This window comes from Halalkalibacillus halophilus DSM 18494 (assembly GCF_000423105.1).
In the GTDB taxonomy this organism is placed as follows: Bacteria; Bacillota; Bacilli; order Bacillales; family Alkalibacillaceae; genus Halalkalibacillus; species Halalkalibacillus halophilus.
In genome coordinates this window covers 115,343-230,685 of the sequence record NZ_AUHI01000004.1, presented here as the reverse complement: position 1 = coordinate 230,685, position 115,343 = coordinate 115,343, and the positions used below count along the sequence as shown (strand labels likewise).

The 115,343-nt window shown below is 36.1% G+C and carries 116 protein-coding genes, 1 pseudogene and 1 other annotated feature (2 of these 118 running past the window's edge); of the genes and pseudogenes, 27 read left to right on the top strand and 90 right to left on the bottom strand.

All coding sequences use genetic code 11. The features are described 5' to 3' along the window. The 37 genes from G532_RS0101170 to G532_RS0100990 form a co-directional block, all read right to left on the bottom strand. A protein-coding gene (locus G532_RS0101170; protein ID WP_027963130.1) for a dihydroorotate dehydrogenase crosses the window boundary here: on the bottom strand, positions 1–320 show its start. Its footprint begins 592 nt before the window's first position; 320 of the gene's 912 nt are visible here — the first part of the coding sequence; its start codon is at positions 318–320; the stop codon falls past the left edge of the window. Further along, positions 317–1,075 carry a dihydroorotate dehydrogenase electron transfer subunit gene (locus tag G532_RS0101165; protein ID WP_027963129.1) on the bottom strand — a complete coding sequence of 253 codons (759 nt, stop codon included), beginning with the start codon at positions 1,073–1,075 and terminating at the stop codon, positions 317–319. Before G532_RS0101165 ends, G532_RS0101170 begins: the two co-directional genes overlap by 4 nt. Further along, positions 1,075–4,278, bottom strand: a complete 3,204-nt coding sequence (carB, locus tag G532_RS0101160) for a carbamoyl-phosphate synthase large subunit (protein WP_027963128.1) — start codon at positions 4,276–4,278, stop codon at positions 1,075–1,077. The genes G532_RS0101165 and carB overlap by 1 nt, the downstream gene beginning before the upstream one ends. Then, entirely contained in the window at positions 4,245–5,369 is a 1,125-nt protein-coding gene (locus G532_RS0101155) for a carbamoyl phosphate synthase small subunit (protein ID WP_027963127.1), read from the bottom strand. The genes carB and G532_RS0101155 overlap by 34 nt, the downstream gene beginning before the upstream one ends. Next, a complete protein-coding gene (locus G532_RS0101150; protein ID WP_027963126.1) occupies positions 5,362–6,639 on the bottom strand; it encodes a dihydroorotase in 1,278 nt (425 codons plus the stop codon). The genes G532_RS0101155 and G532_RS0101150 overlap by 8 nt, the downstream gene beginning before the upstream one ends. Next, a complete protein-coding gene (locus G532_RS0101145) occupies positions 6,623–7,513 on the bottom strand; it encodes an aspartate carbamoyltransferase catalytic subunit (RefSeq protein ID WP_425402112.1) in 891 nt (296 codons plus the stop codon). The genes G532_RS0101150 and G532_RS0101145 overlap by 17 nt, the downstream gene beginning before the upstream one ends. 29 nt (positions 7,514–7,542) lie before the next feature. Continuing rightward, on the bottom strand, positions 7,543–8,880 hold the full coding sequence (locus tag G532_RS0101140; protein WP_027963124.1) for a uracil-xanthine permease family protein: 1,338 nt from the start codon (positions 8,878–8,880) through the stop codon (positions 7,543–7,545). A 167-nt stretch (positions 8,881–9,047) separates the two neighbouring features. After that, positions 9,048–9,587, bottom strand: coding sequence for a bifunctional pyr operon transcriptional regulator/uracil phosphoribosyltransferase PyrR (gene pyrR / locus G532_RS0101135; RefSeq protein WP_027963123.1), 540 nt, complete (start codon positions 9,585–9,587; stop codon positions 9,048–9,050). Positions 9,588–9,773: 186 nt separating this feature from the next. Continuing rightward, positions 9,774–10,688: an RluA family pseudouridine synthase gene (locus G532_RS0101130; protein WP_027963122.1), complete on the bottom strand. Its 915-nt coding sequence runs from the start codon at positions 10,686–10,688 to the stop codon at positions 9,774–9,776. Then, complete coding sequence (gene lspA / locus G532_RS0101125; RefSeq protein ID WP_027963121.1) at positions 10,666–11,154, bottom strand: signal peptidase II; 489 nt, start codon at positions 11,152–11,154, stop codon at positions 10,666–10,668. Before lspA ends, G532_RS0101130 begins: the two co-directional genes overlap by 23 nt. A 342-nt stretch (positions 11,155–11,496) precedes the next feature. Then, on the bottom strand, positions 11,497–14,238 hold the full coding sequence (ileS, locus tag G532_RS0101120) for an isoleucine--tRNA ligase (protein ID WP_027963120.1): 2,742 nt from the start codon (positions 14,236–14,238) through the stop codon (positions 11,497–11,499). A gap of 98 nt (positions 14,239–14,336) precedes the next feature. Further along, positions 14,337–14,550: a binding site (T-box leader), on the bottom strand. 54 nt (positions 14,551–14,604) lie between these two features. Next, positions 14,605–15,129: a DivIVA domain-containing protein gene (locus G532_RS0101115; protein ID WP_027963119.1), complete on the bottom strand. Its 525-nt coding sequence runs from the start codon at positions 15,127–15,129 to the stop codon at positions 14,605–14,607. An 85-nt stretch (positions 15,130–15,214) separates the two neighbouring features. After that, positions 15,215–15,988, bottom strand: coding sequence for a YlmH family RNA-binding protein (locus G532_RS0101110; protein ID WP_027963118.1), 774 nt, complete (start codon positions 15,986–15,988; stop codon positions 15,215–15,217). Positions 15,989–16,030: 42 nt separating this feature from the next. Next, positions 16,031–16,297: a YggT family protein gene (locus G532_RS0101105; protein ID WP_035512345.1), complete on the bottom strand. Its 267-nt coding sequence runs from the start codon at positions 16,295–16,297 to the stop codon at positions 16,031–16,033. Between the two features lie 6 nt (positions 16,298–16,303). Continuing rightward, the gene (locus G532_RS0101100; RefSeq protein ID WP_027963116.1) at positions 16,304–16,738 is read right to left on the bottom strand and encodes a cell division protein SepF; all 435 of its coding nucleotides are present in this window, start codon (positions 16,736–16,738) and stop codon (positions 16,304–16,306) included. A gap of 11 nt (positions 16,739–16,749) precedes the next feature. After that, positions 16,750–17,436: a YggS family pyridoxal phosphate-dependent enzyme gene (locus G532_RS0101095; RefSeq protein WP_035512344.1), complete on the bottom strand. Its 687-nt coding sequence runs from the start codon at positions 17,434–17,436 to the stop codon at positions 16,750–16,752. 60 nt (positions 17,437–17,496) lie between these two features. After that, a complete protein-coding gene (pgeF, locus tag G532_RS0101090; RefSeq protein ID WP_051189006.1) occupies positions 17,497–18,294 on the bottom strand; it encodes a peptidoglycan editing factor PgeF in 798 nt (265 codons plus the stop codon). Positions 18,295–18,436: 142 nt separating this feature from the next. Then, a complete protein-coding gene (locus tag G532_RS0101085) occupies positions 18,437–18,667 on the bottom strand; it encodes a YlmC/YmxH family sporulation protein (protein WP_027963113.1) in 231 nt (76 codons plus the stop codon). A gap of 78 nt (positions 18,668–18,745) precedes the next feature. Continuing rightward, positions 18,746–19,528, bottom strand: coding sequence for an RNA polymerase sporulation sigma factor SigG (sigG, locus tag G532_RS0101080; RefSeq protein ID WP_027963112.1), 783 nt, complete (start codon positions 19,526–19,528; stop codon positions 18,746–18,748). Positions 19,529–19,624: 96 nt separating this feature from the next. Continuing rightward, a complete protein-coding gene (sigE, locus tag G532_RS0101075; RefSeq protein WP_027963111.1) occupies positions 19,625–20,344 on the bottom strand; it encodes an RNA polymerase sporulation sigma factor SigE in 720 nt (239 codons plus the stop codon). Further along, the gene (gene spoIIGA, locus G532_RS0101070; protein WP_027963110.1) at positions 20,341–21,258 is read right to left on the bottom strand and encodes a sigma-E processing peptidase SpoIIGA; all 918 of its coding nucleotides are present in this window, start codon (positions 21,256–21,258) and stop codon (positions 20,341–20,343) included. The genes sigE and spoIIGA overlap by 4 nt, the downstream gene beginning before the upstream one ends. A 133-nt stretch (positions 21,259–21,391) precedes the next feature. After that, positions 21,392–22,519 (bottom strand): cell division protein FtsZ, encoded by a 1,128-nt coding sequence (gene ftsZ / locus G532_RS0101065; RefSeq protein ID WP_027963109.1) that lies wholly within the window; start codon positions 22,517–22,519, stop codon positions 21,392–21,394. Positions 22,520–22,579: 60 nt separating this feature from the next. Continuing rightward, positions 22,580–23,899, bottom strand: a complete 1,320-nt coding sequence (ftsA, locus tag G532_RS0101060) for a cell division protein FtsA (protein WP_027963108.1) — start codon at positions 23,897–23,899, stop codon at positions 22,580–22,582. A gap of 141 nt (positions 23,900–24,040) precedes the next feature. Continuing rightward, the gene (locus G532_RS0101055; protein WP_027963107.1) at positions 24,041–24,844 is read right to left on the bottom strand and encodes a cell division protein FtsQ/DivIB; all 804 of its coding nucleotides are present in this window, start codon (positions 24,842–24,844) and stop codon (positions 24,041–24,043) included. Positions 24,845–25,063: 219 nt separating this feature from the next. Beyond that, positions 25,064–26,170 carry a stage V sporulation protein E gene (spoVE, locus tag G532_RS0101050; protein WP_027963106.1) on the bottom strand — a complete coding sequence of 369 codons (1,107 nt, stop codon included), beginning with the start codon at positions 26,168–26,170 and terminating at the stop codon, positions 25,064–25,066. A 56-nt stretch (positions 26,171–26,226) separates the two neighbouring features. Then, positions 26,227–27,573 carry a UDP-N-acetylmuramoyl-L-alanine--D-glutamate ligase gene (gene murD, locus G532_RS0101045; protein ID WP_027963105.1) on the bottom strand — a complete coding sequence of 449 codons (1,347 nt, stop codon included), beginning with the start codon at positions 27,571–27,573 and terminating at the stop codon, positions 26,227–26,229. Then, a complete protein-coding gene (gene mraY / locus G532_RS0101040) occupies positions 27,573–28,556 on the bottom strand; it encodes a phospho-N-acetylmuramoyl-pentapeptide-transferase (RefSeq protein WP_027963104.1) in 984 nt (327 codons plus the stop codon). The genes murD and mraY overlap by 1 nt, the downstream gene beginning before the upstream one ends. Before the next feature lie 21 nt (positions 28,557–28,577). Next, positions 28,578–29,930: a UDP-N-acetylmuramoyl-tripeptide--D-alanyl-D-alanine ligase gene (locus G532_RS0101035; protein WP_027963103.1), complete on the bottom strand. Its 1,353-nt coding sequence runs from the start codon at positions 29,928–29,930 to the stop codon at positions 28,578–28,580. A 4-nt stretch (positions 29,931–29,934) separates the two neighbouring features. Further along, positions 29,935–31,401: a UDP-N-acetylmuramoyl-L-alanyl-D-glutamate--2,6-diaminopimelate ligase gene (locus G532_RS0101030; protein WP_027963102.1), complete on the bottom strand. Its 1,467-nt coding sequence runs from the start codon at positions 31,399–31,401 to the stop codon at positions 29,935–29,937. Positions 31,402–31,600: 199 nt separating this feature from the next. Next, positions 31,601–33,526 (bottom strand): stage V sporulation protein D, encoded by a 1,926-nt coding sequence (locus G532_RS0101025; protein ID WP_027963101.1) that lies wholly within the window; start codon positions 33,524–33,526, stop codon positions 31,601–31,603. Between the two features lie 75 nt (positions 33,527–33,601). After that, positions 33,602–35,842: a penicillin-binding protein gene (locus tag G532_RS0101020; RefSeq protein ID WP_027963100.1), complete on the bottom strand. Its 2,241-nt coding sequence runs from the start codon at positions 35,840–35,842 to the stop codon at positions 33,602–33,604. 12 nt (positions 35,843–35,854) lie between these two features. Beyond that, positions 35,855–36,232 (bottom strand): cell division protein FtsL, encoded by a 378-nt coding sequence (ftsL, locus tag G532_RS0101015; RefSeq protein ID WP_027963099.1) that lies wholly within the window; start codon positions 36,230–36,232, stop codon positions 35,855–35,857. 2 nt (positions 36,233–36,234) lie between these two features. Beyond that, complete coding sequence (rsmH, locus tag G532_RS0101010; protein WP_027963098.1) at positions 36,235–37,209, bottom strand: 16S rRNA (cytosine(1402)-N(4))-methyltransferase RsmH; 975 nt, start codon at positions 37,207–37,209, stop codon at positions 36,235–36,237. Positions 37,210–37,226: 17 nt separating this feature from the next. After that, a complete protein-coding gene (gene mraZ, locus G532_RS0101005; protein ID WP_027963097.1) occupies positions 37,227–37,658 on the bottom strand; it encodes a division/cell wall cluster transcriptional repressor MraZ in 432 nt (143 codons plus the stop codon). 174 nt (positions 37,659–37,832) lie between these two features. Next, entirely contained in the window at positions 37,833–39,464 is a 1,632-nt protein-coding gene (gene bshC, locus G532_RS14545; RefSeq protein ID WP_035512343.1) for a bacillithiol biosynthesis cysteine-adding enzyme BshC, read from the bottom strand. 115 nt (positions 39,465–39,579) lie between these two features. Next, complete coding sequence (locus tag G532_RS0100995) at positions 39,580–39,948, bottom strand: DUF3397 domain-containing protein (RefSeq protein WP_027963096.1); 369 nt, start codon at positions 39,946–39,948, stop codon at positions 39,580–39,582. Further along, on the bottom strand, positions 39,945–40,829 hold the full coding sequence (locus tag G532_RS0100990) for a 2-dehydropantoate 2-reductase (protein WP_027963095.1): 885 nt from the start codon (positions 40,827–40,829) through the stop codon (positions 39,945–39,947). The genes G532_RS0100995 and G532_RS0100990 overlap by 4 nt, the downstream gene beginning before the upstream one ends. A 169-nt stretch (positions 40,830–40,998) precedes the next feature. Between G532_RS0100990 and G532_RS0100985 the strand changes: the two genes are divergently transcribed. Next, positions 40,999–41,475 carry an N-acetyltransferase gene (locus tag G532_RS0100985; protein WP_027963094.1) on the top strand — a complete coding sequence of 159 codons (477 nt, stop codon included), beginning with the start codon at positions 40,999–41,001 and terminating at the stop codon, positions 41,473–41,475. A 45-nt stretch (positions 41,476–41,520) separates the two neighbouring features. Here G532_RS0100985 and G532_RS0100980 read toward each other — a convergent pair whose 3' ends face one another. From G532_RS0100980 to G532_RS0100970, 3 genes are all read right to left on the bottom strand, one after another. Next, on the bottom strand, positions 41,521–42,279 hold the full coding sequence (locus G532_RS0100980; protein WP_169513888.1) for an enoyl-CoA hydratase/isomerase family protein: 759 nt from the start codon (positions 42,277–42,279) through the stop codon (positions 41,521–41,523). A 125-nt stretch (positions 42,280–42,404) separates the two neighbouring features. Next, a complete protein-coding gene (rpmF, locus tag G532_RS0100975; RefSeq protein WP_027963092.1) occupies positions 42,405–42,578 on the bottom strand; it encodes a 50S ribosomal protein L32 in 174 nt (57 codons plus the stop codon). Between the two features lie 56 nt (positions 42,579–42,634). Continuing rightward, positions 42,635–43,183: a YceD family protein gene (locus G532_RS0100970; protein ID WP_027963091.1), complete on the bottom strand. Its 549-nt coding sequence runs from the start codon at positions 43,181–43,183 to the stop codon at positions 42,635–42,637. Positions 43,184–43,383: 200 nt separating this feature from the next. Here G532_RS0100970 and G532_RS14540 point away from each other — a divergent pair, with 200 nt between their 5' ends. Then, complete coding sequence (locus G532_RS14540; RefSeq protein WP_245570099.1) at positions 43,384–44,442, top strand: nucleotidyltransferase; 1,059 nt, start codon at positions 43,384–43,386, stop codon at positions 44,440–44,442. A gap of 319 nt (positions 44,443–44,761) precedes the next feature. Here G532_RS14540 and G532_RS0100960 read toward each other — a convergent pair whose 3' ends face one another. Together G532_RS0100960 and G532_RS0100955 are read right to left on the bottom strand one after the other, a co-directional pair. Next, positions 44,762–45,790 carry a SepM family pheromone-processing serine protease gene (locus tag G532_RS0100960; protein WP_027963090.1) on the bottom strand — a complete coding sequence of 343 codons (1,029 nt, stop codon included), beginning with the start codon at positions 45,788–45,790 and terminating at the stop codon, positions 44,762–44,764. Positions 45,791–45,793: 3 nt separating this feature from the next. Further along, entirely contained in the window at positions 45,794–46,582 is a 789-nt protein-coding gene (locus G532_RS0100955) for a patatin-like phospholipase family protein (protein ID WP_211220347.1), read from the bottom strand. 119 nt (positions 46,583–46,701) lie between these two features. On the opposite strand from G532_RS0100955, the gene ylbJ reads away from it, so the two are divergent. After that, positions 46,702–47,913: a sporulation integral membrane protein YlbJ gene (gene ylbJ, locus G532_RS0100950; protein WP_027963088.1), complete on the top strand. Its 1,212-nt coding sequence runs from the start codon at positions 46,702–46,704 to the stop codon at positions 47,911–47,913. 96 nt (positions 47,914–48,009) lie between these two features. Here ylbJ and coaD read toward each other — a convergent pair whose 3' ends face one another. The 3 genes from coaD to G532_RS0100935 all read right to left on the bottom strand — a co-directional run bounded on the left by coaD (position 48,010) and on the right by G532_RS0100935 (position 50,674). Then, positions 48,010–48,489, bottom strand: coding sequence for a pantetheine-phosphate adenylyltransferase (gene coaD / locus G532_RS0100945; protein WP_027963087.1), 480 nt, complete (start codon positions 48,487–48,489; stop codon positions 48,010–48,012). Positions 48,490–48,493: 4 nt separating this feature from the next. Beyond that, entirely contained in the window at positions 48,494–49,057 is a 564-nt protein-coding gene (gene rsmD / locus G532_RS0100940) for a 16S rRNA (guanine(966)-N(2))-methyltransferase RsmD (RefSeq protein WP_027963086.1), read from the bottom strand. Between the two features lie 207 nt (positions 49,058–49,264). After that, positions 49,265–50,674 (bottom strand): hypothetical protein, encoded by a 1,410-nt coding sequence (locus G532_RS0100935; RefSeq protein WP_027963085.1) that lies wholly within the window; start codon positions 50,672–50,674, stop codon positions 49,265–49,267. Positions 50,675–50,821: 147 nt separating this feature from the next. Between G532_RS0100935 and G532_RS0100930 the strand changes: the two genes are divergently transcribed. Next, the gene (locus tag G532_RS0100930) at positions 50,822–51,211 is read left to right on the top strand and encodes a DUF7147 family protein (RefSeq protein WP_027963084.1); all 390 of its coding nucleotides are present in this window, start codon (positions 50,822–50,824) and stop codon (positions 51,209–51,211) included. A 55-nt stretch (positions 51,212–51,266) separates the two neighbouring features. On the opposite strand, the gene G532_RS0100925 is transcribed toward G532_RS0100930, so the two are convergent. The 3 genes from G532_RS0100925 to ylbD all read right to left on the bottom strand — a co-directional run bounded on the left by G532_RS0100925 (position 51,267) and on the right by ylbD (position 52,448). Continuing rightward, positions 51,267–51,548: a YlbG family protein gene (locus G532_RS0100925; protein ID WP_027963083.1), complete on the bottom strand. Its 282-nt coding sequence runs from the start codon at positions 51,546–51,548 to the stop codon at positions 51,267–51,269. 25 nt (positions 51,549–51,573) lie between these two features. After that, a complete protein-coding gene (locus G532_RS0100920) occupies positions 51,574–52,017 on the bottom strand; it encodes a YlbF/YmcA family competence regulator (protein ID WP_027963082.1) in 444 nt (147 codons plus the stop codon). An 86-nt stretch (positions 52,018–52,103) separates the two neighbouring features. Further along, the gene (ylbD, locus tag G532_RS0100915) at positions 52,104–52,448 is read right to left on the bottom strand and encodes a spore coat protein YlbD (RefSeq protein WP_027963081.1); all 345 of its coding nucleotides are present in this window, start codon (positions 52,446–52,448) and stop codon (positions 52,104–52,106) included. A gap of 186 nt (positions 52,449–52,634) precedes the next feature. On the opposite strand from ylbD, the gene G532_RS0100910 reads away from it, so the two are divergent. Further along, positions 52,635–53,012 (top strand): YugN family protein, encoded by a 378-nt coding sequence (locus tag G532_RS0100910; RefSeq protein WP_027963080.1) that lies wholly within the window; start codon positions 52,635–52,637, stop codon positions 53,010–53,012. Between the two features lie 168 nt (positions 53,013–53,180). Then, complete coding sequence (ytvI, locus tag G532_RS0100905; RefSeq protein ID WP_027963079.1) at positions 53,181–54,239, top strand: sporulation integral membrane protein YtvI; 1,059 nt, start codon at positions 53,181–53,183, stop codon at positions 54,237–54,239. A gap of 45 nt (positions 54,240–54,284) precedes the next feature. Here the strand turns inward: ytvI and G532_RS0100900 are convergent, their stop codons facing one another. The 12 genes from G532_RS0100900 to cyoE form a co-directional block, all read right to left on the bottom strand. After that, positions 54,285–54,740 carry a DUF420 domain-containing protein gene (locus G532_RS0100900; protein WP_027963078.1) on the bottom strand — a complete coding sequence of 152 codons (456 nt, stop codon included), beginning with the start codon at positions 54,738–54,740 and terminating at the stop codon, positions 54,285–54,287. Positions 54,741–54,747: 7 nt separating this feature from the next. After that, a complete protein-coding gene (ctaG, locus tag G532_RS0100895) occupies positions 54,748–55,665 on the bottom strand; it encodes a cytochrome c oxidase assembly factor CtaG (RefSeq protein ID WP_027963077.1) in 918 nt (305 codons plus the stop codon). 167 nt (positions 55,666–55,832) lie between these two features. Further along, entirely contained in the window at positions 55,833–56,681 is an 849-nt protein-coding gene (locus tag G532_RS0100890) for an ABC transporter permease (protein ID WP_051189023.1), read from the bottom strand. 98 nt (positions 56,682–56,779) lie between these two features. Further along, entirely contained in the window at positions 56,780–57,781 is a 1,002-nt protein-coding gene (locus G532_RS0100885) for an ABC transporter permease (protein WP_027963075.1), read from the bottom strand. Positions 57,782–57,869: 88 nt separating this feature from the next. Continuing rightward, a complete protein-coding gene (locus tag G532_RS0100880; protein WP_027963074.1) occupies positions 57,870–59,582 on the bottom strand; it encodes an ABC transporter substrate-binding protein in 1,713 nt (570 codons plus the stop codon). A gap of 50 nt (positions 59,583–59,632) precedes the next feature. Further along, positions 59,633–60,601 carry an ABC transporter ATP-binding protein gene (locus G532_RS0100875; RefSeq protein WP_027963073.1) on the bottom strand — a complete coding sequence of 323 codons (969 nt, stop codon included), beginning with the start codon at positions 60,599–60,601 and terminating at the stop codon, positions 59,633–59,635. Further along, on the bottom strand, positions 60,576–61,601 hold the full coding sequence (locus G532_RS0100870; RefSeq protein ID WP_027963072.1) for an ABC transporter ATP-binding protein: 1,026 nt from the start codon (positions 61,599–61,601) through the stop codon (positions 60,576–60,578). The genes G532_RS0100875 and G532_RS0100870 overlap by 26 nt, the downstream gene beginning before the upstream one ends. A 348-nt stretch (positions 61,602–61,949) precedes the next feature. Next, entirely contained in the window at positions 61,950–62,273 is a 324-nt protein-coding gene (gene ctaF, locus G532_RS0100865; RefSeq protein ID WP_035512342.1) for a cytochrome c oxidase subunit IVB, read from the bottom strand. A 6-nt stretch (positions 62,274–62,279) separates the two neighbouring features. Then, positions 62,280–62,897 carry a cytochrome (ubi)quinol oxidase subunit III gene (locus G532_RS0100860; protein ID WP_027963070.1) on the bottom strand — a complete coding sequence of 206 codons (618 nt, stop codon included), beginning with the start codon at positions 62,895–62,897 and terminating at the stop codon, positions 62,280–62,282. After that, positions 62,890–64,749: a cytochrome c oxidase subunit I gene (gene ctaD, locus G532_RS0100855; protein ID WP_027963069.1), complete on the bottom strand. Its 1,860-nt coding sequence runs from the start codon at positions 64,747–64,749 to the stop codon at positions 62,890–62,892. The genes G532_RS0100860 and ctaD overlap by 8 nt, the downstream gene beginning before the upstream one ends. A 36-nt stretch (positions 64,750–64,785) precedes the next feature. Next, on the bottom strand, positions 64,786–66,015 hold the full coding sequence (gene coxB, locus G532_RS14535; protein ID WP_342662635.1) for a cytochrome c oxidase subunit II: 1,230 nt from the start codon (positions 66,013–66,015) through the stop codon (positions 64,786–64,788). A gap of 102 nt (positions 66,016–66,117) precedes the next feature. After that, the gene (gene cyoE, locus G532_RS0100845; protein ID WP_027963068.1) at positions 66,118–67,056 is read right to left on the bottom strand and encodes a heme o synthase; all 939 of its coding nucleotides are present in this window, start codon (positions 67,054–67,056) and stop codon (positions 66,118–66,120) included. A gap of 378 nt (positions 67,057–67,434) precedes the next feature. Here cyoE and G532_RS0100840 point away from each other — a divergent pair, with 378 nt between their 5' ends. Next, positions 67,435–68,349 carry a COX15/CtaA family protein gene (locus tag G532_RS0100840; protein WP_035512341.1) on the top strand — a complete coding sequence of 305 codons (915 nt, stop codon included), beginning with the start codon at positions 67,435–67,437 and terminating at the stop codon, positions 68,347–68,349. Between the two features lie 42 nt (positions 68,350–68,391). Here G532_RS0100840 and pyc read toward each other — a convergent pair whose 3' ends face one another. The 3 genes from pyc to glsA all read right to left on the bottom strand — a co-directional run bounded on the left by pyc (position 68,392) and on the right by glsA (position 73,307). Continuing rightward, positions 68,392–71,835 (bottom strand): pyruvate carboxylase, encoded by a 3,444-nt coding sequence (pyc, locus tag G532_RS0100835; protein ID WP_027963066.1) that lies wholly within the window; start codon positions 71,833–71,835, stop codon positions 68,392–68,394. Between the two features lie 153 nt (positions 71,836–71,988). Continuing rightward, positions 71,989–72,279, bottom strand: a complete 291-nt coding sequence (locus tag G532_RS0100830) for an Fpa/YlaN family protein (RefSeq protein WP_027963065.1) — start codon at positions 72,277–72,279, stop codon at positions 71,989–71,991. Positions 72,280–72,377: 98 nt separating this feature from the next. Then, positions 72,378–73,307: a glutaminase A gene (glsA, locus tag G532_RS0100825; RefSeq protein WP_027963064.1), complete on the bottom strand. Its 930-nt coding sequence runs from the start codon at positions 73,305–73,307 to the stop codon at positions 72,378–72,380. Positions 73,308–73,427: 120 nt separating this feature from the next. On the opposite strand from glsA, the gene G532_RS0100820 reads away from it, so the two are divergent. Together G532_RS0100820 and G532_RS14530 are read left to right on the top strand one after the other, a co-directional pair. Then, positions 73,428–73,904 (top strand): hypothetical protein, encoded by a 477-nt coding sequence (locus G532_RS0100820; protein ID WP_027963063.1) that lies wholly within the window; start codon positions 73,428–73,430, stop codon positions 73,902–73,904. A 65-nt stretch (positions 73,905–73,969) separates the two neighbouring features. Then, the gene (locus G532_RS14530; RefSeq protein WP_051189004.1) at positions 73,970–74,455 is read left to right on the top strand and encodes a YhcN/YlaJ family sporulation lipoprotein; all 486 of its coding nucleotides are present in this window, start codon (positions 73,970–73,972) and stop codon (positions 74,453–74,455) included. Between the two features lie 49 nt (positions 74,456–74,504). Here G532_RS14530 and G532_RS0100810 read toward each other — a convergent pair whose 3' ends face one another. Continuing rightward, positions 74,505–74,777 (bottom strand): hypothetical protein, encoded by a 273-nt coding sequence (locus tag G532_RS0100810; RefSeq protein ID WP_027963062.1) that lies wholly within the window; start codon positions 74,775–74,777, stop codon positions 74,505–74,507. A gap of 146 nt (positions 74,778–74,923) precedes the next feature. Here G532_RS0100810 and G532_RS0100805 point away from each other — a divergent pair, with 146 nt between their 5' ends. Continuing rightward, the gene (locus G532_RS0100805; RefSeq protein WP_027963061.1) at positions 74,924–75,127 is read left to right on the top strand and encodes a YlaI family protein; all 204 of its coding nucleotides are present in this window, start codon (positions 74,924–74,926) and stop codon (positions 75,125–75,127) included. Positions 75,128–75,218: 91 nt separating this feature from the next. Here the strand turns inward: G532_RS0100805 and G532_RS0100800 are convergent, their stop codons facing one another. After that, a complete protein-coding gene (locus G532_RS0100800; protein ID WP_169513887.1) occupies positions 75,219–75,548 on the bottom strand; it encodes a YlaH-like family protein in 330 nt (109 codons plus the stop codon). A 123-nt stretch (positions 75,549–75,671) separates the two neighbouring features. On the opposite strand from G532_RS0100800, the gene G532_RS14525 reads away from it, so the two are divergent. Next, positions 75,672–75,866 (top strand): DUF5325 family protein, encoded by a 195-nt coding sequence (locus G532_RS14525; RefSeq protein WP_035512340.1) that lies wholly within the window; start codon positions 75,672–75,674, stop codon positions 75,864–75,866. A 21-nt stretch (positions 75,867–75,887) separates the two neighbouring features. Here the strand turns inward: G532_RS14525 and G532_RS0100790 are convergent, their stop codons facing one another. Beyond that, positions 75,888–76,682, bottom strand: a complete 795-nt coding sequence (locus G532_RS0100790) for an inositol monophosphatase family protein (protein ID WP_027963059.1) — start codon at positions 76,680–76,682, stop codon at positions 75,888–75,890. Positions 76,683–76,800: 118 nt separating this feature from the next. On the opposite strand from G532_RS0100790, the gene G532_RS0100785 reads away from it, so the two are divergent. Continuing rightward, positions 76,801–77,442, top strand: a complete 642-nt coding sequence (locus G532_RS0100785; RefSeq protein WP_027963058.1) for a YktB family protein — start codon at positions 76,801–76,803, stop codon at positions 77,440–77,442. A 79-nt stretch (positions 77,443–77,521) separates the two neighbouring features. Here the strand turns inward: G532_RS0100785 and G532_RS0100780 are convergent, their stop codons facing one another. The 4 genes from G532_RS0100780 to G532_RS0100770 all read right to left on the bottom strand — a co-directional run bounded on the left by G532_RS0100780 (position 77,522) and on the right by G532_RS0100770 (position 80,090). After that, positions 77,522–77,791: a UPF0223 family protein gene (locus tag G532_RS0100780; protein ID WP_027963057.1), complete on the bottom strand. Its 270-nt coding sequence runs from the start codon at positions 77,789–77,791 to the stop codon at positions 77,522–77,524. Between the two features lie 11 nt (positions 77,792–77,802). Then, the gene (locus G532_RS0100775; protein ID WP_027963056.1) at positions 77,803–78,765 is read right to left on the bottom strand and encodes an NAD(P)H-dependent flavin oxidoreductase; all 963 of its coding nucleotides are present in this window, start codon (positions 78,763–78,765) and stop codon (positions 77,803–77,805) included. A gap of 161 nt (positions 78,766–78,926) precedes the next feature. After that, positions 78,927–79,037 (bottom strand): GapA-binding peptide SR1P, encoded by a 111-nt coding sequence (locus G532_RS15755; protein WP_084500464.1) that lies wholly within the window; start codon positions 79,035–79,037, stop codon positions 78,927–78,929. Between the two features lie 144 nt (positions 79,038–79,181). Next, positions 79,182–80,090: a polysaccharide deacetylase family protein gene (locus tag G532_RS0100770; protein WP_027963055.1), complete on the bottom strand. Its 909-nt coding sequence runs from the start codon at positions 80,088–80,090 to the stop codon at positions 79,182–79,184. A 285-nt stretch (positions 80,091–80,375) separates the two neighbouring features. Between G532_RS0100770 and G532_RS0100765 the strand changes: the two genes are divergently transcribed. Further along, a complete protein-coding gene (locus G532_RS0100765) occupies positions 80,376–81,917 on the top strand; it encodes a glycine betaine uptake BCCT transporter (protein ID WP_027963054.1) in 1,542 nt (513 codons plus the stop codon). A gap of 231 nt (positions 81,918–82,148) precedes the next feature. Here the strand turns inward: G532_RS0100765 and lpdA are convergent, their stop codons facing one another. The 5 genes from lpdA to G532_RS0100740 form a co-directional block, all read right to left on the bottom strand. Continuing rightward, positions 82,149–83,555, bottom strand: a complete 1,407-nt coding sequence (lpdA, locus tag G532_RS0100760) for a dihydrolipoyl dehydrogenase (RefSeq protein ID WP_027963053.1) — start codon at positions 83,553–83,555, stop codon at positions 82,149–82,151. A gap of 3 nt (positions 83,556–83,558) precedes the next feature. Further along, positions 83,559–84,893, bottom strand: a complete 1,335-nt coding sequence (locus tag G532_RS0100755) for a dihydrolipoamide acetyltransferase family protein (RefSeq protein WP_027963052.1) — start codon at positions 84,891–84,893, stop codon at positions 83,559–83,561. 34 nt (positions 84,894–84,927) lie between these two features. Then, entirely contained in the window at positions 84,928–85,905 is a 978-nt protein-coding gene (locus tag G532_RS0100750) for an alpha-ketoacid dehydrogenase subunit beta (RefSeq protein WP_027963051.1), read from the bottom strand. Between the two features lie 3 nt (positions 85,906–85,908). Beyond that, the gene (pdhA, locus tag G532_RS0100745; RefSeq protein ID WP_051189022.1) at positions 85,909–86,952 is read right to left on the bottom strand and encodes a pyruvate dehydrogenase (acetyl-transferring) E1 component subunit alpha; all 1,044 of its coding nucleotides are present in this window, start codon (positions 86,950–86,952) and stop codon (positions 85,909–85,911) included. A 394-nt stretch (positions 86,953–87,346) separates the two neighbouring features. Next, positions 87,347–88,006 carry a YkyA family protein gene (locus G532_RS0100740; RefSeq protein WP_027963049.1) on the bottom strand — a complete coding sequence of 220 codons (660 nt, stop codon included), beginning with the start codon at positions 88,004–88,006 and terminating at the stop codon, positions 87,347–87,349. A gap of 172 nt (positions 88,007–88,178) precedes the next feature. On the opposite strand from G532_RS0100740, the gene def reads away from it, so the two are divergent. The 3 genes from def (at position 88,179) to rnjA (ending at position 90,951) form a co-directional block, all read left to right on the top strand. Beyond that, the gene (def, locus tag G532_RS0100735; RefSeq protein WP_027963048.1) at positions 88,179–88,736 is read left to right on the top strand and encodes a peptide deformylase; all 558 of its coding nucleotides are present in this window, start codon (positions 88,179–88,181) and stop codon (positions 88,734–88,736) included. Positions 88,737–89,069: 333 nt separating this feature from the next. Continuing rightward, entirely contained in the window at positions 89,070–89,279 is a 210-nt protein-coding gene (locus G532_RS0100730; protein WP_027963047.1) for a DNA-dependent RNA polymerase subunit epsilon, read from the top strand. A gap of 4 nt (positions 89,280–89,283) precedes the next feature. Next, positions 89,284–90,951, top strand: coding sequence for a ribonuclease J1 (gene rnjA, locus G532_RS0100725; RefSeq protein WP_027963046.1), 1,668 nt, complete (start codon positions 89,284–89,286; stop codon positions 90,949–90,951). Between the two features lie 89 nt (positions 90,952–91,040). On the opposite strand, the gene G532_RS0100720 is transcribed toward rnjA, so the two are convergent. The 5 genes from G532_RS0100720 to G532_RS0100700 form a co-directional block, all read right to left on the bottom strand. Next, the gene (locus G532_RS0100720) at positions 91,041–91,709 is read right to left on the bottom strand and encodes a potassium channel family protein (RefSeq protein ID WP_027963045.1); all 669 of its coding nucleotides are present in this window, start codon (positions 91,707–91,709) and stop codon (positions 91,041–91,043) included. A gap of 141 nt (positions 91,710–91,850) precedes the next feature. Further along, a complete protein-coding gene (locus tag G532_RS0100715; protein WP_027963044.1) occupies positions 91,851–93,668 on the bottom strand; it encodes an ABC transporter ATP-binding protein in 1,818 nt (605 codons plus the stop codon). Between the two features lie 13 nt (positions 93,669–93,681). Next, positions 93,682–95,442: an ABC transporter ATP-binding protein gene (locus G532_RS0100710; RefSeq protein WP_027963043.1), complete on the bottom strand. Its 1,761-nt coding sequence runs from the start codon at positions 95,440–95,442 to the stop codon at positions 93,682–93,684. A 173-nt stretch (positions 95,443–95,615) separates the two neighbouring features. Continuing rightward, a complete protein-coding gene (locus G532_RS0100705) occupies positions 95,616–96,059 on the bottom strand; it encodes a TlpA family protein disulfide reductase (protein ID WP_027963042.1) in 444 nt (147 codons plus the stop codon). A 102-nt stretch (positions 96,060–96,161) separates the two neighbouring features. Next, the gene (locus G532_RS0100700; protein WP_027963041.1) at positions 96,162–96,704 is read right to left on the bottom strand and encodes a peroxiredoxin; all 543 of its coding nucleotides are present in this window, start codon (positions 96,702–96,704) and stop codon (positions 96,162–96,164) included. 177 nt (positions 96,705–96,881) lie between these two features. Between G532_RS0100700 and G532_RS0100695 the strand changes: the two genes are divergently transcribed. The 3 genes from G532_RS0100695 to G532_RS0100685 all read left to right on the top strand — a co-directional run bounded on the left by G532_RS0100695 (position 96,882) and on the right by G532_RS0100685 (position 100,535). Beyond that, positions 96,882–97,718 carry a mechanosensitive ion channel family protein gene (locus G532_RS0100695; RefSeq protein ID WP_425402111.1) on the top strand — a complete coding sequence of 279 codons (837 nt, stop codon included), beginning with the start codon at positions 96,882–96,884 and terminating at the stop codon, positions 97,716–97,718. Positions 97,719–97,889: 171 nt separating this feature from the next. Continuing rightward, a complete protein-coding gene (locus G532_RS0100690) occupies positions 97,890–99,224 on the top strand; it encodes an FAD-dependent oxidoreductase (protein WP_027963039.1) in 1,335 nt (444 codons plus the stop codon). A gap of 120 nt (positions 99,225–99,344) precedes the next feature. After that, positions 99,345–100,535, top strand: a complete 1,191-nt coding sequence (locus G532_RS0100685; RefSeq protein ID WP_027963038.1) for a M14 family metallopeptidase — start codon at positions 99,345–99,347, stop codon at positions 100,533–100,535. A 305-nt stretch (positions 100,536–100,840) separates the two neighbouring features. On the opposite strand, the gene G532_RS0100680 is transcribed toward G532_RS0100685, so the two are convergent. The 3 genes from G532_RS0100680 to cbpB all read right to left on the bottom strand — a co-directional run bounded on the left by G532_RS0100680 (position 100,841) and on the right by cbpB (position 103,289). Beyond that, positions 100,841–101,953: an N-acetyldiaminopimelate deacetylase gene (locus G532_RS0100680; protein ID WP_027963037.1), complete on the bottom strand. Its 1,113-nt coding sequence runs from the start codon at positions 101,951–101,953 to the stop codon at positions 100,841–100,843. 80 nt (positions 101,954–102,033) lie between these two features. Continuing rightward, positions 102,034–102,753, bottom strand: a complete 720-nt coding sequence (gene dapD, locus G532_RS0100675) for a 2,3,4,5-tetrahydropyridine-2,6-dicarboxylate N-acetyltransferase (RefSeq protein ID WP_027963036.1) — start codon at positions 102,751–102,753, stop codon at positions 102,034–102,036. 83 nt (positions 102,754–102,836) lie between these two features. After that, entirely contained in the window at positions 102,837–103,289 is a 453-nt protein-coding gene (gene cbpB, locus G532_RS0100670) for a cyclic-di-AMP-binding protein CbpB (RefSeq protein WP_027963035.1), read from the bottom strand. Positions 103,290–103,451: 162 nt separating this feature from the next. Here cbpB and trhA point away from each other — a divergent pair, with 162 nt between their 5' ends. After that, on the top strand, positions 103,452–104,093 hold the full coding sequence (gene trhA, locus G532_RS0100665) for a PAQR family membrane homeostasis protein TrhA (protein ID WP_027963034.1): 642 nt from the start codon (positions 103,452–103,454) through the stop codon (positions 104,091–104,093). Positions 104,094–104,307: 214 nt separating this feature from the next. Here trhA and fadH read toward each other — a convergent pair whose 3' ends face one another. Continuing rightward, a complete protein-coding gene (gene fadH / locus G532_RS0100660) occupies positions 104,308–105,075 on the bottom strand; it encodes a 2,4-dienoyl-CoA reductase (RefSeq protein ID WP_027963033.1) in 768 nt (255 codons plus the stop codon). A 166-nt stretch (positions 105,076–105,241) separates the two neighbouring features. Between fadH and G532_RS0100655 the strand changes: the two genes are divergently transcribed. Together G532_RS0100655 and G532_RS0100650 are read left to right on the top strand one after the other, a co-directional pair. Continuing rightward, positions 105,242–106,111 (top strand): metallophosphoesterase, encoded by an 870-nt coding sequence (locus tag G532_RS0100655; protein WP_051189003.1) that lies wholly within the window; start codon positions 105,242–105,244, stop codon positions 106,109–106,111. Positions 106,112–106,214: 103 nt separating this feature from the next. Next, positions 106,215–106,796 (top strand): SCO family protein, encoded by a 582-nt coding sequence (locus tag G532_RS0100650; protein ID WP_027963031.1) that lies wholly within the window; start codon positions 106,215–106,217, stop codon positions 106,794–106,796. Positions 106,797–106,821: 25 nt separating this feature from the next. Here the strand turns inward: G532_RS0100650 and G532_RS0100645 are convergent, their stop codons facing one another. Further along, positions 106,822–107,034: a PLDc N-terminal domain-containing protein gene (locus G532_RS0100645; RefSeq protein WP_035512339.1), complete on the bottom strand. Its 213-nt coding sequence runs from the start codon at positions 107,032–107,034 to the stop codon at positions 106,822–106,824. A gap of 491 nt (positions 107,035–107,525) precedes the next feature. Here G532_RS0100645 and G532_RS0100635 point away from each other — a divergent pair, with 491 nt between their 5' ends. Beyond that, positions 107,526–108,698, top strand: coding sequence for an aminotransferase A (locus tag G532_RS0100635; RefSeq protein WP_027963028.1), 1,173 nt, complete (start codon positions 107,526–107,528; stop codon positions 108,696–108,698). 61 nt (positions 108,699–108,759) lie between these two features. On the opposite strand, the gene G532_RS15750 is transcribed toward G532_RS0100635, so the two are convergent. Next, positions 108,760–108,921: a Spo0E family sporulation regulatory protein-aspartic acid phosphatase gene (locus G532_RS15750; protein WP_342662642.1), complete on the bottom strand. Its 162-nt coding sequence runs from the start codon at positions 108,919–108,921 to the stop codon at positions 108,760–108,762. A 246-nt stretch (positions 108,922–109,167) separates the two neighbouring features. Here G532_RS15750 and lepB point away from each other — a divergent pair, with 246 nt between their 5' ends. Continuing rightward, a complete protein-coding gene (gene lepB, locus G532_RS0100625; protein WP_027963027.1) occupies positions 109,168–109,677 on the top strand; it encodes a signal peptidase I in 510 nt (169 codons plus the stop codon). A gap of 103 nt (positions 109,678–109,780) precedes the next feature. Here the strand turns inward: lepB and G532_RS15745 are convergent, their stop codons facing one another. From G532_RS15745 to G532_RS0100610, 3 genes are all read right to left on the bottom strand, one after another. Continuing rightward, positions 109,781–109,915, bottom strand: coding sequence for a YvrJ family protein (locus G532_RS15745; protein ID WP_084500460.1), 135 nt, complete (start codon positions 109,913–109,915; stop codon positions 109,781–109,783). A 260-nt stretch (positions 109,916–110,175) separates the two neighbouring features. Next, positions 110,176–110,397, bottom strand: coding sequence for a DUF2922 domain-containing protein (locus tag G532_RS0100615; protein WP_027963026.1), 222 nt, complete (start codon positions 110,395–110,397; stop codon positions 110,176–110,178). Between the two features lie 15 nt (positions 110,398–110,412). Then, complete coding sequence (locus tag G532_RS0100610; RefSeq protein WP_027963025.1) at positions 110,413–110,634, bottom strand: DUF1659 domain-containing protein; 222 nt, start codon at positions 110,632–110,634, stop codon at positions 110,413–110,415. 400 nt (positions 110,635–111,034) lie between these two features. On the opposite strand from G532_RS0100610, the gene G532_RS0100600 reads away from it, so the two are divergent. The 3 genes and pseudogenes from G532_RS0100600 to G532_RS15740 all read left to right on the top strand — a co-directional run. Further along, positions 111,035–112,192: a zinc-ribbon domain-containing protein gene (locus tag G532_RS0100600; protein ID WP_051189002.1), complete on the top strand. Its 1,158-nt coding sequence runs from the start codon at positions 111,035–111,037 to the stop codon at positions 112,190–112,192. 2 nt (positions 112,193–112,194) lie between these two features. Then, positions 112,195–113,391, top strand: coding sequence for a S1C family serine protease (locus G532_RS14520; RefSeq protein ID WP_051189001.1), 1,197 nt, complete (start codon positions 112,195–112,197; stop codon positions 113,389–113,391). Between the two features lie 214 nt (positions 113,392–113,605). Continuing rightward, a pseudogene (locus G532_RS15740) lies at positions 113,606–113,701 on the top strand (YjcZ family sporulation protein); the annotation flags it as partial. 61 nt (positions 113,702–113,762) lie between these two features. On the opposite strand, the gene G532_RS14515 reads toward G532_RS15740, so the two are convergent. Then, a protein-coding gene (locus G532_RS14515; protein ID WP_051189000.1) for an EAL domain-containing protein crosses the window boundary here: on the bottom strand, positions 113,763–115,343 show its 3' portion. It continues 390 nt past the right edge of the window; 1,581 of the gene's 1,971 nt are visible here — the last part of the coding sequence; its start codon lies beyond the right edge, outside the window; its stop codon occupies positions 113,763–113,765.

Here is a 115,343-nt window from a genome sequence, read left to right as displayed (position 1 = left end):
TATTCTTCTGGTAGGCTTCCTGCAACATTCGCGATTACTGGACTATCTATTCCTTGTAAAAACGGAAGTTCTTTTTCAATGATTCCTTCTACTCCTGGGTTTTGTAAGCCAATCGCATTGAGCATACCGCCAGAAGTCTCTGCTACACGCGGGGTAGGATTTCCAAATCTTTGTTCTCCTGTAGCCGCTTTGATTACGATCGCACCAAGTTCATTTAAATTATAAAACTGACTGAATTCTTTTCCGAATCCAAAGCAACCGGAGGCAGGCATAATTGGATTTTTTAACAATAATCCATTTAAATCAACATTCAGATTCATAAAATAACCTCCCTTGCTTTAAGAACCGGACCATCTTGGCAAATCTTCACGTACCCTTGTTGGTTTGTGGATTCACATACACAAGCGAAACAAGCCCCAATACCACAACCCATTCTTTCTTCAAAAGATAAATAGCCTGAAACCCCATCTAATTTGTTTTGAATAGCTTTCAACATAGGAGTTGGTCCACAAGCATAATAAGGATGATTCGTTAGTTGTTGCGATTCAAGAATGTCTGTGACAAAACCTTTTTCCCCATATGACCCATCGTTTGTTGCAATATACACTTCTGAAAATTTACTAAATGCTTCTTCATAAAAAACGGATGATTGATCTTGAAAACCCAGTATAGCTGTAACTTTATTATTTTTTGCGAGTTGTTTAGTTAAGTAATATAACGGTGGAACCCCAACTCCACCGCCTATGACAATCAAATGTTCTTGCGAGTATTGATTGACATTGAATCCATTACCTTGGGGGCCTAATACGTTAATCAGATCTTCTGGCTTTCTAGACCTTAGCCACGCTGTACCTTCTCCCAATTGCTTATAGACAATTGTAACTACATTTCTAATCAGATCAACATCTGCAATAGATATTGGTCTTCTCAACATATGTTCATAACCTTCCCCAATCCTTAAGTGTAAGAATTGCCCTGGCATGGTATATTGAGCAACGGCTGGACCATATAGTTTCATTTCGTACGTGTTAAATGCAATCTCGTCATTACTCATTACTCTTAAATCTGAAATCATTATATCGTAACACCTACATTCGATTTAGGCATCGCGTTAGCCGTAAACGTCATAGATTCAATTACACGTAACATTGCAGTCGCTGTATCTAATGAGGTTAAACAAGCTATTCCATGTTCCACAGCTTCTCTTCTAATTCTAAATCCATCTGTATGCGTTTGTTTACCTCTTGATAAAGTGTTTATAACGAACTGGACACTACCTGACTCGATTAGTTGTAATAGATCATCTTCTTCGTCCCCAATTTTGTTAGCTTGTGCTACAGGTAATCCAATAGATTCGATAACTTCTTTTGAACCTCGCGTGGCATAAAGTTGAAAGCCTAAAGCATGGAAACGGCTCGCAATTTCTTTCATTTCTTCTTTATCCGGGTCAGCTACAGTTAACAATACAGCACCTTCCGTAGGTACTTTTAATCCAGATGCTGTTATTCCTTTATATAATGCTTTTTCTAGTTGGTGATCTCTACCTATTACTTCTCCTGTGGATTTCATTTCGGGTCCTAAGGTAATGTCTACACTTCTTAGTTTCTCAAAAGAAAATACTGGTACTTTAACGGAAATGACTTCTGCTTCTGGTAACAAACCATTTGTATAACCCAAATCGTTTAATTTTTCCCCAAGCATGACTCTTGTTGCGATATTAGCCATGGTAACTCCTGTTACTTTACTTAAAAATGGTACCGTTCTACTTGCACGTGGGTTTACTTCTAATACGAAGAGCTGGTCGTCATGATATACGTATTGGATATTAATTAACCCACGTATATTCAATTCTTTTGCCAAGTCTTGCGTTAGATCAATACAAGATTGTTTAATCTTCTCACTAATTCTTTGTGGAGGATAAACAGCGATAGAATCACCTGAGTGTACACCTGCACGTTCTATATGTTCCATCATTCCTGGAATTACTACCGTTTCCCCATCACAGATCGCATCAACCTCAAGTTCTATTCCAGTTAAATAACGATCAATTAACACAGGGCGCTTCGGATTAACTTTTACTGCTTCTTTCATATATCGATGAAGATCTGATTCTTCATAGACAATCTCCATTGCTCTACCACCAAGAACATAGGATGGTCTAACGAGGACTGGATACCCTACGATTGCGGCTTTTTCTAGCGCATCTTGTTCACTTGTAGCGATTTCAGCTTTTGGTCTCGCAATATTCAACTTTTCTAAAATAGCTTCAAACTTGTCCCGGTCCTCAGCACAATCAATCGCCTGTTTTGAAGTTCCCAAAATCGGTACTCCTCTTTCATCTAACCCTTCTGCTAAGGATATTGCAGTCTGCCCTCCAAACTGTACAATGACACCATCAGGTTGTTCTAAGTCAATGACATGCATCACATCTTCGATTGTGAGAGGCTCAAAATATAATTTGTCAGAAACCTGAAAGTCAGTGGAAACAGTTTCAGGGTTGTTATTGATGATAATCGCTTCATATCCTTGTTCTTTTAATGCTAAAACCGAGTGAACAGTAGCATAGTCAAATTCTATCCCTTGTCCGATCCGAATAGGACCAGACCCTAAAACAACCACTTTTTTGCGAGAGGAAGGAACGGATTCATTTTCAAATTCATAGCTGCTATAATAGTAAGGTGTTGCAGACTCAAATTCTGCTGCACATGTGTCTACCATTTTATATACTGGCTTTATCATGTGGTCATTCCGGAAACTTTCTACATTTTTCACCTCTACGTTCCATAACCTTGCGAGCGTAACATCTGATATTCCCATTCGTTTTGCTTCCATTAATATTTCATGATTCCAAGGTGATGACTGAATTTCATTTTCAAATTTAATGAGGTCATTTAACTTGTTTAGGAACCATCGATCAATTTTTGTTAAGTGAAATAATTCTTCTACACTCATTCCTCTTCGCAATCCTTCTGAAAGATAAAACAAACGTTCGTCCGTAGCATTTTTGATTTGGAACTGTACTTCTTCCTCATCAACTTGTGAAAGTTTGCTCATATATAATTCAGTAGTATCTATTTCTAAAGACCGAATCGCTTTTAAGAGAGATTCTTCGAAATTTCTACCAATTGCCATTACCTCTCCAGTAGCTTTCATTTGAGTACCTAATGTTCGATTACCAGCATGGAATTTATCAAATGGCCATCTAGGAATTTTTGATATGACATAATCCAATGCAGGTTCAAAGTGTGCATATGTCGTACCTGTGACAGGATTTCTTATTTCATCAAGCGTTAATCCAACAGCTATTTTTGCTGCCATCTTCGCAATTGGATACCCAGTCGCTTTCGATGCTAATGCAGATGATCTACTCACCCGTGGGTTAACTTCGATTATATAATATTGAAAGCTATCTGGATCTAATGCTAGTTGAACATTACAACCACCTTCAATTCCTAGTGCACGGATTATTTTTAATGACACGTCGCGTAGCATTTGATATTCTCGATCACTAAGTGTTTGTGACGGGGCAACAACGATGGAATCACCAGTATGTATCCCTACTGGATCAAAATTCTCCATATTACATACGACAATCGCTTGATCTTTTCGATCTCGCATGACTTCATATTCAATCTCCTTGAACCCTGCAATATTCTTCTCGACCAAACACTGACTTGCTGGAGAAATTGCAATACCGTTGTGAACAATTTCTTTCAGTTTCTCTGGTGTATTACACATGCCTCCTCCAGTACCACCTAATGTGTAGGCAGGACGAACGATGACTGGGTAACCAATGCGATCAGCAAATAATAAAGCATCTTCCACCGTACTTACTATTTCACTATCAGGCACAGGTTCGTTTATTTCATGCATTAAGGATCGAAATAATTCTCTATCTTCTGCTTTTTCTATAGCAGGCAATTCTGTACCTAAAAGTTCCACATTATATGCATCTAAGATCCCTCTTTTATCCAGTTCAATTGCTAGATTCAAGCCTGTTTGTCCACCGAGCGTTGGAAGTAGTGCATCTGGTTGTTCTTTTCTAATTATTTTTGCTAGAAATTCTGGAGTAAGTGGCTCCATATAAACGACATCTGCAACAGTATCATCCGTCATGATTGTTGCTGGGTTACTATTAGCTAGTATTACTTCATACCCTTCATCTTTTAAAGCTTGGCAAGCTTGTGTTCCTGCATAGTCAAATTCAGCTGCTTGTCCAATAATAATTGGTCCAGAACCGATCACTAAGATCCGATGTATGTCTGTTCGTTTCGGCATGCTTTTATTCCTCCTTGTTGGTTTTCATTCAGTTCTCCTAAAAACTCTTCAAAAAGTCGATTCGCATCTGTTGGACCAGGAGAACTTTCTGGATGAAATTGAACAGAATATATTTTATGTTGTACATGTTTCAACCCTTCAATAGATTGGTCATTAAGCGCTACATGTGTAATTGTTAACGGGATATTCTTAATAGATTCTAAAGAAACTGTATATCCATGATTTTGGGAGGTCATATAGACTTCATCCGTTAATAAGTCCCTGACTGGGTGATTGACACCTCTATGTCCGAATTTAAGTGGCTCCGTATTAGCTCCACACGCAAGCGCAATTAATTGATGTCCTAAACAGATTCCAAAGATTGGTAGTCTGCCAATTAAGTCTTTTACTAATTGAACTCCTTCTGGCACATCTTTTGGATTACCAGGTCCATTTGATAACAACACTCCATCTGGTCGATGCTGCAACACTTCCTCTGCAGTAGTGTTATGTGGAACTACCGTGACATGACAGCCTCTCTCTGTCAGTTCTCTTAAGATGCCATGTTTCATTCCATAATCTACAAGCACAATTCTCTCTTTTCGACCAGGAACAACATACGGTTTGATTGTTGAGACGGAGGATACTTGATTTGTTGGCAATTCAATTTCATTTAAATGTTTTATTTCTAAATCATGATCAACTTCTGTATCTATCATTTTTCCTTTTAACGTACCTGAAATCCGAATTTTCTTAACTAATTGTCTCGTATCAATGCCTTCCAAACCTGGAATCCCTTCTTGTCTCAAGAAATCTGATAAACTGTGCTCGTTTCGGAAATTGGAGGGATATTTCACACATTCTTTCACGATGAGAGCTTGTAATTTTGGGTTCACCGTCTCAAAATCATCGTGGTTTATTCCATAGTTTCCAATTAAAGGATAGGTCATTACAATGATTTGACCTTTATAAGAAGGGTCAGATAATGTTTCTTGGTAGCCAGTCATCCCTGTTTGGAAGACTACCTCCCCGTGTACATCAGCGACTGATGCACCAAATGCCTTCCCCTTGAAAATTGTTCCGTCTTCTAAGATTAAATACCGATTAGACATATAAATCCTCCTTTTTATAAACGAGAGTGCCATTTACAAATGTTGCAGTGGGAATTCCACTCACTTGTTTTCCGTGAAATGGTGTATTGGTCCCTTTTGAGTAGAAGGAATTAACATTAATCGACTCAGTCCGTTCTGTGTCAATTAATACTAAATCTGCTGGCTTTCCGATTTCGATTGTACCCGCATCAATATTAAAGATTTCAGCTGGCTTACTTGTTAGCCAATGTGTTAAGTCCTCAATCGACCACTTATTAGTTTTTACAAAATGTGTATATAGTAAAGAGAAGGCTGTTTCTAAACCAACGATTCCAAACGGGGATTGTTCGAAACCTGATTGCTTTTCTTCTAATGTATGAGGAGCGTGATCAGTAGCTATACAATCGATCGTTCCATCCATTAACCCTTCGATTAATGCTAGACGATCTTCATGACTTCTTAATGGAGGGTTCATTTTATAATTAGCATCATTCGCGGGAATGTCTTCATCAATTAATAGTAGGTGGTGTGGAGTTACTTCTGCAGTAACTCGAATACCAGCTTTCTTTGCATCTCTAATAACGCGAACAGATTCTTTCGTACTGACGTGACAAACATGATAATGGCAATTTGCCGCTTCAGCTAATAGAACATCACGAGCTATTTGTACCGACTCACAAATAGACGGTATTCCTGGTAAATTCAATTGATTGCTTTTTTCTCCTGGATGCATGACTCCTTGATAGATTAATGAGTTATCTTCGCAATGCGCTACAATTGGCAGGTCAATAGCTGAAGCTTTCAACATTGCTTCGTACATAACACTCGCCTGCTGAACTCCTACACCATCATCTGTAAACGCAATCGCTCCATTTTGCTTTAGTTCTTGAAAAGGTACTAAATTTTCTCCAAGCTGACGTTCTGTAATTGATGCATATGGTAAAACATGAACAACAGCATCTTGGTTAATTTTGTTCATTAACTGCTGAAAATTCTCTTTAGAATCAGGAACTGGTCGAGTATTAGGCATGTTGCAAATAGTAGTGAATCCACCTCTTGCAGCTGCACGTGTTCCAGAATAAATTGTTTCTTTTGCTTCCCCACCTGGCTCTCTTAAGTGAACATGCAAATCAACAAATCCCGGTAATAAATATTGTCCTTTTCCTTCGATCACTTCATCTGCTGTAGTTTCGATCTTCGGTTCCATTTTTGTCACATGATTTCTTTCGATTAACACATCGAATACTTCTGACTCTCCAAGCATACGAACTTGTTTAATTAATGTTCTCATTGCGTAACTCCTCCTTATGTAGACAATAGTTAATAATTGCTTTTCGCATTTTTACACCATTTTTCATTTGTTTAAATATTCTAGAGCGTTTTATTTCCACTAAATCAGAATCTATTTCTATTCCCCGATTAATAGGGGCTGGGTGCATTATAATACTCGTATCCTTCATCATTTTTTCTCTAGTTTTTGTTAAACCAAATTGTTCTAGATAACTATCGATATTTGTTTCCTTTTGCTGTACATGTCTTTCATGTTGAACTCTTAGTAACATAAGTACATCCGCATTCTCACAAGCTTCATCCATCGTGATATAAGGAAATGATAAGGTTTGATCTTGCCAATTCATTGGACTAACAAAACTAACCTCCGCACCTAGCCTTTCTAAAGTTTTTGCATTCGACTTAGCTACTCTGGAGTGTTTTATGTCACCTGCAATCGCTACTTTTAATCCTTCAAAGTTATCGAACTCTTGCTTGATCGTTAATAAATCTAATAAACATTGTGACGGGTGTTCACCAGATCCATCCCCAGCATTGATAACTGGAATCGATATTTGTTCTAATTCTTTATAATAATTTTCCTTTGGATGTCGAATAACGATAAAGTCCGCTCCAATGGATTCTATTGTTTTCACTGTGTCATATAAACTTTCACCTTTAGAAACACTAGACATATTCTCTTGAAAATCCAGTTGATGAACGCCTAACTGATGACAAGCCATATCAAAACTTAGTTTCGTTCGAGTTGAGGGTTCATAGAATAACAAGGCAGCTGTTAGTTGATTTTGTGTTTCTATCTGTTCAGATTGTTCAGCATGTGAGAGTAACCAATTAATATCTTCTAATCGTAAATCATCCATTGATAGCAAATTCATTCTCATTCACTCCCTAATTTTAAAACGTTTTATTCAAACATTTTACCGTTTCCATGTGCTTCTTCTTGGCCCGGCAAAATGATATTTAATAGGGTTCCTATGATTGCCGCTAGTGCCATACCAGCGATTTGAACTTCATCAGAAATTTCTATAAACGCTCCTCCTACACCTATTACCAAGATTACGGAAGCGATGATCAGGTTTCGTTTCTTACCTAAATCTACTTGGTTATCAATCAACATTCTCAAACCACTCGAGGCAATAATTCCAAATAGGAGAACGGACACGCCACCCATAACTGGAGTTGGAATAGATTCAATGACATGGGCGATGATATCTATAAATCCAAAGAAAATTGCTAATACTGCTGCTCCACCTATTACAAATACGCTGAAGACTCTAGTAATTGCCAAGACACCAATGTTTTCTCCATACGTGGTATTAGGTGGGCCACCTAAAGAGGAGGCAATTATTGTTGCAAAACCATCTCCGAATAAGGAACGGTTCAACCCTGGGTCTTTAATAAAGTTTCGTCCAGTTACTTTAGAAAGTACCATCTGATCTCCAATGTGCTCTGTGATTGTCACCAGTGCAACTGGAACCATGATCGCTATAATTGTGAAGCTTAAAACATCCAATGGTTGATAGTGAACAAATGGAATTAAGAAGTCTGGTTGCACGAAAATCGCTTGAAGCAATTCACTTACTGATCCACTAGAAGTAATTTCACTCCAATTTCCCTTAATAGCTGAAGTATCAACAATTCCTGAAAACAGTGCGGTCAAATAACCTCCAACAATTCCTAATAAAATCGGTATTACATTCCAAAACCCTTTAAAGAAAATCGATGCGATAATAGTGATTGCTAATGTTACAGCCGCAATACTTATGTATGTACCGTTATATGCCCCTTCGGAATCATTCATGGCCATATCAATTGCAGTTGGAGCTAGACCTAACCCAATAACCATAATTACTGGTCCAACCACGACTGGTGGAAGTAAACGTAATAACCAATTCACACCACTGACTTGAATGATTAATGCAACAAGTCCATAGACAATCCCAGCAAAAAAGGCACCTACCATTGCGCCTGCCAACCCATCCGCTACACTTGCTGCAATGATCGGTGCAATAAATGCAAAGCTTGAACCAAGATAAGCTGGAATTCTTCCTCTTGTAATAACAATATAGGCAAGTGTTCCTAATCCACTCGTTACTAAAGCAACATTCGGAGGCATCTCTGTTAAAAATGGAACCAATATTGTAGCACCAAACATAGCAAACAGATGCTGTAAACTTAACAGAAGCCATTTATTCCATTTTGGGACCTCTTGTATATCTAAAACTTTTTCTTCTTGTGTCATCTAACTCATCCTTCCATCAATAAAAACTTATTTTTTGAAGTATAACTAATTCATGCATAAAAAAACTCTTTGCGAAAGCTCGCAAAGAGTTACACGTACTTCACGACAATGAGGTACGTATCTTTACGACCTTTCTAGCCTCTCGGGACTATTTTTAAAGGTCTGTATTATTCAAATATACTTACTTGCTCTTTTTGGTCAATTTCTTCTAGTTGAACTTTAATGTTTTCATCCAAGCTTGTTGGGATGTTCTTCCCTACGTAATCCGCTCTGATCGGTAATTCCCTGTGACCACGATCGATCAATACGGCTAACTGAATATAATTGGGTCTACCTAGATCAACAAGAGCATCCATTGCTGCACGAACGGTTCTTCCTGTGAATAAAACATCATCTACCAATATCACTTTTTTACCTAATAAATCCGCTTGTATAGAAGGGTTTTTGACTGTTGGTTCAACGGAGGCATCTCTATTAGTTAGATCATCACGATACAAAGAAATATCTAACGCTTCTGTCAAAACTTTAGTTCCTTCTATTTTTTCGATCGCATGTTGAATTCGTTTTGCTAACGGAAGTCCTCTAGTCTTAATTCCAATCAAGATCAAATCCTCAGTTCCTTTATTTCTTTCGATTATTTCATGTGCAATTCGTTTAATTGCTCGCGAAATAGCTGCTTCATCTAAAAGTTTTGTTTTTTCTTGCATTTGATCGCCTCCAGTAACGCATTTAAGTCCATATAAAAAGCCTCTTTTGCTACACAAGGTAACAAAAGAGGCTAGATTACAAACTAATCTACTCTTATATTCGTCCGTTACCTTGTTAGCCTCTCTGGACTAATCTTAAAGGTCTATTTTGTTATTACTTTCATTTTACCGCTTCTGTAAGTAAAGTCAACCCATTTTTTTAATGGTTTCTAACGTTTGATAAAATATTTCCGGTGGCTCTGCCTCAAACGTCATATATTCTTTAGTTACTGGGTGCTTTAATGAAAGTCGTCGTGCATGAAGTGCTTGTCCATTTGAATCAAGCGTCTTTCTTCTCCCGTATTTCGGATCACCTACTAAGGGGTGATTAATATATTTAAAATGTACTCTAATTTGATGGGTTCTTCCTGTTTCCAGTTCACACATGACATGTGTATAATCCTGAATAGCATCAATTACCGTGAAATGCGTAACTGCCTCTTTACCGTCATCAACTATAGCCATCTTTTGTCGATCATTGGGATCTCTTCCGATTGGTGCATCAATTGTACCTTTTTCGTGAGAAATCACTCCATGAACGATCGCCTCGTAAATTCTACTTACATCTTTATTTACCATCATATTCGTTAACTCTTCATGTGCTTTATCATGTTTTGCAACTACCAATAGCCCACTAGTATCTTTATCAATTCGATGGACAATACCTGGTCGATTTATACCGTTAATACCAGATAGATCGTCACAATGATAAAGTAAGGCATGAACCAAGGTTCCAGTTTCATTTCCTACTGCAGGGTGTACAACCATTCCTTTGGCTTTATTTACGACCACAATGTGTTCATCTTCATATTTAATATCTAATGGAATGTTTTCTGGTTCCAAATTCATTGGCTCTGGCTCAGGAACTTGCCAGGTTACTTCATCATTTAATTGTAATTTATAATTAGATTTTACTTTTAATTGATTTACTAGCACATAACCGTCTTTTATCCAACCTTGAATTTGGCTTCTAGACGTATCTGGGATTGTCTCCGTTAACACTTTATCTATTCTTTGAAATTTATTTGTGTGATCTACATTAATCTTTTGTTGTTCCGTCATTTTCACTCTTACCTTTCGTGATCCATTCTTCAAAAAGAATTATTATAATAACAATAATTACGCCTACCGTTAAAGCCATATCTGCAATATTAAAAATCGGGAAATTATAATTGATGATTTGGAAATCAAAAAAATCTACGACTTCTTGAATTCTAACTCTATCAATAAAGTTACCTATTGCACCACCTAGTATAAAAGCAAGACCTAATTTTAATAAATGAAAACCTTCTTTATATGACTGCATCAAATAAACAATGACTCCAACTACAATTACCGTTACCACATAGAATAAAAGCATTTGGTCTTCTAGCATTCCCCAAGCTGCTCCGCTATTTCTATGAGAAGTTAGGTGGAAAAAGTTAGGGACAATCTCAATGCGTTCTCGTAACTCCATCCACTCGACAACCATCCATTTTGTAAGTTGGTCAAGTAGTATAATGATGAATGCTATAATATAATATTTCAACTTCGATCCTCCGTCCTAATCGCTACTATTGCATTTTACCACAACTCAGCTATAATCATCCAGCTCGAATAGATTGGTTGATTACACACAAAAAAGCTGGGACAAAAGTGTCTGTAGTCATGAATATTCCGAACAATGAAATGTGGTGCGACTAACTCGCTCCTGAAATAGACTGCGCTTTCCGCGGGGAGCTGGTGAGCCTCCTCATGCTGCGCATTCCGGGGTCTCACCTGAGCTCTATTTCCCGCAGGAGTCTCCGTCTATTTCATCCGCTTTTCTTCTGCTTAGTTCGGATTTTCATGCTAGCACTTTGATTTGTCCCAGCCATTTATTCCATTTAACTTATTTTAATACCTCAGCACAACGTGTACATAGATCTGGATACGTTTGATCTTCCCCTACAGTATGTGAAGATACCCAACAACGTTGACAACGTTCTCCGTCGTGTTCCACTACAGCGACTGATACGGCATCAAATGACTTTGCCGCTTCAAAGCTTTGCGTTAACTCAACTTCAGAAACAATAAAGTATTGTTCAAGATGATTGATGGACTCCAAAACTTCTAGTGTCTGTTCATCTTTAGGAACGATAACGATCTTAGCTTCTAAAGATTTCCCAATTACTTTATCTGCTCGAGCTTCTTCTAATGCTTTTAACACATCTTCTCGAACTGTTAATAAGCGTTCCCATTTTTGTTTTAATTCTGTTTTACCAGCAACGTCTTTTGCTTCTGGCATATCAGTTAATTGAACATTATCTGCTTCTGTACCTGGGATGAACTTCCAAAGTTCATCTGCAGTATGTGACAGAATAGGAGATAGTAATTTCGTTAAGCTTACTAATGTTTCATAGTAAACGGTTTGAATGCTTCTTCTTCTTGGAGAGTCAGCTTCTTCGATATATAAAATATCTTTTGCAAAATCTAAATAGAAAGAGCTTAAATCCGTTGTACAGAAGTTATTTATAGTTTGATAAATCACCGAATAATCATAGGAATCATACGCATTTCGCACTTTATTAATTGTTTCTTGTAAGCGAATATACATATAGCGATCTACTTCTTCAAGATTTTCTACAGCAACAGAATCTGTACTCGGATCGAAATCATGCAAGTTCCCTAAAATGAACCGCATCGTATTTCGTATTTTACGATAAACTTCTGCTACTTGTTTCATAATCTCATCAGATACACGAACGTCTGCTGCATAATCTGCACTTGAAACCCATAAACGCAATATATCAGCGCCTAATTGTTTCATAACCTTAGAAGGAAGCATAACATTTCCTAATGATTTACTCATTTTTCTTCCATCCCCATCTAAAGTGAATCCATGACTTAAGATTCCTTTATAAGGGGCTTTCCCCGTCACTGCTACTGATGTAGTTAGAGAGGAGTTAAACCAACCACGATACTGATCTGACCCTTCGAGATACAAGTCAGCTGGACGCTGATGATCTTCACGCTCTTCTAATACACTTTGGTGAGTTGATCCTGAATCAAACCAAACATCCATGATATCCGTTTCTTTAGTGAACTCTCCATTAGGACTCCCAGGATGAGTGAAACCTTCTGGTAATAATTCTTTAGCTTCTTTCTCAAACCAAATATTAGAACCTTTTTCCCTAAATAATTGTGACACGTGACTGATTGTCTCATCTGTGATGATAGGTTCATTATTTTCCGCGTAAAATACCGGAATTGGTACTCCCCACACACGCTGACGTGAAATACACCAATCTTCTCTGTCTTTCACCATGTTGTGCATACGTGTTTGACCCCACTCCGGGTGCCAGTTAACATCTTTAACAGCCTGAAGTAAATCTTCACGAAAGTCTTTTACCGATGCAAACCACTGTGAAGTCGCTCGGAAAATAGTCGGCTTCTTCGTACGCCAGTCATGAGGATAGGAGTGTGTCATAAACTCAAGTTTCAATAGCGCATTATTTTCATTTAATTGATCTGTAATTTCTTTATTAGCCTTATCATAAAATTGACCTTCAAACCCTGGAGCCTCTGATGTAAATACACCTTTTTCATCTACTGGGCATAAAACGTCTAAATCATATTGGCGACCAATCCAGAAATCGTCTTCCCCGTGACCTGGAGCGGTGTGAACACAACCAGTACCAGCATCCGTAGTCACATGATCTCCTAAAATCACTAAGGAATCACGGTCGTAAATAGGGTGTTTTGTTACAACCCTCTCTAATTCTTCGCCTTTAAATGTGTTTACAACGGTCGGTTCCGTCCATTCAGCCTTCTCAGAAACTTCGTCTAATAACTCTTCAGCAATTACATAGCGGTTTCCTTTTTCCTCAACTAGTACATAACTTAAGTCTCTGTGAAGTGCTATAGCTAGATTCGCTGGAATCGTCCAAGGTGTAGTCGTCCATATAACAAATTTATCACCTGAGTCCAATACACCTTTTCCATCTGTAACATCAAATGACACATAAATGGATGGCGACCTTTTATCTTGATATTCAATTTCCGCTTCTGCCAATGCTGACTCCGAAGATGGTGACCAGTAAACTGGCTTCTTGCCTTTATAAATATATCCACGTTTAGCCATTTCACCAAATACATTGATTTGCTGTGCTTCAAACGCTGGGTCAAGAGTGATGTATGGATTATCCCATTCCCCTCGAACACCTAATTGTTTAAATTGCACACGTTGATTGTCTACTTGTTGTAAAGCATATTCTTTACATAACTCACGAAACTCAGCAGCACTCATTTTTTTACGGTCAATTTTCTTCTTCTTTGTTAAAGCTACTTCAATTGGTAACCCGTGTGTATCCCACCCAGGAACATACGGCGCATGGTAACCTGTCATCGATTTATAACGAACAATAAAGTCCTTTAATACTTTATTTAATGCATGACCCATGTGGAGATCTCCATTGGCATATGGAGGGCCGTCATGCAATATAAATAGAGGTCGGTCCTTCGTTCGCTCTTGAACCCTTTGGTAAATATTCATTTCTTCCCATTCATTTTGCATTTCAGGTTCACGATTTGGTAAATTTCCACGCATCGGAAATTCAGTTTGAGGCATTAAAAGTGTATCCTTATAACTCATTTTTTGTTCCTCCTATTTTTACATTTAACTTTCGACTTTATGTCACTACTATAAAATATATTTATTCCAATTAAAAAAAGCCTTCTCTAATCCCCTGGTAAAGGGACGAGAAGACTCGCGGTACCACCCTAATTGAGTGCAAAAAGAACACTCCACTTTAACATCCTTAACGCGAATGAACGTCCTTATCTACTATTAGTTCGAAAGGAAACTCCAGGATGATCTTCTTTTAAAGAATGTTATTAGGCTCACACCATCCCTAACTCGCTTCTAACATGGTCTTTAAAATACTATTCCCATCAAAGTCGTTCTTATTTTAATCATTGAAATTATAATGAATAATTGTTATGAAGTCAAGAATTACAATTAATAATTATTGTTTGATCCACTATAGGAGTGGTCAATATGGTTTTGTTCCTCTTCTGTATCGATCTCAAATAAATCTTGCCAGTCATCATTATCAATTATATCAAGTTGGGCTTCTACTAACATTTTTAAACGCGTACGGAATACTTTCGCTTGTTTTTTAAGCTCTTCAATTTCTATGGATACGCTTCGAGACTTAGCTAATGCATCATTTACGATCCGGTCTGCATTCTTTTCTGCCTCTTTTACAATAAGCTTAGCTTCTTTATTCGCATTATTTTTCACTTCATCAGCAGTTTCTTGAGCTACAAGAATCGAGCGGTTAAGTGTTTCTTCTATATTACTGAAATGACTTAACTTATCCTCTGATTGGTTCATTTTTTCTTCTAGTGACTTCTTTTCTCTTACTACTTTCTCAAAGTCTTTAATAATTTGGTCTAAAAATTCATTAACCTCATCTTCATCATAGCCTCTGAAACCTCTTGAAAATTCTTTATTATGAATGTCTAATGGAGTTAAACCCATTCTATGACCCCCTTATATTCTTTTTACTGTCAGTTTACGTACATATTCGACAAAAGCACTTGAGTTCCTTCTTAAAGTGTCAAATTTATTTCAATTTGGCAGTTTTAATTTTAAGTTTTTGTTTTTTCGTTTCACCTAATATTTCAATAACTTTTCCTCGACCAAAACTTCTTACCGAAATAAGATCCCCAGCTTTCAGATTAAAAGAAGCCTCTTTTACCATCCGGTGGTTTACTTTTACGATTTCCTTCTCAATTAATGTTTGGGATTTTTGCCTAGATAAGTTATAGATTTGTTTCATCAAAACATCTAGCCTAGTTGAAGAAACGGTACCTTCTTTCTCTACCCACTTTGAATCTGTTTGTAACAATCGCGACCTTGGAGTTTCGATTAATTTTACAGATGTATTTTTTATTTTTGTAAGCTGAAGTTGGATATACATAGCTAAATGTTGGTCACAAATAATTTGAAAAGTACCATCTTTCACAATTAAATCCCCAACTTTCTTTCGCTGTATGCCAAGGGACATTAAAGTTCCTAACAGGTCCCCATGAGAGAGATTAACAAATTTAGTAGGATAGGTCCCTTCTAAGATGATAATGTTGAAATCCGATTCTTCACAGCTTTGATAATATGGTACTAATCTTGCCCTTTTTCTTTCCGCTTCTTCATATGCACCATCGAAAACAAGACTCATATTTTCATCATTACCAACGAGAGTTGTAAGAATGTGTTGTTCCCTCGGATCTAAAAAATCACTTAAAATGTTTTGATGCTGAATATCTACTTCGTCTTTCCAGCTAATCACCTGATCAATAAATGGTTGTTCATCTACTCTAAAGTGTTGATATACTTCCATAATCGACCTCTTCTTTCTCAATTATGAGTAACTAATTAATGCTTAAATAAGCATATTTCTTAGTACAATTAGTCCAGACTGTGCAAGGTGTAGAGAAATAATTGCTACTATTGGTGAAATATCAATCATCCCTAATGGTGGAATGATTTTTCTGAACGGTTCCAAATATGGTTCACATAATTTAGTTAATATCTGCCCAATCTGTGAATCACGAGCTCCGGGAAACCAAGACATAAGAATATAACCAATCAACATGAATGAATAAATATTTAATGCTAGAAATAAAAGTGAAAATATTTGTGAGATCATATTAAATTACCTGCCTTTATTAAATTGTTGCTCAGTTTCATCAAACAATTCAGAAATGCTTCCTGAAATATTAACATGTTCTGGCGTTGCTAAAAACGTTTGCTGACCAAGCTTCTGTATATTTCCGTTTAATGCATAGACTGTACCACTTAAAAAGTCTATAATTCGTTTACTTGTATAATGATCCAACTGTTGTAAATTGATGACCACGGACTTTTTCTTCTTAATATGATCTGCTATGTCTTGTGCCTCTTCATACTCTTTCGGTTCGCATAAAACCATCTTCGTGTCATTTTGTATACTTGTTAGACTAACGACATTATCTTTCTCCTTGTATTTCGCAGAAACCATATCATTAGTAGTGACCTCTATACCTTCTTGATCTTCCGTTTTCGGCTCATCCATTTCAAAAAAAGATTTAAATCGGTCCTTAAAGCTCATCCTATTCACCTCTAGTCATTTTCATTTCCTACCAAGCTTGTACCAACTCTAATATGAGTTGCCCCTTCTTCGATAGCTATATCATAGTCGTTACTCATCCCCATAGATAAAAAATGACAAGGAGCATGTGGTAGATTGAGTTGTTTAATTTCATCTCTTAAGGAATGTAACTTTTGAAAGCACTCTCTAATTACATCGCGATCATCTGTAAATGGAGCCATTGTCATAAGACCGTCTACTCTGATTTTTTCATAAGGTTCAAGATCCTTTATAAATCCGATGACTTCATTTATAGATAAGCCATGTTTTGATGACTCTTCACTTGTATTCACCTGTATAAGACAAGGTTGGATCTCTTCTGTACGTTTATTAATTTCTTTTGCTAACGACAATCGATCGAGAGAATGGATTAAATCTATGTTTTCTATGATCTCTTTTACTTTTCTTGACTGCAGTGTTCCAATAAAATGCCAGTTAACATTTTTATTGATTGCTTCTCTTTTATTTAAAAAGCCTTCTAATCGATTTTCACCAATATCTTCAATTCCAGCTTCTATTGCTTCTACAGCTCGAGCAACAGAAACATATTTGGTTACAGCAATAACTTTGATTTCGTTTGGACTTCGATTCGCTTTTGCACAGGCTTCATTTATTTTAGATTGCAATACTTTTAAATTAGCTTCCACTTCCACCGATATCCACCTACATTTATGATTGATAGTTAATTGTACACTTTAATTACTTGTATTTTTCATTTATTATTCCCCACTAAGGGTTAAATAGGCTAGCATTCGACCTGTCTTCCCTTGATCCCTTCGGTGAGAGAAAAATAAGTTTTCTTCCTCATAAGTACAATAAGGATTTGTGTAAATATAATCTTCACTAATTCCCGCTTCAATCAAATAAGCTTGATTTAGTGCTTTCAAATCCAGTAAATACTTATTGTTCGTCAAACTGGTAATCACCTTTTGATGAAATCTTGTGGGAATTTGATCTTTAACAACGTCATCAACTTCATAATTACTTTTTGAAATACAAGGACCAATTGCCACTTGGATTTCCTCTATAGGAATATTTTCGTTAGTTAATGCTGAAACCATCTCTTTTGCAATTCCATTAACCGTTCCTTTCCAACCAGCATGAGCGAGCCCAATCCATTTACTATTTGGAGCTATAAAGTAAAGGGGCACACAATCTGCATAGTAGGTAATTAACACATCCTCAGGGTTATTCGTTATTAATCCATCGGCATTCACTTGAGGTGATTGATGGTCGAGATCACTTTCATCTAGTTCAGGAACTTTTAAAACTGTTGTACTATGTACTTGATTCATACATCTCCACGATGAAAGGGGCTTTCCAATAATATTCGCAAATCGTTCTCTATTTTCTAGCACATCTTCTGTCCGATCATTAACATGGATACCTACATTCATTTCTTCAAAAGGTGGCTTACTCACGCCGCCACTTCTTATAGAAAAACCTGCTCGAAGTGAAAACTGATCCCAATGTGTCATGTGTAAATGTGTATCTGTTAGCTTCCAATTATTGTTCACACGCTTCACTCCTTATCGTTACTCATATTTTATCATAATTTAAACTATTTTTCTTTGCTATAAATAGAAAGAAAGTATATTGATTTGTAATTTTTAAAGTTTTACTAAAATAAAGCTTGTTTTGTGTAACTAACTCTAACCTTTACTTCAAAGAAACTAAAATAACATCTGAGCCTATTTTTTTAATTTGTGACCAATATATAATCCTCTCCTCATCTTCACCAAATAAACCAAACCATTTAGATTTAATGGATATAACCAAAGCAATAATCAGTCCTTCTGCGACATCTATCTCTAAATCACTTATAAAACCTATTTTTTCACCATTTTCAACCTCGATAAGATCTTTTGTTTGAAGTTCAGATAGAAGCATATTATCACCTCTTTATCTTCATTATATGAAAATCACCCCTCTGAATGAACAGAGAGGTGATAAAATTAAAACAAACTTTTATGAATCTAAAACACTTTTATTCATTTCTTTCATTGCAGACTTCTCCAGCCGTGAGACTTGAGCTTGTGAAATTCCAATTTCATCTGCCACTTCCATTTGTGTCTTCCCTTCAAAAAAACGCTGATTAATAATTAATCTTTCTCGGTCATTAAGCAATTTCAGACCTTCTTGAATCGCTAAGTCATTCACCCAGGAAGTGTCTTTTTCTTTATCATCTTTTATTTGATCCATGACAAAAATAGGATCAGATCCATCATTATAAATCGGTTCAAACAATGAAACTGGATCCTGGATAGCATCTAAAGCAAAGACTATTTCTTCATAAGTAGCTTCCATTTCATTTGCGATCTCTTTCATTGTTGGTTCAACTGACTTCCTACTCATTAGCTCTTCTCTTACTTGCAAAGCTTTATAAGCGATGTCCCTCAAAGATCTGGATACTCTAATCGGGTTATTATCTCTTAAGTACCTTCTTATTTCACCAATGATCATTGGCACTGCATACGTAGAAAATCTAACATTTTGACTCAAATCGAAATTATCAATTGACTTCATTAACCCGATACAACCTACTTGAAACAAATCATCAACATTTTCTCCACGATGATTAAATCTTTTTATTACGCTTAAAACTAATCGCAAATTCCCATTTACAAGTTCCTCACGTGCTAAGTCATTGCCAGCCTGGTATTGTTTAAATAACAGCTTCATTTCTTCATTTTTTAAGACTGGTAATTTTGATGTATCTACTCCGCATATTTCTACTTTATTTCGTGTCATGTTTGGCCCTCCCACATGGAGTTAATGTCTATCTCAGTTTCTCCAATGTGGAAGTTTTTATTCGATTATTTGACGAAGTTTATAATATTATAAGGTTTATACCATTTTCTTAAATTCTCTTTTTAACCGTTTAATTATCTTTTTTTCTAGTCTAGAAATGTATGATTGCGATATGCCTAAAAGGTCAGCAACATCCTTCTGAGTGTGTTCTTCATCACCAGTCAATCCAAAACGCATCTCCATAATTTGCTTCTCTCTTCCGTTTAACGAACTTAATGCAGAACGAAGCAGATTCTTATCTACATTTTCTTCAATACCTTTTGTTATTAAATCATTTTCAGTACCCAATACATCGGATAATAATAGTTCGTTTCCATCCCAATCTACGTTTAGTGGTTCATCAAAAGATACCTCTGTTTTTCTTTTGTTATTCCTTCTTAAGTACATAAGAATTTCATTTTCGATACACCTAGAAGCGTAAGTAGCTAGTTTGATTTTCTTTTCAGGGTTGAATGTATTTACTGCTTTAATTAACCCAATGGAACCAATACTAATAAGGTCCTCAATATGAATTCCTGTATTCTCAAATTTTTTGGCAATGTATACTACTAGGCGCAAGTTATGTTCTATTAAGATTGATTTAGCAGCTTGATCTCCCTTTGCTACTCGTTCAAGCACATCCCGTTCATCATCCTTAGACAGAGGTGCAGGTAAAGCTTCACTCCCACCAATATAATAAATTTCGTCATGTTTTAAACCTAATACATTTTTAATCTTGTAAAGAATCCGTTGAACCCAATTTAAGATAACACTCACGACTTCTCCCCCTTTATTGATTCTTGTACAGAAAGTTTTGTGGATTGAATAAGATGTGGATGTAACAGACAATCATAGCTAGAAGTTGTAGAAAACTTCCCATCATGTAAGCCCACATAAATCTTCTTAGTTTCTAAGTCATGTGTATGATGCAGAATAACCTTGTCCAGTAAGAGAACAGTAAGTTTGTTTTCCCTACCGCCAGCATGTTGAAAAGGAACGATTTGAAAGCTGTGATCTCTTATCGAATTTAGATCTTGGTAGTCTTTAATTTGTTCAAATTGATTTGTTAACTTCTCTCCAAACCATAATTGAAAAGTTTTTCGGTTCATAAGAATCACTGGCCGTTTATTCAGTGGATGCCTCAGTTCATTTCCCGTGTCCATATAACCTTTTACTTTAGCTGTGATTCCTTTATAAAATAAACTAACGAAAATGACCTGATCCATTTTTGTTTGCTGAATAGTTAACTTATTTAAATGGGACTTAGTAAGAAAATAGATCATAGGAAAAAGGATTAATACAGTTGCCCAGCTAAAAGGATTACCAAAACGATTATCATGTGTTAAAAACATTAAATGATCAGAGTATAGAAAAGATAGTGCGAATATCCCTCCCCCAATAGTAAAGTTAATAAAATAAAAGCATACGTACTGAAAACATAATTGCTTGACTGAATGAAACGAAAAGGCGATTAAAATAATAAATACAGAATATACCAACTTAAATAAAAATGACTCAATAAATGCAAAAGATACATACAAGCTTAATGGCACGTAAATAGATGCAAAAAGTGCTGCTAACACTATTCGCTTTTTAGAAAATGGAACTCTTAGGGCCCAACCAACTAAAAGTAAAATCATCCAATCAAATAGGAAATTTAGTAACCACACTAGATCTGTATATACATGCATGTAACAAATCCCTTTGTAAAATTAATTTTTTGCTTATATTTAGTATAAAAAAAGAAGCCTAAGAAACATGTCAGTTTCTTGGCTTCTTAGACTTCTATTTTTGTGAAAATTTGTCCGATTCTACTTGTTAAAATTATTGGTTTCGATTTCTGTTACGTAAAAATGTTGGAATATCTAATGCGTCTTCTTCAAAGTTTGAACGCTTTTCTTGTTGTGGTTGTTCTTGTTGTTTTGGCTGACTAGCAGAGCTATTCGTCATTGGGCGTTGTGGCTGTGCTTGTTGTTGAGGGCTGCTTTGAGAACTAGATGCCTCATCAAACCCTGTAGCAATAACAGTCACGACTATTTCTTCATTTAAACTTTCATTAATTACTGAACCAAAAATTACGTTTACTTCTTGATCAGCTGCCGAAGTAACAATTTCAGCTGCCTCTTGAACTTCATAAAGACTTAAGTTTTGGCCACCAGAAATATTCATAAGTACTCCATGAGCACCATCGATTGATGTTTCAAGTAATGGTGAAGAGATTGCTTTTTTAGCTGCTTCTGCCGCTCTACTTTCTCCAGTAGCAATACCGATTCCCATTAGAGCAGAGCCCTTGTCTGACATTATTGTTTTTACGTCAGCAAAGTCCACGTTGATTAAACCTGGAACTGCGATTAAATCAGAAATACCTTGTACACCCTGTCGTAAAACATTATCTGCTTCACGGAATGCTTCTAACATTGGGGTATTTTTATCCACAAGCTCTAGTAAACGATCGTTTGGTATAACGATTAATGTATCAACACTTTCTTTTAATGAATCCACACCTGATGTTGCCTGTGTAGAACGCTTTCTTCCTTCAAATAGGAATGGTCTTGTTACTACACCTACTGTAAGTGCACCAACATCTTTTGCAACCTGGGCAATGACAGGGGCTGCACCAGTACCAGTACCTCCACCCATTCCTGCAGTTACAAACACCATATCCGCGCCATGTAAGGCTTCTTCGATTATTTCTTTACTTTCCTCAGCAGCTTTTTTCCCTACTTCAGGATTAGCACCGGCTCCAAGTCCTCGAGTCAGTTTTTCACCTATTTGAAGTTTCGTATCTGCTTTGGATAAGTTTAGTGCTTGGGCATCAGTATTTACTGCAATAAATTCAACGCCTTGCACACCATGTTCGATCATACGATTAACGGCGTTAGAACCACCGCCACCACAGCCAATTACTTTAATTGTTGCTAGTTGATCTGTATTTGCTTCAAAATCTAACATATTCGTTCCTCCTAATTCTTTATTCCTTTACGAGTCACCTCTGGAAGGAAACGTGCGAAATTAATCAAAGAAATAATTTTGTATTTTTTTCATGAAGTTCTCTTCATTCTCTGGTTTTTCTCTTTTTTTGCGTTGTTCTTTCTCTTTTTTAGGCTCTTGTTCTTTCGTTACATTTTTCGTTTTTGTTTTCGTTTTTGTGGCTTGACCCACATGGTGAGATTGAACTCCACCAGTATAAGCTTTCCCTTGTATTTTCGCATTTCGATATGCGAATTGCAAGATACCTAAGCCAACAGAAAAATTTGGTTCTCTCACACCGATATGAGTTGGAACAGAAATCCGCACATTCGATTGGAAAACTTCTTTAGCAAGATCATTCGCACCTGGAGTGTTCATAACTCCACCTGTAAGTACATACCCACCTGGCAAGACTGGATAACCCATTTTCCTAAACTCTTGAAGCGCAAAATGATAAATTTCATCTAATCTTGCTTCCATCACTTCTGCAAGTTGTACTTGGTTAAAGACTTGCTTTTCATTAGTACCGATCGTTGTAACTTCAAACGTATGGTCTTCAATAGCAGCGTTTAAATAGGTGTGTCCGAAATCACATTTAACTTTTTCTGCTTCTTCTGTCGTCGTTTTTAATCCAATGGAAAGGTCTTTTGTGATATTATCCCCACCAAGTGGCAGAACTGCAGTGGATGCTAAATGGCCATCCGCAAATACAGAAATCGTTGTGCTTCCAGCTCCTATATTCACTAAACCAACGCCTAAATTCTTCTCATCTTTTGACAAAGCTACTTCACCCGCTGCTAACGGTTGAAGACAAATGTCCTCTACTTCTATTCCGGCACGTTCTACACACTTTAAGATGTTATGTAAATTCGTTTTCCCACAAGTAACTAAAGTTCCTTGCATTTCTAAACGAACACCAATCATCCCACGTGGATCAGATATTTCGTCCTGTCCATCAACAATAAATTGTTGAGGGATTACATCTACGATTTCTCTTTCAGGAGGGATAGACATAACTTGAGATGCCTCAATCACTCGATTTATATCTTCATCACCAATTTCTCTCGTATCACTTGAAACGGCAACCACGCCATGACAATTCTGTAATTGTACATGGTCTCCATTTATTCCTACAATTACGCGCTTAATCTCTGTATCCACCATTCGCTCCGCCTGATCAATTGCACTTTGAATCGCATGCACTGTTTGATCAATATCAACGATGGCTCCTTTTTTCATACCTTTCGATTCTGCACTACCAACACCAATAACATTTAAGGTGTCATTTGAAACTTCTCCGATAATTACTTTTACTTTAGATGTTCCGATGTCTAAACTTACTAGAATTTCACTTCGGTTCATTTTTGCACCTCCGCAAGAGCTGTAATTCATTTACTATATTTATTATAAGATTAATAGTTTGTTATCATTCTTTAATTACTTCCATACGATGAAGGTAAATACCTGCTTTTTAGCTAATATTTCTCCAAATTTCTACAAATTTTATTCAGAATCTTCTTCGAGTTCTAGCTCGGTTGCTTCATTTTCAACTTCTTCCCCATTTTCAAAAGGGACGAAGTATGCACCTACATCAATGTAAATAACTCCATCTTGAGAGGTATCAAGCTGAGACACAATGGAAGGATACACTTCCATTTTTGATGCAAAATTATGGATTGTTGCAACAACTTCTTGACCATCAATTGTATAGATCCTTATACGATCAGAGTTTACCTCATCTGGTGTCCAGTAAACTTCAGAAATCAAGTAATGGACAGATTCAGGTAAAAGAGATAATTGCTCCGCCAATGAAGTTAAGTGCTGCTCCTCAGTGAATTCGTGAATTAATGGTGCATCACTTCGGGGTCGATTCAATTCAACGTTTTGCAACCGTTCTCCGTTTTGAAGTATTGGATAATATACCTCATCAACTTGTTGGTAAGCCACTCGTTTATATTCAGATACTTCAATAGCAATCGTATTATACCATTGTCTACTTACATTAACCATTTCTAATTCAGGGTGTTCTTCGACTTTTGCTTCTATGTCACTAGTGCTGATTTCAAAAATAGATTCGTCAAATTGTAGTTCCGTTAATTCAACTATTTGATCTTCGGAAACAACTTCATTCCCATCCACTTGTACGGATTGTATATGGGCAAGAGAAGACTGCATATATACAATAACAATGATGAAAAGGACAATAATTGTTAAGTAAACAAAAAAGCGCCGATTTTTCTTCTTCTTTCTTGCTTGCTTTAACTTGGGAATTCTGTTTTCAATGGAAACTATTTTTTCATCTGCCATTCCTTTCGTTACTCCTTATAACAAGCACTTCATATCCTTATATCAACTAAAATTTAATTATTGATTGAAAAAATGTGATTATTCCATCATTATATCATATTTAAAGCGTGAAATAATAAGGTATTTTGTTCTAATTTCAAGGTTATAAAGAATCTTGCATCATTTGATTTTTGTTTCTATAAATTTTTAACTTTAATTAATCTTCAGATAAAGCTTAACTTACTTTATTATTTTCGCATAACGACTAATATTTAACAATATTCCTAAGGAAACTAATGTGATTGTTAAGGAGGACCCTCCATAACTAATAAGGGGAAGTGTAATGCCCGTTACTGGAATCAACCCGATTACCACGCTAATATTAATCATTACTTGAATTGCGATCATGCCGGTAATACCTAAAGCCAATAAAGATGCTGATAGTTCTGGAGAATGAACGCTTATGATAAACCCCCGCCATACTACTACTAAGAATAAAAAGAGAATAAAAGCTCCGCCGATCAATCCTAATTCTTCAGCAATAATAGAAAAGATAAAATCAGTTTGTGGTTCGGGTAGATAGAAATATTTCTGCATACTATTCCCATAACCAAGCCCTAACAAACCCCCAGGCCCAATTGCATACAAAGACTGTATAATTTGAAATCCATCACCAAGTGGATCTTCCCAAGGATTCAAGAAAGCATAGATTCTATTAATTCTATAAGGTGCGGAAATAATTAAATATGTAAACCCTAAAACACCCAGTGCACCTAAAAAGAGAAAGTGACTTAACTTTGCACCAGCTACAAATAGCATTAACATACCAGTGCCAACTAAAACTACACCCGTCCCTAAATCCGGTTGCAGCATTATAATTGCGAAGGGGATAACAATTAAAGTAAGTACCCTTCCAAAGCCTTTATAAAACATATGTAGTTCAGATTGAATTTTTGGTAAAAAGGATGCAAGGAATATAATCATTCCAATTTTCATAAATTCACTGGGCTGTATACTAAAGGCGCCAACTCCGATCCAGCTTCTAGCACCACCTCTTACCATACCCACTCCAGGAATTAATACGGCAATTAAAATGATAAGGCATAGCACATAAATCCAAATACTTTGCTTTTGCCATTTATAATATGGAATCTTACTAGTAACGTATAATGCAACTATTCCAACAGTTAGAAATATCGCTTGACGCTTCAGGTAAAATGTTTCGTCTGCAAACTTATACTCTGACCAAATGGATGAAGCACTATAAACCATTACAAGGCCAATAAACAAAAGGGATAGAATTGCAGTTAATAATATATAATCCATTCTAAACTTATTATTTTCCATAAAAAAAGACCCCTCACTTCGATTGGAAGTTTAGGGCTATGTAAGACAAGCCCCTACTAGAGCTTATGCACAAGGTTAATAAACATGTCACCTCGTGCTTCAAAAGTAGGAAACTGATCCCAGCTCGCACATGCCGGGGATAGTAATATAATATCTTCAGAAGCACTAATCTGATATGCGCGCTCCGTTGCTTCTTGTAAATTTGTAAATGAGGAGACATTTGTAAAGTTAGCTCGCTTTGCTGCCTCAATAAGTTTAGGGGCCGATTCACCATAGACTACTAATGCTTTTAAATGTTCAGCGTTTTTAAATAAATCATCGAAATCGTTCCCACGATCTAATCCACCTGCAATTAAGATTGTTGATTCATTAAAAGACGCAATTGCTTTAGAAGTCGCTAAGATATTGGTTGCCTTTGAATCATTATAAAACTTTCTTCCATGCTTTTCACAAACAAACTGTAAACGATGTTCCACCCCATAAAAAGTTTTTAGAACTTTTTTTATTACTCGGTTTTCCACATTTAATTGTTTGGCAGCTCCTATACTAGCCAGTATATTTTCCAAATTATGATCACCTGGCAAAGCTATTTCACTACGGTTGATCAACAACTCTTGTTTGTAATACACTTTATCATCTTTACAATAGGCTCCATTTTCCAACTCATTTATAGTCGAAAAAGGAAGTTGAGTTACCGTTTCATTTACAGGAATCGAACGCACGGTAGCATCCTCGTTATTGTAGATTAATAGATCTCCTGCCTGTTGATTTTGTACGATTTTATATTTTGACTCAACGTAATCAGATTTCGTCTTATGATAATCTAAATGAGCTTCTGTGATATTTAAAACAATTGAGATGGCCGGTTTTAATCGACTAATCGATTTTAATTGGAAAGAAGATAATTCCATCACAACTGGTTGTCCCGGTTTTTGTTTACGACACACTGTAGAAGCAACTTCCCCGATGTTTCCTGCAATAATTGGAGCCTGTCCTGCTTCTTTTAATAATTCAAAAATAAGTTTCGTAGTAGTAGTTTTACCGTTTGTACCGGTAATAGCAATAACCGGCCCTTCGATAAGGTAAGAGGCCAACTCAATTTCAGTAATTATAGGAATATCCCTTTTCATTGCTTCTTCTATAATTACATTGTCATAAGGGATCCCTGGATTTTTAATTACTAAGTCTACACCATCTAGAACTGATAATGGATGAGACCCAGTAACAACATCAATTCCCTTTTCGCTAAAATGCTGAGCGATTTCATTTTCTTCTAATGGAGTCTGATCATTAATTAAAAATGAAAGGTTACTATCATTTAATAAATTTGCTGCGCTTTCTCCACTTTTAGCTAAACCTAGCACTAACGAATGCTTATATGGGAAATTTGTTAATGTTTTCACTACATCCACACCTCAATATAAATACCTAGGCCCGCACAAATTATACCAACTAACCAAAAAGTAATAACTACTCGCCATTCTGACCATCCAATTAGTTCATAATGGTGATGAAGTGGGCTCATCTTAAATACTCTTTTTCCTGTCGTTTTATAAGAAATCACTTGAATCATTACTGATAATGTCTCAATAACGAAAACTCCACCGATAATTACTAATAATATTTCTAATTTCATTAGAATAGCTATGGTAGCTAAAGCAGCTCCTAACGCTAGTGATCCGGTGTCGCCCATGAATATTCGTGCTGGATTCTTATTAAATACTAAAAAGCCAAGTAAAGCACCAACGACTGCAAAGGTAAATACTAAAACAGATGTAGGTAACTCTAACGTAGTACCAATAATACCGAATGCAGCAAACGCAACAGAAGCAGTACCGGCAACTAAACCATCTAATCCATCAGTTAAATTGACCGCATTAGAAGCCCCAACTAACATTACCAATATAAATAACGCGTAGAACCAACCAAATTCTAGATCGAGGTTTGTTCCAGGAATACCTACTGCAGTATTAAACCCTTGGCTTTGTAAGATGAAATAAACAATAACAGCAATAACTAACTGTCCAAGCATTTTTTGTTTAGATGTAAGACCTAGATTTCTCTTTTTTACAATTTTGATGAAGTCGTCTAAAAAGCCGATTAGGCCATATCCGAACAGTACAAATAATAAAACAAATGCTTCTCGGTTAAATGAATCGATCCCATAACCAAATAAAGTAACAATCGTTGTAATAATAACTGCTACTATAATCATTACTCCGCCCATCGTAGGCGTACCCGATTTTGCTTGGTGAGATTCAGGACCTTCTTTTCTTATGCTTTGACCGAATTTCAGACGTTGTAATAACGGAATAGATATTGGTGCGATAATTAAGGTTATAGCAAATGCAATTGCTATTGTTAATAGGATTGCTAATAAAGACAAAATCAATTCTTCCTCTCTTCACTAAGATGTTTGCACTTTTTCTAATAATTGTTCGAATTTCATTCCTCTTGATGCTTTAAGTAAAATAACTGTGCCTTCATCTAAATAGCCAGTTAAGGCATCCATTAAATCATCTAATGTTGAAAAATACCTATGGTCACCTGTGAAATGGCTACCTAATGCATCATGAATATATTTAGCATCCTTTCCGTGAGTTAACACGACATCAATAGAATCATCTATTACATGTGCAACCTTCTCGTGCTCCTGTTTAGAAAATGAGCCTAATTCAAAGATGTCACCCAGAATTAATACTTTTCTCTTCGCCTTCATTTGTTTTACCACCTCAATGGAAGCCTTCATTGAAGTTGCAGAAGCATTATAAGCATCATTAATCACTAATGCACCACTGTCTGTCTTTATCTGTTCGAAGCGCATGGATGGTAATTGTAGTGCAGACAAAGCAGTTTGTATTTCTTTAGGGTTTATGGACAATTCCTTCCCAACAGCAAATACAAAAGCTGCATTTTTAGCTTGATGCGTACCTAATAACGGAATGAAAAATGGCTCTCCATTGATCAAAAAAGAGGTTTGTTTATCTGAGATTTTTACTTGGTCAACTGTATAATCATTTGAAGCTTCCATTCCGCATGTAACAGTTCTCAATAAATGCTGTTGTTGTAATAAAGGTTCGTCGCCATCAATTATTAATAGTCCGTCTTTTAACAATCCACTTGTAATTTCTAACTTAGCTTTTGCAATACCTTTTCTACTACCTAAATATTCTATGTGCGATTCTCCAATGTTAGTAATAATTGCAATATTAGGTTGTGCAATCTTAGACAGAGTTTCAATCTCACCAAAATTACTCATACCCATTTCAAGTACAAGAATTTCTGTATCTTCATCCATCGCCATAATGGATAAAGGTAGCCCGATATGATTGTTTAAATTACCTTCTGTTTTTTCAACTTTCATAAAATTGCTTAATGTAGAAGCTACCATTTCTTTCGTGGTAGTCTTACCATTCGAACCTGTTATCCCAATTACATAAGGATTTACTTCTTGTCTATATGCTAAAGCTAGCTCTTGTAATGCCTTAATAGTATCTTCAACGATATATAAGGTGAATGAGTCAGGTAAGTCTTCTGGTATTGGCTCATCTTGATCCCACAAGCTTGCTACTGCTCCATTTTCGTATGCCTGTAGAATGAAATCGTGTGCATTAAATCGCTCTCCCTTAATAGGTACGAACAAACCATTTTTCAATGACTCGCGGCTGTCTGTATAAACCCTTTCAATAGACAGGTTATTATTAAAATTTCCTTTTACATTTGGGAATTGTTTCTTTAAGAAAGAGGTCGAGATTTTCATATTGTTACTCCTTTAAATTACTATTTATTGCTTCTAATGCAGTTTCACGGTCATCAAAATGGTGTTTAATCCCATTTATCTCTTGATAGGTTTCATGACCTTTACCGGCAATTAAAATGATATCTCCTTCATCTGCCTCACCAATCACTGCATTAATTGCATCTTTCCTATTCTCTATTACTTCATAATGAGTTTGAGTTAACCCATCTGTCATATCTTCTAAAATAGTAGCTGGTTCTTCTGACCTCGGATTATCCGAAGTAAACACCACATAGTCACTATATTCCATCGCTATGTTTGCCATTTTAGGTCGTTTGGAACGGTCACGATCCCCTCCACAGCCTACAATAGTAATAACGCGGTTTTCCTTTAACTCTTCAATCGAAAGAAGTACGTTTTCCAATGAATCCGGAGTGTGAGCATAGTCAACAATAACCGTATATGGTGCTTCTGATTTTACTGCTTCAAATCTACCTGGAACACCCTTTACTGCTTCTAATGCTTCTTGAATAGTAGAAGTCGATACATTATCACTAACTGCAACTCCTACTGCTGCAAGCATATTATAAACATTGAATTTACCTGTCAGATTCGTTTCCACGGAAAAGTTCCCGTTGGAAGTATTTATATCAAATACTAACCCACGAGGTGATAAATGAATATTTGTAGCACTTACTAACGCATTAGAATCGATCCCATAACTGATCACAGGGTGTGAAGTAGCCCTTTCCATCATTCGACTATAAGGGGAATCAGCGTTAACAATCGCGGATTTTTCATCTGAAAATTTATTTCCTAACTGAGCAAATAATAATGATTTAGCGTATGCATATTCATCCATATCTTTATGATAATCTAAATGATCTTGAGATAAATTTGTAAAACAAACACGATTAAAGTCAACGCCATACACACGACCAAGACTTAATGCGTGTGAAGACACTTCCATGATTACGGTATCAACGTTTTGATTCACCATTTTCCGTAGGTTTTTATGCAAGAATAAAGCATCTGGAGTAGTATTTGCTACAGGATAAGTGTCATCACCAATCTTCATTTCTATCGTTCCAATTACTGCTGTCTTCTTACCTGCTTTAGTGTATATTTCATCTAGAAGATAGGTTAGAGTTGTTTTTCCATTGGTACCTGTAACACCTATAATGTTTAGTTCGTTGCTAGGAGAATCGTAAAAAGCATCAGCTAAAATAGCTAACGCTTTAATTGTGTCTGCAACTTGAATAACAGGGACAGAAGCGGAAATTGGCTTTTGAGAAACAATTGCTACAGCACCATTGTTTATAGCATCTTCAACAAATTCATGTCCATCCACAGTAAAACCTTCTAAACACACAAATAAAGCTCCATTTTCTACTTCCCTTGAGTTCATTTCAATGGACTCTATTGTTATACCATCTATGCTACCTTGCATATGGTAATGTTTAATTTTCTTTGATAAATCAGTTAGTAACATAAATAATCGATCCTTCCACATCCACGTTGATCGTGGTATGACAAAATAATGACTTTATCGTTTTCTTGTTATATTAAATTACTCTGATGAAAAACTTGTTTCCTTTAAAACTATAAATGTGACACATAATTATTTTTAATAAAACTATCTATATTATAGCAAACATACTAAGAGAAAACGAAATTAAAATAAAAATTTATCACTCGTCACCCATATACACTCTAACTGTTGACCCTGTTTCAACCTTCACACCAGGGGCTGGCGTTTGGGAGATTACCTGTTCTCCTTCACCTTCTACATCAATTTGAATATTAGTTAAGTACTGTTGAAGCTGAGAAGGTGTTTCTCCTATTAAATCAGGAACATCAACTTCTGGCAGTTCGGGCCATTGGTATTCTTTATCTAAACCGTCTTCTCGTAACGGTACGTCTAGATACCGTAAACTATCCCCAATTATTCTACCGCCAATTGGACTAGCCACTACACCACCAAACTGAATGGTGTTTTGTGGATTATCAATAGCGACATACACTAATAACTCAGGGTCATCCGCTGGGGCAAACCCAATAAATGAAACGATATGTTCATTTTCGGAATACCCACCACTCGGGCCAACTTTTTGAGCTGTACCTGTTTTTCCTCCAACTCGATATCCATTTACATAAGCACCTCTACCAGTTCCCTGAGCCACCACATTTTCAAGTGCTCCTCTTACAAGTTCTGAGGTTTGATTAGAAATTACTTGACGCTTAAATTTTGAGTGATCACTTCTGGAACTTGTTTCCTTAGAACTATTTTCTTCACCTTTTACAACAGATGGCTCATATAAATATCCACCGTTTATTGCTGCAGCTACTGCACTTACTTGTTGAATTGGAGTAACCGACACCCCTTGACCAAATGCGGTGGTCGCTAATTCTACCGGACCAATTTGTTCATCTGAAAACATAATACCAGTACTTTCTCCTTGTAAATCAATACCTGTTTTTTCCCCAAACCCATACGTTTCTATATATTCAAATAAGCGGTCCTTACCAAGCATTTGACCCAGATTCACAAAACCTGGGTTACATGAATGCTGAACCACCTCAAGATAAGTTTGTTGACCATGTCCACCTTTATGCCAACATCTTAACCTAGACCCTCCAACACGAACATACCCTTTGTCGTAGTATGTATCTTCTTCTAAATCAATAAGGTTTTCTTCCAATGCAGCAGATAGTGTAATGATTTTAAAGGTGGACCCCGGCTCAAAGGTACTAAATACAGGTAAGTTTCGGTTATAAACCTCCGGCGATTCTAATTGGTAGTTAGCAGGGTCAAAAGTTGGCCTACTTGACATAGCAAGTACTTCTCCATTATTAGGATCCATGACAATGGCGAGTGCCTGATCAGGATTGTAAGTAGCCATCGCTTGATCAAGTTCCCTCTCAACAATTGCTTGTATACTTGCGTCAATCGTCAATTGAAGGTCCTCTCCATCTTCTGGCGGATTATAAATATTAGACATCTCAGTTAACCTTCTACCTTTAGCATCTGAATAAAAAGATAACGCCCCTGAATCTCCGGCTAGTACATCTTCATACTGAGCTTCTAATCCCATCAAGCCCTGATTATCGATACCTGTAAAACCCAATACATGAGCTAAATTCTCTCCATAGGGATATTCCCTTTCGGAGTCATGAGCGAGGTATAATCCTGGCAGGTTTAACTCTCTAATTTGATTAGCTTGTTCTCTTGATAGTTTCCTTCCCTCAGGATGAATCATTTCAACAGACGCTTCATTGGTTAAATGATTTACCAATTTTTCTCTATCAACATCTAAAATGTTTAATAACGCGTCTGTTGTATCTTCAACATTTACGATTTGCCTGGGAACAATAGCTAAACTTGGAGCGACTTGATTATCAACTAATACTTCCCCGTTCCGATCGACAATTTTTCCTCGGTCCGGTTGAAAAGGTATATCTCTGCTCCAAAGGTTTTCAGCCCTTGCTGTTATATCACTACCCGTAATTAATTGAACATAACCTAACTTAAAGAACATAATTAAAAAATAAATCGAAATCAAAAAGAAAACAGCGATCATTCGCTTTCGCACTGTAACATTCGTTATACGTTTCATAACATCTCTCCTTAACTAGTTATGCTCGTATTAACCGTATGAAATAGCGATAACAAATAGACCACTGTCCTCTATTTAATTCATTTCATTATCTATATTTTCTTCCTCTTCTTCTACATCCTGACCTTCATCTGATTCCTCATCTTCAGATTCTTTAGCGTCTCTGATTTCTTCTTTTGTTTTCAATTCAACTACTAGCACTTGGTCATCGTTAATGGTAACTCCTGGTTGAATGCTTTGTTCTGTGACAAATCCACTACCGACATAATCAATGGATAAATTGGTCAATTGACCTAATGCCAACACTTCCCGTAACGTCCAATCAGACACATCTGGCATGGATGTTTCTCCATCAGTTAATAGTAAGATCCTCTGATTCGTAAGCACTCCAGAACCAGATGGAGGGTTTGTCGCTTTTACTTCATCCCCATTACCTAGTACTTCTACGTCAAACCCAAGTTCTTGTAATTGTTGCTCAGCTTGCTCAGTAGAAGCACCTATAAGGTCCGGTATTTCTGCTTGATTTACATGGCGTTCTCCTTCTTGATCTGGATTCACATCTAAATAATGCAAGCTGTTTTCCATCACTGTGCGATAAATGTAAGAGGTAGATATTGAACCTTCTGAATAATGGTCAATATCCGGTTGTTTAACTGCCACGTATAACATAAGCTCAGGGTCATCTTCAGGAGCCATTCCTAAGAAGGAAAATACGTAATTCTCTGAACCAGTCATATACCCACCAGATTCCGGGTCTGGAATTTGAGCCGTTCCAGTTTTTCCGAATGTAGAGAAATTCTCTAATTCAAATCGATTAGCCGTTCCTTCATCTTCCGTCACAGAAGATGCTAATAATCGTTTTACTTCTTCTGCTGTTTCTGGACTAATTGGTTCTCCAACACTTTCTGGTTGATTGTTCTCAAGCACATTTCCAGATTCAGAATCTACTACACTAGAAATAACATAAGGTTTTACCATTTCGCCATCATTGGCAATGGAAGTTGCTGCTTTCATTAATTGAATTGGAGAAACGGTTGTCCCTTGGCCGAATGAAGTTGTTATTTGCTCCATTGCATATTGATATTGAATACTTCCTCGTCTTTCTCCAGATAAGTCTATCCCGGTACGACGATCAAAATGAAAATCTTCTAAATAATCATGAAAACGCTCTGGACCTAATTGCTCCCATAAGATTTTGGCAAAACCAACATTAGAGGAACGTTGAACACCTTCATCATACGTTATTTCACCCCAACCACTAGTTTCGTAGTCATGTATATAACGGTAGTTTTCATTTATTCTAAAACGTCCAGATGTAAAAGTGTCTTGCCCATTATAAACACCCTCTTCAATTGCAGCAGCTAAAGTGAAAATTTTCATTGTAGAACCCGGTTCAAATGGATAGGAAATCACATCATTGTACCAGTTCTCTATATTTTCTCTTGTATTAGGGTTAAAGTTCGGACGATTACTCATCGCTAAGATTTCACCAGTTTTAGGATCCATGACTGCTGCCATGATTCTCTCAGGTTCGTACATTTCATCTACAGAAGTTAATGCATCTTCTAAAAATGTCTGGATCTTTTGATCAATAGTTAAATATACATTATCTCCGTCACTAGGTGGTTGTACTACTTCTTCTGCATTTAACAATTTATACCCATACTTATCTCTTTGATAGCTAATATGTCCAGGAATACCTGTTAATGCTTCATCAAATTCCAATTCAACTCCAAATGAGCCTTGGGGTTGGTCTTCACCATCTTCCGTAAACCCTATAACTTGTGAGGCGTACATTCCATTTGGATAATAGCGCTGTGTACTTTCCTCAAAATTAATTCCGCTCAATTCAAGATCTTGGATTTCCCCTACTGTTTCTTCATTCAATTCACTTCCGCTATTTCCAAACTCTACTTGAAATCGATCATTGTCTATTCCACTTCTAATCGTTTCTTCGATTTCAGAAACTTCCATGTCTAGAATAGGTGCAATAGCAGAAGCGACTTCAGACGGGTCTTCGACATGAAGCGCTCGAGGTGAATTCTCCGAGTATTCTTCGTCAAGAATTGCATACATCGTATAAACAGGACGATTATCGGCTAGAACCATTCCGGATCGGTCAAAAATTTTACCTCGTTCAGCTTCCAATGTTCCGTTAGCTTCACGATAAGTTTCTGCATAACTAACTAAGTCGACCGATTGTACTTCACCTGTTACATGGATGTACATAAATCGACCGACGATAATAGCAAAAATTAATGAGAATATGGAAACTACAAATAATAGCATTAAACCTTGTTTATTAAATCTTTTCATGTAACTCCCGCCTTATGGAGTGTTATTTGCTTGCTTCACTTGTGCGTGACGAATATTCAAACCATTTTCCTCCGCTATAGTTAATATTCTATTTGGATTACTTAATTCCTGCACTTCCGCTTGTAAAGTTACATTTTTGGACTGAACCTCTTGAACTTCAGCATTTAAGTTTTGCATATCTCGATTTAACGAATCTACAGAAGAAGAATAACTTACTACAAATGTAGCTACAATAGCCATAATAGATACACCTGCTGTATAAAGTACTTTTTCCCCTTTCGTAAACCACGTAGATTTCTTTGGTGTTGGTTGGATCGTAGGTTCTTCTTGTCTTCTTGGTATGTGATGAGGATTTTCAGTTTGATGAGCTCTGATTCTTTCAATAGCCATTATTAGTGACCCCTTTCAGTTAATCCATATTTTTCGTCCCATTCTGTAACCTTTTCTACTACTCTTAACTTAGCTGACCTTGAACGGCGATTTTCATCTAATTCTGCTTCTGAAGCAATCAAAGGCTTCTTAGTTATCATTTTAAATGGCGGCTGTACTTCATCCGGCATTAATGGAATTTCTTTAGGTACCTCAGGTGGTGTGCTCCACTTCTTCATCGATTGTTTACAAATTCGATCTTCTAAAGAATGAAAAGTAATGACCGCTAACCTACCTCCAACGTTTAATTCTCTTGCAGATTGCTGTAAAGCTTTTTCAAAAACAGTAAGCTCGTCGTTCACTGCGATCCGAATTGCTTGAAAAATTCTTTTAGCAGGATGGCCTCCTTTACGTCTAGCGAAAGCAGGTATGGCCTCCTTGATTATATCTACAAGCTCGAAGGTTGTTTGAATCGGCTTTTCTTCGCGTTTCTTTTCTATCCCTCTTGCAACTTGTTTTGAGAATTTTTCTTCCCCATATCGGAAAAAAATTCGAACTAGATCTTCATACGCCCATTCATTCACTACATGAAAGGCACTAACTTCTGCGGTTTGATCCATTCGCATATCTAATGGAGCATCTTGGTGAAAGCTAAAACCTCTTTCCCCTTCGTCTAATTGAGGGGATGACACTCCTAAATCAAAGACAATCCCATCTACACCATCTATTTGTAATCGATTTAGTTCGTTTTCTAATTCAACAAAATTATTGTGTACAAATATCACTCTATTTTCATATTCTTTAAGAACTTCTTTTGCATATTCGATTGCTGTCTGGTCCTGATCAAAGGCAATTAGACGTCCCTGGTCATTTAGTTGTTTTACGACATTTTTCGCATGACCACCACCGCCAAGTGTACAATCCACATAGGTGCCGTTTTCTTTAATGTTTAATCCTTTAATTACTTCTTCATTTAAAACACTATAATGATCAAACATTTCAGCACCTCACTGTTCTATATATCAAAATCCATCATGTTTTCAGCAATTTCAGCAAAAGAGTCTTCAGATTCTTCCACATAAGCATCCCATTGTTCTTTATCCCATAATTCCACTCGATTGGATACGCCAATAACGACACACTCTTTATCTAATGTCGCATAGTTGCGTAAAGGGGACGGGACATTAATTCTTCCTTGCTTGTCTATTTCACATTCAATAGCCCCTGAAAAGAAGAACCTTGTAAATGCCCTAGCATCCTTCTTTGTTAACGGTAGCTTTTTAAGTTTTTCTTCTAAAATTTTCCACTCGTCCAAAGGATAAGCAAATAAACATTTATCTAAACCTCTTGTTAAGACAAATGTTTGACCTAACCCTTCCCGAAACTTAGATGGGACGATCAGGCGCCCTTTAGTGTCTATATTGTGTTGAAATTCTCCCATGAACATAGACGTCGCCTACCTTTTCATTCAGTTTACCACATCCCTCCACTTCCTACCACTCAATATTTAGAAAAAATAAAAAAAATGCATTTAGCCCTATAGCTAAATGCATTATAAACCTTGATATATCAACATATTTGTTAAATATATTTTTTGTGGGGAATAGTGGGGACAAAGTGGTTACAAGATGATGATTTGATGATCTTGCTCCCACTTTGGTGGAATCTTTGTGAGATCTGACGGTAAACTTAGCCCATAATCATTTAACCAATAAAGAATATTCCACACTCGTTCTTGTAATCCATCTTTAGGATGATACCTTACATTTAATTGTTCGAATCGATCAATCACTTCTTTATTTTTTCTTTTTAATTCCGTATTCATTCGCTTTTCTAAGAAATCAACTTCTTGCTCTATGCGTTTCAAATTAGTAGATGCTAAAGCAGACATATCAGAGGAAATATCTTCCGCAGCTTCTTGCACCGGTTTATGTGATTGGTTGATACTCTTTTTAAATTGATTCAGTAATTCTTCTAATGGTGGCGCAGTTTGTCTCTTTAACCAATTCAACTGAAAAGGGTAACTGCCATTATTAATTAATTCTTCAAAGGATAACCCGTATCGCTTCAAATACAATTCATCTGATTTACTCATCAACGTAAAAGATAAACGTGGGGTCACTATTGGCAGTTCTAAAGATAAACTAGAAAATGCTGATTTGAACGTTGACCAATAAGATATCTCACCAGGTCCACCGACAAAAGCAAGAACAGGAAATAAAAACTCTTGCATAATTGGTCTAGAAACTACATTATTACTTAACAAATAAGGTTGATTTTCTGAAATCTCTATTAATTCTTGTTTCGTAAACTTAAATTCTAAATCCTTTGTTTGAAAGTTACCTTCTTCATTCACTTCCAGTATCAGACGATTGCCTTCCTTGTCATGATAAAATAAATGTGCATCATTACTAGATACATCTAAGGCTACTTGATAACCTTTGTTTTCAAGTTCATTTAAATCATTTACTACTCCTGTAGCAATTTCATGTTGATTTTGTATTATTTCATTGAAATAAGATGATTCGATTTCCCTTACTTCCTTCGCGTTAGCATCGAAGAGCAGTAAACCTTCTTCTTCAAACATTTTATTTATTATAATTCCAAAGAAATCTACATACGTCTCACTCTGTTTTGCAGCATCGAAAAATAATTCTTGTAAGTGATGAGTATTTTCTGTTTCCTGCAAACTAACTAAAATTTCATTTAACCACTGGTTTATGTCTTCTGGCAATTTACGATCGGAAATAGAACGCTTATCACTCATTAAGTCTTCATCATTTATTGAAAACTTCTCTAGATCATCATCTGTTGATTTGTAGATATGGTTAATTTCAGAGAAATCATGATCTTCACTTGCAATCCAAAAAACAGGTATAACCGGTTTGTTTAAGTACGACTCTTGTTCTTTTGCAAGTTTAATGATCGAAACAATTTTATGAATAGTATAAGCAGGACCTGTGAGTAGGCCGGCTTGTTGACCAGCAATTATCACTGTGGACTCGTCTTGAAGAAGTTTATTCAAACTTACATCTGTCGCATCAGAGGAACCGAACCTCTCTTGCTGTAATTTAATGATGTCTACAAGTTTTTCTCGCTGATAATTATTCTTCATCAACGATTGATGTCTCACATGAAAACTTTTTATTTGAAAGGGATCGTAATCAAAATGGGAATAAATTAGTTCCTCCCTATTACGATAATCGTGCATTAATTTTGTTTGGTTATTTAAAGTAGCTGCATGTCCTATCATCCGGCGACCTTCCTTTTCTCTATCTAAAGACTATGAAATTTATGTTTTATAAAATAGAAATATATTAGAACATTCTTATTGTATCGAAAATGAAACAGACTTTCACTTTATCTGTTTATGTAAGTTCTAAATAGATTGCTAGAGTCATTAATACTAGATACCCTAAAGAGAGCAATATAAAGCTTCCTCGCCAAACAATTCTAAATGCCCTAAACAAGTAGATTTCCTCTTCATTTCTCCATTGAATAGTAAGTACTATGGCTATGGAAACCATATATGCCAATACTGATTCCCATAAAATAGAATAATCAAATAACATAAAAACCAAACCATTTACCGAAATTAAAAATAAAACACATGTCCAATCGGCAGCGATTTTTGTGGATCGAGTTGCTTTATTGGTTATTTTTTTAACAACTATAAATAATAAAAAGAATGTTAAAAAAGGTATAGTTGCTAAATAAGCAATCACAGTAGTAATCATGACAACATGTATTCTCCTTTTAATTTTTCTTTTGCATGAACCATCTTGACTACCCATTCATGACTAGGTAAAAGTACATGATCAGGATTATGATCAATAAGATATCCATTCATATGATCTATTTCTGTTGGATTTCCGTTCATTATATCGCTTAACATGGATGATATATTTTCAGATGTGTTTCTACATACTCTTAAAACCTCATCCCACATTTCATCAAGATTCATATGTAACACCATACATGCTTCTTCTGTTAACTTATATGCAATTCCCTTCATTTCAGGTACTAGTATAGCACCATTCTTAACATGAAAAATTGCCGTTAATGGGTTCACCACACAGTTCACAACCAACTTGCGATACAAAATCCGCTCTAGATTTGGTTCATGAGAAATGGGAAATTGTTCTGAGTTTAGTCGGCTTAATACGTTATCTTTTTCCTCTAAAGCATTTACACCACCGACTGAAAAATTAATTTCTCCTTGTCCATGATGGAGGATCGTATAATCAGATTTTCTCTCTACACCGTGATCGCATGTACCGATATACACTTGGCTTGGTATTTTTTTCACTTTCTCAATATGGCCCATTCCATTTTGTACAAATAATATCGTCTTATTTGATAGTAAGCACAACTGTTCAATCACTTCGTCTATATTATGTTGTTTTGTTGCTACAATAATTAAATCATGTGATGTGATATTTGGGAACATGGCCGCTTTAACTTTTACTGAAGTTCCATTATAAATTATTCCATAATCGTTGATTAATTTATATTGAGATTCTCGTTTCACATAGCATGTAACTTCATGTCCTTGCTGTGAAAACTTTGCAGCTATTAGCATGCCGACTGCTCCTGCTCCAATTACCCCAATGTTCATTATAAAATCCCCCTCACGATCACATGTCTATTTAAATCTTTAAACCCACCCTTTATTCTATTAAATCATAACAAGATAATCCACCATTCGTTTTATTCTAAGTAAGTTCATTTGCAGTTCCGGTTTTTTATACTATAATTATGGACAGACGTATGAAGGAGGAAGAGAAATGGCTGTAAAAGTAGAACCTTTACTAATTAACTTCAAAACATTAGAAGAATTTAAAAAGTTTAAAGAGTACGGCATCCAGGAGCTTTCTATGCTTGAAGAATTAGAAAATAATATGATCGAAAATAATAGTGAATCCCCATTTTATGGAATCTATTTTGGAGATGAATTAGTTGCTAGAATGAGTCTATATCGTGTTGGACAAAAGTATGATCACTATTTCGAACCACCTCAAGACTTTCTCCAATTATGGAAATTAGAAGTTCTTGAAAGTTATCGTGAGAACGGCTACGGTGAACTACTTGTTTCTTTTGCTAAGGAATTTAACTTACCGATCAAAACAAATGCACGCGTGAATTCTCATGGCTTTTGGGAAAAGATGGGCTTCCAACCAGCTACGTATGAAATGGAACGTGACTTCGGAGAAAATCCATTTATATGGCTACCTCAAGGCGCGAGAGAAAAAACAGAAGATTAATCAGATGTTCATCCGAACGATTCATATAGAATCTGTTCGGATTTTTTATTTCTTAAAGAAGTTTTTGACTGCCACCTTATGTTCTTCACTTACCCATAACTTACTGCACGCTCTTACCTCTTCATTCATTTGATCTTTCAATTCATTAAGATTTAAAGACCTTAACCATTGTGACTTCCAATGCCTTAGTTGTTGATTACTCCTTTGAGTAAAAGGTCGAAGTAAAATGTTTGTAACATCTATTTCAGCGTCCTCCATTATCTCTTGGGCAAAGCCAGCTGAGTGTAACTCTTCTGCACTTTTAATCCCTGCTTCGATCAACCAATAAAATGCTATTTGGGCTTCGATTCTTTTATATAATAAAGTTCCCCCTCCCCAACCAGTCGCAATACCTAATTGACCTTGGGTGAAGCCATAACTTGAGTCAGGTCTCACAAATCGAAAATCACAAGCTGAAGCAATTTCCATACCACCACCACGCGCACTGCCATTCATCCAAGCAATGGTTGGAATTGGTAAGGTGAATAACTTCCACAAAACATGCTGCATGGAAGAAAGCAGTGTATAAGCCTCTTCTTCAGACATATCCCCATGAAATTCATTTAAATCACCACCTGCACAAAAAGCCTGATTACCGCTACCATTTATGATTAATAATCTTGTGGATGGACTAGCAATTATTTCATCTAAACATCTGTCTAACAATGCAATCACATCGGAGGAAATAGCATTCCTTTTCTCAGGTCTATTTATAGTAAGTACGGAATATTTTTCATAATGTCTTAAGACTACTTTATTACTCAAAAAATTACCTTCTTCCATTAAAGTTATATAACCAGATGCCTGGTTTAGTATGTATGATTTTAATTAGACATGCTTCATTCTATGTATAAAAAAAGATGCCTCCAATAGAGACATCCATTTCAAAATTACTGTTCAACAACTTCTTTCCCGTTGTAATGCCCACATGATTTACAGACGTGGTGTTGTTTTACGTGATCCCCACAATTTTTACATTCTACCAAACCTGGTAACGAAAGCTTTTTGTGCGTACGACGCTGGCGCTTAACTTTTTTAGAAGTTTTTCTCTTTGGTACTGCCATGTGTTACACCTCCCTTAAATTAAAAACAATCCTCTTCCACTAGGGAATCAAACTTATCATTCGTTATTATTAAAATAATCCTTTAATGACGAAAGTCGAGGATCCACTTTTTCTTTTGATTCTTCTTCAAATTTTTCATGTTGAATTGCTTCCTGCTCTAGATAAGTATCTTCTTCCAAAACAGTAAACCCTTCTTGTTCAGGTACAACATCTTCAATTTGAGTATCATTACTGAATACACGAAGTGGTACTTCCAATAGAATATTTTCCTTGATATAAGGCATTAAGTCAAGGACTTCTCGGTCAACAAAATGAATTTCTTCTTCTTCTGATGCTTTATAGCTCGCAGTAGTAAATTGTTCATAGACTTCAACTTCAAATGGATAGGGCACATCCACTAATGTTCGAGCACACGGCAAGACCATCGTCCCCTTTATTCGAATGCGGAAATGGTATAGATCTTTGTCTACATTTGCATCTCCATTTACATTCACTTCTCCAATATGGCGGATATCATTATCCATCTGTTCAAGCTCTGACACGTCCACTGTTTCCGAGAAAGAATAAGGCTCATTTACCTTTATTCGTTGTAATGCAATTTTCATTATAATCACCTCAAGGCAACAAGAGTTATTTTAAAAGGAAAAACTACTTTTGTCAACATTTTTTCTTAACAGCAAGATAGCATGAAACTCTATTATATAATAGTTCGAGTCTAACGTCTAAAATTATTATTCATTTTACAAAAAAAGCAACGTACATGATACACTTATTTTACTAATAATTTATTATAGGATGTGATAAAGTGCGTGCATGCGGTGTAGTAGTTGAATATAACCCATTTCATAATGGACATCTCTACCATGTAACTCAGTCCAAAGAAGAAACCAACGCTGACATTACAGTCGCAGTTATGAGCGGTAATTTTCTTCAACGTGGCGAGCCTGCAATTATTGACAAGTTCTCCCGCACAAGAGCGGCTCTTAAAAATGGTGTCGACCTCGTAATTGAACTTCCTTATTTATATGCTGTCCAATCTGCTGATTTATTTGCACATGGATCTATTGCAGTACTTCAAGCACTAAATGTTGATACAGTTTGTTTTGGAAGTGAATCCGGTAAAATCGACCCATTTATGAAGGGGTACTTGCATTTTAAAGAACATGAAAACAAATTTCAATCGATTTTACATAGATATTTAGACGAAGGGTTTTCATTTCCTAAAGCAAGCACTTATGCTTATGAGTCCATTGGGTTAACAGAAGGAGAATTGGACTTAAGTCAACCGAATAATATTCTCGGTTTTAGTTATGTAAAAGCAGCTAAAGAATTAAACGCTTCCATGGACATCCATACTATAAAGAGAACAGAAAACCACTATCATGACCAACACATTGATACAAGCATCGCAAGTGCGACTAGCATTAGAAAAGAAATCATTCAAGAAAATATGATCACTTCAAAAGCAAATGCAGCACTACCTCCAGCAACTATTGAGGTTTTAGAGAATTATTTAACTCAAAACGGGAAATGGCATGCATTTGAAACCTACTTTGATTTCTTACAATATTTAGTACAAATAAAATCAGTTCAAGAGTTACGTTTATATCACGGAATGATTGAAGGTCTAGAGTATCGATTAAAAGAAACTTCTAAGACTGCAACTACTTTTGAGCATTGGATGCAGTTATTAAAAACCAAACGATACACATGGACGAGACTTCAAAGAATGTTTATTCACCTATTAACTCACACAACGAAGGAAGATATGGATACCTATATTGGTGAACTGCTTCCTTATGTGAGAATTCTAGGCATGAATAACCAAGGGCGTTCATTTATAAATCAACAAAAAAGAAATTAGATATTCCTCTAATTTCAAACATTCAAGAAATAAAGCACCCCCTCATGGATATAGAAGAGCGTGCTTCCAATGCATATTATGCTTGTCTAAAGCCTGTTGTACGAAAAAAGTTAATGAAACAAGAACTTACTGGACCTATTTTAATGAAGGAATAAGAAAAATCAATTGAATGCTGGGATAAAAGTAAACTATTAGGAAAATGACCGTACAAGGAACATCTCTATTTCAAAATGGCGTTTTACATGCTCTAGTTGATACGTTCGACATTTTCCCTACCTGATCACTTTTATCTCAGTTTTATTTTAATTAATTCACAATTCTAGTTTGCTTCTGGAAGCTGTTCTAAATAATCTATTGCATCTTGAAATGTGTCTACAGGTACCACTTCTAAGTTAGCATCAATCTCTTCTGCTTGTCTTTTAGCTTCTTCATAATTAGATCCTTCTCTTCCGCCTTCATTAGCTGCAAAAAACACGCTTGCATTTTCTCTTTCAGCTGAAACAACCTTCTTATCCACTCCACCTATTCTGTGAATATTACCTTCATAATCAATTTCACCGCTACCTACAATTGTAAGACCTTTTGTGATGTCTTCTTCGGTTAGTCGATTATAAACTTCCAAAGCAAACATCAATCCAGCACTTGGCCCGCCAATCTGTCCACTATCATATCTCACTTCAGGATTAACTTCTACATCTCTATCAGTTACGATAGATATTCCCATACCAGGTCTTTCCGGATCGTCTGGGAAACCTTCTAATTCAAACGTCACTGTGATTTCCTGATCATCTCTAAGTACCGTCACTTCAATTGGATCGCCAACATTTAATTCTTGAGTGTACTCTACAATTTGCTCCGCTGATTCAACTGGGATGTCGTCCACCTCTAAAATTTCGTCTCCCATTTCTAAATTTCCATCAGCAGGCATATCATCTACCACTAAAGCAACGTAAGCACCTTGATAATTTATGGTTAGATCTCCACCTGCAGCTTCAAAGGCTACAACCGTCGCGGCTTCTTGTGAGTTCTCCATATAGTGCAATTGTGTTTCCATGTATTCTTCCTGAGTAATTCCTTCAGGTCTTACTGTCTCTAAGTCGACAATGTCATAATGGGGACGGATTTGAGCCCATATGTAATAGATCGGAGTTGCTTGACCTCCCCTTACCGTTACTAAATGTAAATCTCCCTCACTTTCATAACTCCCATCTATATCAACTACTGAAGATAAGGAGGTTGTATCACCTGGCTGATAGATATAGTAGTCCATTCGGTAATAGGAGAGAAATATTGCTAACGCGATAACTACAATAAAAAATATAAACTGCTTTTTGCTTTTTAATAGCATAGATTATTCCTTCCAATCTTTTATCTTTTGCTGAATTTGTTTTACATACTGCTTTGCTTCAAACTCCCCTGCTGCAATTATTTCACTTGTATTGGTGTAATCTCTTGAGCTATATTTAAACACTTCAGGTCTTAAAACGAAATCAGCATCCATCATCCTATGACTTGTGATTTCATCTTGCATAATATCAATACTCTGCATAATAATATCATAAATTGAATAAATGTCTTTGTTTTCTTCAAACTTGGAACAATCCACAGCAATAATAATATCCGCTCCCATTTCCCTCACTTCTGCAATAGGAACACGATCAATTACCCCGCCATCAATTAACAAACGACCATCTACTTTTTCAGGTACAAATATACCTGGAATAGAAATGCTAGCTCGAACTGCAGTAGAAGCATCCCCTTCTTTAAATACAACTTTTGAACCGTCATAGACATCTGTAGCAATAACGTGAACTGGAATATTAAATTCTTCTAATTTCTTTTCATACGTGAACATCCGAATATAAGACTTTATTCGTTCTCCGTGAAGTAATCCCATTTTAGGTACAGTAATATCCATAAAATATTTTTTCTTAAAAGTTAAAGCTAAGTTATAAATATTTTCTATTCGTTGACCCGCCCCATAAAATGATCCAACCAACGCCCCCATGCTACTACCAGCAATTAAATCTATTGGAATATCATGATCTAGAAGTGTTTTTATGACACCTATATGAGAAAAGCCTCTAGCACCACCGGAACCAAGTGCTAAACCTATTTTTGGTCGAGTCACACTTTTCACTCCTTCTAAAGTGTTTCGTACAACATATAATTTAAAAGCTGAACCATACACTCATGTAATCGTATTTTACTACTTGCACATATATTCGTACAGCTATACATTCTTCAGGGGGACAAGCGATGATTGAAAAGCTTAAAACCGTCATTTACACGTGTATGACCGTATTCTTAGCAGTTGCTATACTCTTAGAACCAGAAGAAACTTTTGAAGCATCCATTAGAGGGATTAATCTATGGTTAGAAATCGTTTTTCCATCCTTGCTTCCTTTTTTCATAGTAACAGAATTGCTCCTGGCATTTGGAATAGTTAAGTTCATTGGTGTACTTTTAGAACCTTTCATGCGTCCACTATTTAACGTGCCTGGAGCTGGAGGAGTCGTTTTAGGGATGGGGTTGTCCAGTGGCTACCCTTCTGGAGCTAAGATGGCCACTCGTTTAAGAGAAGAACAACTTTTATCAAGAATTGAAGCAGAACGACTAATAGCATTTACAAATGCATCCAACCCGTTATTTATTTTTGGGGCGATTGCAGTCGGGTTTTTTCACGATCCACAAGCAGGCGTGTTAATCGCCACATGCCACTATGTAGCGTGTATCTTAACTGGTATTTGTATGAGGTTTTATATGTATAATAATGAAGAGCGAGGTTTGGTAAGACATGAGTCCAACAAAATAAGAAAAGCTATTCGTATTTTGCACCAAAGTCGATTAGCACAAAAACAACCGCTTGGAAAAATATTAGGTGAAGCTGTTATGTCTTCCATCACGACCTTGTGTATGATTGGTGGATTTATTGTATTATTTTCAGTTATTAATAAGCTTTTATTTATTTTAGGAATAACAGACTTTATTAGTCATTTTATTAACTACGGGCTGCGTTCGATTAATTTATCAGAAAATATATCTTATCCATTGATTAGTGGAATATTTGAAATTACTTTAGGAACGCAAATGATCGCTCAGGCGGATGATGTAAGTTTACTTGTGCAATTTTTATTCGTAGGTATAGTCTTAGCTTTTAATGGGTTTTCCATTCAAGCACAGGTTGCGAGCATCATATCTACTTCAGATATTCGTTTTTTTCCTTATTTATTAGGAAGGTTTATTCATATATTTTTCGCTATCCTGTTAACTCTCTTATTATTCCAGCCACTATATGCAAATAAAAAGGCATCTATCAGTCCACACCTGCCTGTTTCAACAGATCTAGACTCCACTAATATCTGGGCACTGACATATGAATGGTTAACCATGTATGGCCCGCTTATAACTCTATTTTCTATATCAGCCGCTATACTTTTGATCATTACTACAACTTATTTGCGGAACTAGAAGATAAAAAAACTACCCTTTGAGAAGGCTCTGTAATCCTCCAAAGGGTAGTGCATAAAAAGAAATTCGATTTAAATATTTTGTATTGAATATGTATTACGCGAACTTCTTTATTAAAGCTTTGTTAACTTCCAATGGGACTAAGTCTGATACATCAGAATGATAACGAGCTGCTTCTTTTACAATACTTGAACTTAAGAATGAATACTGATTATTGGTCATCATGAAAAAGGTTTCTATATTTTCGTTCAATTTTCGGTTCATAGAAGTGATCTGCATTTCATATTCAAAGTCACTTACAGCCCTTAAACCACGTAAAATCGCGTCTGCATTTTTCTCTTTTGCATAGTCTACTAATAAACCTCTACTTACATCAACAGAAACATTTGGAATGTCCGCTGTTGCTTCCCTTATCAATTCTAAGCGTTCTTCTACATCAAATAATGGAGCTTTGGATTGATTATTAAACACTGCGACAATAACATGGTCAAACACTTTTGCACCTCTTTGGATAATATCTAAGTGTCCGTTTGTAATTGGATCAAAACTTCCTGGGCATATAGCAGTTTTATTCATTATGTTACCTCCTAGAATTATAACGATAGATCGTATTAGCAATTACATTACTATGGTTAATTTGTTTAATGATCTTAAATGTCTCTGTAGATTTAGGAAGTTCATCACCTTGAGCATGTTCGCAGATGATAGTCGCCCCTTCACTTAACAGGTTTTGAGACTTCAAGGTTTCCATTAAATTATAATAAGAAATTTTTTCATAAGGTGGATCAAGAAATACATAATCAAACTTCTTCTCTCTTTTAGCTGCGGCCTTTAGTGCACGATAGGCATCGTTTTTGTATACTTCTGTCTGTAATTCTAATTGTAGAGCTTTAATATTCGCTTTAATCGTCTGTACAGATTGATAATCATGATCAACAAATACAACATGATCCAATCCTCTACTTAAAGCTTCAAGACCTAGATTACCACTTCCAGCGAACAAATCAAGACCTTTACCTTCATTAAAAAAAGGGCCTATAGAATGAAATAATGATTCCTTCACCTTATCAGCAGTAGGCCTTGTCTTATTATGTGGCACCGCTTTCAAACGATGACCTTTATATTTTCCAGAGACAATACGCATGAGAATCACAATCTTTCAAGTTTTTTTGAATAAAAAGCATATTTTATGTTCATAATGATTGTAGGAACGGTTTAAGAGGAATTCCGTTCTTTCGGAGAGGTCTTATCTTTCCCCATAAGATCTTCTTCCGGTTTCTCCTCTCCCTTTTTGAACTTCTTGCTCACACAAGAAGTTGGGCTCTTTTCATTTTTGAAAAGAGCCTTTTTTTTATTGAATTGTTACCTTTTCACTCGAAGTAGTAATTTCAAACGGAAAAATATTACTAAAACTTTCTGATTCTATAAATATTTGTTCATTTAGATTAACCAACATATTATTCTGTAGACCATGACGTTCTTCATCAATTAAATACATATCTCTATTAGGGTAAAACCTATATCTTTTTCCTTCAAACTCAATAAATAATTCGTTTCCTGCATTTAATGCGACGAGATTCATATCAAAGTCATCTACAACCTCTGCTAATGGAAGGTAGCTATTATCTCTATAAATTACTTGATTCCATTCTGACCGCTTGTTTTCTTCGCCAATTTCAACTTCTCTTTGGTCTAATCCATAAAGAGGTACGGAACTTTTAGAGTTATTGTTGATAGAGAAAAACGACGTCTGATATCCTTTTAATACACTGAGAATCTCATCCATTGATTCAACCATATTGGGATTAGAATAATCATAGGTGTACAGTAATTCAATTAGCTGACCTTTTTCATGCTCTTCTAAACCATCAAGCAAGTGGTTTTTAACTGCATTTACTTGTTCATTATTTACTTGTTCAGTTAAGAAAATTACATCTGATAATATATCGAGCATCCACCTATTTGACTCTTCAAATTGATGTTCCGATATAATATGACTTTGAAGCAAATGAGAAGCTATCTTTCTTTTCTCCATTGTATTTAATAAGGAGAAATTCTCCTGAACTGTTTCTGATTTATCTGGATCAATAACAAATAAATGGTTTTGACTTTCTAAAAAAGGACTCTTACTATCTTCAAACAACTGTTGATCAATAGGAATCGTTGAGTATATATTAAGGCCGTCAATATGATTGTAATGTGCATATAGTTCTTCTATTTGCAATAAAACAAGAGGTTCAAATGATTCAAAGGTCCATTCAAAATAGTTAATATTTTCTCTTTCAGACTCAAGAATAGGTGGATTAAAAGAAGCCCAAGTGTTTGAAAAGTTTTTTTCACTCGCCATAGATACTCTAAAGTTTCTCTCCAATGTTCCTTCTTCAGACTGTAATTCAACACCTAGTCTATCAATATAGAACAACGCTTCGTTATCTTCTTTTTTAGGATATAGATATGTAAACTCTAAGTTCCCTCTCTCTTCCATTTCTACTTTGCCATCCGTCACTTTACAGGGTTCATCATTAAGATAGCAATTCCTTTGTTCCGCTTCTTCCGGAAAATTGACTTCATATGTACTTGTTGGAATATCATACATGGAATGGGTAACAGATAGAGATGTCTCATGTTCCATTACTCGAATGCGATCATCTTGTGTCTGGTTAGCTTCACTTGTAGTTTCATCTAGTGCAGACCAATGGTAGAAAGCTAATAAAACACTAATTGATGACATAATAATTATGATCCCAAATATCTTTTGCATATATTAACCGCCCTTGAACCCCACATTTAATTCTTATGTATTTCGCTATTATTTTACCAAATTACTGATTTTTATTCTATGTTTTATTTTCAAAATGCTAAACTAATGCTACAGTTAATTCAAATCTTTTATAGGAGACGATATGAGATGTCACAGCATTTTATTAAACTTGGTCATGGTTATGGGGATGTTTATGAACTCTTTACTTTAATTGAGGCTATGCCTACTAGAGTTAACTACCTCCTTGCTTTTCATACTTATAAAGCAGAACCAGAACTCACATCAATTGCAGCTTTATTTAAATCAACAACTTTAGGAAATTTCCAACCAATTTATATTTGTTTAGAAGGTATTCCAAAGCCCCAAACAGGCATTAAAAATAGTAGATTCGATCAATTTCAAAGCTTAAGTAAATCATATAACTTACCTCTTATACAGATGGATGTCCCAAAAGTAGATGCTTTTCATGAAGAAGAATTGTACTTTCGACAATTAACTTCTGTATTACGATTGAACCATCTATTGCCTCCACTATAATTCAAACTAAACACTACGATCTAAAATAAAATAATAAAAATTCAGGGTGAACTATTCACCCTGAATGATATAAGTGTTCTACATCAGCTTTTTCTTTGGCTTTAGGATCCTTTTCATACACAAGGTCCACATCTGGCTTATAAGAACGCTCAACTTTCTTGACAAAATGAAGGTTTTGTATCATTTCTATCTTATCCTCTACTTCATCTCTGTTCATGTAAATGATAGCGTACTTCAAACGTTTCGAAGCAAAGATGACATGTCCGTATCTTCTTAATTTTCTTAAATGTTTCATATGTTTAAACCAAACTACAATCCCTTGTCTTTCTACAAACATGCATATTCCCTCCGTTCACTATATGCTAGGAAGCACAACCACATTGTCCACCGCTACCACAACCACAACCATCTCCTGAATCCTTAAGAGCTAACCCATCTCTAGGTGCCTTAATGTTATGGCTAATAGCGTGAGCAACTAACTCTGAAACATCATCTAATAATGATTGAAAGCTCGTTTCTGATTGTTTAAATGTTGCAACCGTGTCATGCATATCTAGATCACGCTTCACTTGTCTAATCTCTTTCATAATTTTACTATAGTCAGGGTGGTATCTACCAAAACGCTGGACATCATCATAGTCTTCTTTCATTTGGTGAAACTGATTGATTAGCTTATTCGCTGTATCATCAGCATATAATTCATCTTGGTCTTGCTTATATATATGATAGTCCTCTGACTGTTTGATTTTCTTACCTAGCATCTCTGCATGTTCTAAAACATCAATAATTTCCTCATTAACATACATCTCGACACCTCCATATATCAATATTAACAAATTCCTTAAATAATTACCATATTATAAAGAAGTCCGCTATAAAACATTCACTTACACTAAAAACCACGTGGCCTTCTAAATGAAGATTGTTTATTTCCTTTATACTGATGTGTTAGTTCTTGTATGTGGGAAATCGTTTTTGTTAGTTGTGCTATATTTTTTTCCACTTTATCTAAATCCAAAGAACTTAACTTATCCATCATCTCTCTCCAAGCAAATTGATCTTGAGTATTATTATTTGTACCCTGATGAGACAAATGGTATTCCCCATCACGCCTCCATTGCTCAAACATCCTTTGCCAATCTGTGTGTTGTGCTTGCACGTCTTTCATTACTTGAGGATGATCTAATACATAATTCTTAAACTCTTCTATTTCGGCAGGTAATTTACTCTCAGACAAAACAATTCCTCCTATGAACAATATTTATGATATTTTACGTTTACACCCTTGTTGGTGTTACGAGTTAAAAATTAATTATCGAAAACTTTGTTACATATGTGATGAAATGCACATAAATAATTGATTAATTATTCAATTCATAATATGATTAATTTAACTTAGAAGAAATTTAAAGAGGTGACCAATATGAAGATTGAAAAATATTCAATAGAAGGTTTCGTACTACCATATGACGCGTTAACGTATGTAATGGAGAAGAATGGTTTTGTCCTTGCGGGTCAATGGGATTATGAACGAGTAACTTACGACTACAAAATGAATTCTCCTGAAAAAAATGTAACGTATTTCTTACGCATTAACGGGCTTGCAACAGAAGGTAATGTAGATAGTGGTACTGCTGTTATTAAATTGTACACACCTCTACTTGGAAAGCACTATTACCCACACGGTGTAGAATACGGTGAAGGTGAAGAATTCCCATCGACTGTGATGGATAAAGTAGAGCGTGTGTTAAAGAAAGTTGAAGCAGATCTAAAAGCATTTCAAGAAGAAGCAATTCAATAAATTTATTTGTTAATCTAACATTATTTAAAATAAGTGATCTTAGTAATATACTAAGGTCACTTTTTAAAACTCGAACCAAACTTTCCGCTTCACATAGTTTATATATTTTAGTGAGCGGAGATACTCCTAAAGTAATTTATGTAAATTCGAAAGGAGACTTCCGTTGAATTGCTGAAAAACATAACGAAACGACAGTGGACAATACTATTTACTCTTATTGCTCTACTCGTTGTAGGATACTTTATACTACCAATTTCCATACCATTAATTTTAGCTTTTTTCACAGCGTTATTCTTTAATCCACTTATTCGATTACTAATGAGAAGATTTAGATTTAAGAGAACATTAGCTGTTACAATTATTTTTCTTATATTCTTATTAATTTTAGGTACAATTGGCACATACACTACCACGAAAGCAATCGGTCAAGTTGTAAAATTAACTGAGAACGCACCAACCTATATCAGTAATGTAGAAACAGTACTTCTGAATTTACAAAGTGATATTGAAGCTTTTACAGAAGATTGGCCGGAAACATTTGTGCAAGAAGTTGAGACCACTATTACAGACAACCTACAATCATTAGAAGTTCAGATAATGGAATATATCCAAATTGATAATATTGCTCAAATGATCTTAAAAGTTCCAGACTTTTTAATAAGCTTCATTGTTTATTTGATCGCACTATTCTTATTCATGTTAGATTTACCTAATCTAAGGAATAAAATGTATGGCATGATGACCGAACAAACACAAGAAAAATTCAAATTTATGAATGCCAGACTAGCTTATGTTTTAATAGGGTTTTTAAAGGCACAGTTTTTAGTAAGTCTCATCATTTTTATTGTTACCTTTATTACTTTACTCATTATAACTCCAGAGATCGCACTGATTATGTCGATTATTATTTGGTTGGTCGACTTAATCCCGATTATAGGGTCAATAATTATTCTAGCACCATGGTCCCTTTATATGTTTTTAACAGGAGATCTACTGATGGGTACTCAGCTTGGGATTTTAGCCATCGTGCTACTCACAATTAGAAGAACTATTGAACCGAAAATTATGGGCCACCACATTGGACTGAAGCCACTCCCAACTTTAATTGCCATGTATATTGGTTTGCAGTTAATAGGTATTCTCGGTTTCTTCCTTGGACCGATTGTAGTAATCATATTCAATTCAGCAAGAGAAGCTGGGATTATCAAATGGAATTTAAAATTTTAAATAAAAAAAGAATGGAGATATTAATCTCCATTCTTTTTTATTATATTATCCGCCAAAAATTGCTCGGAATACATTTGTACTATGACCACCATCGTATATTACGTAAAGCAACAAATATACGATTACTCCTGTAATTGCTGTGAAAAACCAAATAATACTAGTTACTGGACCGATCTTACGGTGTTTACTAATTTTTCGTTTAAAAGCAAGATACAAGGTGACTAGACCAAATACACCACCTGTAGTTGCTAAGAATATGTGAAAGATCATAAATGTTGTATAAAATGTCTGCATCTCTTCTGGTCCACCAAAGCTTGTATTACCTAATATGGCAGTTCTAGATACGTATAATATAAAGAATGTCAATGCTGCAATTGCAGCTGCTGTCATTGTTCTTTTATGTGCTTTATATTTTTGTTTGGCAATAAACACCCAGCCAATTGCTACGAGTACCGCACTTAACACGATAAAGAAGGTACTGATTGTTGGTAAAAATGGCATAACTACTTCAACCTCTTTCTATATTTGCGTTCATCGATTGTTGAGATGGTAATGGATCAATTCCTCTACTTGATTCGCTATGGTACCAGCCATAGAATACCCTTGCTAAAATTACACCATATATAAACTCTTGCCCTACCTTCATAATAATCCCTGCTGCTGCCTGGTCATATAAAAGTGGCATGTTTAGAAAGACTTGCGGTCCTCCTAAATTCATTCCAGATAACACACTGGTAGGAACACAAAGTGCCATTGCCGTCATAAACGCATCTGGTTCAGAATAAGTGGCATATAATGGTTCATTGGCAAATATGATTAAAGCACATGCTGGGGTGATTAACATTCCACTACCAAATATATATAATACTTTGTATAAAGGCTTCATTAATACCTTTTCTTTGAAAGGTGTTAAGAGTGGCCACCAGAATAAAAATGCTGCAAACAAAATAATAAGCATTAATGGCCAATGATACCAGTTACTAGTCTTTGAGAAATCTAATATCGTCGGAATGTGATAAATAGAAAACAATCCATTGAAAGTCAGTGTTGCAATTAATGGTTTTGTCATCAAATTAAGTACATGCTTTAAACCTGATACATTAAAGATTTTTCTCCACCAAATTTCTGGTAGACCTTTAATAATCAATACAGGAATAACTAAATAGAAAATAGCCATTTGCCCCATATGTGCCATTAAGACAATATGAGATAACAAATACATAGGTGATCCCTTAATAATATAAAATAATATTAAAGCTGAGTACACTTGAATTTGTTGAACTTTAGTAGGTCCTTCACTAAGGCCTGCTTTATGTTTAAGTGGTCCAGTAAATAAGAAGTAAAGCAACGCTAATACGACTGTAATTATAATAATCTCCGGACTCCATAGCGCACGAAAACCGAATATTTGTATTTTATCCCACATTTCATTCACCTCATATAGGGTCTCTAGTCAACTCATAGTATACAACAATATCCATAATTACTCGACCCTATTTGAAATCGTTAATAAAATTGTTGAAAATAAAAAAAAGCTTAGAAAAGTGAACGTGCCCAATGAAGCAGGGCATATCACTCTTCTAAGCTAAATATCTAATTTTTCATTTTAGGGTCAAGTGCGTCTCGCAACCCATCCCCTATTAAATTAAATCCTAATACCACTAACATAATCGATACCCCTGGGAAGATCAACGTCCACGGAGCTAGTTGAATGAAATCTCTTGAATCCGCCAGCATTTTCCCCCATTCAGGAGTTGGTGGTTGAGCACCTAAACCTAAAAAGCCAAGTGCTGCTGCTTCTAAGATTGCAGTACCAAACCCTAACGTCCCTTGAACTATAATCGGTGCCAAGCTATTAGGGAGAATATGGTGCCGCAATATCCGTCCGCTTTTCATTCCTTGTGCTTTGGCGGCTAAAATAAATTCCTCTTCCCTTAAGCTTATTACTTTAGACCGCACTAGACGTCCGAATATAGGTATATTGATAATTGCAATTGCAATCAGCGCATTCTGTAAAGAAGCACCTAATATTGCTACAACCGCAATTGCTAAGAGAATACTTGGAAATGCTAATAGTATATCAAATATTCTTGAGATTAGCATATCAATCCAGCGACCATAGTACCCCGCTATGATTCCAAATAATGTGCCAAAGAGCAGTGCCCCTGTGACCGCGAAGAATCCTACCATTAAGGAAATTCTTGCTCCATGTGCGATTCTTGTGAATATATCACGACCAAGGTGATCAGTACCTAACCAGTGGTCCATATTAGGACTCTGTAACCTGTTTACTGGGTCTTGCTCTGAAAATGTATATGGCGTTAAAAATGGTGCAACTAATCCAACCACAATAAAAAATGCAATGATAATAAAACCAGCTATTGCTAATCTATTTTTTCGTAGTTGTTTTAAGGTATCCTTCCAAGGTGAAATAACTTCCATCTCTTCAGCTTCCACCTGTTGCTGTTTCAATTTTGCGGGGTTAGATACTAATTGCTCTGAATGTTGTTTGTCATCTTTTGTATTCATATTTTATCCCCCTAATACTTAATTCTTGGATCAATGAAAGCATATAAAAGATCCACAATTAAATTTATTATGACGAAAAGAAAAGCAACAACAAGTATTCCTGACTGAATGACTGGATAATCTCGGTAGTTGATTCCTTCGTATACATACCTACCAATACCAGGCCAACTAAAGATTGTTTCTGTAAGAATCGCTCCACCTAAAAGCACACCAGTTTGTAAGCCAATAACTGTAAGAACAGGTATAAGTGCATTACGTAACGCATGTTTATAAATTACGATAAACTGCCCTGAACCTTTTGCTCGTACAGTTCTTACATAATCAGACTTCATTACCTCAAGCATACTTGAACGTGTCATACGAGCGATAATTGCCATAGGTATAGTACCTAATGCAATGGCTGGTAATACTAAGTGTCTAAGAACGGTGACTAGTCGATCAAATTCCATATGAAGGATAGAGTCTATGACAAAGAAATAAGTAATTGGTTCAATCGGATCAACACTACTTTGCCTTCCATAAGCCGGTAGCCAACCTAATTCTTGAGCAAATAACCACTGTTCCATTAATGCCAGCCAGAAAATAGGCATAGAAACTCCGACTAGAGCAAAAAACATTGCAAGGAAATCAAACCAAGAGTTTTGTCTCCAAGCACTAATAATTCCGGCATTAATTCCTACAAAAACAGCCCATAGCATCGCGAAAAATGTTAACTCAAATGTTGCAGCAATACGTGGTCCAATTTCATTAGTTATACTACCTCTAGTTCTAAGTGATTGGCCTAAGTCACCTTGAAATACATCAGCTAGATACACCCCGTATTGAACAAGATACGGTTCTGTCAAACCCATTTGTCTTTCTAAGTCATCGATTGCAGATTGTGTTGCTGTTTCTCCTAAAATAACCTGTGCTGGATTACCTGGTATTAAATGGACGATTGAAAATGTAATTAAAGTCATACCTAATAAAACTGGGATTAACATAAGCAAGCGTCGCATTGTATAGGCTAACATCTTTTCACCTCAGTTCTTTTGTATGTATCTCGGTGTAAAAATTAAAAGAGGATAGTAGAGGAATCTCTACTACCCTCCCACTTTAAGTTTATTGATTTAATTCTACTTCTTTTAGTGATTCACTTGTTGATGGGTGTGGTACATAGTTTTCAACAACACTCGATGAAGCTAAAACAGGTTCTGAGTGTACAAGAGGAACCATTGGAGAATCCTCATAGATTAGCGCCTGTGCTTCTTGATAAAGTTCTGCACGCTCATCTTGATCTACAGCTCTCTTCGCCTGATCTAACAACTCATCAACTTCGTCATTTTGGTAGAAAGTACGGTTACTTTCGCCTACGTTACTTCCGTGTAATAAAGGTCCAAGGAAGTAGTCAGGGTCACCGTTTGTTCCAGACCAACCTAACATAAACATTTCATGGTCACCAGCTGAAGTTCTTTCAAGGTATGGTGCCCATTCCTCTCGTACGATTTCAGCTTCTACACCAACTTCTGATAAGTTGTTCTGAATGATTTCAGCAACTGTTTCAGGGTCTGGCATATAAGGACGAGCAACTGGCATTGTCCATAGTTCAATTTCCATGCCATCTTCATAGCCTGCATCAGCTAACATTTCTTGAGCTAACTCAGGATCATATTCATAACTTTCTAATTCATCGTTATATCCTAAATAACCTGGTGGTACTGGCGTAACTGCTGGGATCGCATATCCAGCATACAACGCATCTGCAATTGCTTGACGATCGATTGCATGGTTGATTGCTCTACGCACATCAGCATCATCAATCTTTTCATTATTAAATCCTACATAACCAACATTGTTCGCTTCACGAGTATATAATTCTAAGTTTTCATCAGAATCTACTCCTGCAGCGTCATCTGGATTTAAACCGTCCATAATATGAACTTCTCCAGAGTTAAGTGCAATTAATCTTGCAGCATTATCAGGAATTACTTGGAATATAACTTCATCCAATACAGGTAATCCCTCTTCACGGTAATCATCGAATTTAGATAATACGATTTGATCATCACGTGACCAATTTTCAAATTGGAAAGGTCCAGTACCTACTGGATTTTCACTAATTTCAGGACCATACTCTTCAAGTGCTTGAGGAGAAGTGATCGCAAAATAACTCATAGCCATGTTTTGTAAGAAGAAACCAAGTGGCTCACTTAATACAAACTCAATTTCGTGGTCACTTACAACATTGATTTCATCAATAACGTGACCATCATCTCCTTGGAATCCACCAAACATTGTTCCATACATGGAGTAAACATATCCATCATCTTCAAATGCGAATTCATGTTCAGGATCTGCCCAACGCTCAAAGTTTGTCTTTACTGCTTCTGCATTAAAGTCTGACCCATCATGGAATGTAACCCCTTCTTCTAAATGGAAGGTGTAAACTGTACCATCATCGTTGACATCCCAGTCATGAGCTAATCCTGCTTTAATCTCAAAAGAATCTTCTTCAAAATCTAATAAACTTTCATAAATCTGTTTCGTTACACGAGAAGATTCACCATCAGTTGTACTAGCGTAGTCTAAACTCTCAGAGTCTCCACCACGTGCATATACTAATGTTCCACCTTCACCGTCGCCACCTTCTGCAGCGTCATCACCTTCTGATTCAGAATCAGTGTCATCCTCAGAATCTGTATCTTCTTGCTCTGTGTCTTCTGTACCGCTATCTTGGTCTTCAGATTCAGAATCATCATCATCCCCGCCACATGCTGCTAATACTAAAACAAAAGCAATCATGATCGCGAGTAAAAAAGAAAACTTGAACTTCATAACTTTACCCCCTAAAAATTAATTTATAGAAAACATTAGTCGCATGTAACTTATTCATACAAATGACAGGCAACATAATGTTGTTCTTCATCTTCTTGAAACACTGGCTTTACTTCTTTACAAATATCCATAACTTTTGGACACCTCGTATGAAATGGACAACCAGATGGTGGGTTAGAAGGACTTGGTACGTCTCCTTCAAGAATTACCCGGTCAATTTGAGCATCTGGATCCGCGACAGGCACCGCAGATAATAGTGCTTGCGTATATGGGTGTTTCGGATTTTCATAAATTTCATCTTTATCAGCAAGTTCAACCATTTTTCCTAAGTACATCACGCCAACTCGATCACTAATGTGTTTTACAACACTTAAATCGTGGGCAATAAATACATAAGTTAAATTAAACTCTTGTCTCAAATCTTCCATAAGATTCAGTATCTGAGATTGGACAGAAACATCTAAAGCTGAAACAGGTTCATCACAGATAATTAATTTAGGATTATTAGCAAGAGCTCTCGCAATTCCAATTCTCTGTCTTTGACCACCACTAAATTGGTGTGGATATTTTGAAGCATGAAAAGCTCTTAATCCTACAACTTCTAACAGTTCTTGTACACGATCTTTTCTTTCCTTAGCAGAAGTCATACCATGTACTAATAGTGGTTCACCTACTATTTTCTCAACAGTATGTCTAGGATTTAAAGAAGCATATGGATCTTGGAAGATAATTTGCATATGACGCCTAAGTTTCCTCATTTCTTCCGGACCTAACTTAGTGATATCTTGATCCTCAAATTTCACTTCACCTTCTGTTGGTTCCAGCAGACGTAAAATAGCTTTTCCTGTTGTAGATTTACCACAACCAGATTCTCCGACTATCCCTAAAATCTCACCTTCATTTACTGTAAATGAAACATCATCCACTGCTTTCACTTCAGCTACCGTTTTACCAAAGACGCCACCTTTAATTTCAAAATACTTTTTAAGGTTATTAACCTCTAGGATCGGCTTCGTCATATTGTGGCCCCCCTTCAGTTACCTTCTCTTTCTCATCGTATAAGAAACAACGAGCTTTTCTCTCTGCTCCTAGTTCATACAGGTCTGGGTTTTCCTCAACACATCGATCCCATGCAAACTCACATCTAGGTGCAAACCTACACCCAACATGATCCATAGATGGTTTAGGCACTGTACCTGGGATAGAATACAACTTTTGTTCCTTTTCATATAACTTTGGTAGGGAGCGTATCAACCCTTTAGTATATGGGTGTTTTGGATCTTTTAGAATCTCTCTCACTGTTCCTTCTTCCACAACTTGCCCAGAATACATAACTACAACACGGTCACACATTTCAGCTACTACACCTAAATCGTGTGTGATTAAAAGAATTGCCGTATCTTGTTCCTTATTAAGGTTTCTCATTAAATCTAATATCTGAGCTTGGATCGTAACATCTAATGCTGTTGTTGGCTCGTCAGCAATTAAAACCTCAGGATCGCATGACATAGCCATTGCAATCATTACACGTTGTCTCATTCCACCAGAAAGTTGATGAGGAAATTCATCAACAACTTCTGAAGGTCGAGGGATACCAACAATTTCTAACATCTCAATTGCTTTATTACGTGCTTCTTTTTTGGAAACTTTTTTATGCATGCGAACTGCTTCTATTAACTGATTTCCTATTGAATACACAGGATTAAGAGAAGTCATTGGTTCTTGGAAAATCATAGCTATTTCATTTCCACGAATTTCTTTCATTCTTTTTTCTCTTGCCACTGCTATATTTTCACCTTTGAAGTTTACCTCACCACTTACTATTCTTCCAGGAGGGTTAGGAACTAATTGCATCACAGATAGGGAAGTTACACTCTTTCCGCACCCTGATTCTCCAACCACTCCTACTACCTCACCTTTATGCAATTTAAAACTCACGCCGTCTACAGCGGGGACTTCTCCACTATCCGTAAAGAAATGGGTATGTAGTTCATTTAATTCTAGAATGACATCTGACACTGTTGCTCCCCCTTTTGAAGATCTCTAGAAGTTACATTTGAATTTCAAGACTATTACTATAGTTTACAATTTTCTAATTTCTTTATGATTACAAATATAATGCAATGTAAATAATTTATCAAGTTTTATTTGTAAAATTGTTCTGAAATAGTGCAATATTGTTTTATTATGCAACAAATCATCTATTTATACAGCGTCATTATCACAATATTTCATAAACCGAAATACTAGAGATGCTATATAAATATATAATTATTTACCTATGAGTACTGTTGAACTTCTCTGTAACATTTCTGTATAAGTATAAAAAAAAGAAGGAGCTATTTTAGCTCCTTCTTTTTAATAACCTTACCACCATACGATGGTTGCTAATGCTAACACAGTTAGTGCAGCTGCAAATATACCTGAGTAAATCATCGCTGCAGGCCATTCATGACCAGCTGTGTTCATATGCATAAAATAGTACAGTTGGAATAAAACTTGCACACCTGCTAATACAAGAATGATTGGTATTGTAAACATTGCATCTACTTCAGCCAAAACTAAACCAAATGCAACTAGAGTGAACGCAATCATCATTACAAAGGTGTAAACTTGCATTTTCATTTCTTGTTTATTTCTTGATTTATAAAATTCACGTTTTTCGTCATTTATATTTGAATGATTTGCCATCGCTTATTACACCATCCCCATCAAGTATACAACAGTGAAAATGAATACCCATACAACATCAATGAAGTGCCAGTATAAACTTGCGATATAGAACTTCGGTGCATTGTATAAGTTCAATCCTCGTTTGTTGTTTCGGATCATCAATGTAATGAACCAAAGTAAACCAAATGCAACGTGCGCTCCGTGGAAACCAACCAATGTATAGAAGGCCGAGCCAAATGCAGACGTTCTAAATCCGAATTCATAGTCATGTACATAATGCACAAACTCATAAATTTCAAATCCTAAGAAGGCTAGACCTAAGGCAACTGTTACACCGAGCCAAAGTTGCATCTTCTTAAAGCTATGATTACGCATGTGGTACATTGCATAAACACTTGTTAAGGAACTTGTCAAAAGAATAATGGTCATAATGAAAACTAATCCAAGACCAAATACATCTTCCCTTGCAGGACCTTCTGCATTTGAGTTTCTTAAAGCTAAGAACGTTCCGAATAAACTTGCGAATAAAACGGTCTCTCCACCAAGGAAGAACCAAAAGCCCATAAACTTGTTGCTACCTTCAAGGGTGGCTCTTTCTGGATGTTCTGGCAGATTACCGGATTTTAACATATCATCAGCCATTAGAACCATCCCCCTCTTCTTTATCAAAGTCTTCTTTATGAATGTGATATCCTAAGTCGTCTTTTATAGAGCGGTACAACAATGAACCAGCAGTAATTGCAAACCCAATACCGGCTAGAATCCACATTCCACCTTGGTACATTACTCCAAAACCAGCAATGAATAAACCAAGAGACATTACAAATGGAACGAAAGAATTGTTAGGCATATGCACATCACCTAATGGTTCAGCTGGCTGCATACGGCCATTATTCTCCATTTTTTCGATCCAAAGAGGATCTAGTCCACGTACAAGTGGAAGTTGTTTAAAGTTATAGAACGGAGGTGGAGAAGCAATTGCCCACTCTAGAGTACGAGCATCCCATGGATCCGGTCCAACTTTAACATTTTTCATCTGTGTAACAACTACATTGTATAAGAAAACAATAGTACCAATAGCCATAAAGAAAGCACCTATTGTACTGATCAAGTTAAATAGATCCAACCCTTGATCTGGTAAGAACTTCCAATAACGTCTTGGCATACCCATTAAGCCTAAGAAGTGTTGGAAGAAGAAAGTTAAATGGAAACCAAAGAAAAACAACCAGAAGAACCAGTGATTTAATTTCTCATTTAACATCGTTCCGAACATTTTCGGCCACCAGTATATTAAACCAGCGAATATTCCAAGAACTACTCCACCTACTATGACGTAGTGGAAGTGTGCAACTACGAAATAAGAATCGTGGTACTGATAGTCTGCTGCAGAAGATGCAAGCATAACACCAGTCATACCACCAATTGTAAATGTAGGAATAAATCCTAATGCGAAGACCATTGGTGATGTCATTCGTATACTTCCACCCCATAAGGTGAATAGCCAGTTAAAGATTTTTATACCAGTTGGAACTGCAATCGCCATTGTCGCAACTGCGAAAATGGAGTTAGCAATTGGCCCTAAACCAACTGTAAACATGTGGTGAGCCCACACCATGAAACCTAAAAATGCGATTAAAACAGTTGCAAATACCATGGATGAGTAACCAAACAGTCGCTTCTTAGCAAACGTTGGAATTACTTCACTGAACACACCAAAAGCAGGCAAAATAAGAATATATACTTCAGGGTGTCCAAAGATCCAGAATAAATGCTCCCATATTATTACGTTACCGCCCATATCTGGGTTAAAGAAATGCGCTCCGAACAATCGGTCAAACGTTAGTAAAAACAGACCTACCGTCAAAGCAGGAAATGCGAATAGTATAAGTACACTTGCAATAAACGCTGTCCATGTGAATAATGGCATACGCATGTATGTCATACCTGGTGCACGCATATTAACTACTGTAACAATAAAGTTAATACCACCAATTAATGTACCAATACCTGAAATCTGTAAACCTATAGCATAATAATCTACACCATGTCCCTCAGAAAATAGTGAGAGGGGTGCATATGCCGTCCAACCTACATCTGGAGCTCCTCCAGTAAACCATGAGACGTTTAGGAATATTCCTCCAAAGAAGAATAACCAAAAACCTAAAGCATTAATAAATGGAAAAGCTACATCTCGTGCACCAATTTGTAAAGGTAACACGGCGTTCATTAATGCAAATAATAATGGCATGGCAGCTAAGAAAATCATGGTGGTACCATGCATTGTTAACACTTCATTATAAAATTGAGCTGAGATAAATTCATTATCTGGTGAAATAAGCTGTATACGAATTAACATCGCCTGCAGTCCACCCAGGATGAAGAAAAACATACCAGCGACCAAGTAAAGAATAGCTATCTTTTTATGGTCGACGGTAGTTAAATAATCCCAAAGAGCAGACCCAAAACCAGCTTTATTATTAGCTGTCGTGCTCACGCTTTTAACCTCCCTTTATTCCTCAGTCGTTATTTCTTACTCATCTGAATTTTCTTCTGAATCTTCTTCAGAATCTTCTTCACTTTCTTGCTCTTCTTCATCACCGTTATCTTCTGAATCACCGTCTTCTTCCTCTTCGCTATCTTCCCCCTCTTCTTCCTCTTCAGGGAATAGACCACTTAAGTCAGAGTCTTGGTAGACACCGTTTTCTGCACTATCCGGGTTAATTTCACCTGGACTTAGTGTCATTAAGTATTCGATGATGTTATTAATTTCTTCTTCATTAAGATCGTAAGGTGCATCCACCATTAAGTTACCTGGCTTCATATCTTCCCCTTTAGTATCGATCCATTCAAATAAATTCTCTTCATTCATTTCAAAAACACCTGCCAGATTCACACGATCTGCAAAACTAGTTAAGTTAGGTCCTACTTTGTTAGGCGAAGAACCTACCGCGTGACAGGCAAGGCAGTTATCTGCAAAGAGTTCTTGTCCATCTTGAGCTGTTTCGCTCTCTGGAACATCCTCTTCAGATACTTCTTGCATCTCTTCTACCCATTGTTCAAATTCACCAGGACTTACAGCAATTACTTTAAAGTCCATTAAAGAGTGAGATGGGCCACATAATTCGGCACATTTACCCCAGTACACACCTTCTTCTTGAGCATGTAGGTGCATTTCATTTCTATTTCCTGTCGGGTTAACATCCATTTTACCTTGTATGGAAGGAACCCAGAAGGAATGAATAACATCATCTGAAATCATGGATAGGTAAACTTTACGATCAGTAGGAATATAGATCTCTTGACTTGTAGAAACTTCTAGATCTTGATATTCAAAATGCCACCAATATTGTTTTCCGGTTACATCAATCCAAATTTGATCTAATTCGTCACCTTCCGCTGTAGTTTCTGGAGATACGTCAGCGAATTCAAATGAATACTGGACAGTTGGTACTGCTAAGATTAGTAGTAAAATAATCGGAATAACAGTCCATAATGTCTCTAAGGCATGATTACCCTCTGTTTGTTTTGGAATGAAGTCTTCTTGACCTTTTTTCCTGCGGAACTTAATGACCACAAAAACATAAATAATCATTACCACAACAAATACAAATAACATGATGACTACACTTAGTACCATTAACTGAAATATTTGTTCTGCACCGTCACCTCTTGGCTGTAGGGCACTTAAGAATGGTTCACCACAACCCGATAGGATCAGGGCTAATACAGCTAATGCAAAAACTGCTTTAAATCGACTCATCCAGCCTTTCATCCTTGATACCTCTCTTTCTCTTTTAATCATTGTTGTCCTGCAAAAATAGTGCAAAATTTAATATAAAATTAAGAAAAGTTCTTAATTAAATCACATAAAAGATGGAATTGTTGCTACAACAAAACCAATAAACAATAACGTCAAGTAATTCAGTGAATAAATAAACATCCATTTCGCCCATTTATCATCATCTTTCATCATGAAACCGTAAAAGGCAAGTAGAATCCAACCTAAATTAAGTAGTGTTGCAAAGATGATAAAAGCCATTCCTAGAGAAAAGAAATAGAATGGTAATGGTAATAGACATACTGTATAAACTACAATTTGTCTCTTGGTAATAGCGTTACCATAAATTACAGGTAACATTGGAATGTTAGCTTGACGATAATCTTCTTTCTTACGAATCGCTAATGCTAAGAAATGGGGTGTTTGCCAGATAAACATAATTAAAAATAATACAAATGCAGCAGGGTGTATCGTCGCTTCTACTGCAGTCCAACCAATTAAAGGAGGTACCGCACCCGAGAAACTCCCAACAACTGTATTAATAGTATATCTTCGCTTAGACCACATCGTATATAAGACCACATAAACAAACCATCCAATAAAACCAAACAATGCAGCAAGTGGTGTCGTCAAATATAATAATATAAAACCAAGCACTGAAAAGGCAATACCCATCGATAAAATAATTGATAACGGAATTGTTCCAGTAATGGTAGCTCGATTCACAGTGCGTGCCATTTTTTGATCGATATCTCGATCATAATAGTTATTGATCACACACCCGCCAGCTATGACAAATGCTGTTCCTAGCATGACTAATATAAAAGCCTGCCAATGGTTAAAAAATGATTGGTTTGTGTAAAATAGCGCTAACCAAAAACCAGCAAATGCTGTCATTAAATTAGAATTAATAATTCCAATTTTAATTAGCCCTAGAAAGTCAGCCCATAACGTCTTCACATTAGTACCGGAATTACTAACCATTTTAGATGGGGTAGTCCCGATTGAACGTGGTTCGCTCATACCTTTCGACCTTCCTCTCAACCTTTTAAACTAAAAGGAAACAAACCTTAAAATTTTACTATATTCGTATACAAAACTTACGTACATTGTACCATGTAATTTCCTTCACTTCTATTTAATCATACAAAAACATTTTAAGTGTGATAAATATGTGAAAAAAATGTGAGAAATCTACATATTTTATTTTTTTAAGAATCCCCTAATGTCTAGTAAGTTTACCTTACAACGTAGGTTATATCAAAGGATTATGTAGTTTAGTGAATAGATTTGCGTTTGATTGTTATAATTTTGTAACGTTTTGGCTTTCTATTGGTGTATCATGTATATTAAAATGATGAGTGAAGCTTCAAGCCTAAAGCGAGGTGTGCAATTACAATCATGAAAAAATGGATCCACCCCAAATTAACAGCAGTGATCTCCGTGATCGCAATGCTATTTGTATTAGTTGGTGGTGCTTTAGTTACTAAAACTGGCTCAGGTATGGGATGTGGTCGAAGTTGGCCATTATGTCATGGAGAGCTTATTCCTTCTAATATAACGTTTGAATTAGTTATAGAGTATAGTCACCGGCTCGTTTCCGGTTTATCAATCTTTATTGTTGGACTGCTCATCTTTCAAGCTTGGAAGTATTTTAAGCACGTCAAAGAAACGAAAGCACTTATTATTATTACAGTAACATTCTTCATCATTCAGTCACTACTTGGAGCAGGAGCAGTGATGTTTGAACAGTCAGATACATTTAAAGCTTTACACTTTGGTATATCGTTAATCTCCTTTGCTTCTGTCTTTTTACTAGCAGCTGTAATATTTGATACCGACAAGAAATTCAAAACACACTTGTTAAAATTTCCGAAAGTTTTACGAGTGAACTATTACAGTTTGTTTGTTTACACGTTAATCGTCGTTTATACCGGGGCATTAGTTCGACATAAACAATCTAGCATGGTCTGCAGAGACTGGCCATTTTGCTTTAATGACCAACCTTTAAATATTACTAGCTATTCTTTAGAGCAATGGATTCAAATGGGCCACAGGTTGTTAGCCGGCCTACTATTCATTTGGGTTATTTCATTGATGGTATATATTTGGAAAAGACAACGTAGTCAACCTGTGATTTTTTATGGTTGGATCATTGCTACTTTTTTCATTATCAGCCAAGTGACGTTAGGTGCACTTATTATTTTCACCAAATTAAATAATAGTGTTGTAGCACTAATGCACGCGGTCGTAATTTCTTTGTTCTTTGCATTGTTAGCTTATTTTATTATGCTAATCCTCAGACCAAGAAAATAAGAGAGAAAACGTTCTTAACTGAACGCTTTCTCTCTTTTTTATTTAGCCAATCTCGATTAATAAATCACCTGTCTCTAATGATTCCCCATCTTTCACTTGTATACTCTTCACAGTTCCTTCAAAAGGGGCTTGTATGGTTGTTTCCATCTTCATTGATTCCGTAATCATTAGATGATCGTTCTTCTTTACTTGCTCCCCTGCTTTTACTAGTACATTCACTACCGTACCAGGCATGGATGCACCAATGTGATTCGGGTTTGTAGAGTCGGCTTTCACTCTTGCTTCTGTTACGTCTTGAATATTTTCATCTCTTACAATAACTTCTCGTGGTTGTCCATTTAATTCGAAATATACTACTCTCGTTCCGTCTCTTTGAGGTTCACCGATAGATACCAGTTTAACCATTAATGTTTTACCTGTTTCAATTTCTACAGCTATTTCCTCACCTAACCTTAAACCATATAAGAACGCTGGAGTATCTAATACAGACACATCACCAAATTGTTCGACAAACTTCTGGTACCCTTCAAAAACTTTAGGGTATAGGGCATAAGCAATTATTTCATATGGAGTCACTTGACGGTTTAACTTTTCGTAAAGTTGTTCTTTTAGAGCTTCAAAATTAACAGGCTTTAACGATTCCCCTGGTCGTGATTGGATTGCCGTTCTTCCTTTCAAAATAATACGTTGCAATTCTTTCGGGAAACCTTGATATGGTTGCCCAATATACCCTTGGAAAAATTCGACAACAGAATCTGGAAAATCTAATGACTCTCCCTTGTCATAAATATCATCAACGGAAAGGTCATTTTGAACCATAAATAATGCCATATCGCCTACTATTTTAGAAGATGGTGTAACTTTTACAACATCTCCAAACATGTCATTTACAGTACGGTACATATACTTTATTTCGTCCCACTTTTCCCATAGTCCAACTGCTTTTGCCTGCTGTTGCAGATTACTATATTGGCCCCCTGGCATTTCATGGAAATAGACCTCCGTATGCGGGGCTTTCATGCCGCTTTCGAAATGATTGTAATACTCACGTACATCCTCCCAATACCTTGCTAGTTCGTTATACGCAACAATGTCTAAATTCGGTTGGCGTTCCTGGTGTTCTAGTGCATAATACAGGCTATTTGCACTTGGCTGTGACGTATTTCCAGCCATAGAACTAACTGCAACATCAACAGCATCGACACCTGCCTCTACAGCTTTAGCATACATTATGATTCCATTACCACTCGTATCGTGTGTATGAAGGTGAATAGGTATTGTGATAGTTTCTTTTAGCGCTTTAATCAATTGGTATGCAGCTTCTGGCTTCAATAAGCCTGCCATATCCTTAATTCCTAAGATATGAGCACCAGCACCCTCTAATTCTTTAGCCAAATTAACATAGTAGTCTAAATCATACTTGGTGCGTTCTGGATCTAGTATATCTCCTGTATAACAGATCGATGCTTCAGCTACTTTATTTACTTTTCGAACAGCTTCAATAGCTGGCTTCATTCCTTCCACCCAGTTTAGACTATCGAATATTCGAAATACATCAATGCCAGCTTCTGCACTATGGCTTACGAACTCATCAATGACATTGTCCGGATAATTTTTATACCCTACAGCATTGCTAGCTCTTAGAAGCATTTGAAATAATACATTTGGCATTTTCTCACGCAATTTATGAAGTCGTTCCCACGGATTCTCTCTTAAGAAGCGATAAGAGACATCAAACGTTGCCCCTCCCCACATCTCAACGGAAAATAAATTAGGCAGTAATTTAGCAGTTGGTTCTGCAATTTGTTCTAAATCCTTTGTTCTTACTCTAGTAGCTAATAAAGATTGATGTGCATCTCTAAAAGTAGTATCTGTTAATAGAACTTCCTTTTGCTCTTTTAACCAAGTAGCTAAAGCTTCTGGGCCTTGTTGATCTAGGATTTGCTTCGTTCCATCTGGTGTCGCTTCTGCTTTATCTACAATCGGTATTCGCGGTTCAGAAAAAAGTGGTTTCTTTTCTACTTGCATGTTAGAAGAACTGTTTACTGTTGTATAGCCAAGGTAGGAAAGTAGTTTTGTACCTCGGTCCTTCCTTTTTGAAAAAACAAATAATTCAGGTGATGAATCTATAAAGGTAGTATCATATTCTCCGTTTAAGAATTTTTGATGTAAAATTACATTCTCTAAAAATGGGATGTTCGTTTTAATCCCTCTTATTCTAAATTCCCTTAAGTTACGTACCATTTTATTTGCAGCTTGTGGAAATGTTAGAGCCCAAGTGGACACTTTAACTAACAAGGAATCATAATGTGGAGATATTACTGCGCCTTGAAAACCATTCCCTGCATCTAGTCTGACACCAAATCCTCCACCTGTTCGATAAGCCATTATCTTCCCAGTATCGGGCATGAAATTGTTTAGCGGATCTTCAGTTGTTACTCTAGATTGAATTGCATAACCATGAGTCTTAATTAAACCTTGCTCTGGAATACCAACTTTGTCACTATGCAACTCTTCGCCCATAGCAATGTGTAGTTGTGTTTGAACAATGTCAAAACCAGTAATCATTTCCGTAATGGTGTGCTCTACTTGAACTCTCGGATTAACTTCGATAAAGAAAAATTCATCTTTTGTTACCAAGAATTCGACAGTACCCGCATTTATATAATCCACACTCTTCATTAATTTTACAGCAGCATCACAAATTTCTTCTCTTTGTTGGTCGCTAAGAGAAATACTAGGTGCAATTTCAACAACTTTCTGATGCCTTCTTTGAACGGAACAGTCACGTTCGTACAGATGGACAATGTTTCCAGCTCGGTCACCAATTATTTGAACTTCAATATGTTTGGGTTCTTCTACTAACTTCTCTACATAAACTTGGTCATTACCAAAGGCGGCTTTTGCCTCTGATTTAGCACGGTCGTAAGCTTCCCTTAATGAATCCTGGGTCCTAACAATACGCATGCCACGACCGCCACCACCAAGGGCAGCTTTGATCATTACTGGAAAACCGTGTTCCCTGGTAAATGCTTCTACTTCTTCAACAGAAGATACCGGGCCATCAGTTCCAGGTATAACGGGGATTTCAGCTTCAATTGCCTGCTGTCTAGCTTTAACTTTATCACCAAAAGTATCAAGCATCCCACTTGTCGGACCAACAAAAATTAATCCTTCTTCCTCACATCGTTTTGCAAAATCGATATTCTCAGATAAAAATCCATAACCAGGGTGGATCGCATCTACCCCAACTTCTTTGGCAATTTCAATGATTCCCTCAATATCTAAATAGGCATCTATAGGTTTTTTACCTTGTCCTACCAAATAGGATTCATCAGCTTTGTATCTATGATAAGATCCTGTATCTTCTTCTGAATAAACTGCAACTGTACGGATTCCTAGTTCTGTACAAGCTCGAAATACGCGAATTGCTATTTCTCCTCTGTTAGCTACTAATACTTTGTTGATTGTTTTCTGGTCTGTCATTCGTTACCCTCCATATCAGCTATTAATTCTCTGACCCTTACTAATTTCTACAAATCATCTGAAAATCCTGCAAAATGAACGAATATTCATTCTATTATTATAATTCAATTATAAAAAAACTCAAACTAATTTCGTAAATTAGTTTGAGTTTAATTAATTCATTTTAGAAGCTTGAGCCGCATCATGTAATGCACTTAACTCTCGCTCCAAATTCTCCATTATTTCTTTCCCGGTTGAATCATTAATTAATTGCAGTCTAACTGCAAAGTTGATCTCACGGGATAGTCCAAACATTTGTGTATCTAAAACCTCTTCATATAAAGGACACTGAGGCATAGTTAAATTTTCCATTTGAACTTTTATCAGTTGTAATATTTTATCTGCGTCAGCCTTTAGGAGGGCAAGTGCTTGTTGATTTTCTTCAAGCGCTGAATCTGTTGCCACGAGAATTTCCCCCTCACCTATTATTCCTATCTACTTTATTATAGTATCGTTTCACCTATTAAAATGCAAGAATTAGCTGGTGATTAAGCGTTAATCCTTTAAAAAATGGACCATCGTTTTTCTTGAGCAAGTTTTTGGAGAAACTGCATTCCAACTACACTATTCCCTCTTTCATCAAGAGATGGACCAAATACAGCTAAGCCACCGCCGCCCTTAATAATACTCATAATTGCTCCAGATACTCCACTCTTCGCAGGAATACCTACCTCGATTGCAAAGGTTCCAGAGGCATTGTACATTCCGCATGTCACCATAAACGTTTTACAAATTCTCGCAACATGAGAGGGAATAAGCGGATTATTTGTGTCAGGGTCCCTCCCGTCATTAGCAAATACTGCGCCAATTCGCGCGAGTTGTTTCACATTTAAGGAAATAGCACATTGTTTTGTATATACATCAATTAACTCTTCAACGCTACCTGTTATAATTCCATTTTGTTTCATAAAATAGGCAAGCGATCTATTTAAAAAAGCTGTTTCAAATTCTGACTTTGCAACTTCTTCGTCATAATAAACTTCTTCATCATTTGTTAATAATCGTACGAGTTGCAAAACTTCTTCAACCATTTCTTCAGAGTTTCTGCCTCTAATCATGTTGGTAACAGCTAAAGCTCCTGCATTAATCATCGGATTAAACGGTTTTCCAGGAGATTCTACCTCTAGTTTTGCAATGGAGTAAAATGGATCACTACTAGGTTCTTTACCAACACGATTAAACACGGCATTTTCACCATGTTGAACTAACGCTAATGCCAAAGTGATTACCTTAGAAATACTTTGAATGGTAAACGAATACTCACTCTGTCCTGCGTGTATTACATCTCCTTCTAATGGAAAGTATGCTACAGCGTTTATTTCCGGTTGTTGATTAGCAAGAGCTGGAATGTAATCTGCTACTTTTCCATTATTCGCATAAATCCTTACGTGCTCTAACCAATGGTGTAAGTCTTTTTCTAAGATTTCTGTCATCTTCATCACTCCTTCGTGCATTGATTGTCCATATCCGTTATAATCTTAATGTAGACGTACATTAAATTAAAGTAATAAGCTTTAACTACGTTTTAAATAAGTAAAAATGAGGTGTAGCTAATGATCGTGCAAGTACAAGGAAATGTTAAATTCCCCATTACATTAGATCCAACTGTATGGATCTTTGATGACCGTAAAATTGAATGGAAAGATGCCTTTCAATCCGAAGAAAATGGTGACCATGAATCTGATCAACAAGATATTTGGAGTCAAAATGAATATCAACAGAAAATTCAACCACCTGTAAATAAAAGTTTAACCAGATATGACAGAAAAAAAGTTCTTGAAAATACGTATGTGATGCCAGTTCACCATTTCTTGAAAAACGCAGAGACAAACATTTCTGCTGGGAAAGCTCGTTTGCATGGTGAAGGACAGGAACAAGAAATTTCTATAGACCAATTAGAGAATGCTTATTTATTATTTGCTGTAGAAGGTAAGCCTCTTAAAGAAACTGGACCAGTTCACGTTTTATTTCAAGATGGTTCAAATAAGGAAAACCCGATAACTCATGTATCTAAAATTACAATCGTTTAATTCCTATAATTGTTAGTTATAATTCTCCTTTTTATTCAAACAATAGAGTAAAAAGGAGTTTTCTTATGATACATTCAAAATATAAATGGTTGTTCATTTTGATACTAACGATTTTCTTATTCGCTTGTAACCAAGGTCAGCATTCCATTGAAACAGAAGAAAATTTGTTACAAGTAAATGATTCGGAAATAACCCAATCAAATGATCATACAAACCAAGAAGCTGCAGAACGCCTATCAGAAATCGCAAATAAAGTTCCTAATGTAAATGATGCTACAGCGCTTGTATTTGGAGATTATACAATAGTTGGTATCGACGTAGATGAAAGTTTAGATCGATCGCGTGTTGGAACTATAAAGTTTTCTGTTGCAGAAGCATTAAAAGATGACCCAGTTGGACATTATGCATTTGTAATAGCAGATGGAGACATTCGAGCAAGAATCCATGAGATAAATAACAGTATCCAAAATGGACGTCCACAAGACCAAATCATTGACGAAATATCAAATTTGGTCGGGAGATATATACCAGAAACTCCTCCCAAAAGTTAATTTCTTTTCAGGACAAAAAAGAACTCCCATATTGGGAGTTCTTTTTTAATTATGTTGTTCGCTCTCCATCTTCGGATTTAACCTCATTGTAATACTGAACTCCGAATTGAGAACCTTCAGAAACCATATCGGCATTTTCTAATTGATCAATTTCTGGCTTTCCTGCTTGATCAATAGGCAAATCCTTTTCACCAGTTAATTTTTGTTTTGCTTTAATTAGATTGTTTTTTGTTTCACTTCTTCTGTTTTCATCAACCATTAGGTACGCTACTAGCCCTGTTACGGCAGCTACTACAGAAGAGACTATATATTTCTTAGCCATGCAAAATCCCTCCAAATTCAAAGTTGCTTATACTCTTTTTTTCCCTACTATAAATTTTTAAAACATGAAAGTAGGCGATTTTAAAATGATTTTCATTTGCGTTACATGATATAATTGTTACTAACACATATTTAGAGGTGATAAATATGCGCGCTCAGTGTATTCTTTGCGACGAAATAAACAAGCTTGATCCATTCTCATTACTAGCAAAACAACTTCGCAAAAAACGTAAACTGACGTATATTTGTGATAATTGTAATGACCGTATATCAAAAAAGACTTATGAACGTAGGCAAAATGATAACTTCAAACTATATCGTGAAGAAGTTGAAGACGATTTACTAAATTAGATTTGAACTCAGGCTTTTAAGAAAAACCTGAATGTAATTAAGTTGTACGTTATAGAAGGTACACTCCTTAATTAACATTCAGGTTTTCTTATTATTTATCGGTTTTTCTTTCTCTGGCTAAACGAAAGCGGTAAGTTCCAAGAATAAAGGCAACAACTATTAGCACTTCAACAATAGGTAGTGATAAGATCGCAAATACTATTAATATGAAACAACCAAGCACTAATACTATGTAAACTAATAATGATTTCAATAAAGGTAATTCTTTTGCGAAACCTAATTTATACGTAATAATTGCTAATACAGCAATGGTTAAAAATAGTAACCAAAAACCCAAGTCTCCTCCAATATCTACTAAAAAGTACCCTTCAATCGGAGAATAACGAAAATGTTGTTCTGCTTCATTGATTCCACTCTCCACGCTAATCGACCTCCTCCAAGTTCCTATTTTATCTTACTAAAATCTAACTGCCCTGACTAGTTTAAAATTAATGTTTTCAAAAATTGTCACATCATGTACACTAAAACTATTGAGGTGAAAGATATGAGTCATCATGCAAAAATGTTATTAATATCTATTGGAGTCGTATTATGTTTCATTCTTACAGCGATCGTCATAAGTTATCGTAATTACTTGCTTGTAGCCTTATTCTTCTTAGCTGGATTTGCGTTAATGGGATATGGTTTCAAGTTAAAGAAAGCTTATAGAGAACAATCGACTAACGAAATAGATGGTTAACTCGTAACTGAGTTAACCATTTTATTTTTCCTTGATAAAGGTAAGAAGGGATTGGTGTATCGCTTTATTGGAGCATAAGACGGGATTGCCGTTTAGCATATCAATTTCACTACCATCGACTTTCGTAGTTATTCCTCCAACTTCTTCGACAAGTATTTTACCTGCTGCAATGTCCCAGGGCGCTAAACGCATCGTGATATAAGCATCAATAATCCCCTCAGCAATAAAAGCAAATTCCAATGCTGCAGAGCCGTACGATCGTGTTCCTTTAACTTTCCTTACTAATTCATGGATTTTAGTTTCATCTAATCTTTTATTTGGAATCGCCCAAAAGTTATTAATTCCAATTAAGGCGTCTTCAAGCGTACGCTCTTGATTAATGGCGGCTAATCTTTCTCCGTTTTTATAAGCACCTTTTCCTTTGATTCCTATATATAAAGAATCCTCCATGACGTCATATATTAATCCATAGAGTCCTTCTCCATCTACATATATACCAATTGAAATAGCAAAGAAACGTCGTTGATGGACAAAGTTCAAGGTCCCATCGATCGGGTCAATTATCCAAACGGTTCCGTCTAAACTAGTAACCTCTTCGCCGACACCTTCTTCTCCCATAACTTGATGATGAGGGAAATGTTCTTTAATTTTATGAATAAAAAATTCCTCTGTATTTTTATCTATTTCTGTTACTAAGTCTGTATGGTCTTTTTTTGTATTTATTTCAAACGGTTGATTCATTTGTTCTCTGATTTGAGCGCCAGCTTCTTGTATCCACTTTTTAGCATGTTCAAATGCATTATTAACTTCTGACATTATATAATCATTACTCCTTTAAGTTAGATTCAATAAAATTCGTCTTACAAAGTTAATTGTAAGTATAACATGAATTACTGTGCTAGAATGGAATGGACTATTGAAATGAGGTGAGGACATGACAAACTTTCAAGGGTTTGATCAAAAAGATTTCGACGTATTTCACATTGATGGATTGGACGAAAGAATGGATGCGCTACGTAGTCGTGTTTCTCCAAAACTTGAAGCAATTGCAAACGCAGTTGAACCTAACATTTCTGCTCTAGCTGGAGATGAAATGTACGTACACGTAGCAAAACATGCTCGTAGAACAAAGAATCCACCAGATGACACATGGGCTGCTTTAGCAAGTAGCAAAAGAGGATATAAAAAGTTACCCCATTTTCAAATCGGAATGTGGGAGTCTCATGTATTTGTTTGGTTTGCTATTATTTATGAAAGTCCAATTAAAACTGACTTTGCAAAAGAATTAAAAGAAAATAAAAATGAAATTCTAACTAAAATACCCGATCATTATGAATGGTCAAAGGATCATACTATTCCAGAAACTTTTTCACATGAGGAAATGAAAAATGGAAAGTTTGATGAATTAGTTGATCGTCTTGAAAATGTAAAAAAGGCGGAAATTCTTTGCGGTCAAACATTTAATAGAGATTCAGAACTTTTAAAAGATGGAGATGCTTTTGTAGAAGAGTGCCAGAAGACGTATCAAAAGTTAATGGAACTTTATAACCTAACCAAGCAAGTCTCTGTTAACTAAAACAAATCTAAAATAGAGCATATTTTTATGACTTAAAACCAAAAGGTTATTTCATGTCATAAAATATGCTCTTTTTCTACTACATATGAAACACAGAATTGTCTGGTTCTGCTTTGGCTTCTTTTACTACTTTATAAGGAACATATCCTGTCTGTTTTTCAAATGATTTAAACATTTGCTTCTCTTCGTCTTTTGCCGGGATCACTGTTTTGAACTGATTATAAGCTTGAATTACTTCACTTGAAGAAACTTTATCCTCATACGCCGCTTCTATTTTATTAAAAAACTCTATTACAATTAATACTTGTTCTGTTGTCCAATCTGGATCGATTGGGTAATGATAATCCACAGAAACCCTCCTTACATATTGCTCCATTTTTTCTGAACCATTTTCATTTCCCTTTTTATTTTTTCAAACAAATCTTGCACAGAAGGTACTTCGTTTATTCTCAAAGATACTTGCCCTGCCCATCCAAAACCAGTGTCGGTTGAACCTTCATAAATATAATCTTTATTTGCATTTCCACTAATTAATTCTTTTAAACCTTCATAACCTACTTCTTCCTGCTCTAATTTTAATATTCGTTCCGTCCATGTATTTTTTAGAGCTCTTGCCGGTTGTCCTATGCTCCTTTTAATAATCACAGTCGATTGCTCATCTGCCTGAAGCAAATCTTGTTTATAAAGTTCGTGGGCATGGACGCATTCTTTAGTGGCAATAAAACGTGTTCCCATTTCGATTCCTTCTGCCCCCAAGGCTAATGCAGCCATGAGTCCCTTACCGTCACTAATACCCCCTGAAGCAATTACAGGGACGTCCACTGCATTTGCCACCTCTGGGGTAAGAACAAAGGTTCCAATGTCATCTTTCCCTATATGGCCCCCACCTTCTTGCCCAACGACCATAATAGCATCTGCTCCCAATTCAGCTGCCTTTATTGCTTGTCTTTTTGCTGCGACTAAAACAAGCACTTTAATACCAGTCCCCTTTACCATATCCATAACGGGCTTTGGATTACCCCCTGTTATTGAAATGACAGGTACTTTTTCATCTATTGCAACTTGCACCATATCTTCAAAAGGGCGGCGCTGTTGGCCGATCGCATAATTGACTCCGAAAGGCCGATCTGTCACTTCTCTAACTTTATGTATCTCAGCTCTAAGCTCATCAGGATTATTCAAACTCATAGCAGTAATTTGACCGAGTCCACCAGCCTTCGAAACTGCAGATGCCAGTTCAGCGTAAGCTAAATACGCTAGCCCACCCTGGATAATTGGAACTTCAATATTTAATAATTTCGTAATTTTAGTATGGGTCACTATTAATTACCTCCTTTTATAAAAATCATACAGATATTTTAACATGATTCAATTTAAATGCAGAAAGCTTAATTAGCTAATTTGTTGTGTAGGTTGACGAAAGTGCCATACTATTAAAAAGAAAAACAACCTAATATGATTTCATTAGGTTGTTTTTCGTATTACTATTTTTTAGGTTTTTCGCAAGAACAATGTGTACTATATAATACCGTAACCTTTTCTACATCAAATACATCAATGACCTTTTGACAGGTAGAACAAAGAATTGTACCCATTTACAAATCCCCTTTGCATTAGTTTTAGTATGTTATAAACATTATAATATGACATACTAATTAATACAATAGGTGAACGTAAAATTATTAATAATTATCTAACACTAAAAAAAGAAGATGAAGTATATCTTCACCTTCTTCTACTTATTTTTGTATTAAGTTTGGATCTAGAATCTCATATCCCTGTTCTCGTAACCCCTCAACAATTCCTTCTAACGCAGCATTTGTCCAAGGGCGATCGTGCATTAATAGATTTGCACCATTCGTTAATAGTTCGGTATTAACCATTATATCTTCTAGTGCTTCTTCTTCCATATAGCCTTCCATAAAGTCATAGCCATAGGACCAGTTCATTAATAGCATGCCTTCTTCTTCTACTACTTCCTTAGCATAGTCCGTGTTAGCTCCATGAGGTGCTCTAAAATATTCAGGTTTCTCTCCTATCACTTCTTCAATCAATTCATTTAAGCTAATTATTTCTTCACGTTGCTCTTCTTCAGATACTTCTTGTAAATTTTGATGGTTATACGTGTGGTTTCCAATGTGGAAGCCCATGTCATGGATTTGTTTAACAATCTCACGAGATTCGTCTGATTGCATAAAAATACCATTAACAAAGAAAATTGCAGAAGCATCCATATCTTTAAGTTTTTCTGCCATTTCTAGAAAATCACCGTCAGGACCATCATCGATTGTTAAAAGAACGACATTTGGATCTGCATCTTCGATTGGACGAAATGACCAGTGATCTGTCATTTCATATTGAGGCTCTATATCTTCCTCTTCCACTTCACTATCAGAAGTGTCTGTGGCCTCGCTGCTGTCTGTATCTTCATCTGAATCTTCTTCTGAAGATTCCTCCCTATGCTCTTCTTCATTCTCGTCTGTTTCATTATCCCCGGAATCTGTTTCTTCTTCCGTACTTTCTGTGTCTTCTACTTCTCCTGTGTCTGTTTCTTCTTGCTCATTTTCTTCCTCTTGTGCATCTTCATCACTACAAGCAACAAATAACACCAAAATGAAAATAAGCATGGTGACTAAAAGCTTCTTCATTTAATGACTCCCCTCAATATGTATTGTTTACATTATATAACACTTAATTCTTATGTGAATAGTCCGTTCTACACGATTTTACAAAAAAAATTTAATTATTAAATTCGTGTCAGATAATTCTATATTATAGAAATTTAATAGTTCTATTTAATTCATTGCAAAATGAGGTGTGTTTTTATATTCTAGGGGATGTGCTTTTTTTGAAATAGCATATTGAATAGAAGATTATATTTATTAACATCCTATTCAAGACCTCTGAGTTAAATAGAAAGGATTGAATTTATTATGAAGCAATCAGTAACAAGAGTATTTTATATCTCTTTAGTTATTGCACTGCTATTTATTATTTGGGGAGTGCTTCCTGAAAGTCTCTTACCAAATGGAAACTTAAATAACGTTACAGAAAATATTCAAGGAATACTTGTTTCAAATTTTGGTTGGTTTTACCTTTTAAGTGCAACAGCCTTTTTAATATTTGCTATATTTTTAGTTGTATCTAAATATGGAAATATTGTGCTAGGAAAAGACGGCGATCAACCAGAGTATAACTATATCACCTGGTTCGGAATGCTATTCAGTGCAGGAATGGGGATAGGTCTTGTTTTCTGGGGAGCTGCAGAACCATTGTCTCACTATAATTCCCCTCCATTTAGTGTAGGGGATGATGATGAAGCTGCTCGCGTCGCTATGAGATATAGCTTTTTCCATTGGGGGCTGCACCCTTGGGGAATTTATGCGATTTTAGCTTTAGCTTTGGCTTACTTTCAATTTAGAAAGGATGCACCAGGGTTAATTAGCAGTACATTAACACCATTGTTTGGTGAACGAATGAATGGTGGCTATGGCACAATAGTAAATGTAATTGCAGTGTTTGCAACAATTTTCGGTGTCGCAACTTCTCTAGGTTTAGGTGCACAACAAATAAGCAGCGGTCTAGGATTTGTTTCAGATAACTTAGAGAACACGATTACCCAACAGTTAATCATCATTGGTATTGTAACAGTATTATTTATGTTATCAGCATTAACCGGTTTAAATAGAGGGATTAAGTATTTAAGCACTACAAATATTATCCTAATGTTTGTTATTTTACTTTTCCTGTTATTTGCTGGTCCAACGAATTTCATCATGAACTTTTTTACAACTTCTCTTGGTAGTTATATTCAAAACTTACCCTCTATGAGTTTTCGTACCACACCATTTAGTGCAGAGGATACGGATTGGTTAGAGGGTTGGACAATCTTTTACTGGGCTTGGTGGATTGCGTGGGCTCCGTTTGTAGGCATGTTTATAGCAAGAGTATCACGTGGTAGAACAGTAAGGGAATTTGTAATTGGGGTATTACTAGTACCTACCGTATTCGGTGCTTTATGGTTCTCAGTATTTGGTGGATCTGCGATTTCTCTTGAATACCATCAGAACATGGATGTCTACTCTGTGATTGGAGAGATCGGTGAAGAAGGCGCTTTATTTACAGTATTAGAAAGTTATCCATTTTCTTTAATTACAACTTTACTTGCGATCTTATTAATTAGTACGTTCTTTATTACATCTGCCGATTCTGCTACGTTTGTATTAGGAATGCAAACGACTGGTGGAAGTCTTAATCCTCAACTAAGAGTTAAGATGGCATGGGGAATCGTACAGTCTGCTACTGCCTCTGTGCTTTTATGGCAAGGAGGACTAGGCGCGCTACAGACCGCGTCAATCATTGCAGCTTTCCCGTTTGTCTTTATCCTGCTGATGATTATCTTCTCATTAGTCAAAGCGTTTAAAGAAGAAGCTAGAAACTATCCTTTAAAAAGGCGAAAAAGAGACGAATTATAAAAAGGAGAGCTTAGGATTTAAATCCTAAGCTCTCTTTTATTTTATAATTAATATAGTTTTGAGGTATGCATATAAGGAATAGAATACCAAGCCCAATGATTTATATGCGTTTCTAATCAGGGTGACGACTTTGCTATTTTTATGAGAACGACGATTATACCAAGAACATATAACATAAATCAGGGGCACCCCTAAAGGAGCACCCCTACATTTGATTTAGAATCAATTTTATTAAGTTGTGTGAATTGGCATACCAATTGCAACGTCAGCTGCTTCCATCACTGTTTCACCTAATGTTGGGTGAGCGTGAATAGTAAGTGCTAAGTCTTCAGCTGTCATTCCAGCTTCAATTGCTAAACCTAATTCAGCAATTAGATCACTTGCATTTGGTCCAGCAACTTGTGCTCCGATTACAAGACCATCAGATTTGCGCGTAATCATTTTCACGAAACCTTCTGAGTCATTAAGAGAAAGTGCACGGCCGTTTGCTCCGAATGGGAACTTAGAAGCTTTTACATCATATCCTGCTTCTTTTGCATCAGCTTCTGTATAACCTACACTTGCTAATTCAGGATCTGAGAATACTACTAAAGGCATTGCAAGATAATCAATTTCACTTTTCTCTCCACTAATTGCTTCAGCTGCTACTTTACCTTCGTAAGAAGCTTTGTGAGCTAGTGGTGGTCCTTCCACAATGTCTCCAATTGCATAGATATTATCTACACTTGACTTACACTGTTTGTCGATTTTGATTAGTCCGTTGTCATCTAATTCAACACCAATTTCATCTAAACCAATTTCATCTGTATTCGGGCGACGTCCAACAGTAACTAGTAAATAATCAGCATCAACTGTTTTCTCTTCCCCTTTTTCTTCATACGTTACTTTTACACCATCATCCGTTTCTTCCACGCCTTGAGCCATTGCTTCTGTTACAACAGAAACTCCCTTTTTCTTCAAGCGTTTTTTAACAAGTTGAGTCATTTGTTTTTCAAATCCACCTAGAATATCTTTTGTTCCTTCCAAGATGGTCACTTCTGTTCCAAAGCTAGCATAAGCGCTACCTAGCTCCGTACCAATATAACCGCCACCGATTACAACCATTTTCTCAGGAATTTCATCAAGTTCTAATGCACCTGTGGAATCAATTACACGGTCAGAATAAGGAAACGGCTTTAATTCAACTGGACGAGAACCAGTAGCAATGATCGAATTATTAAACTTATACGTCTGTGAATTCTTCTCATCCATAACTTTTACTGTATTTTTATCTACAAAGTATACTTCACCTTTTACAATATCAACTTTGTTTGCTTTTAGTAAGCCTTCTACTCCGCCAGTTAGTTTTTCAACTACTGAACCTTTCCATTCTTGAACTTTAGAGAAATCTACAGAAACATTCTCTGCTGTAATCCCCATATCATCTGATCCTGTCGCATGTTCATAACGGTGACCAGCAGCGATTAGTGCTTTAGATGGAACACACCCAACGTTAAGACAAACGCCACCTAAGTTTCCTTTATCTACAATTGTTACTTTTTGTCCCATTTGAGCGGCACGAATAGCGGCTACATAACCACCTGGTCCTGCTCCAACGACAAGAGTATCTACTTCTTCTGGAAAATCTCCTACTACCATAATCTACGCCTCCATCATAATTAATTGTGGATCATTCAATAAACGTTTTACATGATTCATTGCGTGCTGAGCTGTTGCACCATCGATAATACGGTGATCAAAGCTCAAGGATAGTGCTAATACTGGAGCTACAACAACTTCTCCGTCACGAACAACAGCTTCTTCACTAATACGGCCTATGCCTAGAATAGCTACTTCAGGGTGGTTGATCACCGGAGTGAACCATTTACCTCCTGCAGAACCGATATTCGTAATAGAGCTTGATGCTCCTTTCATTTCCTCTGAAGATAGTTTACCATCACGTGCCTTGGTTGCCAACTCGTTGATTTCCGATGAAATTTCAAAGATTGATTTACGATCGGAATCTTTAACAACTGGAACCATTAGACCCTTGTCGGTGTCCGCTGCAATTCCAATATTATAATAATGTTTTTGAATTAATTCTTCTGTATCATCATCAAAAGATGTATTAAGAACTGGATACTTCTTAAGCGTTGATACAAGTGCTTTAACCACATAAGGCAAGAATGTCAGTTTAACGTCTTGCTCTGCTGCAATTTCTTTGAATTTCTTACGATGCGAAACTAACTCACTTACATCAACTTCATCCATAAGCGTAACGTGAGGAGCTGTCTGTTTCGAATTAACCATCGCTTTAGCAATTGCTTTTCGAACTCCACTAATTTTCTCTCGAGTTTCAGGATATTGACCTTCTGTAGGTTGCTTCTTCTCTTGTTTATCTTCTGACTGCTCTTTACTTTCCTCAGTAGAAGATTTAGATTCTTCCTGATCTCCACTTAGGTATTGATCAATATCATCTTTTAGTACACGATTATTTTTGCCACTTCCAGAAACCTTTTGAATATTCACTTCTTGTTCACGTGCATATTTACGTACAGAAGGCATCGCAATTACTCGACTACCATCATCTTCTTCTGAGGAGTCTTCTGAAGATTGCTTCTTCTGATCTTCTTCTGAGTCTTTCTTATCAGACTCTTTTTCTTCTTTTTTCTCTTCAGATTCATCATCTGAGTCTTCTTTTGTTTGATCTGAAGAAGATTCTTCCTCTTCACTCGAATCGTCATCGTCGTCCTCGTAGCCTTCAGCATCAATTTTGACGATTACGTCTCCAACTATAGCAGTTTCACCTTCATCTACTAATACATCCGTTACTGTTCCATCTACGGGTGATGGAATCTCAACAACTGCTTTGTCATTTTGAACTTCACAAAGCACATCATCTTCTTTAATTTCATCACCTTTTTTAATAAACCATTTTGCTATTTCACCTTCATGGATACCTTCACCAATATCAGGGAGTTTAAATTCAAATGCCACAATCTTTCCCTCCTATTCTTCTTAAATAGTTTGATTAAAAGTTTATTGATTCCTTAGCTTTTTCTACAATATCTTTATGATTAGGTAACCAAATCTCTTCTGCTTCTGAGAATGGATATACTGTGTCTGGAGCTGTCACACGTAAGACAGGAGCCTCTAAGTGTAAAATAGCACGTTCTTGAATTTCAGAAACGATACTAGCTGCAATTCCTGCTTTTCGCTGCGCCTCTTGAATAACAACTGCACGACTTGTCTTCTTAACTGACTCTATAATTGTATCTACATCAATTGGTGCAATAGTTCGTAAATCAATTACTTCAGCCTGGATATTCTCTTCTTCTAATTCTTCTGCAGCTTTTAATGCAGCGTGAACCATTGCGCCATAAGCAATTAATGTAATATCTTTACCTTCGCGCTTTGTTTCTGCTTTTCCTAATTCAAGTGTATATTCCTCTTCAGGAACCTCTTCACGGAACGAACGGTATAACTTCATATGTTCTAGGAAAATGACAGGATCATTATCACGAATCGATTGAATTAATAATCCCTTCGCATCATATGGGCCTGATGGAATAACAACTTTTAAACCTGGTTGCTGGGCAAATAATCCTTCTAAGCTATCCGCGTGTAACTCTGGTGTGTGTACACCTCCACCAAAAGGAGAACGAATCGTAATTGGAGCGTGCCACCTTCCACCTGAACGGTAGCGAAAACGCGCTGCTTGTCCACTCACTGCATCCATTGCTTCAAAAACGAAGCCGAAGAATTGTATCTCAGGTACAGGACGAACCCCTTGTGTAGACATACCAACTGCCATACCAATGATGCCTGACTCAGCTAATGGTGTATCAAATACTCGTTCTTCTCCAAACTCTTCTTGTAAACCTTCTGTAGCACGGAATACACCGCCATTTTGGCCAACATCTTCACCAAAAACAAGAACATCTTCATCATTTTTAAGCTCTGTTTGCAATGCATTCGTTATTGCTTGAATCATCGTCATCTGTGCCATGTTCTACTTCGACTCCTTTTCTTTGTACTCTTCCATTTGCTCTTGTAAGTTAGCAGGAAGTTCTTCATACATATTTTCCATCAAATCTGTAACTTTCATCTTATCGTACTTATCTGCTTTTTTAACTGCAGCTTTAATTTCTTCTTTAGCCTTTTCAACTACTGCATTTTCTTGATCCTCAGACCATAAATCTTTCTCTTCTAAATACTTACGGAAGCGAACGATTGGATCCTTTTTCTCCCAATCATCATCCATATCGTCTGTACGATAACGAGTTGGATCATCACCAGCCATAGTGTGAGGACCATATCTGTACGTCATTGTTTCAATTAACGTAGGGCCGTCTCCGTTTATAGCACGCTCACGGGCTTCTTTCGTTACTTGGTAAACAGCTAAAACATCCATACCATCTACTAAGAATCCTGGTATTCCTGCTGCGGCAGCCTTTTGAGAAATTGTGTTAGCTGCAGACTGTTTATCAACTGGAACAGAAATTGCAAACTGATTATTTTGCACAACAAAAATAGCAGGAGCTTGATAAGCACCAGCAAAGTTGATTCCTTCATAGAAATCACCCTGTGAAGCACCGCCGTCACCTGTGTACGTGATTGCTACATTTTCCTTACCTTTTTTCTTCATTCCAACTGCTACACCTGCAGCTTGTGTAATCTGTGCACCAATAATAATCTGTGGGCTTAAGGCATTTACATCGTCGGGCATTTGGTTACCATGAAAGTGTCCGCGTGAAAATAAGAACGCTTGGTATAATGGTAGTCCATGCCAAATTAACTGAGGCACATCACGATATGCTGGTAAAATGAAATCATCTTTCTCTAAAGCATAGTGACTTCCAAGTTGAGAAGCCTCTTGTCCTGCTGTAGGTGCATAGAAACCTAGACGACCTTGACGATTTAAGGCTATCGAACGTTGGTCTAAAACTCTTGTGTAAACCATTCTCTTCATTAATTCTACTAAGTCATCATCAGAAAGATCGGGAACATTATCCTCATCTACAATCTTCCCATTTTCATCTAAAATCTGAATCATTTCAAATTTGTCTTCAATCTTTTCAAGTGGATTTTTAAAACTCACTTAACGTCACCTATCCTCTCTTCTTAAAGTCAATTCAATTATTCCTTACGTACATACCTACCTTATATGTACCCAATAATGTAGCATATTAATCATAGTAACTGTTACATAAGAAATAACCAATTTGATTAGTACAACAATTCCATATCATCAGTTTATCTTATTTATAATTAACTAGTCAAACAGATAATTCAATTGCTTAATGAATAATGTTAGATAAATTAAAATACTTACTGTTTTCTCTATCTGTATTAGTTAATCACACGATCTGTATTATAACAGTTCAAACTTCAAATGATTGTTCTATTTAAAAAAGTGCATTGGCCCAATAGGTCCAATGCACTTTATTTTACTGCTCTGAGAAAGAAACTTCTAATTCTGCAGCTTCATAAAATTCTCTTTTTAAGTCATTAAATTCATTTGTATACTCATTGAATGTTTCTTGTGCTTCTGTGATTTCATCATAACTACTATTCACTTGCTCTACTTGTTGATCAAGTGACTCCCCGTCTAAATCTTCATCGGTTAACATATTATACAATTCCTGATCGTAATCTATAGAATTCATATAAGCGTCAAACAAACCTTGAAAAGCTTCATAACGTTCGTCCATTTTTGCAATCATATCTTCTGCAGCAGGTTGAGCTTCTTCTTCTAAATCCTCTACATAAGATTCAACTTGATCGAACTCTTCTTTAGCTTCATCAATACTATTTTTTTCATCTTCCATTAACTGCTTACGTTCTTCAGATAACTCCAAGGCTTCATTTGCAATACCTTCAACCTCTTCTAGCTCTTCAGAATTCACTTCAATCATTTGATTATAAAGTTCATTCTCTTCTTGCTCTATTCCTACAAGTTCTTCTTGCGCTTCATGGAACCCGCTTTCAATTTCTACAGAGTTCTCTAAATGTTCATACATGTTCTCAGCAGCTTGACCGTCATCAGAACATGCCACTAAAAGAACTGTAATAAACCCAATAACTCCTAATAAAAACAACCTTTTCATCCAGTAACCCCTCTTCCTATGTCTAGATCGTTCCTTTTAATCTAAAAGTTATTATAACACAATATAATAATCAAAAGTATGGATCATTTACGAAGAAAATAAAAAATATGATAAACTGTAAAAATAGAAAATATTATGGATGAACGGTTAGATAGAAAGGATGTCAAAAGACGTGATTACATTGGATCAGATTGTTCGTGAAGGTGCAGATATTTTAAGAGAGAAAGCTGTGGAAGTCTCCATTCCTCCAACAGATGAAGATAAAGAAAACCTTGAAAAAATGATTATGTATTTAAAAAACAGTCAAGATGAAGAGCTCGCAGATAAATATAATTTAAGAGCAGGGGTCGGACTTGCTGCCCCACAAGTGGGTATTTCTAAACGAATGATCGCCGTCCATTTTACGGATGATCGCGATAGAGAATATAGTTATGGATTATTCAACCCTAAAATCGTTAGTCATTCGGTTGAAAAAACATACTTACCTAATGGGGAAGGTTGTCTCTCCGTTGACAGAGATGTACCTGGTATTGTTCCAAGGTATGCGCGGATCACAGTAAAAGCTACTTTGTTAGATGGTAGCGAAAAAAAGTTACGACTAAAGGGATACGCAGCAATTGTCTTTCAACATGAGATTGATCATTTAAATGGGGTTATGTTCTATGATTATATAGATGAAGAAAACCCAATGAACCCTCCAACTGACGCAACACCACTAGAAGACCTTTAAAAGTCCATCACAACAGCACTTTTTTAAGTGGAATTAGTTTAATTGTCTCTTGTAAAAGTATATAATAAATATGTAAAGTAAAAAATAATTAGACGATCACACCTAACCTTAATAAACTTGCATTCATACGATTTCCTAATATATCTTATGGAAGGAGATGTATGATATAATGTTGAAGCGTATTAAAGAGAAAATTAAGAAGCGTTTAAGGAAGCTACTTAAATCCAGAGAAGGAATAAAAACTTGATTTTGTTTATAATGCACATTTGCATTAAATATAGCTATACGGATAGGGACGAGACGTAGAAATTAATTTAACAAGGAGAGAAAAAAATGGTTTTTAAAGTATTATATCAAGAACATGGTGAAGAAGCACCAGTTCGAGAAGAAACAAGAGCAATGTATGTAGATGCAGAAAGTAAACGTGAAGTCCGTGCAAAACTAAAAGACCGCAATATTAACATTGAAAGTGTTCAGGAGCTAAGTGACGCACACTTAGCTTATGAGAAAAAATCTGAAGACTTTAAGATTGAGAGCGTGTAACCTAATGAAGTTTGTAAAAAATGATCAAGTAGCAATCTTTGCATTGGGTGGTCTTGGAGAAATCGGAAAAAATATGTACGGTGTCCAATTCCAAGATGAAATTATTCTTATTGATGCAGGGATCAAGTTCCCAGAAGATGAATTACTAGGAATTGATTATGTTATTCCTGATTACACGTACTTAATTCAAAACCAAGAAAAAATTAAAGGTCTTTTCATTACCCACGGACATGAAGACCACATTGGTGGAATTCCATTTTTATTAAAAGAAATTAATGTACCAATTTATGCTGGTAAATTAGCTCTCGGTTTATTACGTAACAAGCTAGATGAGCACAAATTGCTGCGTTCCACTGAACTTCATGACATTAATGAAGATGATGTGTTTAAGTTTAGAAAGACTTCCGTTTCTTTCTTCCGTACAACACACAGCATTCCAGATTCATTTGGTATTGTAGTGAAGACTCCTCCAGGAAATATCGTACAGACAGGTGATTTCAAGTTTGATTTCACTCCTGTAGGAGAACCTGCTAATTTAACTAAAATGGCTGAAATAGGTGCAGAAGGTGTTTTGTGTCTATTATCTGACAGCACAAACAGTGAAATTCCAGGCTTTACGCTATCAGAGAGAAAAGTCGGAGAAAGCATTCGTGAAATCTTTGATAAAGTAACAGGCAGAATTATTTTTGCTACCTTTGCATCTAACATCTATCGATTACAACAAGTAGTTGAATCTGCAGTTGAAGATGGTCGTAAAATAGCTGTATTTGGAAGAAGTATGGAAAACGCAATACGAATTGGTCAAGAACTTGATTATATTCGTGCACCTAAAGAAACATTCATTGAACCTAATCAAATTAACAAATATCCGAGTGATGAAATTGTTATATTATGTACAGGTTCTCAAGGGGAACCACTTGCTGCATTATCAAGAATAGCAAATGGAACACACCGACAAATTCAAATTCAACCAGATGATACCGTAGTATTCAGCTCGTCACCTATTCCAGGTAATACAATTAGTATTAATCAAAATATTAATAAATTGTATCGTGCTGGTGCAAACGTCATTCACGGATCTCTAAACGATATCCATACATCTGGACACGGTGGACAGGAAGAACAGAAGTTAATGCTTCGTCTTATGAATCCACAGTATTTCATGCCAATTCACGGGGAATACCGTATGCTTGCTGAGCACACGAAGCTCGCCGCACAATGTGGCGTACCGCAAAAGAACAGCTTTGTCATGGATAACGGGGATGTACTCGCTATTGGTAAAAACAAAGTTGGAATTGCAGGGAAGATACCTTCTGGTTCCGTCTATGTTGACGGTAGCGGTATTGGTGATATTGGAAATATTGTTTTACGAGATCGTAGAATTTTATCGGAAGAAGGTCTTGTAATTGTTGTAGTAAGTATTAACATGAAAGAATTCAAAATCGCTTCCGGTCCAGATATCATCTCTAGAGGATTCGTTTATATGAGAGAATCTGGGGACTTAATCAAGGACGCACAGAAGTTGGTTTCAGAACATCTTGATAAAGTGATGGAACGAAGAACAACCCAATGGTCTGAAATTAAAAATGAAATTACAGATACCATTCAACCGTTCTTATATGATAAGACAAAACGTCGTCCAATGATTTTACCTATTATAATGGAAGTATAAAACGTCAAACCTATCCTATATAGCACAAAAAAGTCCAAGCTGGTTAACCAGTTTGGACTTTTTTATATTGCGATATAAGTAAAACTCTATTAGTCTTCAATCACTAATTCTTTCTCGAATCGGTGGATATCCTTATCCGAACCAATAACAATTAATATATCCTCACGATCAATTTCATCATGTGCCATCGGGGAAACATTAATGTCTCTCCCCCGTTTAATAGCTACGACGTTACACCCAAATTTTGCTCTAATATCTAATTCTATCAGAGTTTTCGCGTGCATTTTATCTCCAGCTTTTACCTCTACTACACTATGCTCATCTGAAAGCTCTAAATAATCTAAGATGTTGCTTGATATAATACTATGTGCAATCCGCTTCCCCATGTCACGTTCCGGGTGAACTACTTCGTCTGCACCGATTTTATAAAGAATCTTTTCATGATAATCACTTTGCGCTTTTACAGTAATCTGTTTAATTCCTAACTCTTTTAATATTAACGTAGTTAACATGCTAGCTTGAATATTATCACCAATTGCTACAATGACGTGATTAATATTTCTAAACCCTAAATCTTTCAATGCATTTTCATCCGTTGAATCAGCAATTACTGCGTGTGAAGCAATCTCTTTATACTCATTAACCTTTTCTTCACTTACATCCACAGCCAACACTTCCATACCTTCTTTTCCTAATTCCTTACAAATGCTGCCTCCGAATCGTCCTAGACCAATTACTGCGTATGTGTTCTTTTCCATCTTCTACCTCCTAAAAGTGCCAATTACTAATTCAATCCATATTTTATCACAGTCTATCGAAAAAGTCGGTAACAATATAAAGAGCTAGACTCATTATGGAGGCTAGCTCTTATATAACTCTATACCTGAGGCTGTCTTTTATTATGCATTCTCTTGAAACTGGGATTTTACCAATTCGTAATATTCCCCTTTTTGTTTCATTAATTCATCATGATTCCCTTGTTCTAGAATGTTTCCTTGTTCGAGCACAATGATGTTATCTGAATCACGAATAGTTGAAAGTCGGTGAGCAATAATAATGGACGTTCTTCCTTTTAGCAATCGTTTTAACGCCTTTTGAATTTTAACTTCTGTTTCCGTATCAATACTAGCTGTAGCTTCATCCAAAATAATTATTCTTGGATTAGCTAGTAAAGCACGTGCAAAAGATAATAACTGACGTTCACCAGCAGAAAGGATGTTCCCACGTTCCTCTACTTCTGTTTCATAACTTTCAGCTAGACGTTGAATGAATTCATCTGCTCCAACTACTTTAGCCGCTTCTATTACCTCTTCATCTGAAGCATCAGGACGGCCAAAACGAATATTTTCCATAATGGTACCTGAGAAGATGAAAGTATCTTGTAAAACAACACTGATTCGTTGTCTTAAGTCATCTAAACGAACATCTCTTAGATCATAACCATCTACTTTCACAGAACCTTTTGTAGGATCGTAGAATCGGTTGATTAAGTTAGCGATAGTTGTTTTACCAGAGCCAGTATGACCAACCATGGCTACAGATTGCCCTGGCTTCATTTCAAGTGAAATCTCATGAAGCGCTTTACGTTTTTCGTCGTACGCAAATTCTACTTGATCAAATACGATATGACCTTCAATATCTTTAAGTTCAATTGCATTTTCTTTTTCTTTTACATTCGGTTCTTCATCTAGGAATTCAAAAATACGTTCCGATGCTGACATCGCCATAAGTAATTGATTGTACATTTGACCAAGTCTAGAGATTGGTTCCCAGAACATACCTATAAATAATGCAAAGGTTACAAACGTTGCAACGGTAACTGTTCCATTAATAATTAATAACGCACCAACACCAAGTAAAATAGCCGTTCCGAAAGCGTTGCTCATTTCAACAAACGGTCGAAACATTGCGCTTTTACGAGTTGCAGTTTTCCAGCTATCATAATTGTCGGTATTTACACCATTAAAGTACTCCGTGTTTTCCGTTTCCTGTGCAAACGATTGAGTGATACGAATGCCTTGCATACTTTCATTTAAGTGAGAATTCAAGCGTGATTGCTGAATTCGTACATCTTGCCACGACCGGCGTATGTTCTTACGAAGTTTCGTTGAAATATAGAACATAATCGGAATAATGATCATCACTGCAAGAGCGAGTGGTGGGCTTAAATATAGTAATATTCCAATAATACTCACTAACATTACTACGTCCATCAAGAGATTAATAATTCCATTCGTAAAAATCTCCTGAAGAGAATTAATATCATTCATAATTCTGACAATAATACTACCCGCCGAACGTTTATCAAAAAATCGGTTCGATAAACGCTGAACGTGAGCAAATAATTTTTTCCTTAAATCATAAATTACATTTTGCCCTAGTAAATTGACATACTTAATCCGCACTACGTTACCAATGTAACTTAAAATGTACAAGATAATGATACCCACAATAAGTTGTATCAACCAATTGATATCTTCACTTGGTATTACACTTCCAATTGCATACGTACCAACTAAAACTGGTACAATTAAACGAACTGCCGTTGAAATAAGCATTGCGATTACTGCAATTGGTAATAAGGTTTTCGCATATGGTTTAACAAATGTCATTAACCTGACCATTTGCTTCCAATTAAATGGCTTATCAACTGCTACATCCTGGGTGTAATGAAACCTCTTTAAATGAGGACTCTTCTTTTTTGCTTCGGTAGCCATATATTTCCCTCCCTTACACGTGTTGTTTCACTTCTTTACCTAATATTGCTTCTCGGTCTTGATACTGAATATCATAAATTCGTTTATAGGTGCCTTCATTATTTATTAATTCTTCGTGCTTACCGCGTTCTACTACTTCCCCTTCATCTAACACGATAATTTCATCTGCGTGTTTTAAAGAGGAGATACGGTGAGCGATAATAAATGTAGTTTTCTGATCCATCACTTCTTTTAATGCTTCTTGAATTCTAAACTCTGTCTGCATATCAACAGCAGAAGTCGCATCATCCAAAATAAGAACATTCGGGTTTATGAGTAGTGCTCGAGCAATAGAGATTCTTTGCTTTTGACCACCAGATAGTCCCATTCCTCTTTCACCAAGAACCGTATCATATCCTTCAGGCATTTCTAAAATAAACTCGTGAGCCTGTGCATACTTTGCAGCTTGAACAATTTCCTCTTGTGTAGCTTCCGGATTACCATATGAAATATTTTCTTTGATCGTAGTTGAAAATAAAAATGGCTCTTGTAATACAAAACCGATATCTTTACGTAAATCTTTTAATGAGAAATCACTCACAGATCTACCATCAATTAGTACTTCTCCCGCTTCAGGTTCATAAAAGCGAGTCATCAGCTGAGTAATACTTGTTTTCCCTGAACCTGTTGCTCCAATTAAGCCAATAATTTTACCTGGTGGCGCATCAAATGAAACGTTTTTCAATGCTTCATCATCATCTTCTACATATGTTAATGTTACATCCTTAAATGTAATATGACCTTTAATTTCTTCCCCTTCAGGACGTTTGGAATCTTCAATTTCCAAATCAGACTCCAAAATTTCCAATAAACGTTCTCCAGATGCTTTTGCTTGAGAGAACATATTCACTACGAAACCGAAGTTCATAAGTGGTCCGACGATATACCAAACCAATATAAAGGAAGCGGATAGTTCCCCAACTGTCAATTGGCCTTGCATAACAAGGTAACCACCAAAAGCTAATAAGGCTACAACACAGAAATTACCGACTGCTTCCATGAAAGGAAAATATTTTGCCCAAATTCCAGCAGTCTTTAAGTAATGATCTCTGTAGTTTTCCCCTTTATCTTCATAACGGCTTATTTCAAAATCCTCACGAGATAAAGATTTGACCGTGCTCATCCCAGAGATATTTTCCTGAACGCGAGTGTTCATACGTCCAAATGATTTACGAATACCACGGAATGCCGGGTGCACTCTTTTATCAAACATATATACCGAAACTGCAAGAAAAGGCATTGCAGACATTGTTACTAAGCCCATTGGGATGGACCAATAAAACATTACACCCAAACTTACAATCACAAGGGATAAGATTCTTAACAATTCGGCACAACCAAAAGATAAGAAGAACCTAAACCCTTCCACATCAGCTGTTAGCCTTGACATTAAGTCACCCGTTTTCGCATTATCATAGTATTTAAATGATAAACGCTGTAACTTTTTATACAAATCATCTCTTACTAAATAAACAGAAGAGATCCCGAATAGATCTCCAAGGTATTGCTGGTAATAGATTGCAACTGATTTAATGATCATTAATAGGATAAAACCTATAATGATATATGGTAATAAAGTGAAATCAGCCGGTGTCATTACATTATCTATTGTTTGTTGTATAGCAATTGGGTAAACAACTGTTACAAGTGTCACAATAAACATACCTATCAATGATAAGATAAAATATCTTTTATAAGGCCAATAATATTGCTGCAGCTTTTTAAATACGTCCATAGCAATCCCTCTCTTTCTTTTATGTATTGAAATATCTGCTTATCTAAATATATCGGGTTACGAAATAAAATTCTACCCCTTTGCTCAAATTTTCTAAATAAAATCTTAAAATTTTTACCAATGTAAAAAAATTACGCTTCCGTTTATAAACAGAAGCGTACGCTTACACAGTTTTACTTATTACCTAATACACGATTTACTCTTTTTTCTAACATCTTCATTCCACTTCCACCTGCTTGGAAATGTCGTAGTGTCCCCTCTTCATCAAACACATAGTAAGCTGGAACATATTGATTTTCAAAAACATCTGTTAGTTGATGATCATTATCAATGTAAATAGGTTGAGAAATATGATGTTCCTTCGCCACTTCTTCAATTTGATCCAAATCTAGATCTTTTTCAGAACGAGGCATATGAACTGCAATTACATTCAATTCATCAGCATATTGGTCTCTAAATTCATTAATTTGTGGCATTGCTTCTTTACACATACCGCAACTTACTGACCAAAAATGAATGAGTGTAGGCTTACTACCAATTAGTTCTTCTCTTGATACTTCCCCATTTAACCATTTTGTAGCCTGTGGTAATTCTGGCATTGGTGTTCTTAGTTTCATCATCAAAGCTCCTTCTTTTAACCTTAAATAGTAAGGAAAGAAGATCTAACCAACATTAGATCTTCTCTCAAATAAATCACAAATTTTCATTACAATGTTATATTATAAAGTTTCTTGACCTGGCTTCCAGTTTGCTGGGCAAAGTCCACCAGTTTGAAGTGCTTGAAGTACACGTAGTGTTTCATCAACGTCACGACCAATGTTGTTATGGAACACTGTTTGATATTGTAGTTCTCCTTCTGGACTTATAATATAAAGTCCGCGAAGCGCAATTCCCTCATCTTCTATAAACACACCGTATTCTTTTGAAACGCGGTGATTTGTGTCAGCTGCTAATGGATAAGCTAAATCACCTAACCCATTATCTTCTCTATTTGTATTAATCCATGCTAAGTGTGTGTGAATGGTATCTGTAGACACACCAATAACCTCTGCATCTAGGTCTTCAAATTCGTCATAACGATCAGACATTGCAGTGATCTCTGTTGGACATACAAATGTGAAATCCATTGGATAGAAGAATAATACTGTCCACTTATCTTCTTTCATATTTTGCTCTAATGTAACTTTACTAAATTCTTTATTAGGCATAACAGCATCCATATCGAATCTTGGAGCTTGTTTACCTACCATACGTTCTGCCATGAAAATCCCTCCGAATAGTTTATCTATTGTATTTTTACAAAACCAATAAAAATTATAACAAACTTCCGCGAAGCTTCAAACAATTTTCTACAAAGTTTTATAAAACCTTTATAAACATTGTTGGATTGTTTACAAAAGTTTATACTGTAATATATAAAAAGAGAAAGGAGCGATCGAATGATGTTCGATTTTGCTGTAAATTGGGAAGGGTTATTCAATTCCCTCATTGCTATTGGTGCACAATTATTATTACTTTTAATTGTATTTATTATTATTGCTCCAATTGGGAAAAAAGCAATTAAGTCTGGGATGGGGCAAGTTGCCAAGCGTCAAAAATTAAGTGAAGGCAGAAGCAAAACATTAGAAAACTTAATTATCAACGTCTACACTTATGTCCTTTTATTTGTTTTCTTAGTCATGTTCTTGGGAATACTTGGAATTCCTATCGCGCCAGTCATTGCTGGTGCAGGTATTGTAGGACTTGCTGTTGGTTTCGGTGCACAAGGGTTAGTGAGTGATGTAGTTACTGGTTTCTTCATCCTTATTGAAAAGCAGATTGATATTGATGATTATATAACCGCTGCAGGTCAAGATGGAATAGTGGAAGAATTAGGTCTAAGAACTACTCAAGTTAGAGGTTTTGATGGGACACTCCACTTCATTCCAAATCGTAATATTGATGTAGTAAATAACCATACTCGCGGAAATATGAGAGCCTTGGTTGACCTCAGAATTTCCTATGATGATAATATCGATGAAGCAATCACTGTGATGCAAAGTGTTTGTGATGAAGTGGCAGCTTCTAATGAAAATGTAATTGAAGGTCCGGATGTAGTCGGAGTTCAAGGTTTAGGTGACTCTGATGTAGTCCTTCGTGTTATAGCTCAAACGAAGAAAATGGAACAGTGGGGTGTGGAAAGACAACTTCGCAAACGTCTCAAAGAGGCTTTAGATGATGCAGGAATAGAAATTCCTTTCCCTCACCAAGTTAATATTGATAAAAAGCCTGAATAAACTTTTAAGCTTACGTTGATTACTATATCAATGTAAGCTTTTGTTTTGGGTAGAGAACGAAAGGGTAAGGTTTGGTTGAATGTAATTCTTTGATAATTTTCATTTTAGGTTTATTACCTGCGAACTAATTTCAGCTTTCATTATATAAATCAGAAAGGTAGTGACTGTGATATGCGTTATGTCATTATTGGTGGCGATGCAGCAGGAATGAGTGCTGCTATGCAAATTACTCGAAACAAATCAGAGAATGATGAAGTAATTACGCTTGAAAGAGGAAACATATACTCCTATGGACAATGCGGCCTACCCTATGTAGTGAGTGGAACTGTTGAATCGACAGAAGCTGTAATTGCAAGATCTATTGATTTTTTTAGAGAAAAAGCTGGGATCGATGCCCGTGTTTTTCATGAGGTAACTAACGTAGATGTGCAAAACCAAATTGTTTCTGGGACCATCTTAGATAATGGTGAATCATTCCAGGTTCACTATGACCGCTTACTTATAGCAACTGGTGTAAAACCAAAGAAACCTGAGTGGGAAGGTAACGAATTAGACGGTATATTTACATTGAAAACCATTCCTGACACAGAAAATATAATGCATTATTTAAGAACGACAGAAGCTTCTCAAGCTACTATTATTGGTGGCGGGTTTATTGGATTAGAATTAGCTGAAAATTTAATAGAACGTGGCTTACATGTAAGAATTATTCAAAGGGGTTCTCAACTAATGAACCCATTAGACGAGGATATGGCTAATTTACTCCTTGAAGAAGCAAAAAACCACAACATTGAAGTTATATTCGATGAATCAGTTGAAGCTTTTGAAGGAGAAGGAGCAGTTAGTGCCGTTAGGACGGATCAAGGAACGTACCAAACCGATATAGCTTTTGTTAATGTTGGCATTACACCTAATACAGGTTTTCTCCCTTCTTCTTTACATAAAGGGGATCGTCACGAGATCATTACTAATTCTTATATGGAAACTAATATTGCTAATATCTATGCCGCAGGAGACTGTGCGACACAGTACCATTTAATAAAACAGAAGAATGATCTAGTCCCTTTAGGAACACATGCAAATAAACAAGGCATGGTAGCTGGGTTGAATATGAGTGGAACGAGGATGCCTTTCCCTGGAATAGTTGGAGCCTCCATTCTTAAGTTTTGTGGACTTGATATTGGTCGAACAGGAATATCTGAAAAAGAAGCTCGTGAACTAGGGTTTGACTGTACCTCTGTAACAAAAACTTCAAATCCAGTAGCAAATTATTATGATGAAACAAATTGGATTAAGATTAAATTAATTTATGAAAACTCTACTAAAAGACTTTTAGGGGGCCAAGTTATAGGTACAAAAGGAGTGGATAAACGACTTGATGTCATTTCAACTTGCTTATACCAAGGATTATTGACAACTGATTTATTACTTCTAGACCTTTCTTACGCCCCTCCCTTTAATAGTGTGTGGGACCCTCTTCAGCAGACTGCTAAAAAAACACTATAATACGATCAAACCATTGATTAAGTTCCCAAATTTAATCAATGGTTTTTTGTTTGTTATAAATTAGTTCATAATCCATTGCATCCCCTTCATATGAATAAATAGGAAAGGTGGTTCTTTAAAATGGAGCTAAATGTTAGAGCTGGTGAATCCTTTTGGTATTACAGTAATTTATTTGGTATCCCACTTCCTTTAATAATTGATTCTAATCCTAATTATTCCTACAACACCCTTCAAATTGGAGCACCAATTAACATCCCCGGTTATGAAATACAAAAACATCTTATTAACTCAGGTGACAGTTTCTTTAGCATTTCCAATCAGTATCAAATTAATATGGATGTGCTAATGAGAATGAATCCTGAAATCAATCCAAACAATCTACCCATTGGCCAAACACTAAACATTCCTCAATTTCTTATTAGTCCTGTTGTTCAAGTTAATACCCCTTACACTAGTCAAAATTTGCAAGCAGATCTCAATAAATTAATTCAATTGTATCCCTTTATAAAAAGAAATATAATTGGTCAATCTGTGATGGGAAAAGAGTTAACCGAGCTAAGAATTGGAACTGGAGACAGGGTTGTTCATATGAATGGATCTTTTCACGCAAATGAATGGATTACTTCCCCAATTCTCATGCAGACAATTAACGAATACTTAATCGCCTTAACGAGTAATGGTGATATCAGAGGCTTATCTATGTTTCCATTTTATAACACCACTACTTTATCGATCGTGCCAATGGTGAATCCAGACGGAGTTGATTTAGTTATAAATGGTTTACCTGAAGAGGAACCATTTCGAAGTGACGCACTTTCCATAAATAATAATAGCTATGATTTTAGTGGGTGGAAAGCGAATATTAGAGGGGTAGATTTAAACAATCAATATCCAGCTTTATGGGAGGAAGAAGCAGCAATTAAACCTAAGGAACCAGCTCCAAGAAATTTTCCTGGTTACGCTCCTTTAACAGAACCAGAATCAATCGCTATAGCTGAATTAACTTCGCAAAATAATTTTAATATGGCTCTTGCATACCATACACAAGGTAAAGTGATTTTTTGGGGGTTTCAAGGACTAGAACCTCCTGAATCAGAGATTATTGTAAACGAATTCGCGCGGGTAAGCGGTTATCAACCTATTCAATATGTACCTAGCTATGCAGGTTACAAAGATTGGTTTATCCAAGACTTTCGTCGACCGGGATTCACAGTCGAGCTTGGACGTGGGGTGAACCCATTACCGTTAAGTCAATTCGACGAGATTTATCAAGAAAATTTGGGAATATTTTTAGCGAGTCTCTATATGTAACAAAGGGGTGCCAGGAAGATTCGAAAACTGATAGACAGTTCCGTTTTGGGGGGGAGAGCGGTCCCCCCTAAAGCGGAATTATTTTTATTTTGAGCGGAGCTACATATCCAGAAAAGTAGTGTTATATCCAGAAAACGAATCTCATATCCACGAGGAATTTTGGATATCCAGAAATGTCGCTACAATATCAAGAAAAAACACCATTTTATCCAGAAATTTAAGACTTTATAAAGAAATCTTCAATTTTATCCAGAAATCTCAAATCTTCCTCCCTACTATTAAATGATCACAGAGCTTAAGGAGAATTAAGACTTGATCATTCGTTTGACTGCTTCTACCCCAATTTCAAGTGCTCTTTCGTCTGGATTAAGTTTGCTTTGATGTAGTCCATAGTCTGCACCAACTCCAAGCCAAAACATAAAACCAGGGTACTCTTTTAAGAAATAACCGAAATCTTCTCCAGTCATAGCAGCATTTGCTTTTCGATAAGTAATAGAGGAATTTTGTAAAGCGGCTTCAAATTTTTCAGTATAAACTTCGGTATTATTTACCATGTAATAATTTGAACCGTAATCAAGTTCTGTTTCACATTCATAACGAATTTCGATTCCCTCAAGCATTTTTTCTATCGCATTTTGAATCGTTTGCATCGTTTGAGGTTGAGAGGTTCTAATCGTTCCCTCCACTCGCGCTTTTTCTGGAATAATATTTTGAACGGTTCCAGCTTCCATTTTCCCAAGTGTTACCACTGCGTCTTCTAAGGGGTTTGTTGCTCGCGATACAATCTGTTGAACTTGTAAATTAAAAGCACTTGCTGCCATCATCATGTCTTTCGTTTCATGAGGATATGCAGCATGACCACCTGTACCATTAAAGTCAATAAACAATTCACTCGTGTTTGCAAATAACAAGCCTGGTTTACTGGAAACGGATCCAACTTCTTGTCTAGGATCAATATGAAGGGCAAAGATGTAATCCACCTGATATTGTGCAAGAATACCCTCTTGAATGATTGGTAGTGCGCCACCTGGTCCTTCCTCTGCGGGTTGAAAGATGAATAATACATTATTTTCTGGAGGTGATTCAGCCAACTCAGTAATAACTCCAAGTGCAATGGTCATATGAAAGTCATGTCCACAAGCGTGCATCTTCCCGTTATGTTCGGAAGCAAAGTCATACCCTGTTTGTTCAGTAATTGGCAAGCCATCCATGTCTGTTCGATAGGCAATCGTTTCATTTCCGGTTGTACCTTTAAAATAAACAAACACACCGGTTCTCCAAGTGTCTATTTGAATAAAATCTTTATTTAAGGACTTTAAAAATTCCAATATATAAGCTTGCGTTTTATATTCTTCAAAACCTAGCTCAGGTATTTGATGTAATTCCCGCCTAATCTTAATTAATTGTTCTAAATTCATACTATAACCCTTTCTTAATTGAATTAAATGGTGCTTGAATAAAGAAAAAAGCGGAAGTTCTCACCTCCGCCCTCATCATATTAATTATCGAGTTTACGCAATTCTTGTTTGATTTCTGTTTTAGAACGTGTTTGTTCGTCCATTTCTTTAATTACTTTTGCAGGGGTTCCAGCAACAACCGTATTCGGCGCTACGTCTGCTGTAACGATTGACCCTGCAGCTACAACAGCACCCTGACCTACTGTTACACCTTCAAGGATCACTGCATTTGCTCCAACCACTGCATCGTCTTCTACTATGACTGGTTTGGCACTAGGTGGTTCGATGACACCTGCTAATACCGATCCAGCACCAATATGACAATTCTTACCTACAGTTGCTCTTCCGCCTAATACAACGTTCATGTCGATCATTGTACCTTCACCGACTACTGAACCGATGTTAATGGAAGCGCCCATCATAATAACCGCTCCATCTCCAATTTCTACTTGGTCACGAATAATTGCGCCTGGTTCAATTCGTGCATTAATTCCTTTTAGATCTAATAATGGGATCGCTGAATTTCTGCGATCATTTTCGATTACATAATCATCAATTTTTGAAGCGTGCTTTTCTAAATCCGCTTCTACAACTTTCCACTCTCCAAAGAGAACCCCAGCTTTACCATCTACAAAAGCTTGAATTTCATTAGAAAACTGTATGTCATTTAATTGCTCACCCTTAACATAAACTTTTACAGGTGTTGATTTTTTAGCATTTGAAATAAAATTAATTATTTCGTTCCCATCCATCATTTCCATTAATCTTCCTCCTCAATCTAAATTCATATGCCCTTCTATTTTCTTATAAAAGGTATAACTATGTCCATAAAAAACATTAAATTTTATATGTTTTTTCCTTGGTCAAGATAATACTTATTTCTAAATTGCTTTAATAATTGTCTCCGAGTAATTATTCCCATTAATTCCTCTTCGTCATTTACCACACATACAAAGTTATAATCTATTAATGTATGTAAAGCCTTTTCCATAATATCATCATATTGCAAGGTAGGTACTTTCTTGTTCATCACATCTTCTACCAGATGGTTCTGCAACCTTTCAACTTCTATCTGCTCTAATCCAAACATCGCTTCTACAATATTTGATTTACTTATTATTCCTTCAAATTTACCTTCAAAGTTCGATACAGGAACAGCATTATACCCTGTTTTAGTTAAAACAAGTAATGCATGTTCTAATGGATTACTTAATTGAACCTGTGCAACCTTATCTGCATCAATCATCATTTCTTTCACAAGTGTCGTTTCTAAGTGGAAAGACTCTGTGTCTAACATGGTTTTCCTCCTAACCCGATTCAAAACAAACCATCTAGGGTTACTATTCATATTATCTTTTTGTTCCCTTGAACATTTTAACATAAATGATATGACATTTATAATATTTCGAAGAGGCTATTATTGAGATATAATGATTTATAGAAAAGAGGTTTTATAAACATGCCATACCAATACTCAAACAAAGAAGAACTTGTAAATGCAATAACTCACGGCATTGGTGCCTTACTAAGTATCGCGGGATTAGTTATACTAATTGTCTTTGCATCCATAAATGAAAATCCATGGCAGATTGTTTCTGTTTCAATTTATGGAACCACCATGCTGATCATGTATTTGTCTTCTACCATTGTACATAGTTTGCCTAACGGAAATGCAAAAGATTGGTTTTTATTTATCGACCATTCTTCGATCTACCTCTTTATAGCTGGTACCTATACACCTATTCTGTTAATTCTTCTTCGAGGACCAATCGGGTGGACTTTATTAGGGGTGATTTGGGGCGTTGCAATCTTAGGGATTATATTTAAAATCTTTTTTGTGAAAAAGTTTATGTTTGTTTCAACGATGATTTATATTTTCCTTGGTTGGTTTATCGTATTCGTATGGAGGCCGCTAGCAGCTGAAATGGAGTTAACCGGACTAATTTACTTAATCATTGGAGGAGTCTTATACTCTGTAGGAAGTATTTTTTATATGTGGCGTGCTTTCCCTTATCACCATGCAGTATGGCACCTTTTTGTAATCGGTGGAAGCGCTTTTCACTTTTTTGCTATATTGTTATATATCGTGTTACCTTCTTAGTAATCAAAAAACCACTCGCAAATGAATAGCGAGTGATTTTTTATATTCATTTATTGTGACGGACTTTGCCGGCATACAGAAGGACGATTCAGGTGTACATACACGAATGCCAGCATAAAACATGTCTATTCGGGTGCACAGGATTAAATGCCGGCATAACTCGTCGCCAATCGGGTAACTGGGTCCGGATGCCGGCATACAAGGTGCATGAATTTTAAAATGGATATTGATTTAAATGTTGTCCCCCATCAAGCGTAACAACTTCCCCATTCATATACTTTGCTTTATCTGACAAAATAAAGAAGGCTAATTCGGCAATTTCTTCTGGCTCGCCTAATCGCTCTAAAGGCACAGACTTAATCGTTCTCTTTGCAGCCTCTTCTGACTCCCATAGCTTATCTGAGCCACCTGTACGATCAATCGGGCCAGGTGCAATGGCATTGGCACGAATACCGTACCTTCTACCCCACTCGACAGCCAAAGTTCTAGTCATCGTTAAAACGCCTGACTTAGCAGCCGCTGAATGGATTACTCCAGGTCCTGCATCCCATGCATACGTAGCCACCATGTTAAGAATATTTCCTTTTATCCCTTTTTCAATCCAATAATTTCCTACTGTATGACTGCAGTAAAACGTACCATTAAGCACAATATCAATCACTGCATTCCATCCATTTATAGATAATTGCTCAGCTGGGGCAATAAAATTACCAGCGGCATTATTAACCAAATGATCAATTCTTCCAAAGGTCTGATCTGCTTCTTGAACCATTCTTTCTACATCTTCAGGTTTACGAACGTCCATTATACAACTTACTACTTTTCCCGTTGCTTCTGCCTGTATTTCGCTAACAGCAGCTTCAAGCTTATCTTCATTTCTACCTGTAATCATGACATTCGCTCCTTCTTGAGCAAATTTTTTCGCCATATATTTCCCCATTCCGCTTGAACCACCTGTAACTATTACTACTTCATTATTCATTATAATAAACACCTCCTTCCTACTAGTTCCACACTAGAAGACTATAATCCTTCCAAAAATGAATACTAATTCACTTTTTTTGTCACATTTCGAAAGTGGCTTCATGCTATAATTTAAAAACAACTTTAAAAGTAAATTAAATGACTCCAAGCTAAGGATGTAGATTATGACAGAAAAAATATCAAGAAGGTCCTTTTTAAAGAAAGCTACAGTAGGAACATTAGGTGCTGTTGGGCTTACTTATGGTGGTTATTATTATGCAAATGAAATAGAGCCACACTGGATTAAACTTACTCATACGAATATTGAATCACATAGAATTCCAGAATCTTTTGACCAATTTAAAATCATCCAAATTACAGACACACATATTGGGTTTCAATACCAGACGGAAGAATTACAACAGTTACGTCATATGATCGAAAAAGAAGAACCCGATTTAATCGTATTTACTGGAGATTTAACGGATGATCCATCGACGGTATCGGATGGTAAATATCAGCGTATTATCAATGAATTATCTCAACTGGACGCACCAGAAGGAAAGTTTTGGATTTATGGTAACCACGATCATGGCGGGTACGGAACAGAAGTAATTAGAGATGTAATGGCCACCTCTGGATTTGAACTTCTTCAGAATGAAACAGTAACGATTTCTAGAAATGAAGAATCTATTAATATTGCAGGATTGGATGACATATTACTAGGAAGCCCAAATGTTAATAATTTAATCACTGATCAGCAACAAGACATGTTTAATATATTGCTTTGTCATGAACCTGATTATGCTGATAGTGTGATCGACTATCCTTTTGATATTCAATTATCTGGCCATAGTCACGGCGGACAAGTACAAATTCCATTCTATGGATACGTTGTGACTCCAGCTTTAGGGGAAAAATATGTAGAAGGTAAACATGTAATTGGAAATAGACCTTTACAGTTGTTTGTTTCTAGAGGAGTTGGTACCACAAGACTCCCCTTTCGTTTCTCTTGCCGACCAGAACTAAATAGTTATACATTGAACATGACTTAAAGTTCCTTTGTCATAGAATTGTTAAATAAAGCCATGATCAATCACAACTCTCTGATTCCTATCATGTTAAAATGAATTGGAATAAACAATGGAGATGATTTAATTGAATACTAAATATAAAGGATTAACCATTTTATTTTTATTACTACTTATGAGTGCGTGTGGTAGTAGTGAGGCGACGGAGCCTGAGATAGATTTCGAAGTGGAACCGTTTGAATATATGAATCAAGATGAAGACTATCTATCCTTAGAAGACCTTGAAGGAGATTATTGGGTCGCCAATTTTATTTTCACAAATTGTGATACGGTTTGTCCTCCGATGACAGCAAATATGTCTAGAGTTCAAGAAGCTGCTAATGAAAAAGATTTAGATGTAAGGTTTGTATCGTTTTCCGTAGATCCGCAAGAAGATGACCCAGATACATTAAAGGACTTTGCTAATAATTTTAATGCTGATTATTCTAATTGGGACTTCTTAACAGGGTATGAACAAAACGAAATTGAAAGTTTCGCAGCTAATTCCTTTAAATTATTAGTTTCAAAAGTAGATGGACATGAGCAAGTGAGTCACGGAACTTCTTTTTATATTGTGTCTCCTGATGGTGTAGCAATAAATAGTTATTCAGGAACAAGCGTGGAAGAAATGGACGAAATCGTATCAGACTTAGAAGGATATCTTAAATAAAAAAGCAGGTAGAGGGTCTTCCCCCCTACCTGCTAAAATCATTTCTAATAACTAAATAGACAATCAAGCCTATAACTGGGAAAAATAATGTTGCTAATAAAATAAGCAAGGCATATTCTTTACTATTACCTTTTGCGATCGCATCTCGATAAGCCCATATGCTTGTAAATATATTTAGAACAAACAAAACAATTAAAATAAGAAATATAATTGCAAAGCCAGAATCCATCATCATCATACGATTTCCCCCTTTATTGCACCTTATTTTACCAAACCTTTCCTCTTTTTTCGAATTATGCTTTCACTTTTCTTTTCTTTAGTTTCTCAATTATGACTTTTATAAATAATATAAACATTAAAGAGATACCAAATAAAATAAATATTTCAATACTGCTTTTTGTTAATAGAAGCAAGTTGCCTGCATTAAATTCAGTGGGTTCAACGATTATAAATCCACTAAATAATATGAAAAATACAAATAGACAGGTTACCCAATAGATTAATGGTTGGTGATATTTGTTATTTATCAAATATTTAACAACTTGCTTAACTAAATAGTACGAAAAAATCACAAGTATTATGAGAAAAATATAAGTGGTATTTAACACCATAGACATAAAAGGGATCTTTCTCCTTTCCACCTAGACACTTTTCTATTAAAATGACTATTAACAGATTAGACTGTCTAACAGCAATTTATACCTAGTCGCATAGAAATGAGGTCTCCAAATGGAACACTTAATCAATAATCATGTAAAAGATATTGAAATATCAGGTATACGCAAGTTTTTTAATTTAGTTAATAATTATGAAGACGTGGTGTCACTTACAATTGGGCAGCCAGACTTTCACACACCCAATCATGTAAAGAATGCTGCAATACAGGCATTAGAATCAAACCATACTACATATACCCCTAATGCTGGATTACCTCAATTACGAACAGCAATTCACCATTATACGAAAGAAAAATATAATCTAAACTATGAACCAGATACCGAAATAATAGTTACTGTAGGTGCATCCCAAGCAATTGATATTACGCTTCGAACAATTATTACTCCTGGAGATGAGGTGATTTTACCTGCACCAGTTTATCCGGGTTATGAACCACTTATCCGTCTGGCTGGAGGGATTCCAGTCCACATCGATACAACTGAAACGGACTTTAAATTAACTGCTCATCAGTTAAAGCGCCACATTACCGAGCAAACGAAATGTGTCATCCTTCCCTATCCGTCAAACCCTACTGGGGTTTCATTGACGCAAGAGGAACTGAGTGATTTAGCCGATATTGTTCACGAGCATAAACTATTTGTTTTAGCTGATGAAATTTATAGTGAATTAACATATGAAAACAAACATAGCTCTATCGGGTTATTTGAAAAAATAAAAGCACAGACTTTAATCATTCAAGGTGTTTCAAAGTCCCATTCTATGACTGGTTTTCGAATAGGATATGTGCTAGGAGACATCTCAATTATCAAACATATGTTAAAGGTTCATCAGTATAATGTTTCTTGCGCTACTTCAATAAGTCAGTATGCAGCACTTGAAGCATTAACCGTTGGAAAAAATGATAGCCAAAAAATGCGCGATGCTTATTTAGAACGACGGAATTACGTGATCAATAGATTAAATGCTATGGGTGTCGATGTGGTTAAACCAGATGGGGCATTCTATGTATTTCCGAAATTATCCTTAGACGGGGTATCATCTTTTCAATTAGGGCTTAAACTTGTGAAGGATGCAGGGTTAGCTCTAGTTCCAGGGGATGCATTTTCAACATATGGAGAGGGTTACATGCGACTATCTTATGCATACTCTATAGAAATCTTAGAAAAAGGGCTGGACCGCTTAGAAAGCTTTTTACAAAATAATAAACAAAGTACAAACGTATAACATGCCCTTTTAGCCAAGGGTAAAAAAATAAGGACTTTCCCATGGTGGAAGGTCCTTTAAGTTATCTCTTCTTTAGTGTCAAATATTCGTTTAGTAATCTGTCAAGCTCTTGGGAAATGCGCACAGCTTCTTGACTAGTATAGCCTTTTTCTGAGGCAATGCAGATCATTTCATTTCTTTTTTCTTCAATTCTTTTTTCAAGTAATTTTATTTCTTCATTCACTTGCAACATTGCTCCTCCTAAATACACATACCAACTTCTCAAAATTAGATGTCACAATATATTATTATTACAAATCTTGTATGTCAAGTAAACTAAAAATTAAATTTTGTTTCGCTATCCATTTTAATACCGTCAAATTGTGAGTGAATGTTGCACAATTTCATCAAGATGTAATAACTCATTCATACTTTTCAAATAAAAATATGGTACGATAGAAACAAGCTAAACTAGAAGGGAAGATCCCAGTTGAAGAAAGAGATATGGGAATGGACAAAGGCAATTGTCATTGCTTTAGTCATTGCTTTTTTATTACGGACGTATATTTTCGCAACTTCCGTTGTAGAAGGTGCAAGTATGGACCCAACACTTGAAAATGGCGAACGAGTCATTTTTAATAAAGCGATTTATTTATTAGATACACCTGATCGCGGTGATATTGTAATTATCCAACACCCAAATAAAAACTATGTTAAACGAGTAATTGGGCTACCAAATGAAACCATAGAAGTGAAAGAAAACAAATTATATGTAAATGGTGATCCTCGTGAAGAATCCTATTTAACCAGTTCTGAATTAGATGGTACAGGCAGTTTTGGTCCAATAGAAATTCCGGAAGGCCAATACTTTGTTATGGGAGATAATCGTTCTATAAGTAAAGATAGTAGAAACGGTCTTGGAATGATTGAAGAAGATGAAATAATCGGTCGGTCTGAGATTGTGATTTACCCATTTGGTAATATTTCTATGACTAGATAAACGTGATAAATATATTTTAACGGAATACAAAAATATAACAAAGCCATCCATTCGATCGTATTATACGATTGGACGGATGGCTTTGTTTTCTTTTTTTACAGCTTTATTGTAAATATTTTGGAATGGTTATGATTGATTGATGTACTTCCTCAAGTTTGTTTTCAATTCTGTGTAACAAATAAAATGTTACAAGAATAGGAAATCCTACTTCAGGTAACCAGCTCATCCATGTTTCCAATTTCATCCCTCCTATATAGAAAGAGGCTGGGACAAGCAGTCATGAAAACTCCGAACAATGAAATGCGGTGCGACTAACTCGCTCCTGAAATAGACTGCGCTTTCCGTGGGGAGCTGGTGAGCCTCCTCATGCTACGCATTCCGGGGTCTCACCTGAGCTCTATTTCCCACAGGAGTCTCCGTCTATTTCATCCGCTTTTCATCTGCTCTGTTCGGATTTTCATGCTAGCACTTTGATTTGTCCCAGCCTCCTACTATACCTTAGTCTTCTAAAAGTACGTCTTCTACTGTTCGATCTACAACTTGAGCATGCGAAATCTCAGTAATGGATAAATTATTAGGTAAAAATACATTTTGAGTAATGATTTCATCCATAGCAAGCTTGACTGCTGCAGGATCAACTGGATATTTAGGATTATCTACACTAATTGTAGTAAGTCTTCCCTCTTCATTATGAAATTTAAGTTCTAAACGCTTTGTCATTTTCTAATTCCTCCTTTATTCTGCTAATAAAATGGATTGATCATTACGAAAAGCTTCTGTTAAATGGTCATCACGAAGTTCGGATAACACAAGTGCTACTGCATGAACACTAGCAGCTTCTGACTCAGGGTTTACGTTATTATAATTTTTTCTCGCAAACACTTCTGTTCCCTCACTATTAAGACCTGTTTGAAACACTAACTGTAGTTGACTGGAAATTTTCTTTTCCATACTCATGAACGTCAACCTCCTTTCATAGTTATAATCGATGTAACATAAAAAAAGTGTGGAATGTTTTGAAACATTCCACACTTCTCTTCGTCTAATATGAACAGATAACGTTACCATTAAAAGCTTTAAAATTAATTGCGCGCATTGTCAAACACACAGAAACCTATCAAGGCTACTAATACTAGTAGCGAAACAATACCTAATACCGGTTGCATAATATCCATGCTGGAGCACCTCCAAATTTCCTTGTACATCTTCTAGTTTAAGCTAATTTTATCAAAAAATATAGCACTTGAGTATCATTATCACATTTTTTTAATATTTAAAGATGTCTAAAGCGTATTTTCTCGACAAATTATGTTAAAATTTACATACATACAGAAAGGTTATACGATAGGTGATGGCTATGACATATTGCCCTAAATGCGGCGCAAAAACAGAAGAGAACGAAGCGTACTGTGTTCTTTGTGGCGCCCAACTACCAAAGAATATTAAACATCGTACCGAACACCAAAGCGGCTTTAGCAAATGGTGGTTAACACCTATTTTTACGATTATAACGATGCTTGTAATTGGGATTGGCCTTCACTTTTTCTTGGAGCATTCAAATAACCAAGCGGAACAACTATATGAGCAAGGAGTCGAAAATGCTTTAGATGGTCAATATAATCGCGCGCACCAATATTTCAATGAAGCTTTAGATTACAAGGAAAACTATGAAGCTGCTCGGACCAATGCTGAGTTTATGGAAATAGCACTTGGAATTAACAATCAACTGCAAACTGTTGATACCCTAATTGAACGGGAAGCATTCCAGCAGGCTCTTAAAATTACCCAGGAAGCTGAAAATGAATTAAGTTCTTATAATGGAGAAATCATAAATCACCTGTTAGAAGCAATAAGTGAAAAACGAAATCATGTGAGAATAAGTCAAGTAGAAACACAGTTATCTAATGAACCATCAATTGAAGAATTAAAAATGTTACTGTGGCAAGTCGACTCGATTAATCATTCAGATTCGGATGAACTTGTATCAATGATGCGAGAAAGAATTGTTAATCATACAATATCCGAAGCAAATGAATTCTTGCAAGAAAACCAATTCAATCAAGCTTTATCAGTTGTAAAGGATGGCCTTCGTTTTGATGAAGAGAATGAAAGATTAACAAGCCTACAAACTACAATTGAAAGACAGAAAATTTCTTTTGAATCTGAACAACAAGAACGGATCGAACAGGCTTTAACCCAATATGAATTAGAACAAGAGCAAAATCAAGAGAACGCAATTGAACTTGTATCTGTTGAAACAGAAATAAATGAGTTTGGAGATATATTAGTTAAAGGACAACTTAAAAGTGTTGCAACTATACCAATCCATTCTATCTCTGTTGAGTATAGTCTTCTAGATGAAGATGAAAATGTAGTGGAAGAGAATGAAACCTTTCTTTTTCCAGAAACGCTTTATCCTGATGAAACAGGCGATTTTGAACATACGCATTATGACATACCAGAAGATTGTACGGTTAACATAGATAAAATCTCCTGGTACTTGGAAGGAGAATAAAGGTGAGGCAATTACTTTATAACACGAAACGCGCACTCCCAATTACACTGTCCTTAATTGTAGTTGTGGCAGCAATCTTCACTTTATCAAGCTATTATTCAAACTGGCAGGAATCATCCATCAGTTCTTCTGATGGAATTGTCGAGCTGGTATCCAATGAAGCAGCTCCACAACAAGATCTACAAACATTAATACATGAGGCTCAAAAGAATGTAGTCCAAATTGAAGCTTCTGGTCAGGCCGGTAGCAGTCAGGGTTCAGGATTTATCTATAACGATCAAGGTGATATTGTGACAAATGCACACGTAGTTCGTAATGCAGATTCTGTCATGGTAAAAACATCTGAAGCTCAAACATATCCAGGTGCTGTCATAGGGATTGGCGAAAGTGATGATGTGGCAGTAATTAGAGTGCCACAATTAGCCAATCAAAATTCATTAGAAGTAGACCCCTCTTATGAACCAAATGTCGGTGATGATATTATTGCAGTCGGTAGCCCCCACGGGTTTCAAAACACGGTAACTCTTGGAATAATCTCCGGTAAAAACCGTGGCTTTACAGTAGATAATTATACCTATGAAAACTTGTACCAAATTTCTGCTGATATCTCACAAGGCAACAGTGGTGGTCCCCTCATTCATCAAGACACAGGTAAAATTGTTGCAATAAATAGTGCTAGTACGAGGGAAGGTAACACAGGTTTTAGTATTCCATTAGGTCAAGTTTTTGACCGAATTCTTATGTGGTCTGACACAGCGAATGAAGAAGAATTAGATTACGATGGTGACCCTTCCACCAATCAAAGTGTAAGTGCAGAATCATTAGAAGAAGATGCAGAATATCTGATTAATTACTTTTACGAAACGATTAACTTAAGGGATTACTTCACAGCTTATTCTTTATTAGGAAGCGAGGAACAGATTAAGCATTCCTATCAAGAGTTTAGAGAGCTTGTTGTTCACTCCATTGATATAGAAGTGACCAATGAACATTTTAATGTTTTAGAAGAAGAAGAGAAAATTGAAGTATTGATCAATTCTGATCATAATGTACGAGTAGAAGAGGAAAAACGTGAAACGCATCATTATCAAACGGAATATGTGATTGGATATGAAAATGATCAACTTAAACTTCTTTCCATTGAAAGAGAACTGTTATCCAAAACGGAACACAGTAATAACAATTCTAATGATTCCTAAAAAATTTGAATCTTAATAATTTGAATCCGAACCCAATCTAAATCTATTTCAGATTTGGAGATGGGTTCGGTTTTTTAATGTTCACTTGAATTTATATGCAATAGAATTTCATAAATCTAACCTATTCTAGGTATATAACTATACTAAATTGGACTTTCTTTCATATAGATAGGTGAAAGTAATAAAGCAGATAAAAGGAGGAATAGTAAATATGTATTCTGGCGGCGGCTATTGTGGCGGAAATAACTTTGCGCTAATCGTTGTACTATTTATTTTACTAGTAATTGTTGGTGCAGCTTTTTACTGTTAAATGTTAAGAGCCCTTCACTAATTAGTGAGGGGCTCTATTTATTAGTATTTTATAACATACTTTAGGAAACAAAAAAATCTTTTACCAAGTTAGAAGGAACTGGTTTACTGAAATAAAACCCTTGGACTTCATCACAAGCTTCAGAAAGTAAAAATTCTAAATCTAATTCTTGTTCGACTCCTTCAGCAATCACTTTTAAATTAAGTGCGTGGGATAAATGGATAATTGATTTTACTATAGCATTATTTTGCACCGTTTGATTTTGAATGAAGTGTCGATCAATTTTAATTTTACTTAAAGGAAACTGACTCAAATATTGTAAAGAGGAATACCCTGTTCCAAAATCATCTAATGCAACATTGACTCCTAATTTTTTAAACTGGTTCAACGTTTCAATGATATATTTTTCATTGGACATCGCAATACTTTCCGTTATTTCCAACTCAAGAAACTTAGGTTCTAACTTTTGCTCCTTCAAAATTTCGTCAACTTTATTTACTAAATCACCCTGCAAAAATTGCTTAACAGATAAGTTGACGCACACTTTAACTGGGGGTAACCCTTCCTCATGCCACTGTTTATTCAATTTACAAGCCTCTCGAAGAACCCATTCTCCTAATTCAAGAATTAAACCTGTCTTTTCAGCAAGAGGAATAAACTGGTCTGGCGGGATCTGGCCCAACTCAGAATGGTTCCATCTACAAAGCGCTTCAAATCCAATAATTTCATGTGAATGTATATCATATTGCGGTTGAAAATGGAGTTCAAAATCCTTGCGTTCAATCGCCTTATGTAATTCCGTTTCCAATTTCAATAATTCTTTGAAACCATTCTTCAAATCTGGATGATACATTTTGTAATTGTTTCTAGATTCCTTTTTAATAACATTCATTGCAGAATCGGCATGTTCTATTAGCTCTAATGAATCCTTTGAATTATCAGGATACACACTAATTCCGACACTTGCACTGCAATAAATTTCGAACCCATTAATATTTTGTGGTGATCGGAACAATTCTAATAGCTTTTCAGCAAAACGTTCAGCCTCTTCGGAGGAAGTTACATTTCGCTGTAGTATGATAAAAGAATCACTATCCATTCGAGCTAAGAAAATATCATCCACTAATAAAAGTTTCAATCTTTTAGCACATGAATTTAGCAGTTGATCTCCGAATTCATACCCAAGCGTGTCATTTATATGCTTAAAGTAGTCTAAGTCTATCGAATGTACGGCTAACTTCTTATTACACTCTTTGTTAGGATCCTTGTTAAGTTCATCTTCAAGAACCTTTTGAAAATAATTTCGATTTGGGAGATCTGTTAATTCATCAAAATAAGCCATAAACTCAATTTGTTTTTCATTCTCCACTCGCTCTGTAATATTACGAACTATTGCCACTCTCAAATTTTTTTCACTTTCATGAACTGGCTCGGGTAATATTTCAGCGTAAATAACAGTACCGTCCTTCTTAAATCCTCTTAACGGATAAGGAGACTCATGCTTATCGATGTTTAAGTTTTTATATAAATAGTTATGGTCATCCTCATGGACAAGTTTGAAAATCGAAGTTCCAATCAATTCTTCTCTCGTGTAGCCCATCATGGTAGAAAAGGCGTAATCACAATCAAGAATGTTTCCCTT

Excerpts from the sequence above, each read along its gene's own strand:
- G532_RS0101165 (WP_027963129.1), bottom strand. The coding sequence starts at position 1,075 with ATGATTTCAGATTTAAGAGTAATGAGTAATGACGAGATTGCATTTAAC.
- carB (WP_027963128.1), bottom strand. The coding sequence starts at position 4,278 with ATGCCGAAACGAACAGACATACATCGGATCTTAGTGATCGGTTCTGGA.
- G532_RS0101155 (WP_027963127.1), bottom strand. The coding sequence starts at position 5,369 with ATGTCTAATCGGTATTTAATCTTAGAAGACGGAACAATTTTCAAGGGG.
- G532_RS0101150 (WP_027963126.1), bottom strand. The coding sequence starts at position 6,639 with ATGAGAACATTAATTAAACAAGTTCGTATGCTTGGAGAGTCAGAAGTA.
- G532_RS0101145 (WP_425402112.1), bottom strand. The coding sequence starts at position 7,513 with ATGAATTTGCTATCAATGGATGATTTACGATTAGAAGATATTAATTGG.
- G532_RS0101140 (WP_027963124.1), bottom strand. The coding sequence starts at position 8,880 with ATGACACAAGAAGAAAAAGTTTTAGATATACAAGAGGTCCCAAAATGG.
- pyrR (WP_027963123.1), bottom strand. The coding sequence starts at position 9,587 with ATGCAAGAAAAAACAAAACTTTTAGATGAAGCAGCTATTTCGCGAGCA.
- G532_RS0101130 (WP_027963122.1), bottom strand. The coding sequence starts at position 10,688 with ATGACGGAACAACAAAAGATTAATGTAGATCACACAAATAAATTTCAA.
- ileS (WP_027963120.1), bottom strand. The coding sequence starts at position 14,238 with ATGAGTTATAAGGATACACTTTTAATGCCTCAAACTGAATTTCCGATG.
- G532_RS0101115 (WP_027963119.1), bottom strand. The coding sequence starts at position 15,129 with ATGGGTTTAACTCCATTAGACATTCATAATAAAGAATTTTCAAGAGGT.
- G532_RS0101110 (WP_027963118.1), bottom strand. The coding sequence starts at position 15,988 with ATGGAAGTATATCAACACTTTAGAGTAGATGAACAACCATTTATTGAT.
- G532_RS0101105 (WP_035512345.1), bottom strand. The coding sequence starts at position 16,297 with ATGATCTCACAAATATTTTCACTTTTATTTCTAGCATTAAATATTTAT.
- G532_RS0101100 (WP_027963116.1), bottom strand. The coding sequence starts at position 16,738 with ATGAGCTTTAAGGACCGATTTAAATCTTTTTTTGAAATGGATGAGCCG.
- G532_RS0101085 (WP_027963113.1), bottom strand. The coding sequence starts at position 18,667 with ATGCTTCTATCTGAACTTCAAACAAAAGATCTTATCGAGGTTGAAAAT.
- sigG (WP_027963112.1), bottom strand. The coding sequence starts at position 19,528 with ATGACACGAAATAAAGTAGAAATATGCGGAGTAGATACATCAAAATTA.
- spoIIGA (WP_027963110.1), bottom strand. The coding sequence starts at position 21,258 with ATGCATGTATATACAGATCTAGTGTGGTTACTAAATTTCCTATTTGAT.
- ftsZ (WP_027963109.1), bottom strand. The coding sequence starts at position 22,519 with ATGTTAGATTTTGAAGCAAATACAGATCAACTAGCAACAATTAAAGTA.
- ftsA (WP_027963108.1), bottom strand. The coding sequence starts at position 23,899 with ATGAACCGAAGTGAAATTCTAGTAAGTTTAGACATCGGAACATCTAAA.
- G532_RS0101055 (WP_027963107.1), bottom strand. The coding sequence starts at position 24,844 with ATGGCAGATGAAAAAATAGTTTCCATTGAAAACAGAATTCCCAAGTTA.
- spoVE (WP_027963106.1), bottom strand. The coding sequence starts at position 26,170 with ATGGAAAATAATAAGTTTAGAATGGATTATATATTATTAACTGCAATT.
- G532_RS0101035 (WP_027963103.1), bottom strand. The coding sequence starts at position 29,930 with ATGAAAATCTCGACCTCTTTCTTAAAGAAACAATTCCCAAATGTAAAA.
- G532_RS0101030 (WP_027963102.1), bottom strand. The coding sequence starts at position 31,401 with ATGTTACTAACTGATTTATCAAAGAAAATTAAACATTACCATATGCAA.
- G532_RS0101025 (WP_027963101.1), bottom strand. The coding sequence starts at position 33,526 with ATGAAACGTATAACGAATGTTACAGTGCGAAAGCGAATGATCGCTGTT.
- G532_RS0101020 (WP_027963100.1), bottom strand. The coding sequence starts at position 35,842 with ATGAAAAGATTTAATAAACAAGGTTTAATGCTATTATTTGTAGTTTCC.
- ftsL (WP_027963099.1), bottom strand. The coding sequence starts at position 36,232 with ATGGCTATTGAAAGAATCAGAGCTCATCAAACTGAAAATCCTCATCAC.
- rsmH (WP_027963098.1), bottom strand. The coding sequence starts at position 37,209 with ATGTTTGATCATTATAGTGTTTTAAATGAAGAAGTAATTAAAGGATTA.
- mraZ (WP_027963097.1), bottom strand. The coding sequence starts at position 37,658 with ATGTTCATGGGAGAATTTCAACACAATATAGACACTAAAGGGCGCCTG.
- bshC (WP_035512343.1), bottom strand. The coding sequence starts at position 39,464 with ATGATAGGACATGCAGCTACTTTAAATAACCAAACAAAATTAATGCAC.
- G532_RS0100995 (WP_027963096.1), bottom strand. The coding sequence starts at position 39,948 with ATGATTACTACTGTGATTGCTTATTTAGCAACTATACCTTTTTTAACA.
- G532_RS0100990 (WP_027963095.1), bottom strand. The coding sequence starts at position 40,829 with ATGAACATTGGGGTAATTGGAGCAGGAGCAGTCGGCATGCTAATAGCT.
- G532_RS0100985 (WP_027963094.1), top strand. The coding sequence starts at position 40,999 with ATGGCTGTAAAAGTAGAACCTTTACTAATTAACTTCAAAACATTAGAA.
- rpmF (WP_027963092.1), bottom strand. The coding sequence starts at position 42,578 with ATGGCAGTACCAAAGAGAAAAACTTCTAAAAAAGTTAAGCGCCAGCGT.
- G532_RS0100970 (WP_027963091.1), bottom strand. The coding sequence starts at position 43,183 with ATGAAAATTGCATTACAACGAATAAAGGTAAATGAGCCTTATTCTTTC.
- G532_RS0100960 (WP_027963090.1), bottom strand. The coding sequence starts at position 45,790 with ATGCTATTAAAAAGCAAAAAGCAGTTTATATTTTTTATTGTAGTTATC.
- ylbJ (WP_027963088.1), top strand. The coding sequence starts at position 46,702 with ATGATTGAAAAGCTTAAAACCGTCATTTACACGTGTATGACCGTATTC.
- coaD (WP_027963087.1), bottom strand. The coding sequence starts at position 48,489 with ATGAATAAAACTGCTATATGCCCAGGAAGTTTTGATCCAATTACAAAC.
- rsmD (WP_027963086.1), bottom strand. The coding sequence starts at position 49,057 with ATGCGTATTGTCTCTGGAAAATATAAAGGTCATCGTTTGAAAGCGGTG.
- G532_RS0100935 (WP_027963085.1), bottom strand. The coding sequence starts at position 50,674 with ATGCAAAAGATATTTGGGATCATAATTATTATGTCATCAATTAGTGTT.
- G532_RS0100930 (WP_027963084.1), top strand. The coding sequence starts at position 50,822 with ATGTCACAGCATTTTATTAAACTTGGTCATGGTTATGGGGATGTTTAT.
- G532_RS0100925 (WP_027963083.1), bottom strand. The coding sequence starts at position 51,548 with ATGTTTGTAGAAAGACAAGGGATTGTAGTTTGGTTTAAACATATGAAA.
- G532_RS0100920 (WP_027963082.1), bottom strand. The coding sequence starts at position 52,017 with ATGTATGTTAATGAGGAAATTATTGATGTTTTAGAACATGCAGAGATG.
- G532_RS0100910 (WP_027963080.1), top strand. The coding sequence starts at position 52,635 with ATGAAGATTGAAAAATATTCAATAGAAGGTTTCGTACTACCATATGAC.
- G532_RS0100900 (WP_027963078.1), bottom strand. The coding sequence starts at position 54,740 with ATGCCATTTTTACCAACAATCAGTACCTTCTTTATCGTGTTAAGTGCG.
- ctaG (WP_027963077.1), bottom strand. The coding sequence starts at position 55,665 with ATGTGGGATAAAATACAAATATTCGGTTTTCGTGCGCTATGGAGTCCG.
- G532_RS0100890 (WP_051189023.1), bottom strand. The coding sequence starts at position 56,681 with ATGGAAGTTATTTCACCTTGGAAGGATACCTTAAAACAACTACGAAAA.
- G532_RS0100885 (WP_027963075.1), bottom strand. The coding sequence starts at position 57,781 with ATGTTAGCCTATACAATGCGACGCTTGCTTATGTTAATCCCAGTTTTA.
- G532_RS0100880 (WP_027963074.1), bottom strand. The coding sequence starts at position 59,582 with ATGAAGTTCAAGTTTTCTTTTTTACTCGCGATCATGATTGCTTTTGTT.
- G532_RS0100875 (WP_027963073.1), bottom strand. The coding sequence starts at position 60,601 with ATGACGAAGCCGATCCTAGAGGTTAATAACCTTAAAAAGTATTTTGAA.
- ctaF (WP_035512342.1), bottom strand. The coding sequence starts at position 62,273 with ATGGCAAATCATTCAAATATAAATGACGAAAAACGTGAATTTTATAAA.
- G532_RS0100860 (WP_027963070.1), bottom strand. The coding sequence starts at position 62,897 with ATGGCTGATGATATGTTAAAATCCGGTAATCTGCCAGAACATCCAGAA.
- coxB (WP_342662635.1), bottom strand. The coding sequence starts at position 66,015 with ATGAGTCGATTTAAAGCAGTTTTTGCATTAGCTGTATTAGCCCTGATC.
- cyoE (WP_027963068.1), bottom strand. The coding sequence starts at position 67,056 with ATGAGCGAACCACGTTCAATCGGGACTACCCCATCTAAAATGGTTAGT.
- G532_RS0100840 (WP_035512341.1), top strand. The coding sequence starts at position 67,435 with ATGAAAAAATGGATCCACCCCAAATTAACAGCAGTGATCTCCGTGATC.
- pyc (WP_027963066.1), bottom strand. The coding sequence starts at position 71,835 with ATGACAGACCAGAAAACAATCAACAAAGTATTAGTAGCTAACAGAGGA.
- glsA (WP_027963064.1), bottom strand. The coding sequence starts at position 73,307 with ATGACAGAAATCTTAGAAAAAGACTTACACCATTGGTTAGAGCACGTA.
- G532_RS0100820 (WP_027963063.1), top strand. The coding sequence starts at position 73,428 with ATGATCGTGCAAGTACAAGGAAATGTTAAATTCCCCATTACATTAGAT.
- G532_RS14530 (WP_051189004.1), top strand. The coding sequence starts at position 73,970 with ATGATACATTCAAAATATAAATGGTTGTTCATTTTGATACTAACGATT.
- G532_RS0100810 (WP_027963062.1), bottom strand. The coding sequence starts at position 74,777 with ATGGCTAAGAAATATATAGTCTCTTCTGTAGTAGCTGCCGTAACAGGG.
- G532_RS0100805 (WP_027963061.1), top strand. The coding sequence starts at position 74,924 with ATGCGCGCTCAGTGTATTCTTTGCGACGAAATAAACAAGCTTGATCCA.
- G532_RS14525 (WP_035512340.1), top strand. The coding sequence starts at position 75,672 with ATGAGTCATCATGCAAAAATGTTATTAATATCTATTGGAGTCGTATTA.
- G532_RS0100790 (WP_027963059.1), bottom strand. The coding sequence starts at position 76,682 with ATGTCAGAAGTTAATAATGCATTTGAACATGCTAAAAAGTGGATACAA.
- G532_RS0100785 (WP_027963058.1), top strand. The coding sequence starts at position 76,801 with ATGACAAACTTTCAAGGGTTTGATCAAAAAGATTTCGACGTATTTCAC.
- G532_RS15755 (WP_084500464.1), bottom strand. The coding sequence starts at position 79,037 with ATGGGTACAATTCTTTGTTCTACCTGTCAAAAGGTCATTGATGTATTT.
- G532_RS0100770 (WP_027963055.1), bottom strand. The coding sequence starts at position 80,090 with ATGAAGAAGCTTTTAGTCACCATGCTTATTTTCATTTTGGTGTTATTT.
- G532_RS0100765 (WP_027963054.1), top strand. The coding sequence starts at position 80,376 with ATGAAGCAATCAGTAACAAGAGTATTTTATATCTCTTTAGTTATTGCA.
- lpdA (WP_027963053.1), bottom strand. The coding sequence starts at position 83,555 with ATGGTAGTAGGAGATTTTCCAGAAGAAGTAGATACTCTTGTCGTTGGA.
- G532_RS0100750 (WP_027963051.1), bottom strand. The coding sequence starts at position 85,905 with ATGGCACAGATGACGATGATTCAAGCAATAACGAATGCATTGCAAACA.
- pdhA (WP_051189022.1), bottom strand. The coding sequence starts at position 86,952 with ATGATTCAGATTTTAGATGAAAATGGGAAGATTGTAGATGAGGATAAT.
- G532_RS0100740 (WP_027963049.1), bottom strand. The coding sequence starts at position 88,006 with ATGAAAAGGTTGTTTTTATTAGGAGTTATTGGGTTTATTACAGTTCTT.
- G532_RS0100730 (WP_027963047.1), top strand. The coding sequence starts at position 89,070 with ATGGTTTTTAAAGTATTATATCAAGAACATGGTGAAGAAGCACCAGTT.
- rnjA (WP_027963046.1), top strand. The coding sequence starts at position 89,284 with ATGAAGTTTGTAAAAAATGATCAAGTAGCAATCTTTGCATTGGGTGGT.
- G532_RS0100720 (WP_027963045.1), bottom strand. The coding sequence starts at position 91,709 with ATGGAAAAGAACACATACGCAGTAATTGGTCTAGGACGATTCGGAGGC.
- G532_RS0100715 (WP_027963044.1), bottom strand. The coding sequence starts at position 93,668 with ATGGCTACCGAAGCAAAAAAGAAGAGTCCTCATTTAAAGAGGTTTCAT.
- G532_RS0100710 (WP_027963043.1), bottom strand. The coding sequence starts at position 95,442 with ATGGACGTATTTAAAAAGCTGCAGCAATATTATTGGCCTTATAAAAGA.
- G532_RS0100705 (WP_027963042.1), bottom strand. The coding sequence starts at position 96,059 with ATGAAACTAAGAACACCAATGCCAGAATTACCACAGGCTACAAAATGG.
- G532_RS0100700 (WP_027963041.1), bottom strand. The coding sequence starts at position 96,704 with ATGGCAGAACGTATGGTAGGTAAACAAGCTCCAAGATTCGATATGGAT.
- G532_RS0100695 (WP_425402111.1), top strand. The coding sequence starts at position 96,882 with ATGATGTTCGATTTTGCTGTAAATTGGGAAGGGTTATTCAATTCCCTC.
- G532_RS0100690 (WP_027963039.1), top strand. The coding sequence starts at position 97,890 with ATGCGTTATGTCATTATTGGTGGCGATGCAGCAGGAATGAGTGCTGCT.
- G532_RS0100685 (WP_027963038.1), top strand. The coding sequence starts at position 99,345 with ATGGAGCTAAATGTTAGAGCTGGTGAATCCTTTTGGTATTACAGTAAT.
- G532_RS0100680 (WP_027963037.1), bottom strand. The coding sequence starts at position 101,953 with ATGAATTTAGAACAATTAATTAAGATTAGGCGGGAATTACATCAAATA.
- dapD (WP_027963036.1), bottom strand. The coding sequence starts at position 102,753 with ATGGAAATGATGGATGGGAACGAAATAATTAATTTTATTTCAAATGCT.
- cbpB (WP_027963035.1), bottom strand. The coding sequence starts at position 103,289 with ATGTTAGACACAGAGTCTTTCCACTTAGAAACGACACTTGTGAAAGAA.
- trhA (WP_027963034.1), top strand. The coding sequence starts at position 103,452 with ATGCCATACCAATACTCAAACAAAGAAGAACTTGTAAATGCAATAACT.
- fadH (WP_027963033.1), bottom strand. The coding sequence starts at position 105,075 with ATGAATAATGAAGTAGTAATAGTTACAGGTGGTTCAAGCGGAATGGGG.
- G532_RS0100655 (WP_051189003.1), top strand. The coding sequence starts at position 105,242 with ATGACAGAAAAAATATCAAGAAGGTCCTTTTTAAAGAAAGCTACAGTA.
- G532_RS0100645 (WP_035512339.1), bottom strand. The coding sequence starts at position 107,034 with ATGATGATGATGGATTCTGGCTTTGCAATTATATTTCTTATTTTAATT.
- G532_RS0100635 (WP_027963028.1), top strand. The coding sequence starts at position 107,526 with ATGGAACACTTAATCAATAATCATGTAAAAGATATTGAAATATCAGGT.
- G532_RS0100615 (WP_027963026.1), bottom strand. The coding sequence starts at position 110,397 with ATGACAAAGCGTTTAGAACTTAAATTTCATAATGAAGAGGGAAGACTT.
- G532_RS0100610 (WP_027963025.1), bottom strand. The coding sequence starts at position 110,634 with ATGAGTATGGAAAAGAAAATTTCCAGTCAACTACAGTTAGTGTTTCAA.
- G532_RS0100600 (WP_051189002.1), top strand. The coding sequence starts at position 111,035 with ATGACATATTGCCCTAAATGCGGCGCAAAAACAGAAGAGAACGAAGCG.